The sequence below is a fragment of the Caulobacter sp. genome, from assembly GCF_017744445.1.
In the GTDB taxonomy this organism is placed as follows: Bacteria; Pseudomonadota; Alphaproteobacteria; order Caulobacterales; family Caulobacteraceae; genus Caulobacter.
In genome coordinates, this window is sequence record NZ_JAGIBH010000007.1 from 1 (window position 1) to 109,882 (window position 109,882).

Annotated in this window: 107 protein-coding genes, 1 tRNA gene, 3 pseudogenes and 1 riboswitch (1 of these 112 cut by a window edge); of the genes and pseudogenes, 55 read left to right on the forward strand and 56 right to left on the reverse strand. The window is 68.0% G+C overall.

All coding sequences use genetic code 11. From position 1 onward, the window contains the following. From J7528_RS11935 to J7528_RS11945, 3 genes are all read left to right on the forward strand, one after another. Positions 1 to 400: S1 RNA-binding domain-containing protein (locus J7528_RS11935; RefSeq protein ID WP_291874444.1), on the forward strand; the 400-nt coding region annotated here is incomplete at its 5' end. Between the two features lie 127 nt (positions 401 to 527). After that, positions 528 to 779, forward strand: a complete 252-nt coding sequence (locus tag J7528_RS11940) for a hypothetical protein (protein WP_291874446.1) — start codon at positions 528 to 530, stop codon at positions 777 to 779. A gap of 121 nt (positions 780 to 900) precedes the next feature. After that, positions 901 to 1,737, forward strand: a complete 837-nt coding sequence (locus J7528_RS11945; protein WP_291874449.1) for an alpha/beta hydrolase — start codon at positions 901 to 903, stop codon at positions 1,735 to 1,737. 4 nt (positions 1,738 to 1,741) lie between these two features. Here J7528_RS11945 and J7528_RS11950 read toward each other — a convergent pair. From J7528_RS11950 to J7528_RS11960, 3 genes and pseudogenes are all read right to left on the reverse strand, one after another. Next, positions 1,742 to 1,875: pseudogene (locus J7528_RS11950) on the reverse strand (hypothetical protein); the annotation flags it as partial. After that, positions 1,871 to 2,572 carry a ribonuclease T gene (locus J7528_RS11955; RefSeq protein WP_291874450.1) on the reverse strand — a complete coding sequence of 234 codons (702 nt, stop codon included), beginning with the start codon at positions 2,570 to 2,572 and terminating at the stop codon, positions 1,871 to 1,873. The pseudogene J7528_RS11950 and the gene J7528_RS11955, both read right to left, overlap by 5 nt. Before the next feature lie 60 nt (positions 2,573 to 2,632). Beyond that, entirely contained in the window at positions 2,633 to 3,265 is a 633-nt protein-coding gene (locus J7528_RS11960; protein ID WP_291874452.1) for a LysE family translocator, read from the reverse strand. Between the two features lie 842 nt (positions 3,266 to 4,107). On the opposite strand from J7528_RS11960, the gene J7528_RS11965 reads away from it, so the two are divergent. The 4 genes from J7528_RS11965 to J7528_RS11980 all read left to right on the forward strand — a co-directional run bounded on the left by J7528_RS11965 (position 4,108) and on the right by J7528_RS11980 (position 11,746). Continuing rightward, complete coding sequence (locus tag J7528_RS11965; RefSeq protein WP_291874454.1) at positions 4,108 to 6,429, forward strand: TonB-dependent siderophore receptor; 2,322 nt, start codon at positions 4,108 to 4,110, stop codon at positions 6,427 to 6,429. Between the two features lie 142 nt (positions 6,430 to 6,571). Continuing rightward, on the forward strand, positions 6,572 to 7,255 hold the full coding sequence (locus J7528_RS11970; RefSeq protein WP_291874456.1) for a Fe2+-dependent dioxygenase: 684 nt from the start codon (positions 6,572 to 6,574) through the stop codon (positions 7,253 to 7,255). A 93-nt stretch (positions 7,256 to 7,348) separates the two neighbouring features. Beyond that, positions 7,349 to 10,045: a PAS domain S-box protein gene (locus J7528_RS11975; protein WP_291874458.1), complete on the forward strand. Its 2,697-nt coding sequence runs from the start codon at positions 7,349 to 7,351 to the stop codon at positions 10,043 to 10,045. Between the two features lie 60 nt (positions 10,046 to 10,105). Then, positions 10,106 to 11,746 (forward strand): MFS transporter, encoded by a 1,641-nt coding sequence (locus tag J7528_RS11980; protein ID WP_291874460.1) that lies wholly within the window; start codon positions 10,106 to 10,108, stop codon positions 11,744 to 11,746. Here the strand turns inward: J7528_RS11980 and J7528_RS11985 are convergent. Together J7528_RS11985 and J7528_RS11990 are read right to left on the reverse strand one after the other, a co-directional pair. Next, positions 11,743 to 12,633, reverse strand: a complete 891-nt coding sequence (locus J7528_RS11985; RefSeq protein WP_291874462.1) for an NAD(P)-dependent oxidoreductase — start codon at positions 12,631 to 12,633, stop codon at positions 11,743 to 11,745. The two genes, J7528_RS11980 and J7528_RS11985, sit on opposite strands and share 4 nt — an antisense overlap. A gap of 14 nt (positions 12,634 to 12,647) precedes the next feature. Continuing rightward, positions 12,648 to 13,025, reverse strand: coding sequence for an MliC family protein (locus J7528_RS11990; protein WP_291874912.1), 378 nt, complete (start codon positions 13,023 to 13,025; stop codon positions 12,648 to 12,650). 126 nt (positions 13,026 to 13,151) lie between these two features. Here J7528_RS11990 and J7528_RS11995 point away from each other — a divergent pair, with 126 nt between their 5' ends. The 6 genes from J7528_RS11995 to J7528_RS12020 all read left to right on the forward strand — a co-directional run bounded on the left by J7528_RS11995 (position 13,152) and on the right by J7528_RS12020 (position 17,845). Next, positions 13,152 to 13,682 carry a (2Fe-2S)-binding protein gene (locus J7528_RS11995; RefSeq protein ID WP_291874464.1) on the forward strand — a complete coding sequence of 177 codons (531 nt, stop codon included), beginning with the start codon at positions 13,152 to 13,154 and terminating at the stop codon, positions 13,680 to 13,682. Continuing rightward, positions 13,679 to 15,859, forward strand: coding sequence for a xanthine dehydrogenase family protein molybdopterin-binding subunit (locus tag J7528_RS12000; protein ID WP_291874465.1), 2,181 nt, complete (start codon positions 13,679 to 13,681; stop codon positions 15,857 to 15,859). The genes J7528_RS11995 and J7528_RS12000 overlap by 4 nt, the downstream gene beginning before the upstream one ends. 51 nt (positions 15,860 to 15,910) lie before the next feature. Continuing rightward, positions 15,911 to 16,504: a helix-turn-helix transcriptional regulator gene (locus J7528_RS12005; RefSeq protein WP_291874467.1), complete on the forward strand. Its 594-nt coding sequence runs from the start codon at positions 15,911 to 15,913 to the stop codon at positions 16,502 to 16,504. A 175-nt stretch (positions 16,505 to 16,679) separates the two neighbouring features. Next, a complete protein-coding gene (locus tag J7528_RS12010; RefSeq protein ID WP_291874469.1) occupies positions 16,680 to 17,120 on the forward strand; it encodes a hypothetical protein in 441 nt (146 codons plus the stop codon). Further along, positions 17,098 to 17,322, forward strand: a complete 225-nt coding sequence (locus J7528_RS12015) for a hypothetical protein (protein ID WP_291874472.1) — start codon at positions 17,098 to 17,100, stop codon at positions 17,320 to 17,322. Before J7528_RS12010 ends, J7528_RS12015 begins: the two co-directional genes overlap by 23 nt. A gap of 73 nt (positions 17,323 to 17,395) precedes the next feature. Then, a complete protein-coding gene (locus J7528_RS12020) occupies positions 17,396 to 17,845 on the forward strand; it encodes a hypothetical protein (RefSeq protein WP_291874475.1) in 450 nt (149 codons plus the stop codon). Positions 17,846 to 17,848: 3 nt separating this feature from the next. On the opposite strand, the gene J7528_RS12025 is transcribed toward J7528_RS12020, so the two are convergent. Beyond that, positions 17,849 to 18,472 (reverse strand): nucleotidyltransferase family protein, encoded by a 624-nt coding sequence (locus J7528_RS12025; RefSeq protein ID WP_291874477.1) that lies wholly within the window; start codon positions 18,470 to 18,472, stop codon positions 17,849 to 17,851. A 30-nt stretch (positions 18,473 to 18,502) separates the two neighbouring features. On the opposite strand from J7528_RS12025, the gene moaA reads away from it, so the two are divergent. The 5 genes from moaA to moaC are packed head-to-tail and all read left to right on the forward strand — an operon-like array spanning position 18,503 to position 21,233. Further along, positions 18,503 to 19,531: a GTP 3',8-cyclase MoaA gene (gene moaA / locus J7528_RS12030; protein ID WP_291874479.1), complete on the forward strand. Its 1,029-nt coding sequence runs from the start codon at positions 18,503 to 18,505 to the stop codon at positions 19,529 to 19,531. A gap of 1 nt (position 19,532) precedes the next feature. After that, entirely contained in the window at positions 19,533 to 19,763 is a 231-nt protein-coding gene (locus tag J7528_RS12035; protein WP_291874482.1) for a MoaD/ThiS family protein, read from the forward strand. After that, positions 19,760 to 20,203, forward strand: a complete 444-nt coding sequence (locus J7528_RS12040) for a molybdenum cofactor biosynthesis protein MoaE (RefSeq protein ID WP_291874485.1) — start codon at positions 19,760 to 19,762, stop codon at positions 20,201 to 20,203. Before J7528_RS12035 ends, J7528_RS12040 begins: the two co-directional genes overlap by 4 nt. Before the next feature lie 11 nt (positions 20,204 to 20,214). Next, on the forward strand, positions 20,215 to 20,766 hold the full coding sequence (gene moaB / locus J7528_RS12045) for a molybdenum cofactor biosynthesis protein B (protein ID WP_291874487.1): 552 nt from the start codon (positions 20,215 to 20,217) through the stop codon (positions 20,764 to 20,766). Continuing rightward, positions 20,763 to 21,233 (forward strand): cyclic pyranopterin monophosphate synthase MoaC, encoded by a 471-nt coding sequence (gene moaC / locus J7528_RS12050; RefSeq protein ID WP_291874489.1) that lies wholly within the window; start codon positions 20,763 to 20,765, stop codon positions 21,231 to 21,233. Before moaB ends, moaC begins: the two co-directional genes overlap by 4 nt. A 154-nt stretch (positions 21,234 to 21,387) precedes the next feature. Here the strand turns inward: moaC and J7528_RS12055 are convergent, their stop codons facing one another. The 7 genes from J7528_RS12055 to tsaD form a co-directional block, all read right to left on the reverse strand. After that, the gene (locus J7528_RS12055; RefSeq protein WP_291874491.1) at positions 21,388 to 23,187 is read right to left on the reverse strand and encodes a methyl-accepting chemotaxis protein; all 1,800 of its coding nucleotides are present in this window, start codon (positions 23,185 to 23,187) and stop codon (positions 21,388 to 21,390) included. Positions 23,188 to 23,292: 105 nt separating this feature from the next. Continuing rightward, positions 23,293 to 24,063 (reverse strand): class I SAM-dependent methyltransferase, encoded by a 771-nt coding sequence (locus J7528_RS12060; RefSeq protein ID WP_291874493.1) that lies wholly within the window; start codon positions 24,061 to 24,063, stop codon positions 23,293 to 23,295. Between the two features lie 45 nt (positions 24,064 to 24,108). Further along, complete coding sequence (locus J7528_RS12065) at positions 24,109 to 24,474, reverse strand: Rieske (2Fe-2S) protein (protein ID WP_291874495.1); 366 nt, start codon at positions 24,472 to 24,474, stop codon at positions 24,109 to 24,111. Continuing rightward, positions 24,471 to 24,761, reverse strand: coding sequence for a YciI family protein (locus J7528_RS12070; protein WP_291874497.1), 291 nt, complete (start codon positions 24,759 to 24,761; stop codon positions 24,471 to 24,473). Before J7528_RS12070 ends, J7528_RS12065 begins: the two co-directional genes overlap by 4 nt. A 5-nt stretch (positions 24,762 to 24,766) precedes the next feature. Continuing rightward, positions 24,767 to 25,051 (reverse strand): YciI family protein, encoded by a 285-nt coding sequence (locus J7528_RS12075; RefSeq protein ID WP_291874499.1) that lies wholly within the window; start codon positions 25,049 to 25,051, stop codon positions 24,767 to 24,769. Positions 25,052 to 25,066: 15 nt separating this feature from the next. Beyond that, entirely contained in the window at positions 25,067 to 26,062 is a 996-nt protein-coding gene (locus J7528_RS12080) for an NAD(P)H-dependent glycerol-3-phosphate dehydrogenase (RefSeq protein WP_291874501.1), read from the reverse strand. Beyond that, complete coding sequence (gene tsaD, locus J7528_RS12085) at positions 26,059 to 27,162, reverse strand: tRNA (adenosine(37)-N6)-threonylcarbamoyltransferase complex transferase subunit TsaD (protein WP_291874503.1); 1,104 nt, start codon at positions 27,160 to 27,162, stop codon at positions 26,059 to 26,061. Before tsaD ends, J7528_RS12080 begins: the two co-directional genes overlap by 4 nt. A gap of 71 nt (positions 27,163 to 27,233) precedes the next feature. Here tsaD and hemC point away from each other — a divergent pair, with 71 nt between their 5' ends. From hemC to J7528_RS12115, 6 genes are all read left to right on the forward strand, one after another. Beyond that, positions 27,234 to 28,202: a hydroxymethylbilane synthase gene (hemC, locus tag J7528_RS12090; RefSeq protein ID WP_291874505.1), complete on the forward strand. Its 969-nt coding sequence runs from the start codon at positions 27,234 to 27,236 to the stop codon at positions 28,200 to 28,202. 3 nt (positions 28,203 to 28,205) lie between these two features. Continuing rightward, a complete protein-coding gene (locus tag J7528_RS12095; RefSeq protein ID WP_291874508.1) occupies positions 28,206 to 28,892 on the forward strand; it encodes a uroporphyrinogen-III synthase in 687 nt (228 codons plus the stop codon). 45 nt (positions 28,893 to 28,937) lie between these two features. After that, the gene (locus J7528_RS12100) at positions 28,938 to 29,819 is read left to right on the forward strand and encodes a mitofilin family membrane protein (RefSeq protein ID WP_291874914.1); all 882 of its coding nucleotides are present in this window, start codon (positions 28,938 to 28,940) and stop codon (positions 29,817 to 29,819) included. Beyond that, on the forward strand, positions 29,816 to 31,360 hold the full coding sequence (locus tag J7528_RS12105; RefSeq protein ID WP_291874511.1) for a heme biosynthesis HemY N-terminal domain-containing protein: 1,545 nt from the start codon (positions 29,816 to 29,818) through the stop codon (positions 31,358 to 31,360). The genes J7528_RS12100 and J7528_RS12105 overlap by 4 nt, the downstream gene beginning before the upstream one ends. 39 nt (positions 31,361 to 31,399) lie before the next feature. Next, positions 31,400 to 31,475 (forward strand) — tRNA-Thr (locus J7528_RS12110). Positions 31,476 to 31,547: 72 nt separating this feature from the next. Next, entirely contained in the window at positions 31,548 to 31,844 is a 297-nt protein-coding gene (locus J7528_RS12115; protein WP_291874513.1) for a hypothetical protein, read from the forward strand. Here J7528_RS12115 and J7528_RS12120 read toward each other — a convergent pair. The 7 genes from J7528_RS12120 to J7528_RS12150 form a co-directional block, all read right to left on the reverse strand. Continuing rightward, on the reverse strand, positions 31,841 to 32,464 hold the full coding sequence (locus J7528_RS12120; protein ID WP_291874515.1) for a hypothetical protein: 624 nt from the start codon (positions 32,462 to 32,464) through the stop codon (positions 31,841 to 31,843). The genes J7528_RS12115 and J7528_RS12120 overlap by 4 nt on opposite strands. A gap of 135 nt (positions 32,465 to 32,599) precedes the next feature. Then, positions 32,600 to 34,798: a 3-hydroxyacyl-CoA dehydrogenase NAD-binding domain-containing protein gene (locus tag J7528_RS12125; RefSeq protein WP_291874518.1), complete on the reverse strand. Its 2,199-nt coding sequence runs from the start codon at positions 34,796 to 34,798 to the stop codon at positions 32,600 to 32,602. A 20-nt stretch (positions 34,799 to 34,818) separates the two neighbouring features. Next, entirely contained in the window at positions 34,819 to 36,024 is a 1,206-nt protein-coding gene (locus J7528_RS12130) for an acetyl-CoA C-acetyltransferase (protein WP_291874521.1), read from the reverse strand. Positions 36,025 to 36,084: 60 nt separating this feature from the next. Then, positions 36,085 to 36,453, reverse strand: a complete 369-nt coding sequence (locus tag J7528_RS12135; RefSeq protein ID WP_291874524.1) for a hypothetical protein — start codon at positions 36,451 to 36,453, stop codon at positions 36,085 to 36,087. Next, positions 36,450 to 37,613, reverse strand: coding sequence for an acyl-CoA dehydrogenase family protein (locus tag J7528_RS12140; RefSeq protein ID WP_291874527.1), 1,164 nt, complete (start codon positions 37,611 to 37,613; stop codon positions 36,450 to 36,452). Before J7528_RS12140 ends, J7528_RS12135 begins: the two co-directional genes overlap by 4 nt. Before the next feature lie 2 nt (positions 37,614 to 37,615). Next, a complete protein-coding gene (locus tag J7528_RS12145) occupies positions 37,616 to 39,409 on the reverse strand; it encodes an acyl-CoA dehydrogenase C-terminal domain-containing protein (RefSeq protein ID WP_291874530.1) in 1,794 nt (597 codons plus the stop codon). A gap of 90 nt (positions 39,410 to 39,499) precedes the next feature. Continuing rightward, positions 39,500 to 39,979, reverse strand: coding sequence for a MerR family DNA-binding transcriptional regulator (locus J7528_RS12150; RefSeq protein ID WP_291874532.1), 480 nt, complete (start codon positions 39,977 to 39,979; stop codon positions 39,500 to 39,502). Between the two features lie 195 nt (positions 39,980 to 40,174). Here J7528_RS12150 and J7528_RS12155 point away from each other — a divergent pair, with 195 nt between their 5' ends. After that, positions 40,175 to 40,819, forward strand: a complete 645-nt coding sequence (locus tag J7528_RS12155) for a helix-turn-helix transcriptional regulator (protein ID WP_291874534.1) — start codon at positions 40,175 to 40,177, stop codon at positions 40,817 to 40,819. 21 nt (positions 40,820 to 40,840) lie between these two features. On the opposite strand, the gene J7528_RS12160 is transcribed toward J7528_RS12155, so the two are convergent. From J7528_RS12160 to pgm, 3 genes are all read right to left on the reverse strand, one after another. Then, the gene (locus J7528_RS12160; protein WP_291874536.1) at positions 40,841 to 41,050 is read right to left on the reverse strand and encodes a hypothetical protein; all 210 of its coding nucleotides are present in this window, start codon (positions 41,048 to 41,050) and stop codon (positions 40,841 to 40,843) included. 284 nt (positions 41,051 to 41,334) lie between these two features. Beyond that, the gene (locus J7528_RS12165; protein ID WP_291874538.1) at positions 41,335 to 42,993 is read right to left on the reverse strand and encodes a lysine--tRNA ligase; all 1,659 of its coding nucleotides are present in this window, start codon (positions 42,991 to 42,993) and stop codon (positions 41,335 to 41,337) included. 33 nt (positions 42,994 to 43,026) lie between these two features. After that, a complete protein-coding gene (gene pgm / locus J7528_RS12170; protein ID WP_291874916.1) occupies positions 43,027 to 44,667 on the reverse strand; it encodes a phosphoglucomutase (alpha-D-glucose-1,6-bisphosphate-dependent) in 1,641 nt (546 codons plus the stop codon). A 246-nt stretch (positions 44,668 to 44,913) separates the two neighbouring features. Here pgm and J7528_RS12175 point away from each other — a divergent pair, with 246 nt between their 5' ends. After that, positions 44,914 to 45,339, forward strand: a complete 426-nt coding sequence (locus J7528_RS12175; protein WP_291874540.1) for a helix-turn-helix domain-containing protein — start codon at positions 44,914 to 44,916, stop codon at positions 45,337 to 45,339. On the opposite strand, the gene J7528_RS12180 is transcribed toward J7528_RS12175, so the two are convergent. Beyond that, positions 45,340 to 46,218 carry an isoaspartyl peptidase/L-asparaginase gene (locus tag J7528_RS12180; RefSeq protein WP_291874541.1) on the reverse strand — a complete coding sequence of 293 codons (879 nt, stop codon included), beginning with the start codon at positions 46,216 to 46,218 and terminating at the stop codon, positions 45,340 to 45,342. A 71-nt stretch (positions 46,219 to 46,289) separates the two neighbouring features. Here J7528_RS12180 and J7528_RS12185 point away from each other — a divergent pair, with 71 nt between their 5' ends. The 5 genes from J7528_RS12185 (at position 46,290) to J7528_RS12205 (ending at position 50,466) form a co-directional block, all read left to right on the forward strand. Next, positions 46,290 to 47,288: an NADPH:quinone oxidoreductase family protein gene (locus J7528_RS12185; protein WP_291874545.1), complete on the forward strand. Its 999-nt coding sequence runs from the start codon at positions 46,290 to 46,292 to the stop codon at positions 47,286 to 47,288. 106 nt (positions 47,289 to 47,394) lie between these two features. Next, entirely contained in the window at positions 47,395 to 48,315 is a 921-nt protein-coding gene (locus J7528_RS12190) for a WecB/TagA/CpsF family glycosyltransferase (RefSeq protein WP_291874548.1), read from the forward strand. A 75-nt stretch (positions 48,316 to 48,390) separates the two neighbouring features. Then, positions 48,391 to 48,582 carry a hypothetical protein gene (locus tag J7528_RS12195; RefSeq protein ID WP_291874550.1) on the forward strand — a complete coding sequence of 64 codons (192 nt, stop codon included), beginning with the start codon at positions 48,391 to 48,393 and terminating at the stop codon, positions 48,580 to 48,582. A gap of 109 nt (positions 48,583 to 48,691) precedes the next feature. After that, positions 48,692 to 49,582, forward strand: a complete 891-nt coding sequence (locus J7528_RS12200; protein ID WP_291874553.1) for an SDR family oxidoreductase — start codon at positions 48,692 to 48,694, stop codon at positions 49,580 to 49,582. After that, on the forward strand, positions 49,579 to 50,466 hold the full coding sequence (locus J7528_RS12205) for a DMT family transporter (RefSeq protein ID WP_291874556.1): 888 nt from the start codon (positions 49,579 to 49,581) through the stop codon (positions 50,464 to 50,466). Before J7528_RS12200 ends, J7528_RS12205 begins: the two co-directional genes overlap by 4 nt. On the opposite strand, the gene J7528_RS12210 is transcribed toward J7528_RS12205, so the two are convergent. Continuing rightward, positions 50,454 to 51,425: an NAD-dependent epimerase/dehydratase family protein gene (locus tag J7528_RS12210; protein WP_291874558.1), complete on the reverse strand. Its 972-nt coding sequence runs from the start codon at positions 51,423 to 51,425 to the stop codon at positions 50,454 to 50,456. The genes J7528_RS12205 and J7528_RS12210 overlap by 13 nt on opposite strands. Before the next feature lie 3 nt (positions 51,426 to 51,428). Beyond that, a complete protein-coding gene (locus tag J7528_RS12215; RefSeq protein ID WP_291874561.1) occupies positions 51,429 to 52,736 on the reverse strand; it encodes a UDP-glucose/GDP-mannose dehydrogenase family protein in 1,308 nt (435 codons plus the stop codon). Positions 52,737 to 52,905: 169 nt separating this feature from the next. Here J7528_RS12215 and galE point away from each other — a divergent pair, with 169 nt between their 5' ends. The 3 genes from galE (at position 52,906) to J7528_RS12230 (ending at position 58,916) form a co-directional block, all read left to right on the forward strand. Continuing rightward, positions 52,906 to 53,904, forward strand: coding sequence for a UDP-glucose 4-epimerase GalE (galE, locus tag J7528_RS12220; protein WP_291874564.1), 999 nt, complete (start codon positions 52,906 to 52,908; stop codon positions 53,902 to 53,904). A gap of 80 nt (positions 53,905 to 53,984) precedes the next feature. Then, the gene (locus J7528_RS12225; protein ID WP_291874567.1) at positions 53,985 to 56,435 is read left to right on the forward strand and encodes an EAL domain-containing protein; all 2,451 of its coding nucleotides are present in this window, start codon (positions 53,985 to 53,987) and stop codon (positions 56,433 to 56,435) included. 99 nt (positions 56,436 to 56,534) lie between these two features. Next, positions 56,535 to 58,916, forward strand: coding sequence for an ATP-binding protein (locus J7528_RS12230; RefSeq protein WP_291874568.1), 2,382 nt, complete (start codon positions 56,535 to 56,537; stop codon positions 58,914 to 58,916). On the opposite strand, the gene J7528_RS12235 is transcribed toward J7528_RS12230, so the two are convergent. Beyond that, positions 58,894 to 60,438, reverse strand: coding sequence for a helicase HerA-like C-terminal domain-containing protein (locus J7528_RS12235; RefSeq protein WP_291874571.1), 1,545 nt, complete (start codon positions 60,436 to 60,438; stop codon positions 58,894 to 58,896). The genes J7528_RS12230 and J7528_RS12235 overlap by 23 nt on opposite strands. 102 nt (positions 60,439 to 60,540) lie before the next feature. Between J7528_RS12235 and J7528_RS12240 the strand changes: the two genes are divergently transcribed. The 3 genes from J7528_RS12240 to J7528_RS12250 all read left to right on the forward strand — a co-directional run bounded on the left by J7528_RS12240 (position 60,541) and on the right by J7528_RS12250 (position 68,197). Continuing rightward, on the forward strand, positions 60,541 to 61,671 hold the full coding sequence (locus J7528_RS12240; RefSeq protein WP_291874574.1) for an AI-2E family transporter: 1,131 nt from the start codon (positions 60,541 to 60,543) through the stop codon (positions 61,669 to 61,671). Between the two features lie 297 nt (positions 61,672 to 61,968). Continuing rightward, the gene (locus tag J7528_RS12245) at positions 61,969 to 66,795 is read left to right on the forward strand and encodes an NAD-glutamate dehydrogenase (RefSeq protein ID WP_291874576.1); all 4,827 of its coding nucleotides are present in this window, start codon (positions 61,969 to 61,971) and stop codon (positions 66,793 to 66,795) included. Between the two features lie 61 nt (positions 66,796 to 66,856). After that, the gene (locus J7528_RS12250) at positions 66,857 to 68,197 is read left to right on the forward strand and encodes an MFS transporter (RefSeq protein WP_291874579.1); all 1,341 of its coding nucleotides are present in this window, start codon (positions 66,857 to 66,859) and stop codon (positions 68,195 to 68,197) included. Here the strand turns inward: J7528_RS12250 and J7528_RS12255 are convergent. The 3 genes and pseudogenes from J7528_RS12255 to J7528_RS12265 all read right to left on the reverse strand — a co-directional run. Then, on the reverse strand, positions 68,164 to 68,916 hold the full coding sequence (locus J7528_RS12255) for a dienelactone hydrolase family protein (RefSeq protein WP_291874580.1): 753 nt from the start codon (positions 68,914 to 68,916) through the stop codon (positions 68,164 to 68,166). The two genes, J7528_RS12250 and J7528_RS12255, sit on opposite strands and share 34 nt — an antisense overlap. Positions 68,917 to 68,935: 19 nt before the next feature. Beyond that, the gene (purH, locus tag J7528_RS12260; protein ID WP_291874582.1) at positions 68,936 to 70,525 is read right to left on the reverse strand and encodes a bifunctional phosphoribosylaminoimidazolecarboxamide formyltransferase/IMP cyclohydrolase; all 1,590 of its coding nucleotides are present in this window, start codon (positions 70,523 to 70,525) and stop codon (positions 68,936 to 68,938) included. 28 nt (positions 70,526 to 70,553) lie between these two features. Continuing rightward, a riboswitch (ZMP/ZTP riboswitch) is annotated at positions 70,554 to 70,634 on the reverse strand. A 59-nt stretch (positions 70,635 to 70,693) separates the two neighbouring features. Next, a pseudogene (locus J7528_RS12265) lies at positions 70,694 to 70,778 on the reverse strand (hypothetical protein); the annotation flags it as partial. A gap of 1,030 nt (positions 70,779 to 71,808) precedes the next feature. On the opposite strand from J7528_RS12265, the gene J7528_RS12270 reads away from it, so the two are divergent. After that, complete coding sequence (locus tag J7528_RS12270) at positions 71,809 to 72,912, forward strand: hypothetical protein (RefSeq protein WP_291874585.1); 1,104 nt, start codon at positions 71,809 to 71,811, stop codon at positions 72,910 to 72,912. A 24-nt stretch (positions 72,913 to 72,936) separates the two neighbouring features. Here J7528_RS12270 and J7528_RS12275 read toward each other — a convergent pair whose 3' ends face one another. Genes J7528_RS12275 through J7528_RS12295 form a run of 5 tightly spaced genes read right to left on the reverse strand, consistent with a single transcriptional unit; the run spans position 72,937 to position 77,402 of the window. Continuing rightward, entirely contained in the window at positions 72,937 to 73,221 is a 285-nt protein-coding gene (locus J7528_RS12275; RefSeq protein WP_291874588.1) for a hypothetical protein, read from the reverse strand. Positions 73,222 to 73,226: 5 nt separating this feature from the next. Continuing rightward, a complete protein-coding gene (locus J7528_RS12280) occupies positions 73,227 to 74,957 on the reverse strand; it encodes a heparinase II/III family protein (RefSeq protein WP_291874591.1) in 1,731 nt (576 codons plus the stop codon). A 9-nt stretch (positions 74,958 to 74,966) separates the two neighbouring features. Beyond that, positions 74,967 to 75,626: a ribulose-phosphate 3-epimerase gene (rpe, locus tag J7528_RS12285; RefSeq protein ID WP_291874594.1), complete on the reverse strand. Its 660-nt coding sequence runs from the start codon at positions 75,624 to 75,626 to the stop codon at positions 74,967 to 74,969. A 38-nt stretch (positions 75,627 to 75,664) separates the two neighbouring features. Then, the gene (locus J7528_RS12290; protein ID WP_291874596.1) at positions 75,665 to 76,945 is read right to left on the reverse strand and encodes an RsmB/NOP family class I SAM-dependent RNA methyltransferase; all 1,281 of its coding nucleotides are present in this window, start codon (positions 76,943 to 76,945) and stop codon (positions 75,665 to 75,667) included. A gap of 49 nt (positions 76,946 to 76,994) precedes the next feature. Beyond that, positions 76,995 to 77,402, reverse strand: a complete 408-nt coding sequence (locus tag J7528_RS12295; RefSeq protein WP_291874597.1) for a hypothetical protein — start codon at positions 77,400 to 77,402, stop codon at positions 76,995 to 76,997. Positions 77,403 to 77,501: 99 nt separating this feature from the next. On the opposite strand from J7528_RS12295, the gene J7528_RS12300 reads away from it, so the two are divergent. Together J7528_RS12300 and J7528_RS12305 are read left to right on the forward strand one after the other, a co-directional pair. Then, entirely contained in the window at positions 77,502 to 77,741 is a 240-nt protein-coding gene (locus J7528_RS12300; RefSeq protein ID WP_291874599.1) for a DUF1674 domain-containing protein, read from the forward strand. Between the two features lie 38 nt (positions 77,742 to 77,779). Further along, on the forward strand, positions 77,780 to 78,214 hold the full coding sequence (locus J7528_RS12305) for a nuclear transport factor 2 family protein (RefSeq protein WP_291874601.1): 435 nt from the start codon (positions 77,780 to 77,782) through the stop codon (positions 78,212 to 78,214). Between the two features lies 1 nt (position 78,215). Here J7528_RS12305 and J7528_RS12310 read toward each other — a convergent pair whose 3' ends face one another. Continuing rightward, positions 78,216 to 78,557: a hypothetical protein gene (locus J7528_RS12310; protein ID WP_291874602.1), complete on the reverse strand. Its 342-nt coding sequence runs from the start codon at positions 78,555 to 78,557 to the stop codon at positions 78,216 to 78,218. Positions 78,558 to 78,566: 9 nt separating this feature from the next. Here J7528_RS12310 and ggt point away from each other — a divergent pair, with 9 nt between their 5' ends. After that, positions 78,567 to 80,321 carry a gamma-glutamyltransferase gene (gene ggt, locus J7528_RS12315; RefSeq protein ID WP_291874604.1) on the forward strand — a complete coding sequence of 585 codons (1,755 nt, stop codon included), beginning with the start codon at positions 78,567 to 78,569 and terminating at the stop codon, positions 80,319 to 80,321. 138 nt (positions 80,322 to 80,459) lie between these two features. Here the strand turns inward: ggt and pyrF are convergent, their stop codons facing one another. Next, positions 80,460 to 81,161 carry an orotidine-5'-phosphate decarboxylase gene (pyrF, locus tag J7528_RS12320; RefSeq protein ID WP_291874606.1) on the reverse strand — a complete coding sequence of 234 codons (702 nt, stop codon included), beginning with the start codon at positions 81,159 to 81,161 and terminating at the stop codon, positions 80,460 to 80,462. Positions 81,162 to 81,246: 85 nt separating this feature from the next. Here pyrF and J7528_RS12325 point away from each other — a divergent pair, with 85 nt between their 5' ends. After that, entirely contained in the window at positions 81,247 to 81,942 is a 696-nt protein-coding gene (locus tag J7528_RS12325) for a MarC family protein (protein ID WP_291874608.1), read from the forward strand. 2 nt (positions 81,943 to 81,944) lie between these two features. Then, entirely contained in the window at positions 81,945 to 83,192 is a 1,248-nt protein-coding gene (locus tag J7528_RS12330) for a UbiH/UbiF/VisC/COQ6 family ubiquinone biosynthesis hydroxylase (protein ID WP_291874609.1), read from the forward strand. Here J7528_RS12330 and J7528_RS12335 read toward each other — a convergent pair. The 5 genes from J7528_RS12335 to J7528_RS12355 form a co-directional block, all read right to left on the reverse strand. Beyond that, complete coding sequence (locus J7528_RS12335; RefSeq protein ID WP_291874611.1) at positions 83,189 to 83,581, reverse strand: hypothetical protein; 393 nt, start codon at positions 83,579 to 83,581, stop codon at positions 83,189 to 83,191. The genes J7528_RS12330 and J7528_RS12335 overlap by 4 nt on opposite strands. A gap of 11 nt (positions 83,582 to 83,592) precedes the next feature. After that, on the reverse strand, positions 83,593 to 83,790 hold the full coding sequence (locus tag J7528_RS12340; RefSeq protein ID WP_291874613.1) for a Trm112 family protein: 198 nt from the start codon (positions 83,788 to 83,790) through the stop codon (positions 83,593 to 83,595). A 9-nt stretch (positions 83,791 to 83,799) separates the two neighbouring features. After that, on the reverse strand, positions 83,800 to 84,462 hold the full coding sequence (locus tag J7528_RS12345; RefSeq protein ID WP_291874615.1) for an LON peptidase substrate-binding domain-containing protein: 663 nt from the start codon (positions 84,460 to 84,462) through the stop codon (positions 83,800 to 83,802). Between the two features lie 14 nt (positions 84,463 to 84,476). Continuing rightward, the gene (locus J7528_RS12350) at positions 84,477 to 85,376 is read right to left on the reverse strand and encodes a co-chaperone YbbN (protein ID WP_291874617.1); all 900 of its coding nucleotides are present in this window, start codon (positions 85,374 to 85,376) and stop codon (positions 84,477 to 84,479) included. A gap of 86 nt (positions 85,377 to 85,462) precedes the next feature. Beyond that, a complete protein-coding gene (locus J7528_RS12355) occupies positions 85,463 to 85,969 on the reverse strand; it encodes a prolyl-tRNA synthetase associated domain-containing protein (RefSeq protein ID WP_291874619.1) in 507 nt (168 codons plus the stop codon). A gap of 253 nt (positions 85,970 to 86,222) precedes the next feature. Here J7528_RS12355 and J7528_RS12360 point away from each other — a divergent pair, with 253 nt between their 5' ends. Beyond that, complete coding sequence (locus J7528_RS12360) at positions 86,223 to 86,969, forward strand: DUF6065 family protein (RefSeq protein ID WP_291874622.1); 747 nt, start codon at positions 86,223 to 86,225, stop codon at positions 86,967 to 86,969. Positions 86,970 to 87,119: 150 nt separating this feature from the next. Here J7528_RS12360 and rhaT read toward each other — a convergent pair whose 3' ends face one another. Then, positions 87,120 to 88,187, reverse strand: a complete 1,068-nt coding sequence (gene rhaT, locus J7528_RS12365; protein WP_291874624.1) for an L-rhamnose/proton symporter RhaT — start codon at positions 88,185 to 88,187, stop codon at positions 87,120 to 87,122. A 132-nt stretch (positions 88,188 to 88,319) separates the two neighbouring features. Between rhaT and J7528_RS12370 the strand changes: the two are divergent. Next, positions 88,320 to 88,450, forward strand: a pseudogene (locus J7528_RS12370) (hypothetical protein). A gap of 31 nt (positions 88,451 to 88,481) precedes the next feature. Here the strand turns inward: J7528_RS12370 and glmM are convergent. Continuing rightward, positions 88,482 to 89,828, reverse strand: a complete 1,347-nt coding sequence (gene glmM, locus J7528_RS12375; RefSeq protein WP_291874626.1) for a phosphoglucosamine mutase — start codon at positions 89,826 to 89,828, stop codon at positions 88,482 to 88,484. 160 nt (positions 89,829 to 89,988) lie between these two features. Here glmM and glmS point away from each other — a divergent pair, with 160 nt between their 5' ends. Then, positions 89,989 to 91,809 (forward strand): glutamine--fructose-6-phosphate transaminase (isomerizing), encoded by a 1,821-nt coding sequence (gene glmS / locus J7528_RS12380; protein ID WP_291874627.1) that lies wholly within the window; start codon positions 89,989 to 89,991, stop codon positions 91,807 to 91,809. Between the two features lie 158 nt (positions 91,810 to 91,967). Here glmS and J7528_RS12385 read toward each other — a convergent pair whose 3' ends face one another. Together J7528_RS12385 and J7528_RS12390 are read right to left on the reverse strand one after the other, a co-directional pair. Then, a complete protein-coding gene (locus J7528_RS12385) occupies positions 91,968 to 93,377 on the reverse strand; it encodes an amino acid permease (RefSeq protein ID WP_291874629.1) in 1,410 nt (469 codons plus the stop codon). A 192-nt stretch (positions 93,378 to 93,569) separates the two neighbouring features. Then, positions 93,570 to 94,754 carry a cyclopropane-fatty-acyl-phospholipid synthase family protein gene (locus J7528_RS12390; RefSeq protein ID WP_291874631.1) on the reverse strand — a complete coding sequence of 395 codons (1,185 nt, stop codon included), beginning with the start codon at positions 94,752 to 94,754 and terminating at the stop codon, positions 93,570 to 93,572. Positions 94,755 to 94,811: 57 nt separating this feature from the next. Between J7528_RS12390 and J7528_RS12395 the strand changes: the two genes are divergently transcribed. The 4 genes from J7528_RS12395 (at position 94,812) to J7528_RS12410 (ending at position 98,541) form a co-directional block, all read left to right on the forward strand. Further along, entirely contained in the window at positions 94,812 to 95,273 is a 462-nt protein-coding gene (locus J7528_RS12395) for an SAM-dependent methyltransferase (RefSeq protein ID WP_291874633.1), read from the forward strand. Further along, positions 95,270 to 95,788, forward strand: coding sequence for a GNAT family N-acetyltransferase (locus J7528_RS12400; RefSeq protein WP_291874635.1), 519 nt, complete (start codon positions 95,270 to 95,272; stop codon positions 95,786 to 95,788). The genes J7528_RS12395 and J7528_RS12400 overlap by 4 nt, the downstream gene beginning before the upstream one ends. A 77-nt stretch (positions 95,789 to 95,865) precedes the next feature. Continuing rightward, positions 95,866 to 97,155, forward strand: coding sequence for a hypothetical protein (locus J7528_RS12405; RefSeq protein ID WP_291874637.1), 1,290 nt, complete (start codon positions 95,866 to 95,868; stop codon positions 97,153 to 97,155). 87 nt (positions 97,156 to 97,242) lie between these two features. Then, the gene (locus J7528_RS12410; protein ID WP_291874639.1) at positions 97,243 to 98,541 is read left to right on the forward strand and encodes a hypothetical protein; all 1,299 of its coding nucleotides are present in this window, start codon (positions 97,243 to 97,245) and stop codon (positions 98,539 to 98,541) included. 12 nt (positions 98,542 to 98,553) lie between these two features. Here J7528_RS12410 and J7528_RS12415 read toward each other — a convergent pair whose 3' ends face one another. Genes J7528_RS12415 through J7528_RS12425 form a run of 3 tightly spaced genes read right to left on the reverse strand, consistent with a single transcriptional unit; the run spans position 98,554 to position 100,061 of the window. After that, positions 98,554 to 99,009, reverse strand: coding sequence for a nuclear transport factor 2 family protein (locus J7528_RS12415; RefSeq protein WP_291874641.1), 456 nt, complete (start codon positions 99,007 to 99,009; stop codon positions 98,554 to 98,556). Between the two features lie 19 nt (positions 99,010 to 99,028). Next, positions 99,029 to 99,661: a lysoplasmalogenase gene (locus J7528_RS12420; protein WP_291874643.1), complete on the reverse strand. Its 633-nt coding sequence runs from the start codon at positions 99,659 to 99,661 to the stop codon at positions 99,029 to 99,031. Further along, a complete protein-coding gene (locus tag J7528_RS12425; RefSeq protein WP_291874645.1) occupies positions 99,654 to 100,061 on the reverse strand; it encodes a YkvA family protein in 408 nt (135 codons plus the stop codon). Before J7528_RS12425 ends, J7528_RS12420 begins: the two co-directional genes overlap by 8 nt. A gap of 55 nt (positions 100,062 to 100,116) precedes the next feature. Here J7528_RS12425 and J7528_RS12430 point away from each other — a divergent pair, with 55 nt between their 5' ends. Continuing rightward, entirely contained in the window at positions 100,117 to 100,899 is a 783-nt protein-coding gene (locus J7528_RS12430; protein WP_291874646.1) for an SDR family NAD(P)-dependent oxidoreductase, read from the forward strand. 40 nt (positions 100,900 to 100,939) lie between these two features. On the opposite strand, the gene J7528_RS12435 is transcribed toward J7528_RS12430, so the two are convergent. The 3 genes from J7528_RS12435 to J7528_RS12445 all read right to left on the reverse strand — a co-directional run bounded on the left by J7528_RS12435 (position 100,940) and on the right by J7528_RS12445 (position 102,725). After that, positions 100,940 to 101,530, reverse strand: coding sequence for a hypothetical protein (locus tag J7528_RS12435; RefSeq protein ID WP_291874648.1), 591 nt, complete (start codon positions 101,528 to 101,530; stop codon positions 100,940 to 100,942). A 96-nt stretch (positions 101,531 to 101,626) separates the two neighbouring features. Beyond that, positions 101,627 to 102,259: a LysE family translocator gene (locus tag J7528_RS12440; RefSeq protein WP_291874650.1), complete on the reverse strand. Its 633-nt coding sequence runs from the start codon at positions 102,257 to 102,259 to the stop codon at positions 101,627 to 101,629. A 58-nt stretch (positions 102,260 to 102,317) separates the two neighbouring features. Next, on the reverse strand, positions 102,318 to 102,725 hold the full coding sequence (locus J7528_RS12445; RefSeq protein ID WP_291874652.1) for an MAPEG family protein: 408 nt from the start codon (positions 102,723 to 102,725) through the stop codon (positions 102,318 to 102,320). A 150-nt stretch (positions 102,726 to 102,875) separates the two neighbouring features. Here J7528_RS12445 and J7528_RS12450 point away from each other — a divergent pair, with 150 nt between their 5' ends. Next, complete coding sequence (locus J7528_RS12450; RefSeq protein ID WP_291874919.1) at positions 102,876 to 103,076, forward strand: KTSC domain-containing protein; 201 nt, start codon at positions 102,876 to 102,878, stop codon at positions 103,074 to 103,076. A gap of 196 nt (positions 103,077 to 103,272) precedes the next feature. Here J7528_RS12450 and J7528_RS12455 read toward each other — a convergent pair whose 3' ends face one another. The 3 genes from J7528_RS12455 to J7528_RS12465 form a co-directional block, all read right to left on the reverse strand. Next, positions 103,273 to 104,499, reverse strand: coding sequence for an argininosuccinate synthase (locus J7528_RS12455; protein WP_291874654.1), 1,227 nt, complete (start codon positions 104,497 to 104,499; stop codon positions 103,273 to 103,275). 85 nt (positions 104,500 to 104,584) lie between these two features. Next, positions 104,585 to 104,947, reverse strand: a complete 363-nt coding sequence (locus J7528_RS12460) for a hypothetical protein (protein ID WP_291874656.1) — start codon at positions 104,945 to 104,947, stop codon at positions 104,585 to 104,587. 18 nt (positions 104,948 to 104,965) lie between these two features. Next, complete coding sequence (locus J7528_RS12465; protein ID WP_291874658.1) at positions 104,966 to 106,954, reverse strand: potassium transporter Kup; 1,989 nt, start codon at positions 106,952 to 106,954, stop codon at positions 104,966 to 104,968. A gap of 182 nt (positions 106,955 to 107,136) precedes the next feature. Here J7528_RS12465 and J7528_RS12470 point away from each other — a divergent pair, with 182 nt between their 5' ends. Next, positions 107,137 to 107,577, forward strand: a complete 441-nt coding sequence (locus J7528_RS12470; RefSeq protein WP_291874660.1) for an Rrf2 family transcriptional regulator — start codon at positions 107,137 to 107,139, stop codon at positions 107,575 to 107,577. Here J7528_RS12470 and J7528_RS12475 read toward each other — a convergent pair whose 3' ends face one another. Next, positions 107,578 to 108,768, reverse strand: coding sequence for an MFS transporter (locus J7528_RS12475; protein WP_291874662.1), 1,191 nt, complete (start codon positions 108,766 to 108,768; stop codon positions 107,578 to 107,580). Positions 108,769 to 109,057: 289 nt separating this feature from the next. Between J7528_RS12475 and J7528_RS12480 the strand changes: the two genes are divergently transcribed. Beyond that, positions 109,058 to 109,666: a flavodoxin family protein gene (locus J7528_RS12480; protein WP_291874663.1), complete on the forward strand. Its 609-nt coding sequence runs from the start codon at positions 109,058 to 109,060 to the stop codon at positions 109,664 to 109,666. A gap of 169 nt (positions 109,667 to 109,835) precedes the next feature. Further along, a protein-coding gene (locus J7528_RS12485; RefSeq protein WP_291874665.1) for an SDR family oxidoreductase crosses the window boundary here: on the forward strand, positions 109,836 to 109,882 show its beginning. Its footprint extends 754 nt past the window's final position; only the first 47 of its 801 coding nucleotides appear in the window; the start codon lies at positions 109,836 to 109,838; its stop codon lies beyond the right edge, outside the window.

The following is a 109,882-nucleotide window of genomic DNA, read 5'->3' on the forward strand; positions in this document are numbered from 1 at the left end:
CACCGGCGCCAAGGTCGACATCAACGACGAGGGCACCGTGAAGGTCTCGGCCTCGGACGGCGCCAAGATCAAGGCCGCGATCGATTGGATCAAGTCGATCACCGACGAAGCTGAAGTGGGCAAGATCTACGACGGCAAGGTCGTGAAGGTCGTCGACTTCGGCGCCTTCGTGAACTTCTTCGGCGCCAAGGACGGCCTCGTCCACGTCAGCCAGATCAGCAACGAACGCGTCGCCAAGCCGTCGGACGTGCTGAAGGAAGGCCAGATCGTCAAGGTGAAGCTCCTGGGCTTCGACGATCGCGGCAAGACCAAGCTGTCGATGAAGGTCGTCGATCAAGAGACCGGCGAAGACCTGTCCAAGAAGACCGAAATCGCTCCGGAAGACGCCGTCACGACCTGAGGTCTGACGCTCTCCTAGCGAGATGACGTAGCGAGCGGGCGGTTCCGAAAGGGACCGCCCGTTTTGCGTTTGGGGTTGCTCTTGTTCTCTGTATGTTCCATCCTGGGTTGCGGAATGGAGGCGAGCCATGGCTGATCAGGTCGTGCAGTGCGGCGCTTGCCGGGTCGACGTCCGCGTGGTGCATGGGGACGGCGGAGATGTCGTGAGGTGCCCCGCCTGCTCCCGCACCGCGCCCAAGGCCGAGGCGATCCAGATGGCCCGCAGCGCCCTGATCGACGTGGTCATGCGCGACCTTCCCGAGGACTTGCGCCAGGTGGTCCGAAACAACGCGGCGCTGGGGTACAGGGCGTCCGACCGCTACGACTGGGTGTTGCGGTAGATTATCGAAACGATGAGTTTCGATCATTTCCATATCCGCGCCAATCTGTCGCGGGCACAGTCTCGTCATCAAACGGCGGTAACGGCCTGATGGGGGCCTAGCCAAGCGAGGGATGACGGACATGAGCAGCGGTTTCTTCACCACCAACGACGGCGTGAACATCTTCTTCAAGGACTGGGGTCCCAAGGACGCCCAGCCGATCGTCTTCCACCATGGCTGGCCCCTGTCGTCGGACGACTGGGACGCCCAGATGATGTTCTTCGCCCTGAAGGGCTTCCGCGTCATCGCCCATGACCGCCGCGGCCACGGCCGGTCGGACCAGACCGATGCCGGCAACGAGATGGACACCTACGCCGCCGACGTGATCGCGCTGGCCAAGCATCTGGACCTCAAAAACGCCGTCCACATCGGCCACTCCACCGGCGGCGGCGAAGTCGCCCGCTACGTGGCCCGCAGCGAACCGGGCCGGGTCGCCAAGGCGGTGCTGGTTGGCGCGGTGCCGCCGATCATGCTGAAGACCGACGCCAATCCGGGCGGCCTGCCCAAGGAAGTGTTCGACGGCTTCCGCGCCGCCCTGCTGGCCAACCGCGCCCAGTTCTTCCACGACGTGGCCGCCGGTCCGTTCTACGGCTTCAACCGCGAGGGCGCGAAGGTCTCGCCGGCCACGGTCGAGAACTGGTGGCGCCAGGGCATGGCCGGCGGCGCCAAGGCCCACTACGACTGCATCACCGCCTTCTCGGAGACCGACTTCACCGAGGATCTGAAGGCCATCGACGTCCCGGTGCTGATCCTGCACGGCGAGGACGACCAGATCGTGCCGATCGACGACAGCGCCCGCCTGGCCATCAAGCTGGTCAAGAACGGCAAGCTGATCACCTATCCGGGCTTCCCGCACGGCATGGCGACCACGGAAGCCGAGACGATCAACAAGGACCTGCTGGCCTTCATCGAGGGCTAGGATTTCATCCCTCTCCCCTTGCGGGAGAGGGTGGCCACCGAAGGTGGTCGGGTGAGGGGTTGCGCGGCCTGTCCGGCGCGACCCCTCATCCGTCGCTTTCAGCGACACCTTCTCCCGTAAGGGGAGAAGGGGATCAGCCTTTCGGCGTGACCTTCACGACGGCCGCGTCCGGCGCGCCGTTGCCGCCGCGGCAGGCGGCCCACTTGTACTTGATGTCCATGCAGACCCAGACCTCGGTCAGGCGGCCGTCCTTGACGCGGACGTTCAGGCCCTCGGGCCGGACGCCGCGATTGCGCGTGAGGAAGGCCTTGCGGATCTCGCCGGCGGTCATGACCTGGTCGGCGCCGGCATCCAGGTCCGGCACGTTCAGCTTCTCGCGGATCTTGCGGGCCTTCTTGAAATAGGCCTCGGGGCTAGCCCAGTTGCACGTGCCGTGCGCCTGCCACTCGTGCTGCAGCAGCCAGGGCGAGGGGGTCATGCAGAGGTTGGCCTTCACCGTCGCCGGGCTCATCGGCGGGCTCGGCTTGCAATAGCGCGGATGGACCTTGTCGGGGCCGTTGGGCCACAGGCCATGCACCGTGAAGCCGAAGCTGTTGGTCTGGCACTGGATCTTCTTGTCCGACTCCGGGATGCCGGCGCGGCAGGCCTCGGGCGACCAGAAGAGCGCCAGCAGATAGGCCGCGATCGGCACGTCGGGATGGATTTCGTCGGCCGGCGGGATCTCGGCCGGGGCCGGGGTGACGGCCGGCGGGATCGCGCATGCCTTCAGGCTGGAGGCCTGGGCGCCGCTCGCCAGGGCGACGAGGGCGAGAGCGGTGGCGAGGGCGGTCTTCATGTCTGACTCCGGACTACCGGCCGGATAGACCCCCGCGCCACCGCCTCGTCAAGACAAGGTCTAGCGACGCGCCTCGGTGGCCATGCGCACGGCCAGGCCGCCCAACACGGTGGCCATCAGCCAGCGCTGGATCAGGGCGAAGCTGGGGCGCGTGGCCAGGAAGGTCGCGATCGAGCCGGCCATGAAGCAGATGATCCCGTTGACGCTCAGCGAGACGGCGATCTGGCTCAGGCCCAGCACCAGCGACTGGGTGAAGACCCCACCGTGCTCGGGCTTGATGAACTGCGGCAGCAGCGACAGGTACAGCATGGCCGCCTTGGGGTTCAGGATGTTGGTCACGAACCCCATGGTGATCAGCTTGGCGGGGCTGTCCTTGGGCAGCTCGCGCACCTGGAACGGCGAGGCGCCGCCCGGCTTGATCGCCTGCCAGGCCAACCAGGCCAGGTACAGCGCGCCGCCGAACCGCAGCACGTCATAGGCGATCGGCGCGGCCATCAAGAGGGCGGTGATGCCCAGCGCCGCGCACAGCAGATAGACGATGAACCCGGCCGCCGTGCCGATCAGCGACACGATCCCGGCCCAGCGGCCCTGACAGATTGAGCGGCTGACCAGATAGAGCATGTTCGGACCCGGGGTGAGGGCCATGCCCAGGCAGACGAGGGTGAAGGCGATCCAAGTCTTGGCGTCGGGCATGGGCGGGCTCCGTGGGGGTGGCGGAGCTTTAGCATGTTGAACGCATCGATGGGGACGGGGATTGGACACCCTCTCTTATGGAGAGAGGGAGGGGCCCGCGCCGTAGGCGTGGGAGGGTGAGAGGATAGGCGAAGCCCCGTCCAGGTTCGCGCATCTCGCTGGTTTTTCAGGACTATTCGGTGAGCGGCGTAACCTCTCACCCTCCCATGCTGCGCATGGGCCCCTCCCTCTCTCTATGAGAGAGGGTGATGTGAGGAATGAGCGCTCAGCCCAACTTATCCCCGGCTCCAAAACCTGCCGTATTCTCTACCCACCTCGTCGCGAGGAAAGGGCGCGTGGCCAGCGACCGAACGTGGCGGCGGGGTGTGGTCGAGCGGTGGAGGTCCGAGGGGGATACTCGGACGGTCCGGGGACCTGGTTCGCTGCCAGGCCCGCCCGCCGTTGGCGTGGTTGGGGGAAAGGGCTCGTCCCTCCCTGATCACCGGGCTTTTCCGGAAACGGAAGCGCCCGGATCCCGGTAAGGCCTGAATAGGGCCACCTTCCCGGGACGCTGGCGAACAACGATCGCGCGGAGCGTCGGGCTTCGTCGAAACGGTACTTCTCCACCTTGCTCCGGACGCTGTCCGGCGCTCCGCATCCCTTTCCACCCGCCCTTCGCAGCCCTCCGGCGCGAGGCGAAAGCCCCGTGCGTGGGCGCCTTCCGCAATAAAGCGTCGCTTTTCGGACACATCCCGCGCAATTGCGAACTATTATCATTGCGACAGCTTCGCAACGTCGATAAGAACGCCTCGCAATTTCAGGAGGGGCCTGCTCAACACGCGCCCCCGGGGATAGGATCAAAGATGCGTAAGCTGAACTCTTCCGGCGTTGTGAGCCGGCCCCGTCGCGCCCTGGGCGCCGTCGCCGTCGCTGGCCTGGCTGGCCTGGGCCTGGCGCAGACCGCCTCTGCCGCCGACATCGACGCGCCGGTCGCGACCGCCGCCGCGGCCGCCACGGCCCCGGCCGCCGACAGCACCGAAGTCTCGGGCGTCAAGATCGACGCCAAGCGCACCGCCGACCCCTCGTCGAGCAAGTTCACCGCGCCGCTGCTGGACACCCCGCGTTCGATCACGGTGATTTCGTCGCAGATCATCGAGCAGACCGCCGCCACCTCGCTGCAGGACATCCTGCGCACCTCGCCGGGCATCACCTTCGGCGCCGGGGAGGGTGGTCAGCCTTTGGCCGACCGGCCGTTCATCCGCGGCCAGAGCTCGGGCAACAACATCTTCGTCGACGGCGTCCGCGACACCGGCGGCCAGACCCGCGAAGTCTTCAACCTGGAACAGGTCGAGGTCATCAAGGGTCCGGACTCGGTCTATAGCGGCCGCGGTTCGGGCGGCGGCAGCATCAACATGTCGTCCAAGAGTCCCAAGACCACCAGCTTCCTGGCCGGTTCGGCCGCCGCCGGCACCGACAGCTACTATCGCGTCACCGCCGACGGCAACTACGCCTTCGCCAAGAACGCCGCGTTCCGCCTGAACCTGATGGCCACCGGCGGCGACACGCCCGGCCGCGACACCGTCGACTTCAAGCGCTGGGGCTTTGCCCCGTCGGTCGCCGTCGGCATCGACACCGACACCCAGGCGACCCTGAGCTACTATCACCTGGATACCGACCAGGACCCGGACTACGGCATCCCGCTGGCCAGCAAGCGCACCTGGGGCGTGGCCGGCACCGACAGCCGCACCCGTCCGGCCAGCGGCATCCTGGACGTCGATCGTTCGGCCTATTACGGCCTGGACCGCGACTTCATGAAGACCAAGGCCGACATCGCCACCTTCGCCGTCCGTCACGAGATCAACGACAACCTCGCGATCCGCCAGGTCTTCCGCTACGGCAAGACCCTGAACGACTACTTCGTCACCAACCCCGGCGACGGCGGCGCGGCCCAGTTCGTGGCCGGCGAATGGTGGATGCTGCGCGGGACCAAGTCGCGCTGGAACGAGGCCACCAGCACGGCCTTCACCACCGACATCACCGGCAACTTCATGGCGGGCTCGTTCAAGAACCGCTTCAACGTCGGCATCGAGCTGTCGCGTGAAGTCAACGACAACACGACCTACACCTTCTTCACCACCAGCGGCTCGGCCTGCCCGACCGGCTTCACCGGCGCCACGGTCGGCTGCACGCGTCTGTACGCGCCCAACCCCAGCGACGCCTGGACCGGCGTGATGAACCGCGGTCCGCTGTCGACCTCGAAGACCCGCAACGGCTCGATCTACGCCTTCGACACGATCGACCTGACCGAGAAGCTGCTGCTGAACGTCGGTGTCCGCTACGACGACTATTCGACCCAAGGCGTCAACGCCACGGCGACCACGGCCAACGGCGTCGTCACCGGCGTGACCTATACGACCCTGCCCAAGGGTGGCTGGGACTTCGTCAACTATCAGGTCGGCCTGAACTACAAGCCGACGGCGTCCAGCAGCCTGTACGTCTCGTACGCCACGTCCTCGACCCCGCCGAACATCGCCGGCGGCGACCAGAACACCGCGGCCACGCCGGCCCAGGTCGTCCTGGATCCGGAAGACACCACCAGCATCGAGGCCGGCGCCAAGGCCAACGTGTTCGGCGAAAAGCTGGCCCTGTCGGCCGCCGTCTTCCGCACCGAGCGCAAGAACGCCCAGATCGCCCTGAGCGCCACGGAAGTGGCCCAGGCCGGTGAAGTCCGCGTCCAGGGCGTCGAGATCGGCGTCTCGGGCTACGTGACCCGCGCCTGGCAGGTCTTCGGCGGCTACACCTACATGGACAGCGAGCTGGTGAAGGGTCCCTACACCAGCGTCAATATCGGCGACCCGCTGGCCAATACGCCCAAGAACACCTTCAGCCTGTTCACGACCTATCGCGTGATCCCGGCCCTGTCGGTGGGCGGCGGCGTCTACTACGTGTCCAAGAGCTTCGGCGGCAACCAGGGCGGCGCCGGCGGCGGGACCAACAAGGTCTTCGCGCCCTCGTACACTCGCCTGGACGCCTTCGCCTCGTACAAGATCAACGACAAGATGAACCTGCAGCTGAACGTCCAGAACCTGACGGACAAGCAGTACATCCTGCGCACCAACGGCGTGCACCACGCCGACCCGGCGCCGGGCCGTCAGGCGATGCTGAGCCTTGCCGTGAAGTACTAGCCCTCCCCCTACTGGAGCTTCACGACCGCGCCCCGCTCGATCGGACATCGAGCGGGGCGCTCTATTTTTCCGGTCTGATCCGGGTCAAAGAAGGCAGACCTTGCCCGGGCTAAGTCCGGGCCAAGGAAAAGGAGCCGCCCGCATGATGCTGCAGATCCCGCAGGTGCTGACCAAGGCCCAGGTGGCCGAGCACCGGGCGATCCTGGACGCGGGTCCCTGGGTCGACGGCAACCTGACCTCGGGCCACCAGGCCGCGCGGGCCAAGACCAACGAGCAGCTGCCGCAGGACAGCGAGGCGGCCCGCACCGTCGGCGCGGCGATCCTGCAGGCGCTGGAGGCCAATCCGCTGTTCGTCTCGGCCGCCCTGCCGCAGGTCATCCTGCCGCCGATGTTCAACCGCTATGGCGAGGGCATGGGCTTCAAGGACCATGTCGACAACGCCATCCGCCGCGATCCGTTGACCGGCCAGCGCCTGCGCACCGACCTGTCGGCGACGCTCTTCCTGGCCGAGCCCGAGGACTATGACGGCGGCGAGCTGGTCGTGAACGACCTCTATGGCGACCACGTCGTCAAGCTGGAGGCCGGCGACATGATCCTCTATCCCAGCTCCAGCCTGCACCACGTGACCCCGGTGACCCGGGGGCGGCGCACGGCCAGCTTCTTCTGGATCCAGAGCCTGATCCGCGACGACGCCAAGCGCACGATCCTCCTGGAGATGGACGTGGCCATCCAACGCCTGGCCCGCCAGGTCGAGGCCGACGACCAGGGGATCCTGTCGCTGACCGGCGTCTATCACAATCTGCTCAGGCAATGGGCGGAGGTCTGACGCCAAAGTACCCGTTCACGGAACATCGCTCTGCGTTTGGAACCATAAGTTTACGGTTGCGCTCCACGATCCGCCCAACCTCGCGGAGACCGGATGTCCACGGCGTCGAGCAATGCTGCGAATCCCAGCGCCCCCACGCCGTTCGGCGAGGAAGAGGCGGCGCGCTGGTTTTTCGACAACGCCAGCGATCTTTTCACGATCGTCTCGGCCGAGGGCCGCTTCGTCACCGTCAACGCCGCCTGGACCGCCCTGACCGGCTGGACCACCGAAGAGACGATCGGCCAGCCGACGATCAAGTTCGTGCATCCCGACAGCCAGCCCGAGCTGCTCGACATCGGCGACCGCATGCGCCGGACCGGCGCGACGACCACAGACCTGCAGGTGCGCTGTAAGGACGGCCGCTGGATCTGGCTGCGGGGGCGAGGACGGCTGGGGCCCAACGGCGAACTCGTGGGCATGCTGCACGACGTCTCGGCCGAGATCGAAAACCGCGCCGAACTGGAGGCGGCTCGCCACACCCAGCAGCTGCTGGCCGAGGCCGCCGGCATCGGCGTCTGGACCTATGAGCCCGACGGCGAGCGCATCGATTGGTCGCCCGACACCCTGGCCCTGCTGGGCCTGAAGCCGTCAGACGTCGACACCACCGGAAAGTTCCTGGCTCGCCTGGCCGAGGACCAGCGCGAGGCGGTGCACGACGTCTTCCGCCGCGCCGTGGCGACGGGCGAGGGCGGGGCGATCGAATTCCGGCTGCGCGGCGACGACGGTCGCTGGCAGACCTTCCGCAGCACCTATCGCGCTGAAGCGGGGGCGGGGCCGCCGTTCGCGCTGAACGGCGTCACCCAGAACATCACCGACGTGGCCCGCAGCCGCGACAAGGCCATCTGGAGCGAGCGCCGGGCCCGCCGCCTGGTCGAGGACGCGCCGTTCGCCGTGGCCGTCTACGACCTGGACATGCGTTTGCGGCTGGTCAGCCCGCGCTTTCTGGAAATCTTCCGCTCGACCGAGGCTCAGGTCATCGGCAAGACCCTGACCGAACTGACCCATGGCGGCCGCAAGCGCTTCGTGGCCGGGGTGACCCGGGCGCTGTCGGGCGAGGTCGTCGCCCGCCGCGAAGACCGCCTGGACGACGCCGACGGCGTCGAGCGCACCTTCCGCTGGGAGGCGCGACCTTGGCGCAACGAGTCTGGGGAAGTCGTCGGCGTCATCACCTACATGGACGACGTCACCGCGCTGGTGGCGGCGCGGCGTGAGGCGCGGATCAATGCCCGCCGGCTGAAGGTCGCGCTGGGCGCGGCGCGGGCCGGGGTCTACGAGATCGATCACGAGGCCCAAGGCTTCTGGGGCTCGCCCGAGTTCCACCGCATGATGGGCCGCCGCGTCGCCTACGAGGACGTCCGGGAAGCGGTCTGGCCCATGATCCATCCCGAGGATCGTGAGCAGCTTTACGCCGCCGCGGCCGAGTGGCGGCGCACCGGCGCCTGGGGCTCGCAGGAATACGACGTGCGGCTGCTGAGCCCGACGGGCGAGTCGCGCTGGGTGCGAGTCTTCCACGAAGTGCGCCGCGACGCCGACGGCCGGGCCCGCAAGGCCTTCGGCCTGGCCCTGGACATCGACGAGAGGAAAAAGGCCGAGCTGGCTCTGGTCGCCGCCGAGCGCGCCGCCCAGGCGGCCAATGAGGCCAAGGCCCAGTTCCTGGCCAACATGTCCCATGAGATCCGCACGCCGATGAACGGGGTGCTGGGCGTCATGCACGTGCTCAAGCGCGAACTGCCGCCGGGCGACAGCGCCGAACTCCTCGGAGAGGCCTTGGCCGCTGGCCAGATGCTGTCGACCCTGCTGGACGATGTCATCGACATCTCGCGCATCGAGGCCGGGCGCCTGGACCTGCACCACGAGGCGGTCGACCCGGGCGAGCTGGTGCGCGGCGTCGCCCGCCTGCTGGCCGGCCAGGCCTCGCACAAGGGCCTGCGACTGGAGCTGGACATCGCGCCGGACCTGGGCTGGATCAAGACCGACCCGACCCGCGTGCGCCAGGCGCTGTTCAACCTGATCGGCAACGCCGTGAAGTTCACCTTGCGCGGTTCGGTGACCGTGCGGACTCGCAAGGCTGAAGGGCAGCTGGTCTTCGACGTCATCGACACCGGCGTCGGCGTGCCGCTGGAGGCGCAAGCGCATCTCTTCGAACGCTTCCAGCAGGCCGACGCCAGCACCACCCGCCGCTTCGGCGGCTCGGGCCTGGGCCTGGCCATCACCCGCAAGCTGGCCCAGATGCTGGGCGGCGAGGTCTCGTTCAGCTCGGTCCCGGGCGAGGGCTCGACCTTCACCCTGGCCATCGCCGCCCACGCGGTCGCCGCGCCGGAGGCCGTCGGCGCCTATGACGACGACCTGCTTGCGGGGCTGAAGGTGCTGGTCGTCGAGGACAATCCGACCAACCAGCTGGTCGCCCGCCGGATCCTGCAGCAGCTGGGCGCCGACGTCAGCGTCGCCGACGACGGCGCCTCGGGCGTCGAGGCGGTTCGCGACGGGGCCTTCGACCTGGTCCTGATGGACGTGCAGATGCCGGGCATGGACGGGCTGGAGGCGACCCGTCGCATCCGCGCCCTGGCGGGTCCCGCCGCCCGTGTGCCGATCATCGCTCTCACCGCCAATGTCATGGCCCACCAGCGGGCCGCGTACCGCGCCGCCGGCATGAACGGCGTCGCCGCCAAGCCGATTGCGCCGGCCGCCCTGGTCGGCGAGATCGTCCGCCTGTCGCAGGCGGGGCCCGACGAACAAGGGGCTGTCGCCTAACCCCGTTCCCCGAAGCGTGGAACCACGCTAAGCAGGGCCAAAGAACGGGGGAAATTCGGAATGGCCGGCGGAAGTCAGCAAGGCGCCTCGATGCGCACGGTGGTCGCGGCTTCGTCGGCCGGCACAGCCTTCGAGTGGTACGACTTCTTCATCTTCGGCAGCCTGGCCCAGGTCATTTCCAAGACCTTCTTCACCGGCCTGCCGGATGCGGCCGGCTATATCGCGGCGCTCGCTCTCTTTGGCGTCGGCTTTGCCTTCCGGCCGCTGGGGGCGCTGGTCTTCGGTAAGATCGGCGACCAGGCCGGCCGCAAGGGCGCGTTCCTGGCCACCGTCCTGCTGATGGGCGGCGCCACCTTCGCCATCGCCTTCCTGCCGACCTACCAGCAGGCCGGCATCATCTCGCCGATCCTGCTGATCGTCCTGCGCTGCGTCCAAGGCTTTGCCTTGGGCGGCGAGTACGGCGGGGCGGCGATCTATGTCGCGGAGCACTCGCCGCCGGACCAGCGCGGCCGGTCGACCTCGTGGGTGCAGACCTCGGCCGCCTTCGGCCTGTTCGGCGCGCTGATGGTCATCCTGATCACCCGCGCCGCCGTCGGCATCGAGGCTTTCGACGCCTGGGGCTGGCGCATCCCGTTCGCCGTCTCGATCGGCCTGCTGGGCGTCTCGGTCTGGATGCGCATGAAGCTGACCGAAAGCCCCGCCTTCGCGGCCATGAAGGAAGAGGGCAACGCCTCCAAAGCCCCCTATGCCGAGGCGTTCGGCCAGTGGAAGAACCTGAAGCTGGTGATCCTGGCCTTCCTCTCGATGATGTGCGCCCAGGGCGCGGTCTGGTACACCAGCTTCTTCTACGTCCAGACCTTCATGGAGAAGTTCCTGAAGGTCGACCCGGTCACCATCAACGAACTGATGATGACGGCCACGGCGGTCAGCGCCGTGTTCTACGTCGTCTTCGGCTGGCTGTCGGACAAGGTCGGCCGCAAGCCGGTGATGCTGGGCGGCATGACCTTGGCGCTGCTCTTCTACTTCCCCGGCTTCCACCTGCTGGAAAAGGCCGCCAACCCGGCCTTGGCCGAGGCTTCGGCGAAAGCGCCCGTCGTCGTCGTGGCCGATCCCGCCGATTGCTCGCTGCAGTTCGACCCCGTCGGCAAGGCCGCGTTCGTGACCTCGTGCGACATCGTCAAGGGCGCGCTGGCCAATGCCGGGGTCTCCTACACCAACGAAAAGGCCCAGGCCGGAACCACGGCGGTCATGAAGGTCGGCGGCGTCGAGGTCGTCTCCCAAAGCGCGAAGGGCCTGGCCAAGGCTGAGACCAAGGCGGTGAAGACCGGGGTCGAGAAGCAGATCAAGGCCGCCCTGGCCAAGGCCGGCTATCCCGCCAAGGCCGATCCGGCCCGGATGAACAAGCCGCTGATCCTGGGTGTGCTGTTCGTCTTCGTGATCGCCGCCACGGCGCTGTTCGGCCCATTGGCTGCCTGCCTGGTCGAGCTGTTCCCGACCCGGGTCCGCTACACGGCTCTGTCGCTGCCCTATCACATCGGCACCGGCTGGGTCGGCGGCTTCGTGCCGTTCTTCGCCTTCGCCATCGTCACCGCGGTCGGCGATATCTATGCCGGCCTCTGGTACCCGGTTGTCTTCACCCTGATCAGCGTGCTGGTCACGGCGTTCCTGCTGCCGGAGACGAAGGGCAGGCCGCTCAACTAGCTGGCGGCCGGCACCACCTCGACGGCGACCTCGGCCTGGGTCAGGGCGTGGATCAGGGCCGGGTCGACGGCATGGGTGATCAGCCGGACGATCTGGCGGCCTTCGCGGGCCAGCTGGATCAGGTGCTCGGCATTGGCCTCCGCTGCGTCCATCCGCTCGACGTCGCGGCGGGCCATCTTCACGACCTCGGGATCAGCGTCGGCTTCCAGCACCAGCACGTCGGCCGCGCCGAGAGCCCGGGAAGCGCGCAGCGTCAGCAGGTCCACAGGGCCCTTGCCGGCGATGAAGCGCACGGTCCCCTTGCGGGCCGAGCCCTTGGCCAGGGCCTCGCGGAACAGCTGGCCGGCCTTGTCCATGTCGCCGGCGCGGGCGGCGGCGGCGGCCTCGCCCAGCACGGCGTCGCGCAGGAAGGCCCGGCGCTCGTGCAGGGCCGGCAGGGTCCCACGCACCTCGCCCTGGAACTTCTGCAGCAGGGCGGCGACGCGGCCCATGCCCTCCGGGACCTGGGCCTCGATGTCGTTGCGCAGCATGGTCGCCAGCACCGGGGCCGAGCCGCCGGTGCCGACAGCCGCCACCACCTCGCCGCGGTCGATCACGGCCGGGGTGTTGAAGTCGCACAGCGCCGGCCGGTCGACGACATTGACCAGCACCCGCGCCGCCCGCGCCGCGCTGGCGGCGGCCTGGACGAACACCTCGTCGGGACTGGCCACGAAGGCCAGGATCGCGCCGGAATAGGATCCCGGCAGATAGGCGTCGTGACCCTCGAGCCGCACCAGGGTGGCGGGCGAGCCGTCGAACAGCCGGGCCTTGGCCTCGGCCGCTTCGCCAACGCCGGCGATCACCACCTTGCGGCCGGCCAGGGGGAAGTAGGCGGGAAAGGAATCCAACGCGGGACCTCGACTTACTGCGAACGGCAATCGGCGTAAGGGCCGCCGGGGAAACCCTTGAGCATGGCGTCGGCGCCCTTGCTCCAGAGCTCGGCGTCGTCAGCGGTGTAGCGGGCGCCGGACGCCGAGCGGGCCAGCTTCAGGGTCTTGGTGACGCCGCCGGCGGTGACCACGACCTTCTTGCCGTGCAGGGCGTACGAACTGGTGAACCGCTTGCCGCCCTTGCAGCTGTAGCGGATCGGCGCATCGGTCGAGTCCATCGGGGCGACGGTGGCGCAGCCGGCCAAGGTCACGGACAGGATGGCGAGAGAAACGAGGACGCGGCGCAAGACGAAAGCCTCCGGGCGGTTACGATGCCGAGCATAGCGGGCCTTCGCAGGTGCGGCAGCGATTTTCAGCCGCCAGGCGTTTGCTGCCCAACGGCGCCGCTCAAATTCTCTCTGGCCAAGCCCGGTGTGAACGGTGTTAGGTTTCGACCAGGGCGCGGGGCGTCCTTCTTTCGTTGGAGGCGAAGACGCATGGCCGTGACGCTCGACATCAACGGTAAGCCCACATCCGTACAGGCCTCGCCCGACACCCCTCTGCTGTGGGTGCTGCGCGACGAGCTCGGGATGACGGGCACCAAGTTCGGTTGCGGCATGGCCCAGTGCGGGGCCTGCACCGTGCATCTGGACGGCCAGGCGATTCGCTCGTGCGTGACGCCGATCGAGGCGGTCGGGGCGGCCAAGATCACCACCATCGAAGGGCTGGGCGGCCAGCATCCGGTGCAGCAGGCCTGGGTGCGCCATGACGTGCCGCAGTGCGGCTACTGCCAGTCGGGTCAGATCATGTCGGCCTGCGCCCTGCTGGCCCAGAAAGCCAAGCCCAGCGACGAGGACATCGACAACGCCATGGCCGGCAACATCTGTCGCTGCGGCGCCTATCAGCGGATCCGCGCGGCGATCAAGGACGCGGCCGACACCGGTCCGCCCCTGGGCGAGCCGCATGCCGACATCGACGAGGCCATCGTCGCCGGCTCCGGCGCCACCCATCGTGGAGCCGGCCGATGAACGCGCCCTTCAAGCCCATTGAAGGCCCCAGCCGCCGCGACGTCGTCGTCGCCTCGGCCCTGGTCGGCGGTTCGCTGCTGGTCGGCTGCTCGCCGGCCGACATCATGAGCGCCGGCTCCAAGGTCGAGGTCGGCGCCTTCGGACCCTTCATCAAGATCGCGCCGGACGGCGTGGTGACGGTGATCTCCAAGCACGTCGAGTTCGGCCAGGGCAATCACGCGGGCCTGGCCGCCATCGTCGCCGAGGAGCTGGACGCCGACTGGACCAAGGTCCAGGTCGAGCAGGCCCCGGCCAACGCCAAACTCTACGCCAACGGCGCCCTGGGCGCGCAGCTGACCGGCGGCTCGTCGGCGATCTCCAACTCGTGGGAGCAGCTGCGCAAGGCCGGGGCCGGCGCGCGGGCCATGTTCGTCCAGGCCGCCGCCAACAAGTGGAACGTCCCGGTCGGCGAGATCACGGTCAAGGACAGCGTCGGCACCCATACCTCGGGCAAGACCGCGACGTTCGGCGACCTGCTGGCCGACGCCGCCAAGGTCCCGGCCCCGACCGACGTCAAGCTGAAGGACCCCAAGACCTTCACCCTGATCGGCACCGACCGGGTGCGCCGCAAGGACGCCCAGGTCAAGAGCGACGGCACGGCCCGCTACACCCAGGACGTCCGCCTGCCCGACATGCTGACGGCGGTGGTCGCCCACGCCCCGCGCTTTGGCGCCAAGGTCAAAAGCTTCGACGCCGCCGAGGCCAAGAAGGTCGCCGGCGTGGTCGACGTGTTCGAGATCCCGACCGGGATCGCCGTCGTCGCCCAGACCACCTTCGCCGCCCGCATGGGCCGCGAGGCGCTGAAGCTGGAGTGGGACGAGGAAAAGGCCGAGAAGCGCGGCTCGGCGGCCATCGCCCAGCTGTTCAACGACGTCGCTGCCGGCAAGAACACCGACACCAAGTGGGAGCCCTTCGACCAGCGCGGCGACGCGACGGCGCTGAACTCCGCGAAAGGCGCGAACGTCTTCGAGACGACCTACGAGTTCCCCTATCTGGCTCATGCGACCATGGAGCCGATGAACTGCGTGGCCTCGGTCGACGGCAACAAGGTGAAGATGGTCTTCGGCTCGCAGGGGCAGACCCTGGATCAGCTGGCGGCCGCCAAGATCGTCGGCTGCCTGCCGGGCTCGGTCGAGATCGAGACGATCTTCGCCGGCGGCTCGTTCGGCCGTCGCGCCAACTTTCAGTCGGACTATGTCGCCGAGTGCGTCCACATCGCCAAGAAGGTCGGCAAGGGCCGGCCGGTGAAGCTGGTCTGGACCCGCGAGGATGACATGCAGGCCGGCTATTTCCGGCCGCTGACCGTCCATGCCGTGAAGGTCCAGCTGGACAAGGATGGCTATCCCGCCGCCTGGCGTCACCGGATCGTCAGCCAGTCGATCATGAAGGGCTCGCCCATGCCGGCGGGCAAGGGTCCCGACCAGACCGCGATCGAGGGGACGGCGGGCTCGCCTTACCTGAAGGCCACGCCCGTGGTCGACGCCCAGGTGGCCCTGCCCGACGTCGGCGTGCCGGTGCTGTGGTGGCGCTCGGTGGGCGCGACCCACACCGCCTTCGTCATGGAACATACGATCGACCAGCTGGCCGCCAAGGCCGGCAAGGATCCGGTCGAGTATCGCCGAGCGCTCTACACGAAGGCTGGCGCGGACAGGCACCTGGCCGCCCTGAACCTGGCCGTCGAGAAGGCTGGGCCCAAGGCGGCGGACGGCTGGACGCGCGGCGTGGCGGTGCATGAGAGCTTCGGCTCGGTCGTGGCTCAGGTCGCCGAGGTCAAGGTCGAGAACGGAGCCCCGCGCGTCGGCCGCGTGGTCACCGCCATCGACTGCGGCGTCGCCGTCTCGCCCGACCAGATCGCGGCGCAGATGGAAGGCGGGACTTGCTATGGCCTGTCGGGCTTCATGTTCGGCGAGGTTACCCTGACCGACGGCAAGGTCGATCAGACCAACTTCGATCGCTACCGCGTGCTGCGGATCAACGAGGCGCCGACGGTCGAGACCAACATCGTGCCGTCCGGCAATCCGCCCAGTGGGGTAGGCGAGCCGGGCACGCCGGTGATCGGTCCGGCCGTGGCCAACGCCCTGCTGGTTCTGAACAAGACTCCCACCAAGCGCCTGCCGTTCGTGCGCTCGGAAAACTGATTGTTTCAATTTACCCGTTCTGCTCGCTAGACGGGAGCGCGGCGGCCGATCATGTTGGCGCGCATGGTGGATCGCGTCAGTACCGCTTTCGAGAAGCTTACCCCCCGCGAGCGGGAGATCCTCCGACTCATCGCGGCGCATCTCCAATCCAAGGAGATCGCGCGGGCGCTCGGCCTGTCACCCAAGACCGTCGAGATGCACGTGCTCAGCGCGCGCCGCCGACTGTCGGGCATGAGCCGCCGCGACGCCGCCCTCGCCTTCGTGGCGTGGGAAGGCGGCGACCCCGGTAGCGACTACCGTAAGCAGCCAGACGATCTGGCAGCGCTTCCAGATACGCCGCCTTCTGATCGCGAGATCGGAAACATCCATGGGCGCAAAACATCAACAATATCTGACGTTCGGCCGAGCCCCGCTCAAGGGTCAGGCAGTTGGTCGGCCGCTCTGCGGGACCTCGTCGCCGGTCCGGATGGCGACGTTCCTGCCGGGACGTCGACGGCGCGTCGGGACTGGCGGCATGAGCTGACCAATCTCCAGTGGCTGGGGCTGGTGCTCGGGATCACGGTCCTGATCGCTGTCTCGCTCGCTGTCATCGCGATCAGCGTCCACGAGTTCATCCTGGCGATCCAGCGCATCACCCATCGCTGATCGCCCTCGGGGCCGATCCCATCATCATCGTAGCGTTCATCAACGAGCGGCGTGAGCCGCGCGACGGAATCCCTTTGCATGAAAAGAGCATGCGCTACATCGTCGGAAAGGGGTGCGACCGCGCGTCCTGATCCGCGCTACGTAACGGGCACGCCGTGGCTCGTATCGAGGTTCGATGTTCCCCGAGTACCTGTTTCCCTACGTCGTCTACCTCATTTCCCTTGTGGTCTTCGGTATGGCGTTCTGGAAGGGCGACCGACCGCTGAAGCTGGTGGCTCTGACGCTTCTCGTCGGCTGGACGCTCACGCCGATCGTCAATCGGGGCGACAGGTACATCCTGAACTACCCGATCACGACCATCGATACGAACTGCGCGCTGATCCTCGTCTGGATCTCATTGCGGTGGCGACGGGTCTGGTGCGCCGTCCTGGCGGCCCTGACGATCTTGATCGTAATCGTTCCGCTGGTGCACGTCTTCGACCACGACATCCATCTGTACAATCGCTACGCGGCCAACAACATCCTGTCCAATCTCCAGCTGGTCGTCATCGCCATGGCGACCAGGCGCGTCATCCGCGACCGGAGACGGGCCGATGAAGGCGCTGTTCGACCCTGATCTCGACGTCATCGCCGACGAGGAGGATGTCGCCGAGTTCCGGCGCGGGCTGGATGCCGTGAGCGAGGACCATCGTCGCATCCTCATGATCCTGGTGCCACGGCTGGTGGCGCTGCAGGAACGCGGCGATTCCGCAGGCGCGCTGCGATTGATCGCCGAGATCAAACGCATCGTGGTCCAGGGTGAGGTCGCCCCGCACTGAGTGAGCCCGCCGTCGCGCTTGGACACGCGACGTGTCGCGTGCCAAGTAGCCGTGTGCTTGTCGGGATCCGGGCTTGGCCAATCTGTTTTACATCGGGCTGGTCCCGTACGGGCTCTATCTTCTCGCCATGGCGATCTGCGTGCTGGCGGTCTGGAAAGGCGACCGGCCGCTGCGGCTGGCGGCCGCCATTCTGTTTGTAAGCTGGATGCTGTCCGCCCTTCCGAGGGGGCGGGACATGAACGGCATGAACTATCCGATCACCGTCATCGACGCCACGTGCTGCGTGGCGTTCGTCTGGATCTCGGTACGGTGGCGCAAGATATGGTGCGCCGTGCTTGCCGCCCTCATGATCATCGAGACCAGCATTCCGTTCGTCACTTTCTTCAGTGGCGATATTCGTCGGTACAATCAGATCGCTTCCCACAACATCGTGACCGTCATGCCTCTGGCGGTGCTGGTCGTCGCGATCTGGCTGGCGGTCAGAGATCGAAAACGCATCGACGCGGCGGTGCCGCCAGTCTGACCCCTAGGGGCGACCTTCGACGGCGCGAGCGAGGTCCTCGGGGCGATCCACGTCGAGATGGATGCCCGGATCCTCGACGGGAATCCGCGCCAAACGAGCGCCCGCGGTCTCCAGCAGGACGCGGGCGCCTTCGTCTCCGGAGAGGGCGCGCAGGGCGGGAAACCACGAGGCGCCGAACAACACCGGATGACCGCGCCGGCCCAGATAGGTCGGGGCGACGATGTCGTGCGGGCCGGTCAGGGCGCGAGCCAGGGTCGTGACGGTGGCCGGATCGATGCGGGGCATGTCGCCGAGGAGCACGAACACCCCGGCCGCGTCGTCGGGCAAGGCGCGGGCGGCGGCGCGCAGCGAGGCGCCCATGCCTTCGGCGGCGTCCTCGACGGGGACGATGGTCAGGCGGTCGCTGGCCGCCAGCCGCTCGGCGGTGGCCTTGACCACCTTGCGTACGGCGTCGCTGGCCACGGCGACGTGGACCCGCCGGACAGGCGACAGGAAGGCGGTCAGCAGGGCGCCGGCGATCAGGGGCGCGCCGTCCAGCCGGGCCAGCAGCTTGGCGCCGCCGAAACGGGCGCTGGCCCCCGCCGCCAGCACGATCGCTTCCAGCGACGTCGTATCCCTTTCCGTCATCGGTCTCAGCGCCTATTCTTAGAGACGGATATGACGCCTTATGACGATAGCCCCGCGCAAGCGGTTCATGCCGCTCCCCGTCTGATCGACGGGTTTGGGCGCGCCGTCACCTATCTGCGCGTCTCGGTCACCGACCGTTGCGACCTGCGCTGCCTCTACTGCATGTCCGAGCACATGACCTTCCTGCCGAAGGCGCAGGTGCTGACCCTGGAGGAGCTGGACCGCCTGGCCTCGACCTTCGTCGGCCTGGGCGTGCGCAAGCTGCGGCTGACCGGCGGCGAGCCGCTGGTGCGCAAGGGTTTCATGGATCTGGTCGCCGGCCTGTCGCGCCACCTGCGCTCGGGCGCGCTGGACGAGCTGACCCTGACCACCAACGGCACCCAGCTGGAGCGCTACGCCGCCGACCTGGCCCGTCATGGCGTGCGGCGGATCAACGTCTCGCTGGATACGCTCAAGCCCGATCTCTTCCGCAAGCTGACGCGGGGCGGCGACCTGACCCGGGTCATCGCCGGGATCGACGCGGCCTTGGCCGCAGGGATCGCCGTGAAGATCAACGCCGTGGCGCTGAAGGCCGACAACGCCGCCGAGCTGCCCGACCTGATCCAGTGGGCCCACGCCCGTGGATGCGACATGACCCTGATCGAGACGATGCCGATGGGCGAGGTCGACCAGGATCGCACCGACCAATATCTGTCGCTGCAGGACGTCCGCCGCGACCTGTCGTCGTTCTGGACGCTGGAGGACATCCACCACGCCACCGGTGGGCCTGCGCGCTATGTTCGGGTGGCCGAGACCGGCGGGCGGCTGGGCCTGATCACCCCGCTCAGCAACCACTTCTGCGACACCTGCAACCGGGTGCGGCTGACCTGCACCGGCACCCTGCACACCTGCCTGGGCCGCGACGACGCCAGCGACCTGCGGGCGGTGATCCGGGGCGGGGCCAACGACGCGCAGTTGCGCGAGGCGATCTTCGCGGCGATTGGGTCCAAGCCCAAGGGCCACGACTTCCAGATCGCCCACCCGGCCGTCGCGCGCCACATGTCGACGACCGGCGGGTAAGATGGCTCGCGTGCTTCTTTTCGGACGCTTGGCCGACCAGGCCGGCTGGCGTGACCGCGTGGTCGAGGCGGGCGACCTCTCGGCCTTGCGCGAAATCCTGTCGGCCGAGCTGGGCGACGCCCTGACCGCGCCCGGCGTCCAGGTCGCCGTGGACAAGGCCATCGTGCGAGGCGAGGCTGTCCTGACCGCCGCGACCGAGGTCGCCTTCCTGCCGCCGATGAGCGGCGGATGATCGTTACGCTCACGGACCAGCCGTTCGAGCCCGGCGCCCTCGTCACCGCCTTCTGCGCCGGCCGCGAGGAGACGGGCGCGGTGGCCACCTTCGTGGGTTTGGCCCGCGCCGAGAAAGGACAGGCGGCGGCATTGGAGCTGGAGGCCTATCCAGGCTTCACCGATGCGGCGATCGGCGAGATCGCGGCGCAGGCCATCGAACGCTTCAAGCTGCAGGACGTCCATATCGTCCACCGTACCGGCCGCATCGCGCCGGGCGAGGCGATCGTCTTCGTGGCCACCGCCGCCGGCCATCGCCGCGAGGCCTTCGAGGCCTGCGACTTCCTGATGGACTATCTGAAGAGCCGCGCGCCCTTCTGGAAGAAGGAGCACGGCCCGGACGGCGCGCGCTGGATCGAGCCGACGGACCGCGATAGGACCGACGCGCAACGCTGGGACTAGGAGATACGGGAATGTCGGAAGGCCTGAAGCCGGGCGGCGGGATCAAGGCGGAGCTGCCGTTCAAGCCGGTGCGCATCGCCGTCCTGACCGTGTCGGACACCCGCGACGAAAGCACCGACACCTCGGGCCAGATCCTGATCGACCGCGTCCGCGACGCCGGCCACGAATTCGCCGGCCGCGCCGTGATCCGTGACGACATCGAAGCCATCCGCGCCCAGGTCCGCGAGTGGGTCGACAGCAAAAGCGTCGACGCCATCATCAGCACCGGCGGCACCGGGCTGACCGGTCGTGACGTCACGGTCCAGGCGCTGGAGCCCCTGTTCGACAAGAAGATCGACGGCTTCTCGGTGATCTTCCACCTGGTCAGCTACGCCACGGTCGGCCTCTCGACCCTGCAGTCGCGGGCCACGGCCGGCCTGATCGACGGCGTCTTCGTCTTCTGCCTGCCGGGCAGCAATGGCGCGGTGAAGGACGGCTGGGACAAGGTCATCGCCGCCCAACTCGACAGCCGCCACAAGCCCTGCAACATGGTCGAACTCATGCCGAGACTGCTCGAGCAATGAGCAAGCTGACCCACATCGACGACCAGGGCCGCGCCCGTATGGTCGACGTCTCCGACAAGCCGGCGACGGCGCGCGAAGCGGTGGCGACAGGCTTCGTGCGGATGAGCGCCGAGACCCTGGCGCTGGCGGTGTCCGGCTCGGGCCGCAAGGGCGACGTCCGGGCGGTGGCCGAACTAGCCGGCGTCATGGCCGCCAAGCAAACATCAAACCTCATCCCGCTGTGCCACCCGCTGGCCTTGTCGAAGGTGGTGGTCGAAGTCGAGCCGGCCGAGGGCGGCCTCGCCGTCACGGCGCGGGTCAAGACCACCGGCCCGACCGGCGTCGAGATGGAGGCCCTGACGGCCGCCTCGATCGCCTGCCTGACGATCTACGACATGCTGAAAGCCGCCGAGAAGGGCATGGTCATCGAAGCCGTGCGCCTGCTGGAAAAGACGGGTGGGAAGTCGGGGGATTGGAAGGCGGACTAGGCTCAGGCCTAACCCTATCTCCGTCTCCCCGGCGAAAGCCGGGGCCCAGATTCAGCCTGTGCGGTTGCGGATGACCCGAGATGCGCCCTGCCAAGCTGACGGGCGTTCGTGGGTTCGACCTGGGCCCCGGCTTTCGCCGGGGAGACGGGTTAGATTAAGCCGCGCGGCGCTGGCCACCATCCTGCGCGATCCGCAGCTCGCCCATGCGCTGGGCCAGGCGCGTAGCCTCCTGAGCCAAGGCGTGTGACGCGGCGGTAGTTTCCTCGACCATGGCGGCGTTGCGCTGGGTGACCTGGTCCATCTGGTTCATGGTCGTATTGACCTCGGCCAGGCCGCGGGCCTGCTCCTGGGTCGAGGCGGCCATCTCGCCGACCAGGCCGTCGATCTGGTCGACCTCGTCGGCGATGGCGCGCAAGGCTTCGCCCGCTTTACCGACATATTCCACGCCCTGGCCGACCTCGGCCGTGCTGGCGCTGATCAGGGTCTTGATCTCCTTGGCGGCCTCGGCGGAGCGCTGGGCCAGGGCGCGGACTTCCTGGGCGACGACCGCGAAGCCGCGACCGGCCTCACCGGCGCGGGCGGCTTCGACGCCAGCGTTCAGGGCCAGCAGATTGGTCTGGAAGGCGATCTCGTCGATGACGCCGATGATCTGGCCGATCTGTTCGGAGGACTTCTCGATGGCGCCCATGGCCTCGACGGCCTGGCTGACGATCGAGCCCGAGGCGTCGGCGGCGGTGCGGGCGCGTTCGACCACCTTGCGGGCGCGGCTGGCGCCTTCGGCGGTCAGGCGCACGGTGCTGGTGATCTCGTCCAGGGCGGCGACGGCTTCTTCCAGGCTGGCGGCCTGGCGCTCGGTGCGGCCCGACAGGTCGTCGGCGGCGGCGGTGATCTCGGCGGTGCCGCCATGGATCGCGGTGACCGCGCCCAGCGAGGCGGCGATGACGCTCGACAGCTTCTCCACGGCGACGTTGAAGTCGACGCGCAGCTTCTCATAGCCGGCCGGGAAAGGACGCTCCAGGCGGTGGCTCAGGTCGCCGCGCGACATGTGCTGCAGCGCCTCGGCCAGGCTCTCGACGACCGCCTTCTGGGTGGCTTCAGCCTCGTTGCGGCGTTGCTCGGCCTGCTGGCGCTCGATCTCCAGCGCGTCGCGCACGTCGGCGGCCTCCAGCTCCTTGCGACGAGCCTCGACGGTGTCGTGGAAGGTCTGCAGGGCGTCGGTCATCTGGCCGATCTCGTCGTTGCTGGTCTTCTTGGGCAGCACCACCGACAGGTCGCCAGCCGACAGGCGGCGCAGGGCGTGGGTGATGGCGACCAGCGGCGAGACCAGGCCGCGCTTGGCGGCGACCATCAGGGCGACGGCGAACAGGCCGGCGGCGACCAGCAGGGCGCCCATCACCACTTGGCCCAACAGGCTCATCGACTTGGCGGCTTTGGAGTCGCGGACGGCGGCGGCTTCGATCTTGGTCGAGGCCTCTTCCATCTTGCCTTCCAGGACCGAGAACTGCTGGGCGAAGCCGGGCAGCTTGGCGCGGGCGCCGGGGATGTCGGTATCGGCGCTGCCAACGATCTCGCCGGCGGCGGCGATGTAGGCGGCGAGCGGGGCCTCGACCTCGGACAGGGCGGCCTTGACCGCCGGGTCCTGGGCCAGCTTGGCGCTCTCGGCGATGTCGGTCTTGAAGGCCTCGGTGTGTTCAGCGAGGTCGGCGCGGACCGCTTTCAGGTCGACGCCCAGGGCCGGATCGGAGGACATGATCCCGCCCATGACGTCGGCGCGCAGCGCGTCGTGCATCATGTCGGCATGCATGTGCAGGCGCAGGATCTTGGCGGAGGCTTCCGACCGCGTCAGCGCGCTATCCAGGCTCATAGCCACCCACAGGCCCGTGCCGGCCGTGGCCGCGCACAAGAGCGCCGCACCGGCGGCCGCACCCATGACCTTCTGACCCAAGGACGCCATGTCGATCTCTCCCTGCGGACGGTCCGCAAAATCGGGAGCAGAATGCCGTGTCAGGTCTCTAACGGGTCTTAACCGTAACCGTGTCGGACAAGCGACATAACGTCGCTATCGGGGGATCTCGGCCGTCTTCACGAGCGCCACTTGCCGATAAACGGCGGCGATCTCGAAATAGCGGCCGAAGGCGGCGTGGAACTGGTCCACGGCCTGCTTCACGCCCGGCCCGCCGATCTCGCTGATGTCGTGCCAGTAGTCGTCCAGCACCATCATGCCGCCCACGCTGAGCAGGCTGGCGCAGAAGCACAGGTCGATCAGCACGGCCAGGGCCGTGTGGCTGCCGTCGACATAGATCAGGTCGAACTGCTCGTTCCGCTCCAGCATCTGGGGCAGGACATAGGTCGAGAAGCCCTTGTGGGTGTCCAGGCTGCGGAAGCCGCACTTGGCCATGTTGCGGCGGAAGCGCGGCTCGACGGCGTGGTACTTCTCTTCCGGGTTCAGGGCCTCGTCGAACCAAGGGTCGATGACGGCGACCGCCAGGCGGCTGGGCAGCAGCCAGTCCATGAAGGCCAAGTTCCGGCCCTCATAGGCGCCGATCTCCATGTAACGGATCGTCTCGCCCTCGGGGCGCTTGGCGGCGAAGTCGCGCAGCAGCGGGGCCACGAACGGGATATTGTTGCTGGCCCAGGTCGAGGTGAACTCGAAGCCGGCGGTTTCCGCATGGGCGTTGAAGGCGTCGACCACGGCCGGGTCGCGCTGGCCGCCCAGCATGGTCTTGGCCAGGTTCGGGGCCAGGCGCGGATTGATCTTGGTCAGCGAGCGCAGCTTGGCGAAGCCCGCACGGTGGGTCACCGCCTCGGCGTCGAAGTGCATGTCGGTCATGACCGGTTCTCCGCAATCGTTCGCGCGGAGCGTAGGGGAAAGGTCTTAAGCGACGATGATCTGGCCGTCGCGGACCTCGACGGGCCAGGGAAACAGCGTCTCGTTGGGGCAGGGACCGGCGACGCAGGCCCCGTCCTCGATCTTGAACAGGGCCGCGTGGCCGGCGCACAGGATCAAGTCGTTCTCGCGGGTCAGGTACCGGCCGGCGAAGCCCGCCAGCGGCCAGCCGGCGTGCGGGCAGCTGTCGACATAGCCGACCACCAGGCTGTCCTTGCGCACCACGAAGCCGGCGAACATCGCGTCGCCCTCGCGATATCGGAAGCCCTTCGAGCCGGGCGAGGGGATCTCGTCCAGGGCGCACAGCACCGTGCCGGCGGCCGGGCGGGCGGGGTTCTCGCGGTCGAGGTTCATGACGCCGGAACCGCGTCGATCCCGACCGGCCACTCGTGGATCTCGACCCGCTCGAACAAGCCCGCCTGCACATAGGGATCGGCCGCCGAGAAGGCCCGCGCGGCGGCGAAGTCGGCGACCTCGACCGCCATCAGCGAGCCGCGCATGACGCCCGCCTCGTCCTTCAGATAGGCCCCGAACCGGTAGTCGGCCCGCGAGCGCACGAAGTCCAGGTGCGCCGGGCGCGTGGCCTGGCGCAGGTCTTCGGTCCCGGGTCGGTCCAGGCAGTGCAGGGCAAACAGCGGCAAGAGGATCAGCCGATCGAGCCGACGCCCACGCGCCAGCCGTCGATCGAGACGCTCTCGAACAGACCGGCCAGGGTGTAGGGATCGTTGTCGACGAAGGCCTGCACGGCGGCGCGGTCCTCGGCCTCGACGATCAGCATCGAACCGATCGGCGAGCCGGCATCGTCCAGCAGCGGGCCGGCGGCCTTCACCACGCCCGCGCCGTTCAGATAGTCGAGGTGGGTCGGGCGGGTCGCCATGCGCGTCTCGAGGGCGCCGGGCTTGTCCTTGCAGTAGACGACGAAGAGGGCCATGCGGTGGTCCTTACCTTAAGCTTCGGATTTGAGGGGGCGCGAGAGCAGGCCCGCGATGGCGGCGTCGACCTTGACCTCGCCGGCCAGGATGGCGGCGACGGCCTCGCAGATCGGCACCTCGACCCCGACCTTGCGGGCCAGGGCGCGGACGGCCGGAGCCGAGGCGACGCCTTCGGCCACCGAGACCTTGCCGGCCAGGGCCTGTTCCAGGGTAAGGCCTTGGCCCAGGGCTAGGCCCACACTCATGTTGCGCGACTGAGGGCTGGAGCAGGTCAGCACCAGGTCGCCCAGGCCGCATAGACCGGCGACCGTCTCGGGCTTGGCCCCGAGGGTGACGGCCAAGCGGGTCAGTTCGGCGAAGCCGCGGGTGATCACCGTGGCGTGGGCGTTGCGGCCCAGGCCCTTGCCCTCGACGATGCCGCAGGCGATGGCCAGGACGTTCTTCACCGCCCCGCCGGCCTCTGCGCCGATCAGGTCATTGGCCGTGTAGGGGCGGAAGGTCGGGATGGCGATGGCCTCGGCGATGGCGCGGCCCAGGGCCTCGTCCTCGCAGGCCAGGGTGACGGCGGCCGGCAGGTTGCGGGCCACTTCGCCAGCGAAGCTGGGACCCGACAGCACGGCGATCGGCGCGCCGGGCAGGCTCTCGGCGGCCACGTCGGTCATCAGCTTCAGCGAACCCTGCTCGACGCCTTTGGAGCACAGCACCACCGGCGCGCTGGCCTTGTGGTGCGGGGCGAAGGCGGTCAGGGCCGCGCGCAGGTGCTGGGCCGGGGCGACCGCCAGGATCAGGTCGCACTCGGACAGATCGGCCAGGTCCGTCACCGCCTTGATGCCGGGCTCCAGCGTGATGCCCGGCAGGAACACCGCGTTCTCGTGTTTTTCGTTGACCGCCGCCACCACCTCGGGCTCGCGGGCCTGCAGCGTGACCTGGAGACCGGCCCGAGCGGCGACCTGGGCCAGGGCGGTGCCCCAGGCTCCGGCGCCGATAACGCCTACATGCTTGAAGGTCATGCCTTGGCTCCCTTGCGTCCGTAGGCGTTGGCGGGGTTGGCCAGCGCCGCGGCCTCGTCCAGCGGCCAGCGCGGGCGGGCGACGGCGTCGAGGTCGTCGCTGATCCCCAGGGCCAGCCGCTCGGCCCCGGCCAGGGCGATCATGGCGGCGTTGTCGGTGCAATAGGCCAGCGGCGGGGCGGCGAAGCTGAAGCCGTTCTTCTCGCAATCGGCCAGCAGCGCCGCGCGCACCGCGCCATTGGCGGCGACGCCGCCGGCGACGACGAAGCGCAGCTCATCCGCGCCGTGCCCTTCTTTGTAGAGCTTCATCGCCCGGTCGACCCGTTCGGACAGCTGGCGAGCTATGGCGAACTGGACGCCGGCGGCGAGATCGCGGCGTTCGTCGTCGGTCGTCAGGGTCTCGGCGATCCGCGCCGCGGCGGTCTTCAGGCCCGAGAACGAGAAGTCGCAGTCCTTGCGGCCCAGCAGGGCGCGCGGGAGGCTGTAGCGGGTCGCGTCGCCGCCGACCGCCAATTTCTCCAGGGCCGGACCGCCCGGGTAGGGCAGGCCCAGGCTCTTGGCGATCTTGTCGAAGGCCTCGCCGGCCGCGTCGTCGATCGTGGTGCCCAGGCGCTTGCAGGCGCCCACGCCCGAGACCTCCAAGAGCTGGCAGTGCCCGCCGGAGACCAAGAGCAGCAGGAACGGATAGGCGATGTCGGCGCCCAGGCGGGCCGAGACGGCGTGGCCTTCCAGGTGGTTCACCGCCACCAGCGGCACGCCGCGGGCCAGCGACACGGCCTTGCCGAACGCCAGGCCGACCATCACGCCGCCCACGAGGCCCGGACCGGCCGTGGCGGCTACGCCGTCCAACTGGTCGAAAGAGACGCCCGAGGCGCGGATGGCCTCGGCGGCGATGGCGTCGATCGCCTCGACATGGGCGCGGGCGGCGATCTCGGGCACCACGCCGCCGAACGGCGCGTGCTGCTCGAACTGGGTGCCGATGATCGAGGACAGCACCGTGACCGTCCCGTCCGCCTCACGGCGCACGACCGAGGCCGCGGTCTCGTCGCAGCTGGTCTCCAGGCCGAGGATGGTGAGCGCCGAGGGCTTAAGGGTGGTCATTTCTTGCGGGCTTCCCGCCGCTCCTGTAGCAGCGAAGATGAAATCTCGTCTCCGCAGGTAACGTTCCGACCGTGTCCCGGCAACCTCCCATCCGCATCGGCGCGCGCGGCTCCAAGCTCTCCCTGGCCCAGTCGGGGCTGATGCAGGCGCGGATCGCGCACGCGCTGGGCGTGCCGCAGGGCGCCTCGAAGGAAGAGATCGAGGCCGCCGCCCCGCTGATCCCGATCGTCACCAGCGGCGACCGCATCCAGGACCGCCGCCTGATGGAGATCGGCGGCAAGGGCCTCTTCACCAAGGAGATCGAGGAAGCCCTGCTGGATGGCCGCATCGATTGCGCCGTCCACTCGCTGAAGGACATGCCGGCTGAACTGCCGCCGGGCCTGATCCTGGCCGCGACGCCGGAACGCGAAGATCCCCGCGACGCCTTCATCAGCCATGTCGCCGAGCGGCTGGAGGACCTGCCCAAGGGCGCGCGCCTGGGCACCGCCAGCTTGCGCCGCCAGGCCCAGGCCCTGCACGTGCGGCCGGATCTCGAGATCGTCATGCTGCGGGGCAATGTCGACACCCGCCTGGCCAAGCTGGAGCGCGGCGAGGCCGACGCCATCCTGCTGGCCCAGTCGGGCCTGAACCGCCTGGGCCTGGGTCACATCACCCGCAGCTGGCTAGACCCTGACGCCGCCCCGCCCGCGCCGGGCCAGGGCGCCCTGGTCATCGAGACTCGCCTGGAAGACGCCCACGCACCGTGGCTCCAGGCCGTCAGCTGCCGCCAGACCACGATCGCCGTCGCCGCCGAGCGTGGGGCGCTCTACGCCCTGGAAGGTTCGTGCCGCACCGCCATCGGCGCTCGTGCGGTGCTGGACGGGACGCGCCTGACCATGATCGTCGAGGCCTTGACGCCGGACGGCGCCCAACGCTTCCGCCGCCACGGCGAGACGACCCTGTCGGGCGCGAACGACATCGACGAGGCCCGCGAGCTGGGCCTGAAGCTCGGCGCCGAGATCCGTATCGAAGGCGGCGACGCCATCCTGTTGCCGGAATAGGCGATGGAAACGGGCGCGCCGGTCTGGATCACCCGCGCTCGTCCCGGCGCCCTGGCCACGGCCGAGCGCGTGCGGGCCCTGGGTTTTGAAGCCATCGTCGATCCGCTGCTGGTCGTCGAGACTTTGGACGCCCAGATCGACCTCTCCCACATCGCCGCCCTGGCCTTCACCAGCGCCAACGGCGTCGAGGCTTTCGCGCGACTGTCGGACGAACGCGGCCTGCCGGTCTTCGCGGTCGGCCGAGCCACCGCGCGGGCGGCGGAAGGGCAGGGGTTCGTGTCTGTCTCCAGCGCCGACGGGGATGTCGAGGACCTGTGCGACCTGGTCGCCGCCGGGGCCGCTGGACCGGTGCTGTGGGCCGGCGCCAAGGAGCCCGCTGGCGACCTCGTCGGCATGCTGCGCGGCTGTGGGGTGATGGCGAAGGGCGTGGCTGTCTACGAGACGCTGGAGCGCGCCCCGTCCGACGAGACCCTGGCGCGGCTGGATGCTCCGCTCACGGCGCTTGTCCACTCGCCGCGCGGGGCGCGGATCCTGGCCAAGGTCCTGAGCGAAAAGCCCACGCCGCATCTGCGTGCGCTGTGCCTTTCCGAGGCCGTCGCCCAGCCCCTGCGGGATCTCGTCGAACCGGGGTCTGTGACCTTCGCGCCGCGTCCGGACGAAACCGCGCTGCTGGACCTGCTTACAGCTTAAGCGCGACGTTGCGCGGCGCGGCCGTGTGGGGCACCAATGGACGCCATGAACGCCGCTCCCGATCCCGCTGAAATCGTCGCGCCCAGCGATCCGGCGCTCTATGCCCGCCGACGGGTGATGGGACCGGGCGTGTGGCTGTGGCTGGCGCTGTGCGTGCTGTGCATCGCCCTGGGCGCCGGCGTCGCCCACTACGGCCCGAGCCTGTTCAAGTCCAAGGACAAGCCGGCCGACGGCGCGGTCTTGGCCGCGCCCAGCGCGCGTCCGGTCGCTGATCGTGTCGCTTCCGGCTCGGCCCTGCCGGTCGAGAATGGCGACACGGCCGTCGCCCCGCCCGCCGCCGATGTCGAGCGCCTGGACGGCCGAATCACCGCGCTGGAAAGCGGTCAGAAGAGCGTCACCGACGCCGCTGTCGCCGCCCTGGCCGTTTCGGCCCTGGCCGAGGCCGCCGAGACCTCGCGCCCGTTCGGCCAGGAACTGGCCGGCCTGCAGCGCGTGCTGTCGCCGTCGCCCGACCTGCGCGCCCTGGAGAGTCTGTCCGAGCGCGGGGCTCCGACCCGCGCGGGCCTGGCTATCCAGTTCGGCAACCTGGCCGGCCGCGCCGCCAGCGCCGCCCGTAATCCCGGCCCGGACGCCGACCTTTTCTCGCGGATCCGCTACGCGCTTGCCAGCATCGTCTCGATCCGCCATGTCGGCTCGACCAAGGGCGCGACGCCCGACGCCATGCTGGCCCGCGCCCAGGCCCTGTTGGATGACGGCGACATCGAGGGCGCGGTCCAGGCGCTGGACGCCTTGCCGGATCCGGCCCGTGAGGTGCTGGCCCCGTGGTTCAACGCCGCCGGCCGCCGCATCGAGATCGACCGTCACGTCGCCGCCATACGCGCCGACGCCCTGGCTGGCCTGTCGCGCGTCTCGCGGACGGCGCCATGACACGCGTCGCCTTCGCCCTCTTCCTGGTCGCCGCCGTCGCGGTCGGGGTCCTGGCCCTGACCGGCGAGCCTGGCCGCGCCATGCTGGACTGGATGGGCTGGCGCATCGAAATGACCGCCGCCACCGCGGCTCTGCTGACCCTGTTTTCGGCCCTGCTGTTCACCCTGCTGTGGCGCGGGATTATTTGGATCGTCGAGGCCCCCCGCCGCGCCGCCCGCGCCCGCGCCGAGGCCAAGCGCAAGCAGGCGATCGAGGCCCTGTCGCGCGGTTTCCTGGCCGTTGCGGCTGGTGATGGCTCAGAAGCCCGCCGCCTGGCCCAGAAGTCTGCCGAACTGGCCGAGGACGCCCCGGCCCTGGTTCGCGTGCTGGCCGCCCAGGCCGCCGAGGCCGCCGGCGATCGTGGCGCGGCCAAGAGCGCCTACAACGCCATGCTGGGCTTTCCCGAGATGCGCCTGGCCGGCCTGCGCGGCCTGATGCAAGCCGCCCAAGCCGAAGGCGACAAGGCGACCGCCGTCCGTCATGCCGAGACCGCCTACGGCCTGGCCCGTACCGCCCGCTGGGCCTGGCGCGCCTTGCTGGAAGCGCGTCTGGAAGCCGGCGACTGGGCCGCGGCGCTGGACCTGGTTCAAGGCGCCCTGGAGCGCAAGATCGTCTCACCGGCCGTGGCCGAGCGCAGCCGCGCGGCGCTGCTGGCCGCTTCGGCGGCGAGTCTCGAAGAGTCCCACGATCCGAAGGCCCGCGCCCAGGCGCTGGACTTCGCGACCCAATCAGTGAAGCTCAAGCCCGACTTCGCGCCGGGCGTCGTCATGGCCGCCCGCCTGCTGGCCGACGACGGCAAGGTCGCCAAGGCCGGCCAGCTGATCGAGGCCGCCTGGAAGGCCGAGCCGCACCCGGCCCTGTGGCTGGCCTATCGCGACCTGAAGACCAACGAGCTGCCCAAGGCCCGCGCCCAGCGCCTGGCCGCCCTGGCCGCCATGAAGCCCGAGGCCCGCGAGAGCCGCATGCTGCGGGTCGAGAGCGCCCTGATCGGCGGCGACCCCATCGCCGCCCGCGCTGCCGCCCGCCTGCTGGACCAGGAAGCCCCGACCGCCCGCTTCGCCGGCCTGATGGCCCGTGTCGCCGCCGCCAACAGCGACGCCGACGAGGCCCGCGCCTGGATCGCCCGCGGCGTCGAGGCCCCGCAGGAGCCCGACTGGTCGGACCTGGACCCCGAAGGCCGCGCCTTCGCCTACCAGCGTGAGGACTGGGCCCGCCTGGCGTCCAGCTATGCCGAGACCGGCCAGCTGATCCATCCGCGCCACGAGCGGCGCGAGCGGACGATGAACGACCTGCCCGAGATCCCCTCGGCCTATTCGGACTACGCCGAATCGACGCCATTCATGCGCGCGGCCGAGACCGGCGGACCCATGATCCCCATTCCGGACGACCCTGGAATCTTCGACGCACCGCCGATTTCCGAGCCTCCGGAAGGCGGTCCGGCGCCAAGACGCAATTCTGGTGCAAGACGACGCTTGGCAAGTGGCTCGCGTACCGCTAAGTAGGCGCTCCTCGCGGTCGGACCCCGGTCCGAAGCGACGTGGGCCGCTTTAGCTCAGCTGGTAGAGCACATCATTCGTAATGATGGGGTCAGGTGTTCGAGTCACCTAAGCGGCACCACTTTCTTCTCCTCCTTTCGAAATCCGGAACTCTCGACGCGACGGCTCCGTTCGTCTGTCGAAGGAGTTTCCCATGGCCAAGTCCGTCGACAACGACACCGCCCTCGAAGAGGTGATGACCTTCCTCGATTCGCCGCCCGAGCAGGGTTCGGCCGATGACGAGCGGTTCGGGGAGCGGTTGCGGCAGGTGATCGCCGCGTCGATCCCGCTCGACGAGGGTGAGGACCCGGAGGATGCGCCGACCTTGCAGTTGGACGACGCGTTCCGCAGCCGGCTGGAGAAGGTGGCTCGCGATCGGGGCGGCAGTTACTTCGGCGACCATCCGGACGGCATCGGCCCCACGCTGGGCATGGACGTGAGCAAGAGCTAGTCGTCCCAGCCCTTGCGTTTCTTCTTCTTGCCCAGGGCGAAGATGCCCGGATAGGGGCCCTTGCCGGTGCGGTAGAGGCACCAGTCGTCGTCCTTGGCGCAGTCGCCGTCGAAGGCGGCTTTCTTGTCCGGATCGATGGCCGCGTACATCGGGGCGGTGCGCGAGCGCTGGCCGTCGGCCTCGGCGCAAGCGGCTTTCTGGTCCCGGTTCAGGGCGACGGTCTTCTCGTGTCGGCAACCGAGGCTTTCGCGCAGGCTGTCGCGGGTCTGGTCGCTCTGCTCGACCAGCTTGCGGGCCGTGAAGCCGGGCGGGGCGACGATGGCCGGCGGGCCTGAGGGTCTGGCAGCCACGGGCGGCGCCGGGATAGCGGCAAGCGGTGGCGGAGCGGCGCTGGGGCGAACAGGCGCCGGCGTCGTGGGAGCGGCCTTTGGCGTTTCCGCTCGCGGCGAGGGCGCATCGAGCAGTTCGGCTTCGATAATCGGAGGCTCGACCAGCTGGGGCATCCAGTGCGCGCCGGAGACCAGGGCCAGCAGCACCAGCGCATGGGTCGCCAGGATCAGCGCCAGGATCGCCAGATCCCGCCGATGGGGCCGTCGCCACGAATCGTTGGCGATCGCCATGCCCAATGTCGCTACTCCGTCACGCCGGAGAGGTCGGTACGCGCGGGGTGCGGTGCAAGCACGGCCGTTTCGGACAAGAAAAAGGCCCGGTGTTTCCACCGGGCCTTCTCTTTGGTCAGCGGTCAGGGGCTGGCTTTACGCCGCCGCCTTCGCCTTGACGCCGAAGCGGCCATAGAAGGTCTCGCCCTTTTCGGCCATCTCGCGCAGCAGGGCCGGCGGGGCGAAGCGTTTGCCGTACTGCTGGGCCAGGCGATCGCAGGTCTCGACGAAGGCCTTGGCGCCGACGCCGTCGATCAGGCTGATCGGGCCGCCGGTCCAGGGCGCGAAGCCCCAGCCCAGGATGGCGCCGACATCGGCTTCACGCGGATCGGTGATGACGCCTTCCTCGAAGCAGCGGGCGGCTTCGACGGCCTGGCGGTACAGCAGGCGGGTGCGGATCTCCTGGATCAGCGTCTGGTCGGCTTCCGTGGTCGTCACCGGCATCAGGTCGGCGAGACCCTTCCAGATCGTCTTCTGGCCGTTCTCCGGATAATCGTAGAAGCCCTTGCCGTTCTTGCGGCCCAGGCGGCCCAGCTCGACGACCATCTTCTCCAGGACGGGGGCGAACGGACGCTCTTCGTACTTGTCGCCGAGGTCCTTCTTGGTCTGCTCGCCGATCTTGTAGGAGAGGTCCAGAGCGACGTCGTCGTTCATCTCCAGCGGGCCGCGCGGCATGCCCGTGGCGCGGCCGACATTGTCGATGATGGCGGGCGCGATGCCCTCGGCCATCATCTCCAGGCCTTCCTGCACGAAGGTGCCGAAGCAGCGGCTGGTGTAGAAACCACGGCTGTCGTTGACGACGATCGGGGTCTTCTTGATCTTCAGGACATAGTCGATCGACTTGGCCAGGGCTTCCTGGCTGGTCTCCTCGCCCATGATGATCTCGACCAGGCCCATCTTGTCGACCGGCGAGAAGAAGTGGATGCCGATGAAGTTCTTCGGATGCACGGACGCCTTGGCCAGGCCGGTGATCGGCAGGGTCGAGGTGTTGGAGCCGAAGATGGCGTCCTCGGCCAGCTGGGCTTCGGCGAGCTTGGTGACGCCGGCCTTCACTTCGCGGTTCTCGAACACGGCCTCGATGACGAGGTCGCTGCCCTTGACCTGATCGTAGTCGGCGGTCGGGTGGATCAGGGCCAGGATGGCCTCGCCCTTCTCGGCCGTCAGCTTGCCGCGCGAGACGGCCTTCTTGACCAGGCCTTCGGCATAGCCCTTGCCCTTGTCGGCGGCTTCCTGGCTTTGGTCGATCAGGACGGTCTCGATGCCGGCCATGGCTTGGACGTAGGCGATGCCCGCGCCCATCATGCCGGCGCCCAGCACGGCGACCTTCTTGGCTTCCGACGGCGGCACGTTGGCCGGACGGCCCGAGCCCTTGCCCAGCTCTTGGAGGCTGAGGAACAGGGTGCGGATCATGCCCTTGGCCTGCGGCGACATCATCGTCTTCAGGAAGTAGCGGGTCTCGATGCGGATGGCCGCGTCGAACGGCACCTGCGTGCCTTCATAGACCGCCTTCAGGATGTTCAGCTGGGCGGGATAGTTGCCGTAGGTCTGCTTGCGCAGCATGGCGTTGCCCATGATGAAGACCTGGCTGCCGGTCGGGGTGTAGGGACCGCCGCCCGGGAGCTTGAACTCCTTCTTGTCCCAAGGCGCGACCGGGTCGCCCTTGGTCTTGACCCAGGTCTTGGCGGCCTCGACCTCGGTCCCGGCCGGGACGACCTCGTGCACGACCTTGTTGGCCAGGGCCTCGGCCGGCTTCATCGACTTGCCTTCCAGCAGGTACGGCGCGGCGGCCATCACGCCCATCAGGCGCGGCAGGCGTTGCGTGCCGCCGGCGCCCGGCAGCAGGCCGACCTTGGCTTCCGGCAAAGCGAGCTGGATCTTCGGATTGTCGGCAACCACGCGGTAGTGGCAGGCCAGGGTGATCTCCAGGCCGCCGCCCATGGCCAGGCCATTGATGGCCGCGGCCACCGGCTTGCCGCAAGTTTCCAGGGCGCGGAACGCCTTGTTGAGCGCGAAGCCGGCTTCGAAGGCAGCCTTCAGACCTTCTTCGCCCGGCTTGCCGCCGCCCAGACCGCCCGAGCCACCCAGTTCACCCAGGTCGGCGCCGGCGCAGAAGCCGGTCGTCTTGCCCGAGGTGATGACCGCGCCCTTGATGGCTTCGTCGGTCTTGATGCGTTCGACGACGTCGCCGATTTCCTTGATGACCGAAGCGGTCAGGGTGTTCATCGAGCGGCCGGGCACGTCGAAGGTGACCAGGGCCACGCCGTCGGAATCGACCTCGATCTTGAAGTTTTCCATAGGAGTCAGGTCCTTAAGTCTTAGACGCGTTCGATGACGGTGGCGGTGCCCATGCCGGCGCCGACGCACAGGGTGATCAGGGCGGTTTCCTTGTCCGAGCGCTCCAGCTCGTCCAGGACCGTGCCCAGGATCATCGCGCCGGTGGCGCCCAGCGGGTGGCCCATGGCGATGGCGCCGCCGTTCACGTTCATCTTCTCGTGCGGGATATCCAGGGCCTGCATCATGCGCAGTACGACCGAGGCGAAGGCTTCGTTCAGCTCGTAGAGGTCGATGTCGTTGACCTCCATGCCCAGCTTCTTGAGCAGCTTCTCGGTGACCAGCGACGGGCCGGTCAGCATGATCGAGGGTTCCGAGCCGATCGAGGCCGCGCCCTTGATGCGGGCGCGAGCCTTCAGGCCCAGGGCCTCGCCCATTTCCTTGGTGCCGATCAGGACGCCGGCGGCGCCGTCGACGATGCCCGAGCTGTTGCCGGCGTGGTGGACGTGGTTGACCTTCTCGACCTGCGGATAACGCTGCTGCACCACCGCGTCGAAGGCCATCTCGCCCATGCCCGTGAACGACGGGTTCAGCGAGGCCAGGGTCTGCATGGTGGTCGAGCCGCGGACGGTCTCGTCATGGTCCAGGATGGTGATGCCCAGCTGGTCCTTCACACCCACGACCGACTTCTTGAAGCGGCCATCGGCCCAGGCGGCGGCAGCGCGCTTCTGGCTCTCGACGGCATAGGCGTCGACGTCGTCGCGGCTGAAGCCGTACAGGGTGGCGATCAGGTCGGCCGAGACGCCTTGCGGGGCGAAATAGGTCTTGAAGGCCGAGGACGGGTCGGTCGGCCAGGCGCCGCCGTCGCTGCCCATGGGCACGCGGCTCATGCTCTCGACGCCGCCGCCGATGGCCAGCTGGGCTTCACCCGAAGCGACCTTGGCCACGGCCATGTTCACGGCTTCCAGGCCCGAGGCGCAGAAGCGGTTGATCTGCACGCCGGCGACGCTCTCGGCGTAGTCGGCGGTCAGGACGGCGGTGCGGGCGATGTCGCTGCCTTGTTCGCCGACGGGCGCGACGCAGCCCAGGACGACGTCGTCGACCTTGGAGGTGTCCAGGTTGTTGCGGTCGCGGATGGCTTCCAGGACCTGGCTGGCCAGCGACAGGGCGGTGATCTCGTGCAGAGATCCGTCCTTCTTGCCCTTGCCGCGCGGGGTGCGCACGGCGTCGAAGATGTAAGCGTCAGCCATGGAATGGCTCCTTCCTGCGAAGCGATGTTCGTGTCGTTGAAAGCGGGCTGTGGGCCCGGCCTATTGTTTCCAGTTGCCGATCGGATAGGTCCCGATGGGCTCGCACTTGAGGCCGCTGGCGGCGGCCTTGGCGCGGTAGTAGACGCGCTTGCCGAAGGTCGGCGGCGGCAGCGAGCAGGCGGTGAAGCCCGAGGTCGTGACCTCCAGCTTCCACTCGGCGATCTTGGAGCGCAGCAGGGTCTGGCAGATGTCCTTGCCGGCCGGCGTCAGGGGCAGCTTGAACGCGCCCGGCAGGGGCCGCTTGCCGACCAGTTCGCCGGAATAGGTGAGGGGGCGAGGCCCCTGAACGGCGCGCACGCAGACGACGGCCGAGCGGTCTTCCGCGGCGGCGGGGCCGGCCAGCAGCGCGATCAGAGAAAGTACGATCACAGCGTCCTCGCGATCAGGAGTTTCATGATCTCGTTGGTGCCGCCGTAGATGCGCTGGATGCGGCTGTCCTTGTACATGCGCGCGATCGGGTACTCGTTCATGAAGCCATAGCCGCCGAACAGTTGCAGGCAGCGGTCGACGATCTTGTTCTCCAGGTCGCTGACCCAGTACTTGGCCATCGAGGCCGTGGCGGCGTCGAGCTTGCCCTCCAGGTGCTGGCCGATGCAGTGGTTGACGAAGACCTTGGCGACGGTCGCCTCGGTCTTGCATTCGGCCAGGACGAACTGGGTGTTCTGGAAGTCGATGATCGCCTTGCCGAAGGCCTGGCGCTGCTTGACGTAGTCGATGGTCAGCTCCAGGGCGCGCTCGATCGTCGCCATGCCCTGCACGGCGATGTTCAGCCGCTCCTGCGGCAGCTGACCCATCAGCTGGAAGAAGCCCTGGCCCTCGTCGGTCCCGAGCAGGTTCTCGGTCGGCACCTTCACGTCGTTGAAGAAGAGCTCAGAGGTGTCTTGGGCCTCGTGGCCCAGCTTGTCGAGGTTGCGGCCGCGCTCGAAGCCTTCGGTTCCGTCGGTCTCGACGATCATCAACGAGGTGCCGCGAGCGCCTCCGGTCGGGTCGGTCTTGGCGACGACGATGATCAGATTGGCCGTCTGGCCATTGGTGATGAAGGTCTTGGAGCCGTTGATGACGTAGCCGTTGCCGGACTTCTTGGCGGTGGTCTTGATGCCTTGCAGGTCGGAGCCGGCGCCCGGCTCGGTCATGGCGATGGCGCCGACCAGTTCGCCGGTGGCCAGGCGCGGCAGCCAGCGCTGCTTCTGCTCTTCCGTGCCGTAGTGGAAGATGTACGGCATGACGATGGCGTTGTGCAGGCTGGCGCCGAAGCCGTCGACGCCCTTCAGGCCCAGCTGTTCCATCAGCACGACCTCGTGCCGATAGTCGCCGCCGGCCCCGCCGTATTGGTCGGGCGTGGAGAGGCCCAGCAAGCCGGCCTCCCCCGCCTTGGTCCACATGTCGCGATCGACGCAGTGGTTCTTGCGCCATTTCGCGACCGTCGCCTCAGGCGCGTGCTCATCGAAGAACTTGCCCACCGCGTCCTCGAAGATCGCGATGTCCTCTTCGGCCATGAAGGCGGGTTTTTCGACGTTGAGCACGCTCATGATCAGAAGGCCTCCGCGGGCAGGGTCATCAGGGTCGCCGAGCCGGTCTTCAGCTTGGCCAGGTGTGCCCCGGCGTCAGGCAAGATGCGTTCGATGAAATAGCGGCCGGTGACCAGCTTGGTCGTGAAGAACGGGTCGGACGAGCCGGCCGCGATCCTGGCGTTGGCCGCCTTGGCCATCAGCGCCCACATGTACGCCAGGCCCGTCAGGCCGAAGAGGTGCATGTAGTCGGTCGAGGCCGCGCCGGCGTTGTCGGGGTTCTGCAGGCCGTTCTGCATCAGCCACAGGGTGCCGTCCTGCAGCTGGGCCTTCACGCCCGACAGGGCGTCGATGAAGGGCTTCAGCTCGGCGTCGGCGTCGTTCTCGCCGATGAACTGATCGACTTCCTGGAAGAAGGTCATGACCGCGCGACCGCCCTTGGCGGCCAGCTTGCGGCCGACCAGGTCCAGCGCCTGGACGCCGTTGGTGCCTTCGTAGATCAGGGCGATGCGGCAATCGCGCATGAACTGGCTGACCGGGAAGTGCTCGGTGAAGCCGCTGCCGCCGTGCACCTGCACCGCGTTCGAGCAGACCTGGAAGCCCTTGTCGGTCAGGTAGCCTTTCAGCACCGGCGTCATCAGGCCCATGTAGTCCGACGACTTTTCACGGACCGCGGCGTCCGGGTGGACGTGCGACAGGTCGCCGTGCAGGGCGGTCCAGAACAGGAAGGCGCGGCCGCCTTCGATCAGGGCCTTGCTCTCCAGCAGCATGCGGCGGACGTCCGGGTGGACGATGATCGGGTCGGCCGGGCCGTCGGCGTTCTTCGGGCCCGTCAGCGAACGACCTTGCAGGCGGTCCTTGGCGAAGGCGACGGCGGCCTGGTAGGCGGCCTCGCCCTGGGCCACGCCCTGCATGCCGACGCCCAGGCGGGCTTCGTTCATCATGACGAACATGATCCTGAGGCCCGAATTCTCCTCGCCGATCAGATAGCCCTCGGCGTCGTCATACTGCATGACGCAGGTGGCGTTGCCGTGGATGCCCATCTTCTCTTCCAGGCCGACGCACTTGACGCCCTGGTTACGGTCGCCGACCGAGCCGTCGGCCTTGGGGAAGAACTTCGGCACGATGAACAGGCTGATGCCCTTCACGCCGGCCGGGGCGCCTTCGATGCGGGCGAGCACCAGGTGGACGATGTTGTCCGACATGTCGTGCTCGCCGGCGCTGATCCAGATCTTCTGGCCGGTGATCTTGTAGCTGCCGTCGGCCTGCGGGACCGCCTTGGTTCGCAGCAAACCGAGGTCCGTGCCGCAGTGCGGCTCGGTCAGGTTCATGGTGCCGGTCCATTCGCCGGTCACCATCTTGGGCAGATAGGTCTGCTTCTGCGCGTCCGTGCCGCCCGTGTGGATGGCGGAGTAAGCGCCATGCGCCAGACCCGGATACATCGAGAACGCCATGTTGGCCGAGCTCGACATCTCGCTGAAGGCCAGGTTGACGACGTGCGGCAGGCCTTGGCCGCCATAGGCCGGGTCCGACCCCAGGCCGGTCCAGCCGCCTTCGCACAGCTGCTTGTAGGCGTCCTTGAAGCCCGGCGGGGTGGTGACGACGTTGGTGACCGGATCCAGCTTGCAGCCGTTCTTGTCGCCGACCGTGTTCAGCGGGGCCAGCACCTCGCCGGTGAACTGGGCGGCGGCGTCCAGGATCTGCTCGACGACGTCGAACGGCGCGTCCGAGAAGCCGGGCAGATCGCCGTGTTGATCGATGTTGAGCACGTCGCGCAGGATGAACGCGTGATCGCGAACGGGCGGCTGGTAGGTCATGAAACGGTCCTGGCTAGGATCGGGAGGAGGAACGGATGTGCGTCCGCCCTCTGCCGCGCGTCTTGCACGTAAGAGGGCGTCGCGAAGGTCTTACTTGCCCAGCATCGCTTCGGCGTGACCGTCCAGGCGGGCGCGCAGCACCTGCTCGTAGTCGGCCGCGCGGGGCAGCAGGTCGGGGCGGATCTCGGCGAGGCGCTTTTCAAGGCGGTTGCAGGCCTCGCGCAGCTCGATCAGGGCATTGTCGATGTCTTCGCGCTGCTGCTCGAGAGCGTTGGCGCGTTCGCGGAACTTCTTCAGCGAACGGGCCATCTGCGCCGCGCCCTCGTCGTTCTCGTCATAGAGGTCCAGCAGTTCGCGGATCTCGGTCAGCGACAGGCCCACGCGCTTGCCGCGCAGGATCAGCTGCAGGCGGACGCGGTCCTTGTGGGAATAGACGCGGTTCAGGCCCTCGCGGGCCGGATTCAGCAGGCCCTTGTCCTCGTAGAAGCGCAGGGCGCGTGGGGTAGCCTTAAATTCGTTGCAGAGCTGGCGGATCGTAAAGGTCCGCTCGGGGCGTCGCAGGTCGGCCATGGGTTGAAACCTCCCGGAAATTGGGCCCGGCTACTGCGGCCGGGCCGCTTGGTTATCGACGATCACCCTAAACCCGATATCGGGCGACCGTCAACGCTTACGTAAACGTCAACTTGTTCGCAGCCGATAGGTTTACTTTCCTAGGTTGCGCGGCGTATTTTCCTTGCCGAAGGCCGACCCAGGAGGAGGACGCCGATGGCGACCCTGTCTCACGGCGAAATCTGGCGGGCGATCGACGCCCTGGCCGAGCGCTTCGATATGACGCCTTCGGCCATGGCCCGGATGGCGGGCCTGGATCCGACCAGCTTCAATCGCTCCAAGCGCGGCTCCACCGAGCCCGACAGCCGGCCACGCTGGCCCTCGACCGAGAGCCTGGCCAAGCTGCTGGAGGCGACGGGGGTCAATTTTTCGGAATTCGCGGCCCTGACCGAGCAGGCGCCAGTGCGCACGCCGGGGCGGCGTGGCGCGCCGCTGATTGCGCTGGACCAGGCGGGACGGGACGGTTTCTTCGACGACGCGGGAATGCCGGTCGGCGCCGGCTGGGACGAGGTTTCCGCGCCGGATCTGGGCGAGGGCCTCTTCGCGCTGGAGGTGTCGGGGACGGCGCTGGCGCCGGTCTATCGCGACGGCGACCGGCTGCTGGTCTCGCCCACCGTCGAGCCGCGCAAGGGCGACCGCGTGGTGGCGAGGACGAGTGCGGGCGAGGTTCTGGTGCGGGAGTTGGGCCGGGTGACGGCCAGGACGATCGAGCTTCTGCCGTTTAGCCGGTCCGGCGACGATCGCCTGCTGTCGCGGGACGAGGTCGCCTGGATCGCTCGGATCGTCTGGGTCAGCCAGTAGGGCCGACCCTCGACAGATCGTTTAGGTGCGCGGGCAGCTGGCGTGGGTGTCGAGCAGCCAGGCGATCAGCGGACCGGCCGACGGATCCTCGCACGACACGTCCAGGCGATAGGACGCCCAGGTATCGTTATGCGCGGCCTCGACGTGAGCATCGGGGAACTGTTGGACGATGCCGCCCAGCAAGGAATCGAATTCGGTGCGGTCGGTAGGGCGAAGCGTGAACGAAGCCATTGGAATAACCTTGATGACTAATCTTGGTTCTGATGGTCCGATCCTAGACTCCGAAAGGTGGGCGGACCCTTAATAGCGAATTCAGACTTCGTTCATTTGCGGAGACATGGTGTCGCAGGTCGCGAGGATTCATCCGTCGCGGGTTTCTCCTTCTCCCCTTGCGGGAGAAGGTGTCAGCAAAGCTGACGGATGAGGGGTTGATAGCCGGGTCCGCCGCGCGACCCCTCACCCGACCCACTGCGTGGGCCACCCTCTCCCGCAAGGGGAGAGGGAAACCTCGAAGATCAGCCCAACTTCTCTTCGATCAGGGCGATCGTACGGTCGATGCCGAAGATGGCCGCGAAGGAACCGAAGCGCGGGCCCTGGCTCTGGCCCAGCAGCACTTCGTACAACGCCTGGAACCAGGCGCGCAGCGGGTCGAAGCCGTGGGTCTTGCCGACCTCGAACACCTCGTTCTGGATCAGCTCGGCGTCCGGGGCGTCGGCCGGCATGGCCTTCAGCTTGGCCAGCAGATCCAGCATCGCGGCGCGCTCCTGGTCGGTCGGGGCGCGGAAGGTCTTCGTCGGTTTGACGAAGTCCTCGTAGTAGTTGATCGCGTAGCCGGCCAGGCGGTCCAGCAGCGGCTGGGTTTCCGGCGAGGCGCCCGGGATGTAGCGCGACAGGAAGCCCCAGAGGATTTCCTTGGTCGAGGCGTCGGCGGCCGACACCAGGTTCAGCATCAGGCTGAACGAGACGGGCGAACCCTGCTCCGGCGGCTTGCCAGCGTGGATGTGCCACACCGGGTTGTCCAGCTGCTTGGCCGGCTCCTGGCGACCATAGGCGTCCAGCTGCTGCAGATATTCGTCCGTCGCCTTGGGGATGACGTCGAAATAGAGCTTCTTGGCCGACTTGGGGCTCTGGAACATGTAGTACGACAGGCTCTCGGGCGCGCCGTAGCGCAGCCAGTCCTCCATCGACAGGCCGTTGCCCTTGGACTTGGAGATCTTCTGGTTGTTCTCGTCCAAGAAGAGCTCGTAGTTGAAGCCTTCCGGCGGCACCCCGCCCAGCGCCTTGCAGATCGCGCCCGAGGCCTTGACCGAGTCGATCAGGTCCTTGCCCGACATCTCGTAGTCGACGCCGAGCGCGGTCCAGCGCATGGCCCAGTCGGGCTTCCACTGCATCTTCACGTGGCCGCCGGTGACCGGGACCTCGACCTTGGAGCCGTCCTCGTCCTCGAAGACGATCGTGCCCTTTTCGACATTGCGCTCCAGGGTCGGGACCTGCAGCACCTTGCCGGTGGTGGGGCTGACCGGGAGGAACGGCGAATAGGTGGCGCGGCGCTCTTCGCCCAGGGTCGGCAGCATGACCTTCTGGATGGCGTCGAAGCGCTCGAGCGCCGTCAGCAGGGTCGCGTCGAACAGGCCGCCCTTGTAGCAGTCGGTCGACGAGACGAACTCGTACTCGAAGCCGAAGCCGTCCAGGAACGCGCGCAGGCGGGCGTTGTTGTGGGCGCCGAAGCTGTCATGGGTGCCGAACGGGTCGCGGACGACGGTCAGCGGCTTGCCCAGGTCCTCGATCAGCGGCTGCTTGTTCTCGATGTTGTCGGGAACCTTGCGCAGGCCGTCCATGTCATCGCTGAAGGCGATCAGGCGGGTCGGGATATGGTCGTCGACCAGCGCGCGGAAGGCTTGGCGCACCATGGTGGTGCGCGCGACTTCACCGAACGTGCCCAGGTGCGGCAGGCCCGACGGACCGTAGCCGGTCTCGAAGATCACGGCCTTGGCCAGCGCCGGATAGGCTTTCACCGCCTCGTCCGCCTTGCCGGCGTCGATCAGGGCTTTGGCGGCCTCCTGATCGGCGCGATCGGGGAGGCGCACGCGCAGGACGCGGGCGATGGTGGCGCGCGCCTGCTCGAACGGCCAGGAGCGGGCTTCGCGGGCGAGGGGGGAGAGGCCTTCAAACATGGCCGCGCGTATAAACCGTGCGGGGACGGAGGGCTACCCCGCCAGCGCGCCGGCCACGACCTCGCGGGCCTCGGCCTGCACCTGCTTGAGGTGATCGGGACCCCGGAATGACTCCGCATAGACCTTGTAGACGTCCTCGGTGCCGGACGGCCGGGCGGCGAACCAGGCGTTCTGGGTGCAGACCTTCAGGCCGCCGATCGCCTCGCCATTGCCGGGGGCGTTGGTCAGGATGGCGGTGATGTCCTCGCCGGCCAGGGTCGTCGCGGTGACGTCGGCGGGGCTGAGCTTGCCCAGGCGGGCTTTCTCCTCGCGGGTCGCCGGAGCATCGACGCGGGCATAGGCCGGGGCGTCGTACTTTGCCGTCAGGTCGGCGTAGAGCTGGCTGGCGCTCTTCCCCGTCTTGGCCTGGATCTCGGCGGCCAGCAGGGCCAGCTGAAGGCCGTCCTTGTCGGTGGTCCAAACGCTGCCGTCGTGGCGCAGGAAGGCGGCGCCGGCCGACTCCTCGCCGCCGAAGCCGACCGAGCCGTCCAGCAGGCCGGGCACGAAATATTTGAAGCCCACCGGCACCTCGAGCAGGCGGCGACCCAGCCCTGAGACCACGCGGTCGATCATCGACGACGAGACCAGGGTCTTGCCGACGGCGACATCCGCGCCCCAGCCCGGACGGTGGGTGAACAGGTAGGAGATCGCCGCGGCCAGGTAGTGGTTGGGGTTCATCAGCCCGCCGTCGGGCGTGACGATGCCATGGCGGTCGGCGTCGGCGTCGTTGCCGGTGGCGACGTCATAGGCCGCGCCGCCCTTCATGATCTCGATCAGGTTGGCCATGGCGCTGGCGGACGAGCAGTCCATGCGGATCTTGCCGTCGGTGTCGAGCGGCATGAACGCCCAGCGCGGGTCGACGGTCTCGCTGACGACCGTGAGGTTCAGCTTGTGGCGTTCGGCGATGGCGCCCCAGTAGGCGACGGCCGCGCCGCCCAGCGGATCGGCGCCGATGCGCACGCCGGCCGCGCGGATGGTCTCCATGTCGATGACGCTGGGCAGGTCGTCGACGTAGCGGCCCAGGAAGTCGTAGCGGCCGGCGGCCTGCAAAGCCTCGTCGAAGCTCACGCGCTTCACACCGGTCAGATCCTGCGCCAGCAGTTCATTGGCGCGGGCGGCGATGGCCGAGGTCGCACCACTGTCGGCGGGACCGCCAGACGGCGGATTGTACTTGATGCCGCCATCGCGCGGCGGGTTGTGCGAAGGCGTCAGCAGCAGGCCGTCGGCCTGGGCGGCGTTCGCGCGGTTATAGGTCAGGATGGCGTGCGATACCGCCGGGGTCGGGGTGTAGCCGTCCTGAGTGTCGATCAGCGCCGTGACGCCGTTGCCGGCCAGCACTTCCAGCACCGAGCGGAAAGCCGGCTCCGACAGGCCGTGGGTGTCGCGGCCGACGAAGATCGGGCCGGTGACGCCTTGGGCGGCGCGCTGCTCGACCACCGCCTGGGTCACGGCCAGGATGTGGTTCTCGTTGAAGCCGCCGTCCAGGCTGGAGCCGCGATGACCGGACGTGCCGAACACCACCTTCTGGGCGGGGTTCGCAATGTCGGGCTTGGTCTCGTAGTAGGCGCCGATTAGCGCATCCAGGTCGATCAGATCCTCGGGGAGAGCCCGAAGGCCGGCGCGGCTATGCATCAAGACACCTGGATAAAGTTTGTCGACGGAGCGCAACGGGCCAATCCCCTAGTCGGGTTCCATGTCGATTTCATCAAGTATCTCGGCGATCGGGTGGCGGCGTTCGCCGGAGAATTTTTTTCGCGCTGAGGCTGCGGCTGAACCGCGCGGGTGACGTCTACACGACAGTACAACGTGGAATATTCGCCAGAAAATTGTAACCTGGGGGCGAATTCCAACTGCCAACACGACGCATAAGGGCGACGCGAAGTGACCTACGAGACCACCGAAGGACGCCGCACCAGCGCGGTCGACACCCACGTCGGCGAGCGAGTCCGCATGCGGCGCAAGCTGCTGGGCGTCAGCCAGGACCAACTGGCCGACAATCTGGGCCTGACCTTCCAGCAGGTGCAGAAATACGAGCGCGGCGCCAACCGGATCAGCGCCAGCAAGCTGTTCCGCATCGCCGAGATCCTCAGCGTCGACGTCGCCTATTTCTTCGACGGTCTGCCGGACCCGATCGAGGGGACCGGGCCGGACGGGACGACGCTGCGCGTCCAGGAGGTCATGCAGACCTTCCTGCAGACCTCGGAAGGCGTCGAGCTGGCCGAGATCTTCCCGCGCATCGCCAGCGGCCGGGTTCGGCGCCAGATCCTGGACCTGGTCCGGACCATGGCCGCCGAAGAGGACAAGTAGCTAGAAGGCTTGGCTGATGATCGCGCCGTCCGGGAGCAGGGCGGCGCGCTTCAGGCCGCTGGACGCGAAGGGCATGGCGATATTGCCGTCGCGGTCCACCGCGATCAGGCCGCCATGGCCGCCCAGGTCCGCGACGCCCTGAATGGCCGCGCGGGCGGCGTCTTCCAGACTTTCGCCACCGAACCGCACCCGGTGGGCGATCTGGGCCGCGACGGCGGTGCGGATGAAATACTCCCCCTGACCCGTGCACGAGACCGCCGCATGGCCATCGGCCCAGGCGCCGGCCCCGATGATCGGACTGTCGCCGACCCGGCCCGGCCGCTTGCCGAACACCCCGGCCGTCGAGGTGGCCGCGGCGAGGCGTCCTTCAGAGTCACGAACCACGCAGCCGACCGTGCCGACGGGCAGCGCGTCCGGCGGGTGATTGTCCTCGAAGGCCCCGGCGTGGGTGAACCAGCTGGCCGGATCCTCGACCGTCTCCAGCCCCTGGTCGCGGGCGAAATCGATCGCGCCCTGGCCGGCCAGCATCACGTGCGGCGTCTCTTCCATCACCGCGCGGGCGGCCAGGATCGGGCTCTTGAAGCCTTGCAGCGCGGCCACCGAGCCGGCGCGCAGGGTCGAACCACACATCAGGCTGGCGTCCAGCTCGTACTCTCCCTCGGCATTGGGCGAAGCGCCCTTGCCGGCGATGTAGAGGCCGCTGGCCTCCAGCCCGACCACGGTCTCGACGGCGACATCCAGGGCATCGGCGCCGGCGGCCAGCCGGTCGCGGGCGGCTTCTACCAGGCCGCGCATGTGGGCGATCTCGACACTGTAGTCGTGGCCGCGCTTGGCGCCGGCGCCGCCGTGCAGGGCGAGACTAAAACGTTTGTTTGACATTCTGCTTCCTTGGTCGAACGCCCTGCGCTAGCGTCCGCGCGTCATAACCAAGAACCGCGGGAGAGGCGATCATGAAGGCAGTGCTCAGCAAGGACGTCGGCGGTCCCGAGACCCTGGTGCTGGAGGAGCTGCCTGATCCCGTCGCCGGTCCCGGCCAAGTGCTGATCGACGTCAAGGCCTGCGGGGTGAACTATCCCGACGTCCTGATCATCGAGGACAAGTACCAGTTCAAGCCGCCGCGTCCGTTCGCGCCGGGCGGCGAGGTGTCGGGCGTGATCTCGGCGGTCGGCGAGGGCGTGACCCGCTTCAAGGTCGGCGACCGGGTCCTGGCCTCGACCGGTTGGGGCGGCTATGCCGAGAAGCTGGCGCTGGAAGAGCAGCGCTGCACGCCCATCCCCGACAACATGCCATTCGACGAGGCGGCGGCCTTCGTCCTGACCTACGGCACCTCGTACTATGCGCTGAAGGACCGGGGACACGTTAAGCTTGGCGAGACTCTACTCATTTTGGGTGCGGCTGGCGGCGTCGGCCTGGCGGCGGTCGAGCTGGGCAAGGCGATGGGGGTGCGCGTTATCGCCGCAGCCTCCAGCCAGGAGAAGGTCGACCTGGCCATCAAGCACGGCGCCGACAGCGGCGTCGTCTATCCGCGCGGACCGTTCGACAAGGACGGCCAGAAGGCCCTGGCGACCCTGATCAAGGACGCCTGCGGACCCAATGGCTGGGATGTCGCCTATGACGCGGTGGGCGGGGATTACTCCGAGGCGACCATCCGCGCGGCGGGCTGGAACGGCCGCTTCCTGGTCATCGGTTTCCCGTCGGGGATTCCGAAAATCCCGTTGAATCTCACGCTGTTGAAGTCGTGCGACATCGTCGGGGTGTTCTGGGGCGCGGCCGTGGCGCGCGATCCCAAGGGCCACGCCCAGAACCTCCGCGAGCTGATGGATCTGTACGCCGCGGGCAAGATCAAGCCGTACGTTTCCGAGCGCTTCCCGCTGGCTCGCGCGGGCGAGGCGATCGCCCATCTGTCCAGCCGCAAGGCCATGGGCAAGGTGGTGATCACGGTTGACTAGAATGGTTACCGGCGATCGTGGTTAAATCCCGCTAAGTATCCTTTTTAGCAAAGGAAAAACGACAACTCCGCAATGTGTCTCCTCGAGACTAGGAGACTCTGCGGAGATGTACGTCCCACAAGAGCAGAGCGTCGCCAACGAAGCGGCGCCCGCCGCGCCGCGGCGCCCCTACCGGCTGACGCGGCGCCCGGAAGAGCGCGTCCGCGTGCTGGGCGGGACCATGGACCTGGTGCGTCCGGAGGAAGTGTTCCACTTCGTTACGGGCAAGCTGGAAGCGCGTCAGAGCGCCATCGTCGCCAACCACAATCTCCATAGCCTGTACCTGATCGGCAAGGACCACCAGATCGGTGAGTTCTACAAGGAAGCCGACCTGATCGAGGTCGACAGCGTGCCGCTGATCTTCTGGGCGCGCCTGGTGGGCCGCGCCAGCCGGCGCTTCCATCGCTGCACCTATCTGGACTGGCGCGACGACTTCTGGGCGCTGGCCGTCGAGAAGAACTGGAAGGTCTTTTTCGTGGGCGGGGCGCCGGGCGTGGCCGACAAGGCCATCGCGCGCATCCACGAGGACTATCCGACCGCTCAGATCGCCAGCCATCACGGCTATTTCGACGTGACCCAAGGGTCGGCCGAGAACATCGCGGTGGTCGAGAAGATCAAGGCTTATCAGCCCGACATCGTCCTGGTCGGCATGGGCATGCCGCGCCAGGAGGTCTGGACCCTGGAGAACCACAAGGCCTATGGCCCGGCGGTGACCTTCACCGTGGGCGGGGCTTTCGACTACGAGGCCGGCGTCCAGCTGGCGGCTCCGCGATGGATGGGGCCGATGGGCATGGAATGGCTGTTCCGGCTGATGAACGATCCCCAGCGACTGTTCTCGCGCTATTGCGTCGAGCCCTGGTCGCTGGTCGGACCGGCCTGTCGCGACGTGACAAGGGCGCTGTCACGACGTCTGACGGAAGGCGACTCGCGAGCGGCTGACACCGCCCGCTGGGAGCAAATGCGCGCAAGAAACGAAGCGGCGCGCTAAAATGGCTATTCTAGTGGGGGCCGCATGCGGCGAGGTCGTGCAAAACACGGCCTGGAATAGGGGGCGCGGGTTCTGATGGGCCTGGATATTCGAGTGATGACGCTGGAGGCCAAAGAGCGCTCCAGCTTCGGGCATCGCGCCGTGGCGGGCGTGGGCCTGGTGGGGCTGGGCCTGGCGTGGGCGGTGCTTCTGCTGCCGTGCATGCTGTGGCTGGCCGCCAGCCATCTGGGCCGAGCCTTGCAGCCGTTGACCCGGCGCACGGCCTGAATCTTCTCGGCTAGAGGGCGCAAGCCCTCTAGCCAACATCTGTTTGCTCCGCGAATATGATCATTGATCACTGACCCACGAAGAGGTCGGGGACGCGGAGGGAATTTCCATGGTCGGACGTCTGGACGGTAAGGTCGCCGTCGTCACCGGGGGCTGCTCGGGCATCGGGCTGGGCGCGGTCGAACTGTACGTGGCCGAAGGGGCGTGCGTGATCGCCGCCGACCTGCAGGACGAGAAGGGGCGGATGCTGGAGAAGCGTTTCCCCGACAAGGTCCGCTTCTCGCGCTGCGACGTCACTTCCGAAGACGACCTGGCCAAGACCATGGCGCTGGCCGAAGAAGCGTTCGGCGGCCTCGACATCCTGTTCAACAACGCCGGCCACGGCGGCACGCCCGCCTCGGTGCCGGAGCTGACCGTCGAGGGCTGGGACAAGACCTTCGCCCTGCTGGTGCGCGGTCCGGCCATCGGCATGAAGCACGCCCTGCCGCTGATGCTGAAGCGCGGCGGCGGCTCGATCATCAACACCGCCTCGATCGCCGGCCTGCAGGCGGGCTTCGGCCCCTTGGCCTATTCGGCGGCCAAGGCTGCGGTGATCCATATGAGCCGGTGCGCGGCGGCCGAGCTGTCGCCGCTGAAGATCCGAGTCAACGCCATCTGCCCGGGCCTGATCGCCACCTCGATCTTCGGGGCGTCGATGGGCCTGCCGCGCGAGGTCGCCGACCAGATGGCCGCCCAGATCGCCTCGATCGGTCCCAAGATCCAGCCGATCCCCAAGTCGGGCCTGCCCGAGGACATCGCCGCCGCCGCCCTCTACTTGGCCAGCGACGACTCCAAGTTCGTCACCGGCACGCACCTCGTTGTCGACGGCGGCATCACGGTGGGACCGCGTTCGGCCTGGGATAAGAACACGCCCTCGCCGATCCTGGCGGCCATGGGCATCAGCCCAGAGCAGGCCGAGGCGATGCGCGCCCAGCTGGTCGCCGCCGGCGCGGCCGGGTGACCCTGACGCCCAACCTGCGCGGCGCGCTGTGGATGCTGGCCTCGGCGGTCGGCTTCACGGCGATGACGACCCTGATCAAGTTCCTGGGGCCCGGCTATCCGGCCGCGCTCCAGACCTTCTACCGGCAGTTGGCGGGGGTGATCGTGCTCCTGCCGCTGATTGCCCGCGACCCGCGCGCGGCGTTTCGGACCACGCGGCCGGGGATCCTGATCTTCCGCTCCAGCGCCGGGGTGCTGGCCCTGATCATGGGCTTCTACGCCTATCAGAAGCTGCCCCTGGCCGACGCCAACGCGCTGTCGTTCACCCGGACGCTGTGGCTGGTCCCGCTGGCCGCCTTCGTGCTGCGCGAGCCGATCGGGCCGTTGCGGATCGGCGCGGCCCTGGTCGGGTTCCTGGGCGTGCTGATCATGCTGCGACCCGGCGCCGGCGGGGTAGGCGCCTGGATCGGCTGGCCGCAGGCCTGCGCCCTGGCCTCGGCCTTCCTGTTCGCCCTGACCATCACCGGCATGAAGGTGATGACCCGCGACCACAGCCCGTTCGTGCTGCTGGTCTATGCCGCCGTGCTGGGCTTGGTCTTCGCCGTCCCGCCGGCGCTGTTCGTCTGGAAGTGGCCGACCTGGCCCGATCTCGGGCTCCTCGCGGCCATGGGCGTGATCGGCACCTTCACCCAAGGGGCTTACATCAAGGGCATGGAGGCGGGCGAGGCGGCGGTCATGGCCCCGATCGACTACACCCGCCTGGTGTTCGCGGTCGGCGCGGGTTTCCTGCTGTTTCACGAGGTCCCGAAACCGGCGGTGATCCTGGGCGCGGCGGTCGTGGTGGCCTCGACCCTGTTCATTTCCTGGCGCGAGCACCAGGCGGCCAAGCAGGCTCAGCCCGCGTAGGTCTTCCGCCACGCGACGAAGCGCGCCAGGCCCTCGGCCAGCTTGACCTTGGGCTTGTAGCCGCACAGGGCGTGGATCTTGTCGATATTGGCGAAGGTGGCCGGCACGTCGCCCGGCTGCATCGGCAGGAAGATCTTCTGGGCCTCGACGCCCAGCGCCGTCTCCAGCGTGGTGATCATCTCCATCAGGCCGACCGGGTCGTTGTCGCCGATGTTGTAGACCTCGTGCCCGCCCTGGGCCGGCGGATGGTCCAGCACGCCCAGGATGCCGTCGACGATGTCGTCGATGAAGGTGAAGTCGCGAGCCATCTGGCCCTCGCCATAGACGTCGATCGGCTGGCCGCTCAGCATCTTCTCTGTGAAGCCGTAATAGGCCATGTCCGGCCGGCCCCAGGGGCCATACACCGTGAAGAACCGCAGGCCCGACTGCGGGAAGCCGTACAGCGCCGCATAGCTCTGGCTCAGCATCTCGCACGAGCGCTTGGTGGCGGCGTACAGCGAGACGGGCGTGTTAGCCGGATCGGTCTCTCGAAAGCCGTCGCCGTTCAGTGGGCGGTCGCCATAGACGGACGACGAGGACGCATAGACCAGGTGCTCGACGCCGGCATGGCGGCAGGCTTCCAGCACCGACAGGTGGCCGGCCAGGTTGCTGCGCTCATAGGCGAAGGGGTTCTCGATCGAGTAGCGTACGCCCGCTTGCGCGGCCAGGTGGATGACCTGCCTGGCGCCCGAGGACTTCACGAGCTCGGCCAGGGCCTCGTGCTCGGCGATGTCCATCCGGACCATCGTGAAGCCGTCACGGCCTTCCAGTCGGGCGGCGCGGGCCGCCTTCAGGGCCGGGTCGTAATAGTCGTTGAAGACGTCGACCCCGATCACCGCCGCGCCGCGATCCAGCAGGCGTTCGGCCACGTGCATGCCGATGAAGCCCGCCGCGCCGGTGACGATGATCGGAGTCGCCATGGCTCAGCCTCGCCCGATGCTGGCGTAGGTGAAGCCGTGACGGACCATCTCGACCGGCTTGTAGACGTTGCGCAGGTCGACGACCGTCGGCGACGTCATCAGCAGCTTCAGGCGGTCGAGATCCAGCGCCCGGAACTGGTCCCACTCGGTGATGATCACCAGGGCGTCGGCGCCCTCGGCGGCCTCATAGGCGCCGGACTTGAACTCCACGCCGGCCAGCATGTGAGCCGCTTCCTTCGCCCCTTCGGGGTCGAAGGCCTGGACCTTGGCGCCCAGGGCTTGCAGGGCCGGGACGATGTCCAGGCTGGGGGCGTCACGCATGTCGTCGGTGTTGGGCTTGAAGGTCAGGCCCAGCACGCCGATCGTGCGGCCGGTCAGGTCGTCCAATTGCATGGCCTTGGCGATCTTGGTGGCCATGGCCTTCTTGCGGGCGTCGTTGACCTCGACGGTGGTCTCGATCAGCCGGGTCGGGGCGCCGTAGTCCTGGGCGGTCTTGACCAGGGCGATGGTGTCCTTCGGGAAGCACGAGCCGCCGTAGCCGGGGCCGGCGTTCAGGAACTTCGAGCCAATGCGCTTGTCCAGGCCAATGCCCTTGGCGACCTGCTGCACATCCGCGCCGACGGCTTCGCAGAGATCGGCCATCTCGTTGATGAAGGTGATCTTCATCGCCAGGAACGCGTTGGCGGCGTACTTGATCAGCTCGCTGGTGCGACGGCCGGTGAAGACCAGCGGCGTCTCGTTCAGCGACAGCGGGCGATAGAGATCACGCATCACCGCCTGGCCGCGTTCGTCGTCGGTGCCGACCACGACGCGGTCGGGGCGCTTGAAGTCCTCGATCGCCGCGCCTTCGCGCAGGAACTCGGGGTTCGACACGACCGCGAACTGGGCGTTCGGGTTGACCCGCTTGATGATCGCCTCGACCTCGTCGCCGGTGCCGACCGGCACGGTCGACTTGGTGACTACGACGGTGAAGCCGTCGATCAGGCCGGCAATCTCCTCAGCGGCGGCGTAGACGTAGCTGAGGTCGGCATGGCCATCGCCGCGGCGCGTGGGCGTGCCGACGGCGATGAACACCGCGTCGGCGTCCTTGATCGCCTGGGCGCCTTCCAGGGTGAAGAACAGGCGGCCTTCACGCACGTTGCGGGCCACCAGGTCGTCCAGGCCGGGCTCGAAGATCGGGATTTCGCCGCGTTCCAGGCGCTCGATCTTGCTGGGATCCTTGTCGATGCACGTCACCACGTGACCGAAGTCGGCGAAACACGCCCCCGACACCAGGCCCACATAACCCGTGCCAATCATCGCTACGCGCATCGAAGCATCCCGATCCGAAATGAGCGTCGTTGTCCACGACGCTTCCGCCTAATCCGTCAATCACGGCGCCGAGGCAAGCCGGCCCAAACGCCGAGGGTCAAAACGCTCGGAGTAGTGACATCTTGATGACCCCCCGCTAGCAGGGAGCCATCTTGGCGCGGGAACACGGATGCAGACCGTTCTGGTGACCGGCGGGGCCGGCTATGTCGGATCGCACGCCTGCCTGGCCCTGGCGCAGGCGGGTTTCCGGCCCGTCGTGTTCGACGACCTGTCGAACGGTCACCGCGAGCACGTCCAGTGGGGACCGTTCGAGGTTGGCGACATCCGCGACGCCGCCCGGCTGGACGCGGTGTTCGCCGCCCACCGGCCCGTCGCCGTCCTGCACTTCGCCGCCCGCATCGAGGTGGGCGAGTCGGTGAAGAATCCCGGCGCCTTCTTCGACGTCAATGTCGGCGGGACCATCACCCTGATCGAGGCCGCGCGCCGGGTCGGCGTCAACGCCCTGGTCTTCTCCTCGACCTGCGCCACCTTCGGCGAGCCGGTGCGGATGCCGATGGACGAGACCCATCCGCAGGCGCCGCTCAATCCCTATGGCCGCAGCAAACTGATGGTCGAGCAGGCCCTGGCCGACTACGACCGCTATGTCGGCTTCAAGAGCACGGTGCTGCGCTATTTCAACGCCGCCGGCGCCGATCCCGAGGGCCGCATCGGCGAGTGGCACGAGCCCGAGACCCACGCCATCCCGCTGGCCCTGCAGGTCGCCCTAGGTCAGCGCTCGCACTTCACGATCTTCGGCGAAGACTATGACACCCCCGACGGCACCGCGGTGCGCGACTATGTCCACGTGCTGGACCTGGCCGACGCCCACGTCTCGGCGCTGAAACGCCTGCTGGCCGGCGGCAGCTCGACGTCGTTCAACCTGGGCAGCGGCGAGGGGACGTCGGTGCGCCAGCTGGTCGATGGCGTTGGCCGCGCGGTCGGCTCGCCCTTGAAGGTCGAGGTCGCCCCGCGCCGGACGGGCGACGCGCCGATGTTGGTCGCCGACAACAGCCGCGCCCGGGCCGAGCTGGGCTGGACGCCGTCGCGCGACCTGGACGCCATCCTGTCCAGCGCCTGGGGGTGGCACCGGGACCAGGCGGTTCTCCAAGGGGAAAACTTGCCGCGATAACCCGTCGCATCAGGCGTTATGTCGCGATCTCCCTTGGGGAAACGCTTTATTTGCAACTCTCGCTGTAGCTCTGAGGGGATGTGACCCTCGGGGGGCCGTGCGTGCTCAAGTTTCTGACCTGCCTGACGACGGAGCATGACCTGCGCCTGGTGCTTGTCGCCGGCCTCGTCTGCATCGCCGGCTGCTTCACGACCTTCCGCCTGTATTCGCGGATGCGTGGCGCCCGGGGCGTCGTGCGCGCCGCCTGGCTGCTGCTGACGGGCCTGGTCGCCGGGTCCAGCGTCTGGGCCACCCACTTCATCGCCATGGTCGCCTACACGCCCGGTCTGAAGACCGGCTACAGCCCGACCGGCACGCTTCTGTCGCTGATGATCGCGGCCCTGTTCATGGCCAGCGGCTTCGCCGTCGCCTCGGCCCAGCGCTCGACCACCAACGATTTCGCCGGCGGCGTCCTGCTGGGCCTGGGCGTCGCGGCCATGCACTACACGGGCATGTCGGCCTTCGTGACCCAGGGGCACCTCGTCTGGGAGCACGCCACGGTCGGCTTCTCGGCGATCCTGGGCGTCGCCGGCGCCACCGGCGCCCTGGTCATCGGCGGCAACGCACGCACGGTGAAGCAACAGGCGATGGGCGGCGGCCTGCTGTGCCTGGGCATCGTGCTCCTGCACTTCACCGGCATGTCGGCCATCACCATCGTTCCGGACGCCTCGATCGTGGTGCCTGACCAGCTGCTGTCGGGCTTCGTCCTGACCCTGGCGGTCGGCTCGATCACCGGCATGATCATCCTGGGCGGCCTGGGCGCCGTCGCCATCGAATCCCAGACCTCGCGCTCGGCCCTCGAGCGCATCCGCCGTCTGGCCAACGCCGCCTATGAAGGCCTGGTCGTGGTCCAGTCGGGCAAGATCAACGACGCCAACGCCGCCTTCTGCGAGCTGGTCGGCGTCGAACTGCCGGAACTGGTCGGCCGCCCGCTGGGCAGCGTCCTGACCTTCGACGACAAAACCACCGATCGCGAAGGCGTTCGCCGCGAGGGCAAGATCCAGCCGTTCGCCGGCCGCGAGATCCCCGTCGAGGTGTTCTCGCGCCTGATGGACGATGGTGCGCGCATCGAGACCTCGGGCCTGACCGTCCTGGCCGTCCGCGACCTGCGCGAGCGTCGCGCGGCCGAGGAGAAGATCCGTTACCTGGCCGAGCACGACGGCCTGACCGGCCTGCCGAACCGCAACTCGCTGCAAGCCCGTCTGGCCGCCGCAGTCGAGCGCGTCGAGGCCTCGGGCGAGAGCCTGTCGGTGATCTGCATCGACCTGGACCACTTCAAGGAAGCCAACGATCAGCACGGCCACGTGGCCGGCGACCTGATCCTGGTCGAGACCGCCCGCCGGCTGCAATCGGCGGTGCAGGCCCCGTCCTTCGCCGCCCGCCTGGGCGGTGACGAGTTCATCGTCGTGCAGGTGGCCGGCGGCGACCAGCCGACCGCGGCCGCCGAACTGTCGGGCCGCCTGATCGAGATGCTGTCGGTTCCGGTGCCCTTCGAAGGCCAGGAACTGGCCCTGGGCTCGAGCCTGGGCGTCAGCCTGTTCCCCGACGACGGCCGTACGGCCGAGGCCCTGATGGCCAATGCCGACATGGCGCTGTACCGCGCCAAGGAAAGCGGCCGCGGCGTCTATCGTTTCTTCAAGCGCGAGATGGACGACAGCATCCGCGAGCGCCGCAACCTGGCCCGCGACCTGCGCCAGGGCATCGCCGACGAGGAGCTGGTGGTCCACTACCAGCCGCTGGCCCGGGCGGCCGACGGCGAGGTCTGCGGCTTCGAGGCCCTGGTCCGCTGGAAGCACCCGACGCGCGGCATGATCCCGCCGCTGGAATTCATTCCGGTCGCCGAGGAAAACGGCCTGATCGGTCCGCTGGGCGACTGGGTCCTGCGTCGCGCCTGCGCCGACGCCGCCACCTGGGAAAAGCCGCTGCGCATCGCGGTCAATCTCTCGCCGATCCAGCTGCACAATCCCGCTCTGCCCAGCCTGGTGCACGAGGTGCTGATCACCACCGGCCTGTCGCCCGCGCGCCTGGAGCTGGAGATCACGGAAAGCGCCCTCTTCAAGGACTATCAGCGCGCGCTGGACAACCTGCGCCGCCTGAAGGCCCTGGGCGTTCGCATCGCCATGGACGACTTCGGCACCGGCTTCTCGTCGCTGTCGACCCTGCAGTCGTTCCCGTTCGACAAGATCAAGATCGACAAGAGCTTCGTCGAGAACATCCACCGTCACGACCGCGCCACCGTCATCGTGCGCGCCGTGCTGGGCCTGGGCCGCAGCCTGGAGATCCCGGTCGTGGCCGAAGGCGTCGAGACCCAGGAGCAGATCGTCTTCCTGCGCGGCGAGAACTGCACCGAGCTGCAAGGCTACGCCATCGGTCGCCCGACCCCGGTCGACTCGCTGGAAGCCTGGACCCTAGCCAGCGCTCAGCCGTCGGCCGCCGTACTGGGCGCCGAGATCGAAGATCAGACTGAAGTCCAGGACAAGCGCTCGGCCTGATCCCTTGCGCGGGCCCGGAACTGGCGTATTCCATGACACGTTAGGCGTCAGCCAAGCGGGGCCGTAAGACCCCGCGCAGTCATCGGGGACGAGTCGCGCGTGCTGGGACGGACGGCCATCAAGTTCGTTACGGCGGCCGGCCGGCGCGAGCTGCGCTACGGCCTGGCGCTGTTGGCCGTGCTGGTGGCCCTGGCGGCGCGGATGGCCGCCGTGCTGGCCACCGACGTCCCGCTGAACTTTCCGACCTTCTTCGTCGCCGTGCTGGTCGCCGCCATGGTCGGCGGGCTGGGACCGGGTTTCCTGGCCCTGGGCTTAAGCGCCGGCATCGCCTGGCGGTTCTGGATGGCGGCCGACGGGACCTGGCTGCTGCCGGCGCGCGAGACCGTGCAGCTGTCGATGTTCATCCTGTGCGGCGGGGCGATCGTGGTGCTGGTCGAGGCCCTGCGTATCGCGGTGCGTTCGGGCCTGGCCGCCGAGGAGCGCTTCCGCTCGGCCCAGGAGGTGTCGCTGGACGCCTTCGTGATCCTTGAGCCGGTGCGCGAGGCCGGCAAGGTCGTCGACTTCCGCTGGACCTATGCCAATCCGATGGCCGACTCGATGCGACCGGCGGGGGTATCGACCCTGCTGGGGCGGCGGGCCCTGGACGTGTTTCCCGACGAGACCGGCCGCGACATGGTCGAGCGCTTCAAGCGCCTGCTGGCCAGCGGCGGTCCCGACGATATCGACGTGCGGCGGGTGATCGACGGCGAGGAGCGCTGGATCCGCTCCAGCGGCGTGCGACTGGGCGGCGATCTGGCGGTGACCTTCCGGGACGTGACCCAGGAGCGGCGCGTCTCGGCGGCCTTGCGCAGCAGCGAGGAGCTGTTCCGGGGCGTGGCCAATTCGGCGCCCGTGCTGATCTGGGCGACCTCGGCCAGAGGGCAGGCTGACTGGTTCAATCAAGCCTGGCTGAACTTCCGGGGGAGAACCCTGGAGCAGGAGCTTGGCGCGGGCTGGCTGGACGGCCTGCACCCTGAGGACCGCGAGGCGGGCCTGGAGGTCGCCGACCGCGCCTCGGCCCTGCGCGAGCCATTCAATGTCGCATTCCGCATGAAACGCGCCGACGGGGCTTGGCGCTGGATCAACAGCGTCGGCGCGCCGCGCTTCGACGAAGCGGGCGACTACCGCGGCTATATCGGCAGCTGCTTCGACTTCACCGAGACGGTCGAAGCCCGCAAGGACCTGGAAGACCGCGTCGCTCAGCGCACCGCCGACCTCCAGGCCAGCATGGCCGAGACCGCCCACGCCCAGGCCGCCCTGGCCCAGGCTCAACGGCTGGAGACGGTGGGCCGGCTGACCGGCGGGGTGGCGCACGACTTCAACAACCTGCTGACCGTCATCGTCGGCGGCCTGGACATGATCCTGCGCCGGCCCGAGGACACGACCCGCGTCAAGCGCCTGGCCGAGGCGGCCCTGGCGGCTGGCCAGCGGGGCGAGCGCCTGACCCGGCAGCTGCTGGCCTTCTCGCGGAACCAGGAACTGAAGCTGGAGGTCGTCGACATCGGCGCCCTGCTGGACCAGGCCGAGCCGCTGCTGCGCCGAGCGGTGGGCGAGGCCATGGCCCTGACCATCCGGCACGGGGCGGGCGCGGCCAGCTCGCGGGTCGACGCGGCCCAGTTCGAGGCGGCTTTGCTGAACCTGGTGGTCAACGCCGCGGACGCCACCTCGGATGGCGGGGCGATCAGTATCGTTGTCGAGGCCGCAACCCTGGCCGAGGGGCAGGTCGCCGATACGATGCCCGGCGACTATATCCGCGTCGCGGTGAGCGACACCGGCGCGGGCATGGCGCCCGAGGTGCTGGCCCGCGTGTTCGAGCCGTTCTTCACGACCAAGGAGGTCGGCAAGGGCACGGGCCTGGGCCTGGCCCAGGTCTATGGCTTCCTGCGCCAGTGCGGCGGCGGGGTGGCTATCGACAGCGTCGAGGGGCGAGGGACCACGGTGTCGCTCTATCTGCCCGCCACCGATGAGGCTGCGACGCCCGCGGCGGCGCCCAAGCCGCCGTCGCGCGACCGGCTGAAGGGCGTGCGGGTGTTGCTGGCCGAGGACGACGCGGCGGTGCGCGAGATCGCTGGCGGCCTGCTGCGCGACCTGGGCTGCGAGGTGACCACCGCCGAGAACGGCGCCTCGGCCCTGGAGGCGCTGGAAGAGGGCGTGGCCTTCGATCTCCTGATGTCCGACATCGTGATGCCGGGCGGGGTCAGCGGCGTCGACCTGGCGCGCTCGGCCTCGGCCAACCGGCCTGACATGGCGGTGCTGCTGACCACGGGCTATGCGGGCGACCGCATGGACGTCGCGCCCGCCGACCTGCCGTGGCCGGTGCTGCGCAAGCCGTTCCAGGTCGAACAGCTGGCCGAGATCGCCGGCGCCCTGCTGGCGGGCCGCGAGGCTTCCCCGAAGAAGAAACCCCGCAAGCGCGGGGCTAGCGCCGCCGCCGACTCGTAGACCCACCGAGCAGACCGCCCAATAGGCCTCGCATCAGCTCGCGCCCGGCCGTCGAGGCGACGGTGCGCACCAGGGTGGTGGCGAAGGCTTCGGTCATGGTCTGGCGGTTGGAAGCGCGGGGGCGGCTGGCGCGCTCGCGCTGGGCCGCCTCGCGTTCGCGGATCTTGGCCTCGGCGGCTTCGCGCTTGTCGTCCTCGGCCTGCTCGCGAGCCTCGTCGGCCTGGCGCTGGGCCTGCTGGGCGCGGCCTTGCAGGATCTCATAGGCGCTGTCGCGATCTTGCAGCGTGTCGTAGACGCCGGCGACAGGGCTCTTGGCCTTCAGCGCGTTGCGTTCTTCGGGCGTGACAGGGCCCAGGCGCGAGGCCGGCGGGCGGATCAGGGTCTTCTGCACGATCTTGGGCGCGCCCTTCTCGTCCAGGGTCGAGACCAGGGCCTCGCCGACGCCCAGGGCCTGGATGGTCTCGGCGGTGTCGAAGGCCGGGTTGGTCCGGAACGACTGGGCGGCGGCCTTCAGGCCCTTCTGGTCGGCGGGGGTGTAGGCGCGCAGGGCGTGCTGCACGCGGGCCCCCAGCTGGCCCAGCACCGCGTCGGGAATGTCGGCCGGGTTCTGGGTGACGAAATAGATGCCCACGCCTTTGGAGCGGATCAGGCGCACGACCTGCTCGATCTTCTCCAGCAGCGGCTTGGGTGCGTCGTTGAAGAGGAGGTGGGCCTCGTCGAAGAAGAACACCAGCTTGGGCTTCTCCGGATCGCCCACCTCGGGCAGCACCTCGAACAGCTCCGACAGCAGCCACAGCAGGAAGGTCGAATAGAGCTTGGGCGACTGGATCAGGCGGTCGGCGGCCAGCAGGCTGACATAACCCCGGCCCGCCGCGTCGGTGCGCATGATGTCGGAGAGGTCCAGAGCCGGCTCGCCGAAGAAGTGCTCGGCGCCCTGGGTTTGCAGAGTCAGCAGCTTGCGCTGGATCGCGCCCACCGTGGCGGGGGCGACATTGCCGTATTGCGTGCCGATCTCGTCGGCGTGGTCGGCGACATATTTCAGCGCCGCCTGCAGGTCCTTCAGGTCCAGCAGCAGCAGGCCGTCCTGGTCGGCGACATGGAAGACGATGGTCAGCACGCCCTCCTGCACGTCGTTCAGCTCTAGCAGTCGCGAGAGCAGCAGCGGGCCCATCTCGGAGATGGTCGTGCGGATCGGGTGACCCTTCTGGCCAAACAGGTCCCAGAACATCACCGGCGGCGCGGACGGCGACAAAGCCAGGTCCATCGAGGCCGCGCGGGCCATCATCTTTTCGTTCGGGGTCCCGGCCATGGCCACGCCCGACAGGTCGCCCTTCACGTCGGCGGCGAAGACGGGGACACCCGCATCCGAGAACGCTTGGGCCAGCACCTGCAGGGTCACCGTCTTGCCGGTGCCGGTCGCGCCGGCCACCACGCCGTGACGGTTGGAGCGGTCGAGCCGCTGGGTCACCGGGCCTTCGCCCAGGCCAACCAGGATCTCGTTTTCACCGATCGACAGCGACATGGATACAAACTCCGACAATGCGCGCTTTGACCCTAACCGGGGCCTTGCGTCGCGCCAATCGGCGCGGTCAATGTCGGGTGCGTTTCTGGAGAAGTTTTACAAATGCCGGCCCCCGCTCCGCCCCCCGTCACCACCCGCAACGCGGTGGTGTTCCTGGCCGTGATCGCCGGGGGCGCGGCGATGTACTGGATGCAGGACATCCTGACGCCGCTGGCCCTGGCCGTGTTCCTGGCGGTGATGGTCGACAGCTTCGCCCGGGTGCTGACCATGCGGGTGCCGGGCTTTCCCAGGACGATGGCCCTGCCGGCGGCGGTGGTGATCTCGATCCTGCTGTTCGGCGTCTCGTTCTGGGTGGTGATCGACAACGGCCGCGGGTTCTTCGACCAGATGAAGGACTACGCCCCGCACCTGAACGGCATCATCGCCAAGATCGCCCACGCCATCGGCATCCAGATCGCGCCCACGATCGACAGCCTGATCAACCAGCTGAACCCCAAGGCGTTCATCGGCCAGGCGGCGCAGTCGTTCGGCAACTTCGCCTCCAGCGCCGTGCTGGTGCTGATCTATCTGGGCTTCATCATCGCCTCGCGGCGGGGGTTCGCGCGCAAGATCGTTTCATTGTTCCCGCATCATCCCGAGCGCGAGCGGAACATGAAGCTGTTCCAGAGCATCCGCGACGGGGTGGAGCAGTACCTGTGGATCCAGACGGTCACCGGCCTGATGATCGCCGTCGCCGCCTGGGTGGTGATGATGCTGGTGCGGCTGGACAACGCCTTCTTCTGGGCCTTCCTGATCTTCCTGGCCGCCTACATTCCGATCCTGGGCGGCGCGATCGGCTGCTTCTTGCCGCCGCTGTTCGCCCTGGTGCAATTCCCTGACAGCTTCTGGCCGGCGATCATCCTGTTCGCGGCGCTGCAGGCGATCTTCTTCATCGTCGGCAACGTCATCCTGCCGCGCATGCAGGGCGACAGCCTGAACATGGACCCGACGGTGGTGCTGTTGTCCCTGGCCGTCTGGGGCGCCCTGTGGGGCGTGCCGGGCATGTTCCTGTCCACGCCGCTGACCGTGGCGGTGATGCTGATCCTGGCCCAGTTCGAAGGCTCGCGCTGGATCGCCATCCTGCTGTCCGAGGACGGCGACCCGCAGGGCGAGCGAATGCTGTCGGGCAAGGGGCACGGACCCGCGCCGGACGAGCCGGCCAAGACGCCCTCTTCCGGCAAGAAGCACCCTTAAGGGTCAAAGAAATGCAGGCGCCCCTTACACTGCGATCCGTGGCTCCTATCTATGCCTTGTCCGGCTCCCCCCACCCGGACAAACCGCAGATCACGGCAGGCAAGGCCGCCGTCATCCTAGCGGAAAACGCCCGCCTTCCCCTGCGCGGGCCCGCGCCGCCGGCTTTCCCCCAGCCGGCGGCGCTTCCGTTTCCGGTACCATCCTGGAACGGCACAGTTTCTTTCCTATTTCGGACTTACGGGTTGAAGCCGCGCCTGAAAGGGCTAGGTTGCGACCAAAAATTCGCGAGGAAATCCTATGATCGGTGAAAAAAATGACCTCAAGTCCGCTGAGGCCCCGATCGGTCCGCTGGTAACCGCCTTCGCCCAAGCCCTAAGCGTCGCGGTCGAGGCTCTGCCGCCCGCCGCGCGCGGCTTCGCCGCCCAGGCCCAGGACGACTGGTCGGCCGAGGAACTGCCGGGCCTGGACGTCGCCGACGTCGCCCGCGCCCTGGCCGACTTCTGGCGCTTCGGCGAGAGCGCAAAGGATCTCTCCGAACCCGCCATCCGCCTGGTCCGCGCCCAAGGCGGCGAAACCCCCTCCGACCTGCTCGAGATCGTCCAGCCCGACCGGCCGTTCCTGGTCGACAGCATCATGGGCGAGGTGGCCGAGGCCGGCTTCTCGGTGCGGGCCATGTTCCACCCCGTGTCCGAGTGCGGCGGCGTCCGCCGCTCGATGATCCAGATCTGGCTAGCCCCTGTGGGCGAGGACCGCGAGGCGGCTCTGGTCGCCAGCGTTCGCGAGGCCCTGTCCGACGTCGGCCTGGCCGTGCAGGACTTCCAGCCCATGCGCGCCCTGATGCGCCGCACGATCAGTGAATTGCGCGACGCCAAGACCCCGGTCTCGACCGAGGTGAAATCCGAGGACCTCGACTTCCTCGACTGGCTCGAGAGCGACCACTTCGTCTTCCTGGGCGCCCGTGTCTACGAGTATCCCCGCACCGCCGACGGCGGCTACGCGGCCGAGGAGCCGCTGTACCAGCCGGAGGGCAGCCTGGGCGTCCTGCGCGATCAGGCCCGCACCGTGCTGCGCCGAGGCAGCGAGCCGGCCATCCTGTCGGCCCAGGTCCGCAGCCACATCGACATCGGCGACCCGATCGTGGTGGCCAAGTCGAACCTGCGCTCGCGGGTCCATCGCCGCGGCTACATGGATTACATCGGCGTGCGTCGGTACGGCTCCGACGGCAAGGCCTCGGGCGAGGTCCGCTTCGTGGGCCTGTTCACCGCCGAGGCCTATGAGACCCCCGCCCACGAGGTGCCGCTGGTCCGTCGCAAGGTCCAGCACGTGCTGACCCAGGCCGGCAAGGATCCCGACAGCCACAACGGCAAGCGCCTGCGCAACGTGCTGGAGACCTGGCCGCGCGACGAGCTGTTCCAGAGCAGCGAGGATGAGCTGCTGACCACGGCGCTGGGTGTGCTGCACCTGTACGACCGCCCCCGCGTGAAGCTGTTCGCCCGCCGCGATCCGTTCGATCGCTTCATCTCGGTGCTGATGTTCGTGCCGCGCGATCGCTACGACTCCGGCGTCCGCGCCCGGGCCGGCCAGATCCTGGCCGAGGCGTTCCGAGGTCGGGTGTCGGCCTACTATCCCAGCTTCTCAGACGCCCCGCTCGCGCGGGTGCACTACATCCTGGGCGTCACGCCCGGCGACCACGCCGAGCCGGACATGGCGGCCGTCGAGGCGGCCATCGCCGAGACCGCCCGCACCTGGGACGACCGCTTCGAGGCGGCCGTCCGTGAAGGCCAGGCCGGACGTGTCGTGCAGATCCTGAACCGCTATGCCGGCGCCTTCCCGCCCGGCTATCGCGACCAGTATGACGCCGATGAGGCCCTGGCCGACATCCAGGTCATCGACGACCTGGCCGAGGGCGAGGCCGTTCGGGTCCGCGCCTTCCGCCGCCAGGGCGACGACGCGGTGACCCTGCGCTTCAAGCTCTATCGCCCCGGCGCGGCCGCGCCGCTGGCCGACGTGCTGCCGATCCTGGAGCACATGGGCCTGAAGGCCCTGATCGAGGACGGCTTCAAGGTTTCGCCCGCCGGCCAGCCGGTCTGGGTGCACGAGTTCGTTCTGCGCGACGAGGCCGGCGAGCACCTGGTGTTCGCCGACGTGAAGCAGGCCTTCGAGGCCGCCTTCGTCGCCATCTGGACGGGCCGCGCCGAGAGCGACGGCTTCAACCGCCTGGTGCTGGAGCTGGGCATCGGCTGGCGTGAGGCCGCGCTGATCCGCGCCCTGGCCAAGTATCGTCAGCAGTCGGGCCTGGATCCCAGCCAGGGCGTGCAGGAGCAGGCCCTATCGGATCACCCCGGCGTCGCGCGCCTGATCCTGGATCTCTTCCAGACCAAGTTCGACCCGGCCGTCCGCGCCGATCTGAACCAGCGCAAGGAGCAGGCCAAGGCCGTCGAGGGCAAGATCACCGAGGCGCTGCAGGCCGTCGAAAGCCTGGACGCCGACCGCGTCCTGCGCCGCGTGGCCGCTCTGGTCGGGGCGATCCAGCGCACCAACTTCTACCAGCCGGGCGCCGACGGGCAGCCCAAGCCGTACATCAGCTTCAAGATCGCCTCGCGCGAGCTGGAAGACCTGCCGGCCCCCAAGCCCTATCGCGAGATCTATGTCTCGGCCCCGCACGTCGAAGGCGTGCACCTGCGCTTTGGTCCCGTCGCGCGCGGCGGCCTGCGCTGGAGCGATCGCCGCGACGACTTCCGCACCGAGGTGCTCGGCCTGGTGAAGGCCCAGCAGGTCAAGAACGCGGTCATCGTGCCGGTCGGTTCGAAGGGAGGCTTCTATCCCAAGCAGCTGCCGCGCGGTGGCGATCGCGACGCGATCCAGGCCGAGGCGATCCGCGCCTACAAGACCTTCCTGTCGGGCCTGCTGGACCTGACCGACAATATCGACGCCGACAACCAGGTCGTGCCGCCACCGTCGGTGGTGGCGCATGACGCCCAGGATCCGTACTTGGTCGTCGCCGCCGACAAGGGCACGGCGACCTTCTCCGACATCGCCAATGGCGTGGCCGAGTCTTACGGGTTCTGGCTGGGCGACGCCTTCGCGTCCGGTGGCAGCGTCGGCTACGACCACAAGGTCATGGGCATCACCGCCCGCGGCGCCTGGGAAGCGGTCAAGCGCCACTTCCGCGAGCTGGGCAAGGACATCCAGACGGAAGCCTTCACCGTGGTCGGTGTGGGCGACATGTCCGGCGACGTGTTCGGCAACGGCATGCTGCTGTCCAAGCAGACCAAGCTGCTGGCCGCCTTCGACCACCGTCATATCTTCCTCGACCCGAACCCGGATGTGGCCGTGTCGTGGGAAGAGCGCGACCGGATGTTCAAGCTGCCGCGCTCGTCGTGGGACGATTACGACAAGTCCAAGATCTCGGCCGGCGGCGGCGTCTTCGCTCGCAGCCTGAAGAGCATCCCGCTGTCGAAGGAAGTCCGCGAGCTGTTCGAGATCAAGGCCGAGGCCGTTTCGCCGGCCGAGCTGATGACCGCGATCCTGAAGTCCAAGGCCGAGCTGCTCTATCTGGGCGGCATCGGCACCTATGTGAAGGCCAAGGGCGAGAGCAACGCCGACGCCGGCGACAAGGCCAATGACGCCATCCGCATCAACGGTTCGGACCTGCGGGTCAAGGTCGTGGGCGAGGGCGCCAATCTGGGTCTGACCCAGGCCGGTCGCATCGAGTTCGCTCAAGCCGGTGGTCACATCAATACCGACGCCATCGACAACTCGGCCGGGGTCGACAGCTCCGACCACGAGGTCAATATCAAGATCCTGACCGGGATCCTGGAGCGCGGCGGCGACCTGACGCGCGAGAGCCGCAACACCCTGCTGGCCTCGATGACCGAGGACGTCGGCCATCACGTGCTGGAGCACAATTACGACCAGACCCTGGCCCTGACGCTGCTGGAAAGCGACGCGGTCAGCGAGGTCGACGCCCAGATCCGCTACATGGTCGACCTGGAACAGCGCGGCCGCCTGGACCGCCGCGTCGAAGGCCTGCCGACCAATACGACGCTGCTGGAGCGCAAGGCCGCGGGCAAGGGCCTGACCCGGCCCGAGCTGGCGGTGCTGCTGGCCTACGGCAAGCTGGATCTCTTCGACGAGATCGTCGCCAGCCAGGCGCCGGACGATCCGTGGTTCGAGACGACCCTGCGTGGCTACTTCCCCAAAGCGCTCGATAAGTACGCCGACGCCATGCAGAAGCATCGGCTGAAGCGCGAGATCATCGCCACGGTGGTCGGCAACCAGATGGTCAACATGTGCGGCCCGACCTTCCCGAGCCGTCTGAAGGCCGCCGCCGGCGCCGATATCGACGCTGTGGTCACCGGCTTCACCGCTGCCCGCGAGATCCTGGGCGTCGACGGCCTGTGGGATCAGGTCAACGCGCTGGATAACAAGGCCTCGGCCGATGGCCAGACGGCGCTGTACAAGGCCCTGGCCTATGCCCTGCGCAGCCTGGCCTTCTGGCTGGCCCGCCGCGCCCATCGCGACAAGTCCAGCGTCCAGCAGCTGGTCGAGGCCTATGGCCCGTCGGTGAAGACCCTGACCGGCATGGCCCCGGCCATCCTGTCGCCGTTCGAGCAGAAGACTGTCGCCAAGCGGGTGAAGGCCTATGTCGCCGACGGCGCGCCGGACGCTCTGGCCCAGGCGGTCGCGGCCCTGCAGCCGCTGACCACGGCCGCCGACCTCGTGGACCTGGCCAACGCTTCAAGCTGGAGCGTCGAGAACGTCGCCCGTCTGTATCATCAGGTCGGCGCGGCCTTCGGCTTCGATCGCCTGCGCGGCGCGGCTGGGGCCTTCGTCGGCGGCGACAGCTTCGAGCGCCTGGCGGTCCGCCGCCTGATCGAGGACATGCTGACCGAGCAGACCGCGATCACCGAGGCCGTCCTGAAGTTCGCCGCCAGCGCCCAGGCCGGCGACGACGAGCTGTCGGCCAAGGCCGCCATCGCGTCCTGGGCCGCCCTGCGCGGCGATCGCCCCAAGGCGGTCAAGCGCACGATCGAGGACATCGAGCAGGCCGGCGGCGGCTGGACCTTCGCCAAGCTGACCATCGCCAACGCCGCGTTGCGCGAGCTCTCGACCGCCGCCTAAAGACGCTGGCCCCTCCGCCTTCTCTCGCTTACGAGGGAAGGCGGAGAGGGAGCGTTAGCGTATGGACCAGGGTGATCGTCGGCGGGCCGCCTGGATCTCGTACGAGTGGGCGCAGCAGCCGTACTGGGCGCTGATCGCCACCTTCATCTTCACGCCCTATTTCGCCGCCGGCTTCGTCGGTGACGCCGCCAAGGGGCAGAGCCTGCTGGGCTATGCCGGGGCCATTTCGGGCCTGGCCATCGCCATCCTGAGCCCGCTGGTCGGGGCCAATGTCGACGCCCGCCGCAATCCGCGCGCCTGGCTGGTCGGCCTGGCCTTTCCGTTCGTCATCGCCAGCGCCGCCCTGTGGCTGGCCGTTCCCGGCGAGACCGCCCGCATCCCGCTGATCCTGGGCTGCCTCGTCGTGGCCGGCGTCGCCGCCGAGCTGGGCGTCACGGTCATGAACGCCCTGCTGCCGGTGGTCGCCAGGCCGGGGCAGCTGGGACGGCTGTCGGGCACCGCCTGGGCGCTCGCTTACGTCGCCGCGCTGCTGACCCTGTTCATCGTCCTCTTCTGTTTCTCGCTGCCCAAGGTCCCGATGCTGGGCCTGTCGAAGGCGCTGCACGAGCCCGATCGCATCGTCGGGCCGATGGTGGCCCTGTGGTTCCTGGCCTTCGCCTGGCCGCTGATGCTGATCGCGCCCAAGCCCTCCGAGGGCGCCGGCGAGAAGCCGCTGGCCGAGCTGTGGGCGACGCTGAAGAGCCTGCCCAGCCGCCCGCACATGGCGACCTTCCTGATCGGCCGGATGCTGCTGGGCGACGGCATTTCCAGCATCATCGCGTTCGGCGGCGTGCTGGCGGCGGGCCTGTTTGGCTGGACGACGACGCAGCTGGGCCTCTATGCGATCCTCCTGTCCATCGCCGCCGGCATCGGCACGTTCATCGGCGGCCGGGTCGACCAGAAGATCGGCTCGAAGGCCACGGTGCTGGTCGCCAGCGGCGTGGTCCTGTTCGGCGCCGTCGGCATCGGCCTGGTGGGCCAGGACACGATCTTCTTCGTCATTCCCGTCGCCCCGGCCCAGGCCGACCAGGCCCTGTTCGCCAGCATCCCGGAGCGGATGTACCTGTTCTTCTCGATGTTCATCGGCCTGACCTTCGGCACGGCGCAGTCCTCCCTGCGCGCCTGGATGGCCGAGCTGGCCCCGCCCGGCGAGACGGGGCGGTGGTTCGGTCTCTACGCCCTGTCGGGCAAGGCCACCGCCTTCCTGGCCCCGCTGGTCATCGCCGTCGGCACCAAGCTGGCCGGCGACCAGCGCATCTCCGTCGTCGTCTCGGCCGTGTTCATGGCCCTGGGCGCCATCGTCCTGGCGAAGGCGCCCCGAAAAGCGCCCTATCCGCAGGCCGCGAGCGCTCCGCTGAAATAGGTCCGCACCGTCTCGAACAGGTCGGGCCGATAGCGCGCCCGAGGGTCGTTGGCCTTGTTGTCGTCGAAGGCGTGGGTGGCGTCGGCCAGGAACATCTGGTCGACCGTAAGCCCGTCGCGGACCAGCCGATCCAGGGCCAGTTTCGGCGCCTTCCAGCCGACCACCTGGTCCTTGCCGGCCACTACCGACCAGACCGGCGGCGCGGCCCCGCTCCAGCCGTGACGAGTGGTCAGCGAAGGATAGCCGGCGAAGGGATAGACCAGCAGCGTCCCCTTCACGGCCTTCGAGAGGCGTTCGGGCGCGGCATCCGCCAGGCCGGTGATCAGCGGCGCGCGCGGCCCCATCGCGTAGGCGTCCATGATCGTCCAGCCGCCATGGCTCCAGCCCGCTAAGAAGACTTGAGAAGCGTCGGCCCAGGCCTGCCCCTCCAGCCACGCCAGCATGGCGAAGACGTCCGCCGCCCGCCGACTGCCCCGCACCCTCAGGCCTGTGCAGACGGTCAGCTTGGCGTCCAGCAGGGTCAGGCCGCGGGGCTTGAGGCTATCGACCACCACGGCCGCCCAGCCGGCCGCGACGGCCGTCCGGGCATAGTCCTCGAGGAACGGCGTCTTGCCGCCGCAGCCATGGAAGATCAGCGCCACCGGAAACGGCCCCAGGCCCGCGGGCTTGAAGACCCGCGAATGCTTGGCGACCTCGTTGCCCCAGGCGGCGCTGTCCATGTGTCCTCCGGGACGTGTGCTAGTGGCGGAACACTCGCACGCCGGTGAAGGCCATTGTAAGGCCCAGCTTGTCGGCCGCCTCGATCACTTCCGGATCGCGCATCGAGCCGCCCGGCTGGATGATCGCCGTCGCGCCCGCCTCGGCGGCCTGGATCAGGCCGTCGGCGAACGGGAAGAAGGCTTCCGAGGCGCAGGCGCAGCCCTTCAGGTCGAGGCCGAAATCGGCGGCGCGCAGCGCTGCGATGCGGGCCGAGTCCTTGCGGTTCATCTGGCCGGCCCCGACGCCCAGGGTCTGGCCGGCGCGGGCATAGACGATGGCGTTGGACTTGACGTGCTTGCCCACGGTGAAGGCGAACAGCATGTCGCGGATCTCGTCTTCCGTGGGCTGGCGCTGGGTGACGATCTTCAGGTCCGAGGCCTTGATCCGCGCGTCGTCGCGGGACTGCACCAGGAAGCCGCCGGCCACGCTCTTGAACGCATCCCCGGTCGAGAGCGGGTCGGGTAAGGAGCCCGTCACCAGCAGGCGCAGGTTCTTCTTGGCCGCGAACACGGCGATGGCGTCGTCGTCGGCCTCGGGGGCGATGACCACCTCGGTGAAGATCTCGACCATGGCCTCGGCCGCCTCGCGGGTCAGGCGCGAGTTCACCGCCACGATGCCGCCGAAGGCCGAGGTCGGGTCGCAGGCCAGGGCCCGCTCATAGGCCTCGCGCTGGCTGCCGCCGACCGCCACGCCGCACGGGTTGGCGTGCTTGATGATCGCCACGGCCGGACCCTGGGCGGGATCGAACTCGGCGATCAGCTCGAAGGCCGCGTCGGTGTCGTTGATGTTGTTGTAGCTGAGTTCCTTGCCCTGCAGCTGCTTGGCCGTGGCCACGCCGGCGCGCGGGTTCGGGAAGGTGTAGAAAGCCGCCTTCTGGTGCGGGTTCTCGCCGTAGCGCATGGTCTGGCGCAGCTCGCCGGCGATCGCCTTGCGGGCCGGGAAGTCCTGCTCCAGCGCCTGGGCGAACCAGGCCGAGATGGCGGCGTCATAAGCCGCCGTGCGGGCATAGGCGCGGGCCGCCAGGGTCTGGCGCAGGGCCAGGGTGGTCCCGCCGGCCTTCAGGGCTTCCAGCACTTCGGCGAGGTCGGCCGGATCGGTGCAGACGGCGACATAGCCGTGGTTCTTGGCCGCCGAGCGGATCATGGCCGGGCCGCCGATGTCGATGTTCTCGACGCACTCGGCGTAGCTGCCGCCTTTCGCGACGGTCGCCTCGAACGGATAGAGGTTCACGTACAGGATATCGATGCCGCCGATGCCGTGGTCGGCCATGGCTTGCGCATGTTCGGGCGCATCCCGAACGCCGAGGAGACCGCCGTGCACCACTGGGTGCAGGGTCTTCACGCGGCCGTCCATCATCTCGGGGAAGCCGGTCAGGTCCGAGACGTCCTTCACGGGGATCCCGGCCGCGGCGATCGCGGCCTTGGTGCCGCCGGTCGAGACCAGCTCGACGCCGGCGGCGTGCAGGACCTGGGCGGCTTCGACCAGGCCGGTCTTGTCGGAGACCGACAGCAGGGCGCGCTTGGGGGAAACGAGATCGGGGGCGGACGGATAGTCGGGGGCGGCGGGCACGGCGGACTCCTCGGGTTTCGTGATCGGAAATGGGAGCCCAGGCGCGCGGCTTATGAGGTCCGCGCTCCCCGGTGGTTTCCCACCTTCAACGCCAGTCACGCGAACGCGGCGGAAAATACGGGGGCGGGCGGGGGAGTCAATGAGGTGGACAAGATCCTCCCCCGCGATGCGGGGGAGGTGGCCCGGAGGGCCGGAGGGGGCGAGCTGGGCGGATGCCGTGCTAGCCCCCTCAGTCGCTCCGCGACAGCTCCCCCGTGACACGGGGGAGCATCCTCACGCGGTTTCACCGCTGAAGGCATGTGGGGAGGCGACGGAGCGGCCGGGCGAACCCGGAGACCGTGAGGTTTGTTTTACGTTTCGGCTCGTCGTCCGCTCCGCCAGGCTGTTCTTGTCCGTGAGGATGGCCGGCGTGAGCGTTATCTGCTCGGGCGTCCATTACCCCCGGACGGGCGCGGACCAACTGGATCGGCTACATCCGTCTCCAGCCCGACGATCCACGATAGGCGGCTTATACGATCACCGCCCTGTCGATCCGCTGATGGCTTGAACCCCGGCGCTGCCCAGCCGCCCGCCAATCCTCATCGAGGATGCGACGACCTTCGAACGACCGGGAACCGCCAGCGGCCCCGCTCAACCTAGCCCCGCCGCCGTTTTGGGCCGGATCCAAACGCCCTCCCCCGCGACGGGGATGGCTATGATTGTGCGGTGGCTTTTAGCGCGGATCATTCGAAGGCGCGTAAAATCGACAAGCGATTGATTTTGCTGAAGTCGAGTTCGCGAATTCCGAGGATAGAGCGCGCTCAATCCCCGTGCGAGGCGCCCCGCGATCACCCTCTCCCATAGGGAGAGGGAGGGACCCGCGCAAAGCGCGGGAGGGTGAGGGGCTACACCCTCGACCGTACGAAGCGCCGCCAAAGCCGCCGGGGATTTTCCGGCCACCGCCGAAACCCCTCACCCTCCCACCGCTACGCGGCGGGCCCCGCCCTCTCCCAGGGGAGAGGGTGATGGCTGCGCGACTCTCACATCCTCGGCTCCACGGTCGCCGGCCTGCCCGGCTTCCTCAAGGCATGCCCTCGGGCCGACGAAGTCGGACCCGGGGGACGGCTTCGCCGCCGCGCAGCGGCCGCCCGGAGGGCGGTCCTTGACCAACCCGGTCAGCCCGGCGCGCTGCTGCCAAGAGATATGGAGGGAATGGGGAGTGCCAATCAGCATACCATCGTCCGCACGGGCTTGTTGGAAGCTAAAGGTGTGTGTTCAGCTTAGATAAGCTGGGGAGCTTCGGCATGATTTCCATTAGGTTTGCTAATCGCGCTTGGTTGCGAGGTGTCGGGATCGGGCTGGCGGGCTTTCTTTCGCTTGCTGCGACACCCGATCAACCAATTAAACCCCAAAGAACTGTAGAGCCCTCTCGGTCAGAACTCTTTCAAAGAGCTGTCGGGCGCAAGGAAATATCCGCCTACGAACGGGAATCCCTAGTCGTTGATCGTCGGGCGAATGCCATTGCCGAGCAAGCCAACCTCATTGCAGAGGCTCAAAGGCGCTACGCCTTCTGGCAGCTTCTTCTCGGTGCCATAGGCGTAATCTTCACTGGTCTGGCGGCGTTCTTTGCTTATCGCGCCACTCATTGGGCCAAAGCTGCCGCAGAGGCTGCGAAACAAAGTGCGGGCGCTGATGACGCAGCTCTAGCTGAGACGCGTGCAGCTGCTGCGGATGCTAGGAGGGATGCTGTTCAGCACGCCAAGTGGTCAAAGGAGCAGCTTGGACTCATGGATCAGACCATGCAGTACACTGCCGAAAGCGCCCACGCGATGAAAGATGTCGCGCGGTCCATGGCCGCAAATACCAAGCAGATCGTTGAGTCTGTCGAAGTAAGTAAATCGGTAGCTGCAAGTCAAAGAATTTTCGGCAAGACGCAACTTAGAGCCTACGTTGCAGTCCTCATCGGTGACGCAATTTATCAAGATGGGAAGGGCCTGCGATTTGAAGCCAGGCCTGCTCTGATGAACACAGGCCATACCCCAGCCAGGAATCTGAGGTGGAGGATCCGTGCCGCTATTCTACCCGTTCCGCTACCTAAGGATTTTCGTTTCCCACTCGGTCCTCACAGGGAGGGGAACGCTCTTCTCCCTCCAGGTCATACATTTTCAATAAGCGCAGTTATTGATGGATTTGTGGATGAGAGCGAGATCGAGAATATAAAGAAAAATCATGGAAAAGCCCTATATGTTTGGGGTTGCCTTAGCTATCAAGATTTGTTCAAGCGGACTCACAGAACCACTTTCGCCCAGCAACTTTGGTGGAGGAAGGCCGGAAAGCCTGAAGAGAGCGGTGCCATACCCGAGATTATTCAAGGCTGGTATCTTTCCGAGCACAATAAAGCGAACTAGGTAGTCGATATCGAGTGGGGTGTATCAACCCTCCACCCGCTCCCGTACCGCCTTAAACACCATCGCCATCTCGATATGCGTGTGCACGTACCCGTGCTCGAACAGGTACGTCAGCATCCGGTCGTAGGCGTCGTCATAGTCCGCCATCGCCACGCTGCCGGGCGCCCGCGCCTCGCGCTCCAGAACGCTAAGGACCTCCGGCGCACCCGTCGTCAGGGCGGCGATCACCTCGGCGATCTCGTCGTCGGTATATTCCGGGGCGTGGTGCGTGCGGCCGGGGTCCTGGGGCAGTCGGCGGTTGAAGCCCATCGGCGCTAGCCCTCCGCTCGGGTCAGTTTCCAGCGGATCTTGGCCCCGACCTCCGGACGCACCTGGCTCTTGAGCACGATCTGGCCGGCCTTCCGCGCAAGCCCGTGGTCGAAGTGCGCCGAGGGGGCGATCTCGACGTCGACGGCGTCGTTGCGCAGCCACCAGCCGATATTGTTGGGCCCTCGGATCAGGACGCTCTTGCCGTCCCTCGCGATCGAGGCTCTCGCCTCGGGGTGCAGGTGGAAGCGCACGGCGAAGGGCAGGTAGCGCCTGGGGCCGTCCGCCGCGCCAGGGTCGGCGGCCAGGGGGGTGAGGCTGTCCTCGCCGCGCAGCTCGTCGGCGACGGCGTCGAGGAACAGGCGGCGGGCGTGGCCGAGGCCGACATGGCGCCAGCCGTCGTGGACGATGTCCAGCCAGACGCCGCCGACATCGTCGTGGCGCTTGGCCTCGACCTTGGTCGCGCCGTCGACCAGCCAGGGCCCCAGGGCCTTGGCGCGAAATCCGGAGAGCGGGCGGCCGGCCGAGCCGTCGCCGACGCTGACGGTCGAGGCCGCGTCGGAGAGGCGGAAGGCGTGGGCGCCGGCGGCCTCGGGGCTCCAGCCGCAGCTGGTGATCAGGCGGTCCTTGGCGCAGACGATCTCGACGGCGGCCGGCTGAGCGCAGGCGGCGACGCTGAGCGGGCCCAGCGGCGGGCGACCGCAGTCGGCGATGACCTCCAGGCTGCCGCCGACCATCTTGTGAAAGCCGCTGTGCGGGGCGGCGTTCAGCGGGCGCGGGCCGGCGTCGTCATGGGCGAGAGCCGCGGCGATGCGCTGCGGGCCGATGGCCTCGCCGCCGTGGAAGGCCGCCAGATGGCCATCGCCCAGGGTGAAGAACCGCGCCGCCGTGGAGAGGCGGTCGATGGCGCGCGAGAGGCTTTCCGGCGAGGGGCGGCCGCGCTGGCCCAGGGCGTCGTCCAGGGTCAGCAGGTCGAACAGCAGCTCGACGCCGGCCTCGGGGCTGCGGGTCGCGTGGCCGCCGTCGGGCAGGACCATCTGGTCGATGTGGCGGGTGACCTGCTTGAGGCCCTTGTCGATCAGCGCCTCGCTGGACTTGCCGGCCAGGGCGCAGCCGGCGACCGTGGCGGCGACGGCGCGCTCCAGGGTGCGTTCGGGGCTGGCCTTGATCTCCAGAAGGTGGCGGGCCTGGCGGGCCAGGTCCTGGGTCAGGTCGGCGATCTCGGCGTCGCTGCCCTCGGCGGCCAGGGTCTTGGCGGCGCAGGCCAGGTGGAAGACGCGGCGTTCGATGCAGTCGGCGCTCCACGAGAAGGCGTTCCACTTGCCGAAGACGCGGCGCCAGTCGTCCAGCAGGCGCAGGGACCAGCGGGCGCCGTCCGAGCCGGCGGCGATCAGGTCGGGCAGCCAGTCGAAGCGGTGCAGGCTGACGGCGAAGCGGCGCGAGGGGCTGGCGGTGTCGAACGGGTCGCCGTCGGGGCCCAGGCGCAGAGAGCCGCCGTCCAGGGTCAGGGTCCCGGCCAGCATCTTCTTGCCATGGTCCGGGTTGGTCGGACGCGGGTCGCGGGGACGGGCCGAGAGGCCTTCCGGGCGGGGCAGGGCGATGGCCAGGCGGTGCGGGCCCGAGCCGAACCACTCGCGTTCGATGTGGCCGGCAAGCTCGGCCGTGACGGCTTTCCATAGGACGCCGCCGCGCCGGGGCGCGTTCGAGGATAAGCCGTGGGCGGAACGCTTGACGGCCATCGCTTGGGGTCAGCCGCCCTTCAGCGCGCGGATGTTGTCGGCGTAGGCCGTGGGGCCGCCCTTGAACACCGCCGAGCCGGCCACGAGGGCGGTGGCCCCGGCGGCCACGCATTGCGGGGCGGTGACCGGGGTGACGCCGCCGTCGACCTCGATGATGATGTCGAGCCCGGCCTTGTCGACCATCTTGCGCAGGGCCTCGACCTTGCGCAGCTGGCCGGGAATGAAGCTCTGGCCGCCGAAGCCCGGGTTGACCGACATGACGAGGAGGAGGTCGACGTCCTCGAGGATCCACTCGACGTGGTCGAGGCCGGTCGACGGGTTGAACACCACGCCGGCCTTGGCCCCCAGCTCGCGGATGCGCTTGAGGGAGCGGTGCAGGTGCGGGCCGGCTTCGGGGTGGATGCTGATCAGGTCAGCGCCAGCGGCGCGGAAGGCCTCCAGGTACGGGTCTGCCGGGCTGATCATCAGGTGCACGTCGAACGGGATCTTGGCGTGCGGCCGGATGGCTTTGACGATGTCGGGGCCGAGGGTGATGTTGGGCACGAAGTGGCCGTCCATCACGTCGACATGCACCCAGTCGGCGCCGGCCGCTTCGATGGCGGCGACTTCTTCGCCCAGCTTGGCGAAGTCGGAGGCGAGGATGGACGGGGCGATGATCGGCGCGGTCATGGTCCTGGGATAACCGCGTCCGCGCGTCCTGTCAGCCCTTAGAGCTTCTTGAAACGCGCCGCGAAGAAGCCGTCCTGGCCGCCGTCCCGGTGATGGGGCAGCAGGCGCAGGGTCCCGCGAGCGGTCAGGCTGGCCTCGGGAGCGCCGCCTTCGCCGGGAGCGATCGGCTCCAGCGCCATGTCCTTGCGGCGCGCCAGGAAGGCCTCGACCTGGGCCTCGCCCTCTTCGGGCTCCAGCGAGCAGACGGTGTAGACCAGCTGGCCGCCGGGCTTGAGGCGGTCGGCGGCGCTGTCCAGGATCCGCGCCTGAACGGTCGCCAGCGAGGCGACGTCGCTGGGGCGGGCGGCCCACAACACGTCCGGATGGCGGCGGAAGGTGCCGGTGGCCGAGCAGGGAGCGTCCAGCAGGATGGCGTCGAAGGTCCGCGTGTCTTCCCAGACGGCGGCGTCGGCGGCGACGACCTCGGCGGTCAGCTGCATGCGCTCGAGGTTTTCGTCCACGCGCTTGAGGCGGGCGGCCGAGCGGTCCAGGGCGGTGACGGTCGCGCCGGTGGCGGCTAGCTGCAGGGTCTTGCCGCCAGGCGCGGCGCACAGGTCCAGCACCTTGTCGCCGGGCTTGATGGTCAGGAGGCGAGCCGGCACGGCGGCGGCGGCGTCCTGCACCCACCAGGTGCCGTCTTCGAAGCCCGGCCAGCCGGCCACGTCGCCCTTGCGGCGCACGCGCAGGGAGCCGCCGGGCAGCTCTTCGGCCTCGAGCGCTTCAACCAGGGTCGCGACATCGGCGGAGGGCTTCACCGACAGGTCGGTGGCCGGCTCCTGGGCGATCTGGGCGGCGATCTCGCGGGCGGTGGCCTCGCCGAACGCCGACACCCAGCGGGCATAGAGCCAGGGCGGGGCCAGCAGGGCCGGATCGTCGGCCGGCTGGCCGTCGCGCAGCAGGCCGCGCAGCACGGCGTTGACCAGGCCCTTGAACGGGCGGCTGGTCTTGTTGGCGCCGGCCAGCTCGACCGAGGTGGCGACGGCGGCGAAGGCCGGGACCTCCAGGTGGAAGGCCTGAGCGGCGCCCAGGCGCAGCAGGTTCATCACCCGGTCGGGCGGCGCCTTCTGCAGCTTGGCGGCCAGGGCGCGGTCGATGGGGCCCAGGTGGCGCAGGACGGCCATGGCCAGGGCGCGGGCGAACGCGCGCTCACGCGGCTCCAGGAAGCGGAAACCGTTGGCGGAGGCGGCTTCGTCGATGCCGCCGCGACGCGACAGGGCCGCATCGATAAGGTTCAGGGCGGCTTCCCGGGCGGGGAGGCCGTCGTTCAATTCTTGAGTCACCGCCTCGCCGTGCCCAATGGCGACGGCGAGCGCAAGCGATTTGACGAAATCACGCGGCCAAAGAGGGCTTCCGCAGCGCCGTCGTGACCGCCGTCAGGCCGAACACGAAGAAGCCGGACACCACCGACAGCCCGCCCACGGCCAGCAGCGGACCAAACACCGACGGCGGTCCCTTCTGGCCCAGATACAGGTACAGGCCGCTGATCATGCAGATCACCCCGACGTTCGACAGGGTGAAGTTCGTGATCTTCACCCAGTTGGGGACCCGCTGCCCCAGCAGGGCGTAGAAGGTCCCCATCAGCGCCATGCTGATCCAGCCCAGAAGATTGAGGTGCGCGTGCGCCGAATAGGTGCTGTGGTCCTTGCTGATGCTCATGGCTAGGCCCCACGAGACGCCGATCATGGCATAGAAGGCGGCCGCGCCGAAGAAGGCGTGCGGCCAACGACTGGCGGTCATGTTCAGATCTCCCCGATCGTAGAACGTTGATATTGAAGATCGAGGGTTGAACACTGCCAAGCTGGCGCCGGCAACCGCGTTGATGTTAAGCCTTCCGCCATGTCGCAGGATCCGCAGTCTTCGTCGCAACCTTCGTCGCAAACCGAGACGGAGACCCTTCTGGGCGCCGCCCCCGGCAAGGATCTGACCCCCGCTGCCCGCCGCGCGCTGGAGGAGGCCGCCGCTCGCCGCGCCGCTGAAGCCGCTCAGGCCTTGCCGACGGAAAAGGGCGGTCGCGACGGCCCCGAACCCACTCGCTTCGGCGACTGGGAGAAGAAGGGCGTGGCGGTCGACTTCTGAGGCTGTCAGGCTCCTCCGAAAATACGGGAGGAGCGGCTTTGGAAGACTTGGCCGAAAAGCGCATCCAGGTGGTGCGCGACCACATGGCGCTGGAGTGCGTCCACGACTGGGACGCGGTGATCGCCACCTTCCAGCATCCCCGCTACGAGATGTACGGCTCGGGCGCGGTGTTTGACGGCGAGGCCGCCGTGCGGGGCTATTTCGCCGCCTCGCGCACGCCGTTTCCCGACCAAGGCAACGAGGTCATCGCCATTGCCCACGCCGGCGACACGGTGCTGGTCGAGTTCTGGCTGACCGGCACGCACCTGGGCCCGCTGAAGCTGCCCGGCCGCACGGTCGAGGCCACCGGCAAGGCCTTCCGCGTCCGCATGGCCGCCAGCTTCGAGTTCGCGCCCGGCGCCGACAAGATCGTCTGCGAGCGGCCGTACTACGACCAGATGGCGGTGGTGCGGGCGCTGGAGCTGATGGTCTAAGTCAGCACGCCATCCTTACTTCGTCATCCCGGCTTTCCGCTTCGCTGCGGCCGGGATGACGAGTTTGATCTCGCCATAGCCGCGATCGGCATGCCAGCGCACGTCGGCCAGGCCTTCCTCCAGGGTGGCTGGGATGAAGCCGTTGCGGATAGATGGGCCAAGGGCTGTCGTCGTTGACGACATACAGCGGCGCGGTCGCGCTGGCGGCCTCGCCAGCGTCGGCCTGGCTTTTCCAGCGCGCCTTGCCGTCGGTCCAGGAGAAGCTCTCCTCGACCGCACCGCCCATCAGCGAGCTGCCCTTGATGACCTTTGCGGCGCGCGTTCGGCGGCGAGCATAGTCCATGCACGGAGGATGGCTTCCCTGCGCGCCGCAGCCGTGCCTAGCTGGGCTGTCCATCGCCTGGAGGCCCGCGCTTTGCGTCTGCTTGCTGCTCTCGTTTCTGTCGCTTTGCTGGCGACCGCGTCGCCGACCCTGGCCGCGCCCGCCAAATCGAAGGCCGCCGCCGCCCGCGCCCTGGACGCCGGGGCGGTGGCATCGCCGGACCGCTACGGGGCGCTGGCGGCGCAGGAGATCCTGAAGGCCGGCGGCAACGCCGTCGACGCGGCGGTGGCGACGGGGTTCGCCCTGGCCGTGACCTATCCCGAGGCCGGGAACCTCGGCGGTGGCGGGTTCATGACCCTGTACGTGAACGGCAAGCCCTACTTCCTGGACTATCGCGAGACGGCGCCGGCGGCGGCCTCGGCCGACATGTATCTGGGCAAGGACGGCCAGCCGATCGCGGACCTGTCGCTGTTCGGCAATCTGGCGGCCGGCACGCCGGGCACGGTGCGCGGCCTTGCCGTGGCCCACAAGCGGTTCGGCAAGCTGTCCTGGGCGCGGGTCCTGGCCCCGGCCATCCGCTATGCCCGGGAGGGCTTCCAGGTGAACGACCAGTTCGCCGGCGTTCTGCTCAAGGAGGTCCCGCCGCAGTTCGCGGCGACCAATTTCCGCGACTACTTCGCGCCGGTGAAGGCCGGGACGATGTTCAGGCAGCCGGAGCTGGCCGCGACGCTGGAGCGGATCGCCAAGGAGGGCGACAAGGCCTTCTACGAGGGCAAGACCGCCGACCTGATCGTCGCCCAGATGCAGCGCGGACCGGTGAAGGGGCTGATCACCAAGGCCGACCTGGCCGGCTACAAGGCCGTCTGGCGCGCGCCGGTCACCGCCAAGTGGCGCGGCTATGACGTCATCACCGCCCCGCCACCCAGCTCGGGGGGCATCGCCCTGATGCAGATGCTGCTGATGAAGCAGGACCTGTCGCCGAAGTTCAAAGGCGTGGCCCTGAACAGCCCGCAATATGTCCACCTGCTGGCCGAGATCGAGAAGCGCGTCTATGCCGACCGGGCCGAGTATCTGGGCGATCCGGATTTCGTGAAGGTTCCAGTCTCCAACCTGATCGACCCGGCCTATGTGGCGCGGCGGGCGCGGGAGGTGGATCCGGACAAGCCCTCGGTCACGAAGGCGGTGGCTCCCGGCCTGGAAAAGCCGCAGACCACCCACTATTCGATCGTCGACAAGTGGGGGAACGCGGTCTCCAACACCTACACCCTGAACGGCTGGTTCGGCTCGGGCGTGGTGGTCGAGGGGGCGGGATTCCTCCTCAACGACGAGATGGACGACTTCTCGGCCAAGCCGGGCGCGCCGAACGTCTATGGGGTAGTCGGCGGGGCGGCCAATGCCATCGCGCCGTTCAAGCGGCCGCTGTCGTCGATGACCCCGACCATCCTGGTCAAGGATGGGCGGCCGGCCATGGTCATCGGCACGCCAGGCGGCTCTCGGATCTTCACCTGGGTGTTCCAGGTGCTGGCCAATGTCTACGACTTCAAGCTCAGCCTGAAGGCGGCCCAGAACGCTCCGCGCTATCACCACCAGCTGCTGCCGGAGAACGTGATCTTTTTTGAGCCGGGGTATCCGCCGCCGGCGGCGCTGAAGGGCGCGCTGGAGGGGCGGGGCTACAAGTGGGTCGAGGACTTCAGCGGCGACATGGAGGCCATCCAGGTCGTGGGGCGCATGCCGGTTCCGGAGGCGGATCCGCGGGCGCGGGGCGTGGGGGTGGTGGTGAGATAAATCCTTCTCCCCTTGCGGGAGAAGGTGGCTGGCGAAGCCAGACGGATGAGGGGTTGAAAAGCCTGTCCGGACAGCGGAGCGCGACCCCTCACCCGGCCCTGCGGGCCACCCTCTCCCGCAAGGGGAGAGGGAAGCGGGTTACAGCCCCGCGATCTCCCCCACCACCTTCAGCGCCGCTTCGCGCGGGTCGTTCGCCGCCGTGATCGGGCGGCCGCAGACCAGGTGGCTGGCGCCGGCGCGGATGGCGTCGGCGGGCGTGGCGGCGCGGGCCTGGTCGTTCTTGGCCGACCAGTCGGGGCGCACGCCGGGGGTGACGATCAGGAAGTCGGGCTTCCCGGCCTCTTTGGCGATCTCACGCGCCAGCGCCGCCTCATGCGGAGACGAGACAATCCCGTCGACGCCGCATTCGATGGCCTGGCGCACGCGGCGTTCGACCAGGTCGCGGGCGTTGAAGCTGTAGCCCATCTCGACCAGGTCGGCGTCGGTCAGGCTGGTCAGCACGGTCACCGCCAGGATCTTCAACGACGAGTCGCCGCGCGCCTTCACCGCCGCCTTCATCACCTGTGGCTCGGCGTGGACGGTCAGCAGGTCGCAGCCGCTCTGGGCCAGGACGCGGGCCGAGCGCTCCACGGTCGCGCCGATGTCGTGCAGCTTCCAGTCCAGGAAGATCGACTTGCCGCTGGCCTTCAGCTCGTGGGCCAGGGTCATGCCGTCGCTCGCCAGCAGCTCCAGGCCGATCTTGTAGAAGCTGACGGCGTCGCCCAGCTGCTCGACCATGCGGCGCGCATCGTCGGTGGTGGGCAGGTCCAGCGGCACGATCAGGCGGGCGTCGGCGGTCATCTTTTGTCCCCTGGGGTTGGCGCGCGACATCGCCGGCTCTAGGAAGAACCGAACTTGGGCGCGATCTGAAAGGTAAGGACGTCGAATGACCGAGGCCAAACTCGCCGTCAACTTCTTCGTCGCTTTGTTCGCCCTGATCGACCCGATCGGCAACGTGCCGCTGTTCGCCGCCGCCACCCTGGGCGCGGCCGCGGCGGGGCGGCGGATGGTGGCCGTCTATATCGGCCTGTTCGTCGCGGCCTTCCTGATCTTCTTCTTCTTCACGGGGGTCGGGCTGCTGGCCTTCTTCGGCATCTCGATGCCGGCCTTCCGCATCGCCGGCGGCGTCATCCTGTTCATCCTCGGGCTGGACATGCTGCGCGACGACTTCACCACCATGTTCGCCGACGCGGCCGAAGGCATCGAGGGCCAGTCGGCGCGGGTCTACGCCCAGAAGCGCTTCGAGCGCCTGATCGTGCCGTTCGCCATGCCGCTGCTGATCGGGCCGGGCGCGATCTCGACGGTGATCATCTACGCCGCCGAGGCCAAGCCGTTCGGCTGGGCGGGCCTGGGCCTGGGCGTGGCGGTGATCTCGGTGGTGTCGCTGGTGATGGTGGCGGTGTTCTGGGCCGCGCCGCTGATCAGCAAGGTGCTGGGCCGGATCGGCATGAGCATCGTGGTCCGGGTGCTGGGCCTCATTCTCTGCGCCCTGGCGGTGCAGTTCGTGCTGATCGGCGTGGGCGACGCCACGCGCGGCCTGGTCCGCCAGGACGCCAAGGCCCCCTATGCGGAGACGAAGTAGCCATGGCTCACGACGCTGACGTCATCATCGCCGGCGCCGGCATGGCCGGCTCGACCCTGGCGCTGGCCCTTGCTTCGGGCGGGCTGAAGCCGCTGCTGGTCGACCCGCAGCCGTTCGAGGCCCAGCTGGCCCCGACTTTCGACGGGCGCAGCTCGGCGATCGCCTATTCCAGCTTCCGCCAGTGGCGCACGATCGGGGCGGGCGAGGCCTTGGCCCCGCACGCCCAGCGCATCGAGCAGATCCTGGTCACCGATGGCCGCACGCCGGGCGCGGCGGCGCGTAAGCCGCCGCCCGCCTTCCTAAGATTTGATTCCAGCGAGATCTCGGGCCGCATCGAGGGTGAGCCGCTGGGCTACCTGGTCGAGAACCGCCGCATCCGCCAGGCCCTGGCTCAGGCGGTGACCGAGAAAGAGATCCCCGTCATCGCCCCGATGGCCGCCAAGGCCCTGGCGGTCGACGCGGCCGGCGCCAAGCTGACCCTGGCCGACGGCCGGGTGCTGTCGGCGCCGCTGGCGGTCAGCGCCGAGGGCCGGGGCTCGGTCCTGCGCAAGGCCGCCGGCATCGGCGAGATCGGCTGGAGCTACGGCCAGTCGGGCGTCGTCGCCACCGTCCGGATGCAGCGCCCGCACGAGGGCGTGGCGCACGAATATTTCCTGCCCAGCGGCCCGTTCGCCATCCTGCCGCTGACCGACAACCGCGCCAGCCTGGTCTGGACCGAGAGCACCGCGCGCGGCGAGGCCCTGCGCAATGCCAGCCCCGAGGCCTTCCACGCCCACCTGATGCGCCGGTTCGGCGATTTCCTGGGCGAGGTGACGATCGAGGGGCCGACCTTCGTCTATCCGCTTTCGCTGAGCCTGGCCGAGCGCATGGTCGCCCCGCGCCTGGCCTTGATCGGCGACGCCGCCCACGGCGTGCACCCGATCGCAGGGCAGGGCCTGAACCTAGGCCTGAAGGATGCGGCGGCGCTGGCCGAGGTGCTGGTCGAAGCCCTCCGCAACGGCGAGGACATCGGCGCCGAGGCGGTGCTGGAGCGCTATGCCCGCTGGCGCCGGTTCGACACGGTCAGCAACGCCGTGGCCTTCGACGCCTTCGTGCGGATCTTCTCGAACGACAACCCGCTGATGCGCCTGGCGCGCGGCGCGGGCCTGGCGGTGGTCAACCAGATCGCCCCGGCCCGCCGGTTCTTCATGCACGAGGCCGGCGGCGGGGTGGGCGACCTGCCCAAGCTGCTGCGGGGCGTGGCGCTCTAGGCGGCCTTGCGGGCGCGCCGGATCGCCGTGGCGACAAGGGAGACGAGGCCCACGTAGAGCGCGATATCCGCCGCGAACATCAACACGATATCCCCCCTGGAAAGGCGCTGGTCTGGCCAGGGCCAGGTCGCGATGAGCGCGGCGTGCGCCGCGGCCATGCAGGCCATGGTGATCCAGAACCACGGTTCGCGCCGCAGGGGCCAGAAGTTCCGAACGGCGAACCCCAGGGAGGCCGTGGAAATCCACGCCATGCCCCCGATGGCCGGCAGGCCGAACTGATCGAAGATGATCAGCAACGACGCCGTCGGGTAAATGAACAGCAGGCCCCACCATTTGGGGAAGGGCTCGAAGATCGAGTCTGTCCGCAGATCGAAGGGCCGCTGGGGCATCGGCCGGAGCGCTAGGCGTCCAGCTCGCGGGCTTCTTCCGGCAGCATGATCGGCACGCCGTCGCGGATCGGATAGGCCAGCTTGGCCGAGCGGCTGATCAGCTCGCCCTTGGCGCGGTCGTATTCGAGCGGACCCCGGGTCACGGGGCACACCAGCACTTCCAAGAGGCGCGGATCGACGTCGACGGGAGGGGGAGCAGCTTGCGTCATGGGCCCTCTCTACTGGATCGAATGGGGTTCGTCATCGTCCCCGGCGGCGTCAATTTCCAGCAGGGCCGTCAGGGTCGCCTTGCGCTCGAAGATGGTCTCGGCTTCCAGCAGGGCCTGCTTTTCCAGCGGCTCGAACGGCAGGGCCATGGCCAGGCTGTTGATCAGGGCGTCCGAAGGCGCGCTCTCGGCGTCGCCCCAGTCGATGGCCAGGCCCCGGTGGTCGAGATAGCGGCGCAGGGCGACCAGCAGGCGATCGATGTCGGCCGCCGTGCGCGCCCCGCCGGCGTCCTCGCGCAGGTCGGGCTCGAACGGGGCGAAGTCGGCGCGGACCTGGCGGTAGGGCGTGCGCACCGGCAACTCGTCGCCCGCCCGGAAGCGGCAGACGCCGGTCAGGGTGATCAGGTAACGCCCGTCGCTGGTCTCGGCGAAGCTGGTCACCCGGCCCGCGCACCCCACCGGCGCCAGGGTCGGGCGCTGCTCGTCGCCGCCGGGACGGGTCTGGATCATGCCGATGATCCGCTCGCCCGACATCGCGTCGTCCAGCATGTTGAGGTAGCGCGGCTCGAAGATGTTCAGCGGCAGCTGGCCGCCGGGCAGCAGCAGGACCCCGTCCAGCGGGAACACCGGGATCACCAGCGGCAAGTCTGCGAGCTTGCGATAGTTCCCCTGCATGGACGCTCCCTGATTTAGCTAAAGAGGATCGACGACAGCTTGCGTCGACCTTGCTTGGCCGTTTCGGACGTGGGTCCCGCGGCCTCGAACACCGTCAGCAGCTGCTTGCGCGCCGCGTCGTCGTTCCACGTACGGTCGCGGGCGATGATGGTCAGAAGATGGTCGGCGGCCTCGTCCAGGCGTCCGGCGCCGGCCAGGGCCTTGGCCAACTCGAAGCGGGCCTCGTGGTCGTCGGCATTGGCCGCCAGACGCTGTTCGAAGGCTGCGGTCTCGGACGGGGCGCTTTCAGCGAGCGCAAGAGCGGCGCGGGCGGCGTCGAGGTCGGGATCCTTGGCGTCGGCCGGAGCCATGGCGACCACCTCGGCCGCGCCCTCCAGGTCGCCGCCCATCAGGTAGGCGCGAGCCATGCCGCCCAGGGCCTTGATGTTGGTCGGGTCGGTGTTCAGGGCTTGAGCAAAGGCCTGGGCCGCACCGCCGATGTCGCCGATCTCCAGAGATTCCTTGCCCAGGGCGATCAGGTCGTCGATGGCGCTGGGGCCGGCCGGACCGGTCAGCTTCTCGACGAAGACCTTGACCTGGCTCTCGGGCAGGGCGCCCTGGAACGCGTCCACCGGGCGGCCGTCGACAAAGGCGTAGACGGTCGGGATCGACTGCACGCGCAGCTGGCCGGCGAAGCCCGGATTGGCGTCGACGTCGATCTTCACCAGTTTCACCGCGCCCTTGGCGGCGTTGACGACCTTCTCGATCGTTGGCGTCAGGGTCCGGCACGGGCCGCACCAGGTGGCCCAGAAGTCGACGATGACGGGCTGGGTCTTCGAGGCCTCGATGACGTCGGCCATGAAGCTGGCGTCCGTGCCGTCCTTGATGTGCTCGCTCTTCGTCGGGGTCGCGGGCTTTTCGCCGATCAGGGACATCGGGTCTCTCGTGTACTCAAGGTAGGGAACGCTTCAGCCGCCAAGATGGTCCCTGGCGCGCATCTTCGCAACGGCGTGTTCGCCTGTTAGGCGACAACCTGCATCGCCTCGAAGTCGACGATCATCGGCTCCACGCCCAGGGCGGCGAGGAACTTCCTGAAGTCGGCCTGGCTGACCGCCGTGGTGGCGTCGTTGCCCAGCGGGTGGAAGTTGACCGGATCGCTTTCCGCCAGGGCCTTGTCGAGCACGAAGCGCAGGCGCTTGTCGCCGTCATTGATCAGGCCGAACGCCGTCACCGAGCCTGGCGTCACGCCCAGCGTCTCGACCATCATCTCCTGCGGGCCGAACGACAGCCGGCCCGAGCCGATCACGTGGTGCAGCTTCTTGAGATCGATCGTCGTCTCGCCCAGGGCCGAGATCAGCCACAGCTGGCCCTTGGCGTCCTTGAGGAACAGGTTCTTGGTGTGGCCGCCGGGCAGGGCCTTCTTGATCTCCAGCCCTTCCTCGACGCGGAACACCGGCGGATGGTCCAGGGTGCTGTGCGAGATTCCGTGGGCCTCGAAAAAGGCGAACAGGTCGGCTCTGGTCTTCATGCAGGCTGTTTAGGGAAAACCCGTTCGTCATCCAACCCAATCCCGTCTCCCCGGCGAAAGCCGGGGCCCAGATACATCCGGAGAGGCTTGGGTGATCGCGCCTTTCTCCAACGTCATCCGGCGAGCGCTCTGGGTTCGATCTGGGCCCCGGCTTTCGCCGGGGAAACGGATGATGGGGAAGCTGGACGTGCTCTGCCTTCGAGCGCTAGACCTGGGAGCACATAGGGCAGGAACACCTGAGCAAAGGACCGGCATGGAACTGGAGTGCTACCCCACCGAGAACCGTCCGCCGGAAATCGTGCCCGGCCGGCCGCAGCGCGCCTGGATGGACCGGTTCGCCGAGCGCCATCCCTATCGCTGCCTGCCGCTGACCATGGCCAACACCACCGGCTGGGACATCATTTGCCCGGTGGGCTTCTCGATGACCTGGGACGGCGGGGCCCACCAGGAGTGCATCAAGTTCCAGCCCGACCACCCGTATCCGGGCTTCACCGACTTCGTGAAGTCGCACTTCACGCGCGGCGTGGTGACCTTCCACACCGGCTATCTCTTCCGTACGCCGCCGGGCTGGTCGCTGATGGCCATGGGCCCGCCCAACCACGTCAAGGACGGCATCCAGCCGCTGGCCGGCGTCATCGAGACCGACTGGCTGCCGTTCCCGTTCACGATGAACTGGATCTTCACCCGCCCCGGCACGGTGCGGTTCGAGAAGGGCGAGACCTTCTGCTTCATCATGCCGATCCAGGACAAGCCGATGGAGGCCTTCCAGCCGGTGATCCGCTCGATGAACTCCAACCCCGACCTGCGCCGCCAGTACGACGTGTGGGCCGAGAAGCGGTCGGAGTTCAACGCGCTGATCTTCAAGCGCGACCCGGAAGCGACCAAGGAGGCCTGGCAGCGGTTCTACTTCAAGGGCGAGTACCCCGAAGAGATCCAGGCCGAGGCGCCCAGCCACCACGTCAACAAGCGGCGGATGAAGTCGCCGAAGGTCGGGGTGTAGGCAGGCGCGCCCTTGCGCAGAAAATCCTTCGTCATCCCGGCCGCAGCGAAGCGGAGAGCCGGGACCCAGGGGGAGCCGCGCTGCGTTGGCTCCTGAGTCCCGGATCGGCCTTCGGCCGTCCGGGATGACGAGATTGATTGGGGCCTTTTGCTACCCCCCGATCATGTTCCCATAACCGATGACGATGGTGGCGCCGACCAGCAGGGCCACGCCGGCCCAGACCATGTTGCGCACGGCGGGGCGGGCGTCCTTCCACTCCTTGAAGGCAAAGCCCCACAGGGTGCCGAAGATGATGATGCTGGCCATGTGCAGGGTCCAGCTGGAGAAGCCGAACTTGCCCATCTGGCTTTCGCCCATCGTGTAGAAGAAGAACTGGAAGTACCAGGCGGTGCCGGCCAGGGCGCACAGCAGGTAGTTGGCCAGCAGCGGAGCCTTGGGCTCGCCAGCGTCGGCTTCAACCGTCTTGCCCAGCCACTGGCCCGCCGACTTGTTGCGAATGATCAGGCCGGCGCACCAGACGCCGTTGGTGATCAGGCCGCCGAACATGACGAGGCACAGGGTCGGCAGGCCGGTCCACAGCGGACCGGCGCCGGCCGCGGCGGCCAGGGCCTTCACCGGTTCGCCGGCGGCCAGGCCGAAGGCGAAGCAGGCCGACATGATCCCCGAGAAGATCGCAACGGCGATGCCCTTCTTGAAGTCGAACTCGGCGACGGCGGCGGCCTTCTGGTCGGGCGACAGGTCGGCGTCCTTCTTGGCGCCGGCCATGGCCACCACGATGATGCCGGCCAGGGTCATGAGCAGACCCAGCAGGATGATCTTGCCCGAGGTCGAGCCCAGCAGGGTCTGGGCGAAGGTGCCACGCACCAGCGGCGGGATCAGGGTGCCGAACACGGTGCACAGGCCCAGCACGACGGCCATGCCCAGCGACAGGCCCAGATAGCGCATGGTCAGGCCGTAGGTCAGGCCGCCAAAGCCCCACAGCACGCCGAACAGCACGCACAGGCCCACCACGTCGTGGGGCACCTGGCTCATCACGCCCATCAGGTTGGGGGTCTGCAGCGAGGCGAACAGCCAGGGGGCCAGCAGCCAGGAGAAGATCCCCCCGGTCAGCCAGTAGATTTCCCACGACCAGCGCTTCACGCCGCGATACGGAACATAGAAGCTGGCCGAGGCCAGACCGCCCAGCCAGTGGAAGACGACGCCAAGCAGCGGGTTCATGCGCGCGCCTCGCTCGACGCTATTTGGGCGCAGGTTCCGATACGCTGCATGTCTTCCTCCATCACGTGGATCCCGAAATATGGGATCCTTTTCTACATGATGGAGGTTTTTGCGGGAAAGGCAAAGCCTTGAGTGTTTGGAGCGGGAGAGCGCCCCCTCCGTCTCGCTGCGTATCCGCAGCGATCCACCTCCCCCGTTTCACGGGTGAGGAGAAGGCGCTCCCTCCTGCCCCGCTTGCGGGGGAGGTGGCGCGGCGCCGATAGGCGACGTGACGGAGGGGGCGCTTTCCCGCCCTTAAACCGCCTTCACCGCCCCGACGATCGACTTCACCACCTTCTTGACCAGCGCCGGGTCATCGCCCTCGGCCATGATGCGGATCAGGGGTTCGGTGCCCGAGGCGCGCACGACGATGCGGCCCGAGCCGTTGAGCTGGCTCTCGCCGTCGGCGATGGCGTCCTTGACCGCCTTGGCCTCCAGCGGCTTGCCGCCGGCGAAGCGGACGTTTTCCAGGAGCTGCGGCACCGGTTCGAACTGACGGCCCAGCGCGCTCATTGGCTTGCCGGTCTCGATCATCACGGCCAGCACCTGCAGGGCGGCGATCAGGCCGTCGCCCGTGGTCGAGAAGTCCGACAGGATCAGGTGGCCCGACTGCTCGCCGCCGACATTGAAGCCGCCCTCGCGCATGCGCTGCATCACGTAGCGGTCGCCCACGGCGGTGCGTTCCAGGGTCAGGCCGAGGGTGGCGAGCTGGCGCTCCAGGCCCAGGTTCGACATGACGGTGGCGACGACGCCGCCGCCCTTCAGCGTGCCGGCCTTGTGCGAGGCGGCGGCGATAATGGCCATGATCTGGTCGCCGTCGACGACCACGCCCTTCTCGTCGCAGATCACCAGGCGGTCGGCGTCGCCGTCCAGGGCGATGCCGATGTCGGCGCGGTACTCGCGGACCATCTTGGCCATGGCCTCGGGATGGGTCGAGCCGCACTCCTCGTTGATGTTGGTGCCGTCCGGCGTGTCGCCCAGGGCGATGACCTCGGCGCCCAGCTCGTAGAGGGCGGTCGGGGCGACCTTGTAGGCGGCGCCGTTGGCGCAATCGATGACGATGCGCAGGCCCGACAGGTTCAGGTGACGCGGGAAGGTCGCCTTGACGATCTCGACATAGCGGGCCTGGGCGTCGTCGATGCGCTTGACGCGGCCGAGGTCCCGGGGGGCGGCGAGGCCCTCCTGCAGGCCCTCGTCCATCAGGGCCTCGATCTTCAGCTCTTGCTCGTCCGAGAGCTTGTAGCCGTCGGGGCCGAACAGCTTGATGCCGTTGTCGGCGAAATTGTTATGCGAGGCCGAGATCATGATCCCGAGGTCGGCGCGCATCGAGCGGGTCATCATCGCCACGGCCGGGGTCGGCAGGGGGCCAAACAGGCGTACGTCCATGCCGACGCTGGTCAGGCCGGCCACCAGGGCCGGCTCGATCATGTAGCCCGACAGGCGGGTGTCCTTGCCGATCACCACCAGGTGGCGGCGCTCGTCCTGCGAGCGGAACAGCTTGCCGGCGGCCAGGCCGACGCGCAGGGCGACCTCGGCCGTCATCGGATGCTTGTTGGCCTGGCCCCGGATGCCGTCGGTGCCGAAATAGGCGCGCTTGCTCATGGTCTTCTTATCGTCTCTTCAAGGCCAAGCTTCGGACGCGAAACGATCCGAAATGCAGATTTACGGGAGACGATGTTTAGCCGGTGCTAAAGGCCGCTCTCGAAATCCTCGCGTGGATAGGGATAGTCCTGTCGACGCGTTCTACAAGGGATCATGGCCCATGTGCGGCATTATCGGCATCGTCGGAAACAAGCCCGTCGCCGAGCGTCTGATCGAGAGCCTCAAGCGGCTGGAATATCGGGGCTACGACTCGGCTGGCATCGCGGGCGTGGTCGGCGGCAAGGTCGAGCGCCGCCGGGCCAAGGGCAAGATCAAGGCGCTTGAAGCCGTGGTCGCCGAGGACCCGCTGGTCGCGCAAACCGGCATCGGCCACACCCGCTGGGCCACGCACGGCGCGCCCAACGTCCAGAACGCCCACCCGCACACCGCCGGCCGCGTCACCCTGGTCCACAACGGCATCATCGAGAACTTCGCCGAGCTGAAGGCAGAACTGGCCGCCGCCGGCCGCACGTTCTCCAGCGACACCGACACCGAGGTCATCGCCCACCTGATCGACGCCGAGCTGGCCACGGGCCTGGCCCCGCTGGACGCCTTCAAGGCGACCCTGGACCGCCTGACTGGCGCCTATGCCCTGGCGGTTCTGATCGAGGGCGAGGCCAATCTCGTTTTGGGCGCCCGCCGCGGCAGCCCGCTGGTGGTCGGCGAGGGCCAGGGCGAGATGTTCCTGGGCTCGGACGCCCTGGCCGTGGGTCCCTTCACCAACCGCGTCGTCTATCTGGACGAGGGCGACTACGTGGCCCTGGACCACGACAGCTACCGCATCTTCGACGCCTCTGGCGTGGCCGTGACCCGGCCGGTGCGGGTGGTGCCGACCTCGGCGGTGATGCTGGAGAAGGGCAACTACCGCCACTTCATGGAGAAGGAGATCCATGATCAGCCGGAAGGATGCCAGCGGACGATCTCGGCCTATGTCGACACCCTGACCTCGCGCGCGTCGGTCCCGGGCGACATCGATTTTTCCAAGCTGGACCGGATCCAGATCGTCGCGTGCGGCACCTCGTTCATCGCGGGCATGGTCGGCAAGTACCTGATCGAGCAGCTGGCCGACCTGCCGGTGGACGTCGAGATCGCCTCGGAGTTCCGCTACCGCACGCCGGCCCTGCGCTCGGGTTCGCTGGTTGTGGCCATGTCGCAGTCGGGCGAGACCGCCGACACCCTGGCGGCCCTGCGCTACTGCAAGGCCAAGGGCATGAAGAGCGCGGTGGTCGTCAACGCCCAGGAATCGACCATGGCCCGCGAGGTCGATGTCGTGTGGCCGATCCACTGCGGTCCCGAGATCGGCGTCGCCTCGACCAAGGCCTTCACCGCCCAGGTCAGCGTGATGATCGCCCTGGCCATCGCCGCCGCCAAGGCGCGCGGGACGATCGACGCCGCCGAGGAACAGCGCCTCGTGAAGGTGCTGCTGGAGGCTCCCCGCCTGATCGCCGAGGCCATCGGCCTGGAAGACGCCATCAAGGAGATCGCCGCCGACGTCGCCAAGGCGCGGGACGTCCTCTATCTGGGCCGTGGCCCGATGTCGGCCCTGGCCCTGGAAGGCGCGCTGAAGCTGAAGGAAATCAGCTACATCCACGCCGAGGGCTACGCCGCTGGCGAGCTGAAGCACGGGCCGATCGCCCTCGTGGACGACCAGACCCCGATCGTCATCCTGGCGCCGCACGACAGCTATTTCGAGAAATCGGCTTCGAACATGAGCGAGGTCATGGCGCGGGGCGGCCAGGTGATCTTCATCACTGACACCGAGGGTGTGAAGCACGCCCCGGCGGGGGCCAAGGTGGTGGTCACGGCCCCGGCCAGCGACCCGCTGGTCTCGACCCTGGTGATGTCGGCCCCGATCCAGCTCTTGGCCTACCACGTCGCCGTGGTGAAGGGCGCGGACGTCGACCAGCCTCGCAACCTGGCCAAGTCGGTGACGGTGGAGTGATCTCTCTCCGTCTGGCCTGACAAAACTCCGATCTCCCCGGCGAAGCCGGGGCCCCAGATCGAACCCTGAGCCTCTGTGATCTTGGCATGGCGCGAAGGCGCGAGCACCCAAGACGCTCAGGATGAATCTGGGTCCCGGCTTTCGCCGGGAAATCGGGTTTATTGTTGGGCTTGGTTGAGCTGGGAATTCTTCCGCGAGTACCCGAAATAGATCGCGCAAGCCGCCGCCACCCACACCGCGAACAGCAGCCAAGTATCCAGCGGCAGGCCGATGATCAGGTAGCCGCAGAAGGCCACGCTGAGCGCCGGCAGCACCGGGTACAGCGGGACCCTGTAGCCCCTCGGCAGGTCCGGCTGGGTGCGGCGCAGGATGATCACGCCCAGCGAGACGATGGCGAAGGCGATCAGGGTGCCCATGCTGGTCAGGTTGACCAGCACGTCCAGCGGCACGAACGCCGCCAGCACGGCGATGAAGACCGCCACGATATAGGTGTTCAAGTCCGGGCTGTGGGTCTTGGGATCCAGGCGCTGGAACACCTTGGGCAGCAGGCCGTCGCGGCTCATGGCATAGAGGATCCGCGTCTGGCCGTACATGACGACCAGGGTGATCGAGAAGATCGACACGATCGCGCCGACGCACAGCACCAGCGAGGTCCAGGCCTGGCCCGTCAGGTTGCGCAGGATCACGGCGAGGCCAGCTTCCTGCCCCGCGAACGCGGTCCAGGGCTGGGCGCCGACGGCGGCCAGGGCCACCAGGATGTAGACGGCGGTGACGATCAGCAGGGAGAGCACGATGCCCAGCGGCAGGGTCTTGCGCGGGTCCTTGACCTCTTCGCCGGCCGTCGAGACCGCGTCGATGCCGATATAGGAAAAGAAGATCGACGAGGCCGCCGCGCCCACGCCCGCCACGCCCATCGGCATGAACGGCGTCAGGTTGCCGGCGTGGAAGCCGCTGAAGGCCACCACGACGAAGAACAGCAGGACGAGCAGCTTCAGCACCACCAGCACGGCGTTGATCGCCGCCGACTCCTTCACGCCCCGTAGCAAGAGGATCATGCAGGCCCCGACCAGCACCACGGCCGGCACGTTGACGATCCCGCCCGCGCCGGGGGCTTTCGCGATCGCATCGGGCATCTTCCAGCCGACCAGGTCGACCAGCATCTCGTTCAGATACTGCCCCCAGCCCACGGCGATGGCGCTGGCCGAGACGGCGTATTCCAGCAGCAGGCACGCCCCGACCAGGAAGGCGACGAACTCGCCCAGGGTGGCGTAGGCGTACGAGTACGAAGATCCCGACACCGGAATGGTCGAGGCCAGCTCGGCGTAGCACAGCGCCGTCAGCGCCGCCGTGATCCCGGCCAGCACGAACGAGACGATCACCGCCGGACCCGCCGCCGGCACGGCCGTGGTCAGGGCCACGAAGATGCCGGTGCCGATCGTCGCGCCGACGCCCAGCATGGTCAGCTGGAAGAGGCCTATCGAGCGGTGCAGGTTCTCGGGAGGATGCTCGCCCTCGACATTGGCGACGGGCTTGCGGCGCAGGAGGTCGGCGGCGCGGAACGGGGCCATGGCGGCTCCTTGGGACAGTCAGGCGGCGCTAATAGCCGCGCGGTTGGCCTCTAGCAACCAGCCTCCCACCCACCCCCGACTATCCCCGCGAAAGCGGGGACCCAAGCCGAGTCGGTAGATTGGAGTTGGGCCGCGCCACATCCCGAACGTCAGCTTGGGTCCCCGCTTTCGCGGGGATAGTCGGGGGTGGAGTTAGGTCGCGGCCTTGGCGAGCAGATAATCCCGCGTCAGCGGCACCGCGTCCCGCTTCTTGGCCAGCTGGATCTGGAAGACCATGTGGCCGCCGTGCCGGAAGCCCAGCTCGGCCCCGGCCAGATAGAACTCCCACATCCGCCGGAAGCGGGCGTCGAACATGGTCGGGATGTCGGGATCGGCCATGAACCGCTCGCGCCAGATGCGGCAGGTCTCGGCATAGTGCAGGCGCAGGATCTCGACGTCGGTGATCCACAGACCCGCCTGTTCGATGGCGGTGACGATCTCCGACAGGCCGGGGATGTAGCCGCCGGGGAAGATGTACTTCTGGGTGAAGGCGTTGGTCGCGCCCGGCCCGTGCATCTTGCCGATCGAGTGGACCAGGGCGACGCCGTCCTCGTCCAGCAGCTTGGCGATGGTCTCGAAATAGGTCCGGAAGTTCGGGGCGCCGACGTGTTCCAGCATGCCCACCGAGACGATGCGGTCGAACTTTTCATTCAGGTCGCGATAGTCGGTCAGGCGGAAGTCGGTCTTGTCGGCCAGGCCGGCCTTCTCGGCGCGCTCCTTGGCCAGGGCCAGCTGCTCGGTCGACAGGGTCACGCCCGTCATCTGCGCCCCGAAGTCCTTGGCCAGGGTCATGGACAGGCCGCCCCAGCCCGAGCCGATGTCCAGGGTCTTCATGCCCGGCTGGATGAGCAGCTTGCGGCCGATCAGGGCCTTCTTGGCGGCCTGGGCCTCCTCCAGCGTCATGTCCGGACGCTCGAAATAGGCGCAGGAGTACTGCATGTCGGTGTCGAGGAACCGGCGATACAGGTCGTTCGACAGGTCGTAGTGGTGCGAGACGTTGCGGCGCGAGGCGACCCGGTCGTTGACCTGCTGGATCCGCCGCTTCAGCGCCTTGCGGAACCGGCTGAAGCCCGAGCCGCGCTTGGGTTTGCGCCCGCCGCTCTCGCCGACGATGGTCAGGAGCTGGTCGATCGTACCCTGCTCGAAGACGATGTCGCCTTCCATATAGCCTTCGCCCAGGCCCAGGCTGGGATTGGCCAGGCGTCGCAGGCCCCGGCTATTGATGCGGATGGCGACAGGCGGGCCCGTGCCGTCTCCCGCCTTGATGACCCGGCCTCCCGGCAGATGCGCCGTGAAGTCGCCGGTCTTGATCATTTTGCTGAGCAGGGCTTCGATCATCCGACCAACTTAAGCACTGGTTCGTCCGCGACAACCTGTCGCACACGGAGGAAATCGATGTCGATCGTTATGACGCCGGTCGGGCGGGTCGAAGGCGGCCGCGATGTCCCGGAAGACGACGACTGGGGCCAAAGCCTGGCTCGCATCGTCCTGGACCCCGATCGCTTCGACGACGAGGCGCTGATGGGGCTGGAAACCTTCAGCCACGCCGAGGTGATCTATGTCTTCGACAAGGTCACCGACGCCCAGATCGTCACCGGCGCCCGCCACCCGCGCGGCAATACCGACTGGCCGCGCATCGGCATCTTCGCCCAGCGCGGCAAGAACCGGCCCAACCGCATCGGCGTCACGGTCTGCGAGATCGTTTCGGTGGCCGGCCGGGTGCTGGAGGTCCGGGGCCTGGACGCCATCGACGGCACGCCCGTCCTCGACATCAAGCCGGTGATGAGCGGCTTCGCGCCGCGCGGCGAGGTCCGCGAGCCGGCCTGGGCGCGCGAGATCATGGAGAAGTACTGGTGAGCCGGGACCTGGTCGTCGAACGCGCCGGCGCCGACGCGGCGCCGATCATCGCCAACCTGATGCAGCTCTACATCCACGACTTCTCGGAGCTGTGGTTCGACCGCGAGGTCGAGGGCGAGCTGGGTCCGGACGGGCTGTATTCCGGCTATCCGGGACTCGACACCTACTGGAGCGATCCGGCGCGCGAGGCCTGGCTGTTCCGGATCAACGGCCTGCCAGTCGGCTTCGCCCTGGTCAACGATGTGGCCCATTCCCGCAGCCCCATCGACCGGGCGGTGGCCGAGTTCTTCGTGGTCCGCAAGCATCGTCGGCGCGGGGTCGGCCTCGCCGCCGCCCACGCTTTGTTCGGCACGGCCTGGGGCGTCTGGGAGGCAGCGGTGGTCCGCCGCAATGCCGGCGCCCTGGCCTTCTGGCGCCAGGCGGCCGCCAGCTATCCGGGCGTGCGCGACATCGTCGAGGAGGACCACGACGACGCGCTGTGGAACGGCGCGGTGCTGCGGTTTCGGGTGGGATAGGTCTGGTTCTCGACGGACGGCGCGTGTTCCCTTATCTAAGGTTGAGCTATCAAGCTTGAGTGGCAAGGGGAGCGGCGTTGGCCAACTTCATCATCGGATCGGGTTATCTGCTGGATTTCTCGGACCTGGCGACCAGCGGTCCCAAGCTGTCGGCGCCGTTCGTGAAGACGCCGACGCGCTTCGAGATCGACGAAGGCGGCGGCATCCGCGAGGTGTTTGTCGGAACCGGCTTCACCTACGCCGCCAACGGTTATCCCAGCGGCGGCCTGGTCACCGAACTGACCGTCTATGACGGCTCGGATATCGTGGCGCGCTACACGGAACTCTCGGCATCGGCGGCGACGCTGAGCGGGTTCTTCGCCACCGGAAACTATCTGGGCATCCAGGCCTATCTCTTCAGTGGCGACGACGTGATAGTGGGCGGCGACGACGAGGACGTGCTGCACGGCTTCACCGGCACCGACATCCTGACCGGTGGTGACGGCGACGACGTCATCTATGGCGACGAGGGCAACGACCTGATCGATGGCGGCTCGGGGCGCGATGCGGCTGTCTATTCGAAAGCGATGAGCAACTACGGCATCACGCGGGTGAAGGGCGACCTCTGGACGATCTATGACAAGACCGGTCCCGAGGGCAGCGACATCCTCACCTACATCGAGACGCTCAAGTTCGCCGACAAGTCGATCACCCTGTTCTACATCGACCGGACGACCGAGACCGCCACAACCAATATCCTGCGGTCCGCGACGGCCTATACCGAGATCTCGGTCTTCGTCGCCAACAACGTCATGACCAAGGCCCAGGCCGTGACGGACCTGGTCAAGCTGGCCGACGCGACGACCTCGGTGGCGACGCTGTCCTATCAGTTCTTCACCGGAAAGATTCCGAGCCTGGGCGGCATCGACTACCTGGTCTCGGCGACGGGGCCGAACGCCAACAACCTCAACAGCGCCTACTACCAGAGCTTCAACCTGGAAAACCGCTACATCAATTTCGCGGTCAATCTGGGCAAGGTCGGCGAGGGGAACGCCAAGTTCACGGCCGAGTACGGGGCCCTGTCGCTGTTCGACGCCACCAAGAAGGCCTATGCGACGATCTTCGGCGGTACGCCGACGGACGCCAAGGTGCACGCCCTGATCGATACCCGCGTCGACTATTTCGCCAGCTATGGCGGTGACGGCGCAGGCGGCATCGGGACCAAGGCGGCCATGGTCGGCTGGTTGCTGGCCGAGGCCGCCAAGGCCGATGTCGGCATGTATTCCAAGGCCAACGACGCCTTCCTGACCGACCTGGCCGACGGGGCGACCTTCGCGGTCGACCTCATCGGGGTCTATGGCAAGGCCGCGTACGCCTATTACGGCTGATCGCTGGAGCGCGATTCGACGAAATAACGTTGGTATGTGATATTCTCGCCTGGGCTGAAAGTCGCAAAGACTTCTCGGGAGGCGCGCATGGGCAAGCTGACAGTAGGCGTCGACACCGCATTCGATCTGCTGACGACGGACGCCACGCCGCTGCCGACGCCGACGGAGCGGTCGCCGACCAAGTTCGTCTTCGATTTCGGGATCGTGTTCGGCTTCTCGGTGAAGCAGGAGGTCATCGGGACGGGCTTCACCTACGGCGCCGACGGTTTTCCGACCGGCGGCGTGATGACCGGCATGATCGGCTATGTCGGCGGCGTGGTCGCGACCAGCATCACCGAGGTGTCGGCCTCGGTGACCCTGTGGGTCGAATACCGCAAGGGCGACGCCCAGGCGGCGATCCAGCTGCTGCTGGCGGGCAACGACCAGCTGACCGGCGCCGCCGAGGACGACGAGATGCGCGGCGGGGCCGGCAACGACACGCTGCAGGGCGGGGCCGGCGACGACATCATGTATGGCGACGCGGGCAACGACACCCTCACCGGCGGCTCCGGATCCGATACGGCCGGCTTCACCGGCGCCGTCGCCAATTTTAAGATCTCCAAGAGTGGGACGGGCTGGGTGGTCGCCGATACCCGTACGACCGCCAATGTCAGCCAGGGAACGGACGCCCTGGCCGAGATCGAGAAGCTGAAGTTCGACGACCGCACCCTGACCCTGTCGCTGACCAACGGTCAGATCGACACCGCCACGGCCAATATTCTGCGCTCCAGCACGGCTTTCGAGACCTCGCTGCTGGTCGGCAACGGGGCCAAGACCGTTAGCCAGGGCATCGCCGACCTGGTCAAGGCGGCCGATTCCACCACCACCGTGGCGACGCTGGCCTATCAGTTCTTCACCGGAAAAATCCCCGGCCTGGGCGGCATCGACTACCTGGTCTCGGCGACGGGGCCGAACGCTAACAACCTCAACAGCGCCTACTACCAGAGCTTCAATCTGGAGAATCGCTACATCAACTTCGCTGTCAATCTGGGCAAGGTCGGCGAGGGGAATGCCAAGTTCACCGCCGAATACGGGGCCCTGTCGCTGTTCGACGCCACCAAGAAGGCCTACGCCACGATCTTCGGCGGTACGCCGACGGACGCCAAGGTCCATCTGTTGATCGACGGCCGCGTCGACTATTTCGCGGCCTATGGCGGCGACGGCGCAGGCGGCATCGGGACCAAGGCCGCCATGGTCGGCTGGCTGCTGGGCGAGGCGGCCAAGGCGGACGTGGGCATGTACGCCCGCGCCAGCGACGCCTTCCTGAACGACCTGGCCGACGGGGCGACCTTCGCGATCGATCTGGTGGGGGTCTATGGCAAGGCCGAGTACAACTACTCGGGTTGAGCCTATTGCGGGCTAGAGCTTCCGCAGCTCAGGACAGGCGTCGGGTTCGGCCGTCCAGCTGATGCTGGCGATCTTCCAGGCGCCGTCCTGTCTTGCGAGGGTGAAGACATCAATGCCGCAGTGAACGGTCTTGCCGTTCGCCGAGACCTCGTAAGGCGCGGTGACGGTGGCCAGGGCGCCGCGGCGGATGATCACCGGCGACCACATCCATTCCTTGACCCCGGTCGGCGGCTTGGCGCCGAAGCTTTCCTCGAAGCTGAAGCGGCGGGTCACGACGCTGCCGTCGGGTTTGGTGGTCAGGGACATCATCCGCATGTCCGGCAGCACGGCCGCGCGCATGGCGGCGGCGTCGCCCTTTTCCAGACCGTCGAAGAAGGCCTGGGCGACGGCCAGCACGGCCTTGTCCTCGGGATCGGCCTGCGGGGTGGGAGCCTGGACCAGGGCGGCGGCGAGCAGCAGGGCGAGCATGGCGGTCTCTCCGAAAGGTCTAGCTGAGCATGCCCCAGCAGATGGCCGCCTGTCCGCCCCAATAGAAGAACCAGACGGCCCAGGCCGTCAGGCGCGGCGAATTGAGCAGCTTGGCGCCCTTGAACAGGTCAAAGGACAGGATGGCGTCCGAGGCCATGAAGGCGAAGGCGCCGATCGTGGTCGCGATCGCGCGTTCGGGCAGCAGCAGACTGGAGACCACCATGCCGACGATGGCCAGCACATAGGCCACGACCGGAATCTTCAGCTTGCCCAGGCTGCTCCACAGCAGGCGCAGCATCAGGCCGGCGGCCGCGCCGACGGCGATCGCGCCCGGCCAGAACAGAACGGGCGGCGGGCTCTCATGCTCCAGGAACAGCGGGATATAGACCAGGTGCCCGACCAGGAAGGCGCCCAGGCCGAACGGCAGCCAGCGTTTGGGATCCCCGGCCAAGAAGGCGTCGCCCAGGGCGCAGAAGGCCAGGGCGACCGCCAGCAGCACCGAGCCGCCGTCCAGATAGGCCAGCACCGCGAGGGCCGCGACGGCGCTGGTTTTCACAACCGTCCGAAGGATGGACGGGGGTTGTTGGACGAAGACCAGGCCGTAGGCGAGGGCGCTACCGGCCGCGATCGCCCACAGGATGGTCTCAGTCATGAGACAGTTTCTGCAGGAAGGCCTGGGCGGCTTCCTTGTGGCGGGGTTTCACGGTCTTGCCCAGGATCGCCACCAGGGCCGCGAACACGGCGGCGTCATCGGTGAAGCCGATGGCCGGCAGGATGTCGGGAATGGCGTCGGTGGGCAGGACGAAATAGGCCAGGGCCGCGAAGATCATGCCCTTGGCCGCCGTGGGCGTCTCGGGGTCGCGGGCGGCCCACCAGACCGACAGGGCGTCGGCGGCGAACGGCACCTTGGCGGCGACCTTGCGGATCTTGGGCAGAAAGCCCTCGCGGACCTTCTCCTCGTTGACGCGCACGGTCACGGGCGAGAGCGCCTTCTTGGGGTCCAGCACCTCGTTGACGTTTACGTCGGGGGACGGTTTGGCGTCGCGGCTCATCGGGATAAACACCTCTTCAAACTCGATCCTAAACGCGAACTTTGGGGAAACGTCCATGAAACTCGACAACACCGTCGCCGCCGTCGTCACCGGGGGCGCTTCGGGCCTCGGCGAGGCCACCGCCCGCGCCCTGGCCGCCCAGGGCGTCAAGGTCGCCATCTTCGACTTCAACGAGGAGAAGGGCGAAGCGGTCGCCAAGGAGATCGGCGGCGTGTTCTGCAAGGTCAACGTGACCAGCGACGCCGATGTCGACGCCGGCTTCGAGAAGGCCCGCGCCGCTCACGGCCAGGAGCGGATCCTGGTCAACTGCGCCGGCACCGGCAACGCCGCCAAGACCGCCAGCCGCGACAAGGCCACCGGCGAGACCAAGCACTTCCCGCTCGACGCCTTCGACCGCATCATCCAGATCAATCTGGTCGGCACGTTCCGCTGCATCGCCAAGTCGGCCAAGGGCATGCTGGACCTGGAGCCGCTGGAAGACGGCGAACGCGGCGCGATCGTCAACACCGCCAGCGTCGCGGCCGAGGACGGCCAGATGGGCCAGGCGGCCTATTCGGCCTCGAAGGGCGGCGTGGTGGGCATGACCCTGCCGATCGCCCGCGACCTGATGAGCGAGGGCATCCGCGTCAACACCATCCTGCCGGGCATCTTCAACACCCCGCTGATGAACAATGCGCCCGAAGCGGTGAAGGCGGGCCTGGCGGCCTCGGTGCCGTTCCCCAAGCGCCTGGGCAATCCGGAGGAGTACGCCCAGCTGGCGCTCACCATGATCACCTGCGGCTACTTCAACGGCGAAGACGTGCGCCTGGACGGCGGCATCCGCATGGCGCCGCGGTAAACTGGAAAAGGAAAGGGGCCCCGGTCGGGGCCCCTTTTTGTTACTTCGGCTCCGGCCGCTGTATGCTGCTGGCCAGGTTGCTCATGATCTCGCGGGCGTCGTAGGCGCGCGGGTCGCCTTCCGGCTTCTTGCCCTTGTGCAGCAGGATCTCGGCGCCGGCCTCGAAACGCTCCACCGTGCGGATCTGAGCGCGGTCGGCGAAGAAGGGGTCACCCCAGAACGGGTCCCAGGTGCGCCAGCCATAACCGCCGCCGAAATAGCGCCAGGACGGGCGCCAGTAGCCGTACGGATAGCCATAGCCGAAGCCCGGGCGCGCGAACGGATCGGGCTCGATGTACGAGCGGGCGGTGCGGTCGGTGCGGTGGTCGGCGGTCTCGAACCAGTCGTAGCCCTGCTGCACGGTCAGTTCGGCCGACCGATAGAGCAGGTAGCGCTCGACCGTCTCGCGCGAGGTCAGGCTGTTGCCGGCGAAGCTGATCCGATAGCGGTCGCTTTCCAGCCGCTGCTCGGAGAAGCCGCCGGTGGTCGAGCCCGACGTGACGCGCGGCTGATACGGGGTAGGCGTCGCGCAAGCCGCTAAGGTCGCGGCGAGAGCCAACGACGCGGCGATGGCGACCTTCTTCATGGACATGACTTGCTCCTTCAAGCGGAGTCCTCGGTGTTTAGGACAACTCTGGCTGGGCTTTGTGGTTTCGCCAAGGCGCCGTTTGATGCAGCGGCGTAACCATCAGCCTCTGGATACGATCAATACGGCGGCCGTGATCAGCAGGACGCCTACCAGCATCGAAAAAGTTCGGCGGAAGCCCGGCTCGTTCATCCGGCTGGAAAGCGCCGCCCCGCCCAGGCCGTAGGAGGACATGCTGATCAGGTCCATGCCGATGGTGGCGCAGGCGAACATGATCAGCTGCGGGACCAGCGGGCGCTTGATGTCCAGGAACGGCGGCAGCACGCCCGAGAAGAACAGCAGGACCTTCGGATTGGCGATCTGGACCATGAAGCCGTCGAAGAACGCCGAGCGTCCTGCCCGCACGGTGGCCGAGGCATGGCTCTCGACGTTCTTGTACCCCGCCCACAGCGACTTCAGCCCCAGCCACACGAGGTAGGCCGCGCCGGCCAGGGCCAGGACGTGGAAGGCTTTGGGAAAGGCCAGGATCAGCGCGCCCAGGCCCAGGGCCGAGCAGGCGAACCACACCAGGGTGGCGGTGTTCATGCCCACCACGCTGATCAGGGCCGCGCCCTTGCCGCGCTCCATGCCGGTGGCGATGGCGAACAGGTTGGCCGGGCCCGGCGTGATCGCCATGACGAACATGGCGACCAGGAAGGCGCCATAGCGGGCGGGATCGACGGGCAGGTGGTCCATGGCGCGGATATAGGCCTCCGCGCCCCTCTCGGCAAAGCTTGGCCCGGCAAAGCTTCCGCTAGTTGCCGATGACCATCAGGATCCAGATCGCCCGCCCCAGGGCGCCGAAGAACAGCACCGCCGTCGCCAGCGCCTGGATGATGAAGCCCAGCTCGCGCTTCTTAGGGTCGGCGGCATAGCCCAGGGCGTAGATGATCCGCCCCAGCATCCACACCACGCCCAGGGCGGCGGCGATCAGGTCGTTCCAGTAGATGGCGAACAACCACAGCGAAGGCAGGTAGATGACCAGCCACTCGACGGTGTTGGCCTGGATGCGCAGATGCCGCTCCAGCTCGGGATGGCCGGTCATGGCCGGGGCGTCGATGCCCGAACGCCGGCGCGCGCCGGGAATGCGCAGGATCATCCAGAGATAAACCAGCAGCGACAGCAGGGTGACGATCGCCACGAGCGCGTGGGATTGATGCATGTTTCGTGTTCCTCCCGGCGGCTCTGACGGCCGCCCCCGAAGCGGAGCCTAGCGGGCTAACGCCGCCGCGCAAACTTCGCCTTGGGAACTCTCGGGCCGCTAAATCGCTCCTAGGACTGAACGATCCCCCGCGCGAAAGGCTCGATGGCCATGCATGTGGAATCCACGGCGATCCGAGAGATCGACTACGCTCCCGAACACGGCAAGCTGTTCGTCACCTTCCAGGACGGTGACGCGTACGTCTATGTCGGCGTCCCCGAACGCGTCGGCAGAGCGTTCTTCCGGGCGCCTTCGAAGGGCCGGTTCTTCCAGCGAATGATCCGCGATCGGTATCCGTACAACCGGGTGTGAAACCTATTCCGTCTTCCCGGCGAAAGCCGGGACCCAGATCTCGTGGTGCTTGGGCTGACCGGAAAGGCGCTGAGCTCCTAGAGTTCACCCCAGCATTCTTCCAGCTGGGCCCTGGCTTTCGCCGGGGAGACGGGAATAAGAAAAAGGCGCTGCAGGTTTCCCCGCAGCGCCCTTCTGATAGCTCAGTCCGAACCGACTAGCCGCGCTTGTCGCGCTTGGCCAGCACGCGCAGGCGCAGGGCGTTCAGCTTGATGAAGCCGCCGGCGTCGCGGTGGTCGTAGGCGACCTTGCCTTCTTCGAAGGTGACCAGGTCCTGGTCGTACAGGCTATAGGGGCTCTCGCGGCCGATGACCGTGACATTGCCCTTGTACAGCTTCACGCGGACGCGGCCGGTGACCTTCTGCTGGCTGTAGTCGATGGCCGCCTGCAGCATCTCGCGCTCGGGCGTGAACCAGAAGCCGTTGTACACCAGCGTGGCGTACTTCGGCATCAGCTCGTCCTTCAGGTGCATGGCGCCGCGGTCCAGCGTGATGCTCTCGATGCCGCGGTGAGCGGCCAGCAGGATGGTGCCGCCGGGGGTCTCGTAGACGCCGCGCGACTTCATGCCGACGAAGCGGTTCTCGACCAGGTCCAGGCGGCCGATGCCGTTGTCGCGGCCCAGTTCGTTCAGCTTGGTCAGCAGGGTGGCCGGGCTCATCGCCACGCCGTCGATGGCGACCGGGTCGCCCTTCTCGAAGTCGATGGTGATGATGGTGGGCGCATCCGGGGCGTCTTCCGGCGCGATGGTGCGCATGTGGACGAACTCGGGGGCCTCGACCGCCGGGTCTTCCAGGACCTTACCTTCCGAGCTCGAGTGCAGCAGGTTGGCGTCAACGCTGAACGGGGCTTCGCCGCGCTTGTCCTTGGCGATCTGGATCTGGTGCTTCTCGGCGAAGTCCAGCAGGGCCTCGCGGGACTTGAAGTCCCACTCGCGCCACGGGGCGATCACGTGGATGTCGGGCTCCAGGCCGTAGTAGCCGAGCTCGAAGCGGACCTGGTCGTTGCCCTTGCCGGTCGCGCCGTGGCTGACGGCGTCGGCGCCCATCTTGCGGGCGATCTCGATCTGCTTCTTGGCGATCAGCGGACGCGCGATCGAGGTGCCCAGCAGGTACTGGCCTTCGTACACGGTGTTGGCGCGGAACATCGGGAACACGAAGTCGCGGACGAACTCTTCGCGGACGTCCTCGATGAAGATGTTCTCGGGCTTGACGCCGGCGGCCAGCGCCTTGGCGCGGGCCGGCTCGATCTCTTCGCCTTGGCCGAGGTCAGCCGTGAAGGTGATGACTTCAGCGCCGTACTCGGTCTGCAGCCACTTGAGGATGATCGAGGTGTCGAGGCCGCCCGAATAGGCGAGCACGACCTTCTTCACGGACTTGTCGGCCATGAGGGGTCCTTCCCGGAGAGAAACACAAAGTCGCGCGCCTTCAACGGCGAAAGGGCGCGTTGGTCAAGAAGTTTAAAGATGACCCCTAAAGCTGCCCCTCATCCTGCAACGTCTTGATGACGAACCGCAGGTGGAAAAGCTGGCTCAGGGCCAGGCTGGCGGCCAGGGTGGCGCGGACCAGGAAGATGATCATCGCCCGGGTCGGATCGTCGGTGAACGTGGCCTGGGTGGCGGTGAACGACAGCAGGACCAGGATCGAGGCGATCGGAATGCTCAGCAGGGCGACCGGCTTGGGCGCGCGCCAGGTCGGCTTGCCGCCGAAGTCCCACTGCATGGGCACCGGCACGCCCTTGGGGATCCGCTTCCAGGCGCCCTGGGCGGTGGCGGCGATGATGGCCAGGGCGGCGATCGACAGACCGTCGCCCAGTACGCGCAGGGTCGTTTCCATAAGCGGCGATTGTACTCTCTAAACCGTGACTTGGGCGCCCAGCTCGACCACGCGGCCGGGGGGAATCTTGAAGAAGTCCGTCGGATTGGCCGCATTCTTCATCAGGTAGATGAACAGGCGGTCCTGCCACAGCGGCATGCCCGAATTGGCCGACGGCACGATCGACCGGCGTCCCAGGAAGAAGCTGGTGGCCATGATGTCGAACTTCAGCCCCTGCTTGCGGCAGACCGCCAGCGCCTTGGGAATGTTGGGACTTTCCATGAAGCCGTAGTTGACGATGACCTTCTTGAAGTCGTCGTTGACCTTCTCGATCTTGACCCGGTCTTCCTCGTTGACGCGCGGCGTCTCGGTGGTGCGGACCGTCAGGATGACGTTGCGCTCGTGCAGCACCTTGTTGTGCTTGAGATTGTGCATGAGGGCGACCGGGGTCATCTCGGGATCCGAGGTCAGGAAGATCGCCGTGCCGGGGGCGCGGTGCGGGGCGCGGGCGCGCAGGATCTCCATCAGGTCGACCAGGGGCACGCTGTCGCGGCGGGTCTTGGCGGTCAGGATCCCGGCCCCGCGCGTCCAGGTCCACATGATCAGCACCAGCACCGCGCCGAACACCAGCGGCAGCCAGGCGCCGTCCGGGATCTTCAGCATGTTCGAGGCGATGAAGACCAGGTCCAGGGCGACCAGCGGGATCAGCAGCAGGCCCGTCTGCCACAGGGTCCACTTCCACACGCGGCGGATGACGACATAGGCCAGCAGGGTGTCGACGAACATCGCGCCGGTGACGGCGATGCCGTAGGCCGAGGCCAGCTTGTGCGAGCTCTGGAACATGAACAGCAGCACCAGCACGCCGATCAGCAGGAACTGATTGACGGCCGGCACGAAGATCTGGCCGGCCTGGGTCTCGGACGTGCGCTTGATCTCGATGCGAGGCAACAGGCCCAGCTGCACGGCCTGTTGGGTCATCGAGAAGGCGCCGGTGATCACCGCCTGGCTGGCGATGACGGTGGCGACGGTGGCCATCAGCAGCACGGGCCAGTAGGCGAAGTTGGGCACCATCTCCCAGAACGGGTTGCGGCCGGCGGTCGGGTTGGCCAGCACCATCGCGCCCTGGCCCAGATAGTTCAGGGCCAGGCAGGGGAAGACCAGGCACAGCCACGAGGCCTGGATCGGGCGCTTTCCGAAGTGGCCCATGTCGGCGTACAGCGCCTCGGCCCCGGTCACGACCAGGAACACGCTGCCCAGGATGACGAAGCCGACGAAGCCGTTCTCCAGCAGGAAGCGGATACCGTACCAGGGATTGACGGCGCGGAAGATCGACAGGTCGTCGGTCAGGTGGAACGCGCCCAGCGCGCCCAGGATCAGGAACCAGGCCGCCGTGAACGGTCCGAACAGCGAGGCCATCTTGTGGGTGCCGCGCGACTGCACCGCGAACAGCAGGATCAGGATGCCGGCCGAGATCGGCACGATATAGGGCGACAGGGTGTGGCCGACGCCGGGCGCGTCCTTCAGGCCTTCCACCGCCGACAGCACCGAGATGGCCGGGGTGATGATGCCGTCGCCGTAGAACAGCGCCGCGCCGACCACGCCCAGGAAGAAGATCGCCATCGAGCGCTTGCGGCCGGTCTTGCCCAGCGCCTTCTGGGCCAGGGCCATCAGGGCCAGGGTGCCGCCCTCGCCCTTGTTGTCGGCGCGCATGAAGAAGATGACGTACTTGATCGTCACGAACAGGGTCATGGTCCACAGGACCAGCGACACCACGCCCAGCACCGCATGCTCGGTCGAGGCCGACGAGCGGGCGTGGCTCAGGGCCTCGCGCAGGGCGTACAGCGGGCTGGTGCCGATATCGCCGAACACGACGCCGATCGAGCCCAGCGCGAGAGCGAAAAAGCCATGGCCCTTCGCGTCGCCATGGCCGTGGCCATTGCCGTTGGAAGGGGGGGCTTCCTGTTGCGGAATGTCGGTAGACGCGGGCGCGCAGTCGGGACCAGCAGCGCTAGAGGCTTCGGAAGCCATTCAATCCCTCCGGGCCGCCCTCGCAAAATGCGGTCGGCCGACCCATATCGATCAAGCGCGGCGCGATACACCCAATCGGCGACGGGTTCAATCATCACGCAACGTCGCTTCGTCTCATCGTTGCGAGGATGAAACAGTTTTCAGTTGAACGCGCGAGCGACAACCTTACGTTCCCGGTTGAGATGTCTGACAGTCAGAAATTCCCTGTCGCGGCCCACGCCCTGGCCTACCTGGCGCACAAAGAGGCCTTTTCGGCCGACCGCGCCGTGGCCAGCGCCGAGCTCGCCGCCTCGGTCCCGACCAATCCGGTCGTGGTCCGCCGCGTCACCGCCATGCTGGGCAAGGCGGGGCTGATCGGCGCGCGCGCCGGCGCCAATGGCGGGGCGTGGCTGCTCAAGCCCGCCGAGACCATCACGCTGGATATCGTGCTGAAAGCCGTGAACGGCTGCGCGCACCTGGGCGTCGCGCCCAAGGGCGTGAAGGGATGCCCGGTCGGTGAGAAGATCCCCGACGCCGTCCGCTCGGCGATCCAGGCTGCTGACAGGGCCGCCCATGAGCGCCTGGGCCAGATCACCGTCGCCGACCTGCTGAACGGCGCCCACGCGGCCGTCGAGGGCTGCTAGCTACTCCGCCGCCGCCAGCGACAGCCGGCTCTGCTGGCGCGCATCGATCGCCGCGACCACCCAGATCATGAAGCCGCCCAGGGCCAGGGCGACGCCGACCCAGCCGGTCGACGCCCAGCCGTAGCCGGCGGCGATGGCCAGGCCGCCCAGCCAGGGGCCCAAGGCGTTGGCGGTGTTGAAGGCCGAGTGGTTCAGGGCCGCGGCCAGGGTCTGGGCTTCGCCGGCCACGTCCATCAGCCGGGTCTGCAGCACCGCGCCCAGCCCCCCGCCGCAGCCGATCAGGAAGACGACCGGGATCAGGCTCCACAGATTGCCGACGGCCAGCGGATAGAGGGCCAGGGCGCCGGCGCTCCACAGCAGAATGCCGCCGATGGCCGGGATCAGGGCGCGGTCGGCGGCCCAGGCGCAGGCCAGGGTCCCCACCGTCATGCCGGCCCCGAACACCGCCAGCACCACCGGCAGGGCGGCGGGCGAGGCGTGGGTGACGGCCAGCATGGTGTCGGCGAGGTACGTGTAGACGCAGAACATGCCGCCAAAGCCGATCGCGCCGATGCCTAAGGTCAGCCACACCCGGCCCTTGGCCAGGGCCGACAGCTCGCGCAAGGGGCTGGCGTCCGCATCGGCCGGCACGCGCGGCGCATAGAGCCAGACGGAGAGGGCGGTCAGGGCGGCCAGGCCGGCGACGATCACGAAGCCCCAGCGCCAGCCGATCCACTGGCCCATCACATTGGCCAGCGGCACGCCGACGATGGTCGCCACGGTCAGGCCGATCATCACCATCGCCACCGCCCGCGCCCGCTTCTCCGGCGGGGCGACGCTGGCGGCGACCAGGGCCGCGACGCCGAAATAGGCCCCGTGCGGCAGGCCGCAGAAGAACCGGAAGGTAATCAGCCAATTGAAACTCGGCGCAATGGCGCTCAGCAGGTGCCCGACCGCGAACACCGCCATCAGCACCGTCAGGATCACCCGGCGCGGCAACCGCGCGGCCGCCACGGCGATCACCGGCGCCCCGACCACCACGCCCAGCGCATAGGCGCTGATCGCATGGCCAGCCGTCGGCGCGTCGACGCCCAGGTCCTTGGCGAAATAGGGCAGCAGGCTCATCGACGCGAACTCGGTCGTGCCGATCGAGAAGCCGCCCAGGGCCAGGGCGGCCAGGACTAAGCCGGGATGGACGGTCTTGGTGGTCATGCGGACGCCTCACAAACACAAGGGCGGCGCAGCACGAACGCGACGCGGCGGAAAGCGACGCGTCTCGAGAGCATGCTGCATTGCAGAAGTCCATTTTCTCTAAGGAAATGACAACGTTGTCGCAAGCCTGAAAGGCATTTCGTCGTTCGCTCGGACGCGGCTTTGAGCGCCGCTGATTCCGACCCATAGAAAAATTGCACCCGATCTTGTTGCTGATCCTCTGGCGGCGTCGTTTAGCGATCTTACGTAATCGCTACCGTTTCAGTTTCTGAACACGAGGGAAGCCAAAATGACCACCGTCGCCATCGCCTACCATTCCGGTTACGGCCACACCGAAGTCCTGGCCCAGAAGGTCGCCGAAGGCGTCCGTGACGCCGGCCAGACCGCCGTGCTGCTGAAGATCGACAATGCCGCCCAGGACTTCGCGCCGCTGATCGAAGAAGCCACCAAGGCCGACGCGATCATCTTCGGCGCCCCGACCTATATGGGCGACGTCTCGGGCGTGTTCAAAGTGTTCGCCGACGCCACCGCCGGCGCCTGGTTCACCGGGGCCTGGAAGGACAAGCTGGCCGCCGGCTTCACCAACTCGCACAGCTTCGCGGGCGACAAGCTGCACGCCCTGAACAGCCTGGCGATCCTGGCGGCTCAGCACGGCATGAACTGGGTCAGCCTCGGCGTCTCGGCCCCGGCCGTCACCGCCGCCGAGCGCGGTCCCGACAGCCTGAACCGCGTCGGCGCGTTCCTCGGCCTGGCCGCCCAGTCGGACAACGCCTCGCCGGAGATCACCCCGCCCGCCGGCGATCGTGAGACCGCCCGCCTGCTGGGCGAGCGCGTGGCCAAGGCCGCCGTCCGCTGGACCGCTGGCGCGGAAGCCGCCGACTTGGCCAAGGCGGCCTAACAAGGTCCCCCAAGGCCGCGCGGTTTTTCCCTCCCCGCAGCGGCCTCGGAAGGGGCGCGCCCGACCCCATCGCGCGCCCCTTCCGCCCCTATTTCCGAGGGCTTCTTGTACCGAAGCGCGGACCGTGCTCGTCTCCGGCGAAGTTTCGTTTGACTGGACTTCGCACGACATGGCCCGCCGCCTCGCCCTGATCACCGGCGCCTCCGCCGGCATCGG

What these genes read in the sequence shown, in the direction of transcription:
- J7528_RS12060 (WP_291874493.1), bottom strand. Translation starts at nt 24,063, where the DNA reads ATGACCGACATGCACTTCGACGCCGAGGCGGTGACCCACCGTGCGGGC.
- J7528_RS12255 (WP_291874580.1), bottom strand. Translation starts at nt 68,916, where the DNA reads ATGGACAGCGCCGCCTGGGGCAACGAGGTCGCCAAGCATTCGCGGGTC.
- J7528_RS12150 (WP_291874532.1), bottom strand. Translation starts at nt 39,979, where the DNA reads ATGGCCGACCTGCGACGCCCCGAGCGGACCTTTACGATCCGCCAGCTC.
- rhaT (WP_291874624.1), bottom strand. Translation starts at nt 88,187, where the DNA reads ATGAACCCGCTGCTTGGCGTCGTCTTCCACTGGCTGGGCGGTCTGGCC.
- J7528_RS12180 (WP_291874541.1), bottom strand. Translation starts at nt 46,218, where the DNA reads ATGTCAAACAAACGTTTTAGTCTCGCCCTGCACGGCGGCGCCGGCGCC.
- J7528_RS12455 (WP_291874654.1), bottom strand. Translation starts at nt 104,499, where the DNA reads ATGGCCGACAAGTCCGTGAAGAAGGTCGTGCTCGCCTATTCGGGCGGC.
- J7528_RS12280 (WP_291874591.1), bottom strand. Translation starts at nt 74,957, where the DNA reads ATGGCCGTCAAGCGTTCCGCCCACGGCTTATCCTCGAACGCGCCCCGG.
- J7528_RS12130 (WP_291874521.1), bottom strand. Translation starts at nt 36,024, where the DNA reads ATGGCTGACGCTTACATCTTCGACGCCGTGCGCACCCCGCGCGGCAAG.
- J7528_RS12475 (WP_291874662.1), bottom strand. Translation starts at nt 108,768, where the DNA reads ATGACCACCAAGACCGTCCATCCCGGCTTAGTCCTGGCCGCCCTGGCC.
- J7528_RS12140 (WP_291874527.1), bottom strand. Translation starts at nt 37,613, where the DNA reads ATGAGCGTGCTCAACGTCGAAAAACCCGCCTTCATGGCCGAAGAGGAC.
- glmM (WP_291874626.1), bottom strand. Translation starts at nt 89,828, where the DNA reads ATGAGCAAGCGCGCCTATTTCGGCACCGACGGCATCCGGGGCCAGGCC.
- ggt (WP_291874604.1), top strand. Translation starts at nt 78,567, where the DNA reads ATGGCTTCCCTGCGCGCCGCAGCCGTGCCTAGCTGGGCTGTCCATCGC.
- J7528_RS12445 (WP_291874652.1), bottom strand. Translation starts at nt 102,725, where the DNA reads ATGCATCAATCCCACGCGCTCGTGGCGATCGTCACCCTGCTGTCGCTG.
- J7528_RS12355 (WP_291874619.1), bottom strand. Translation starts at nt 85,969, where the DNA reads ATGAAGACCAGAGCCGACCTGTTCGCCTTTTTCGAGGCCCACGGAATC.
- rpe (WP_291874594.1), bottom strand. Translation starts at nt 75,626, where the DNA reads ATGACCGCGCCGATCATCGCCCCGTCCATCCTCGCCTCCGACTTCGCC.
- J7528_RS12345 (WP_291874615.1), bottom strand. Translation starts at nt 84,462, where the DNA reads ATGCAGGGGAACTATCGCAAGCTCGCAGACTTGCCGCTGGTGATCCCG.
- J7528_RS12120 (WP_291874515.1), bottom strand. Translation starts at nt 32,464, where the DNA reads ATGGCGATCGCCAACGATTCGTGGCGACGGCCCCATCGGCGGGATCTG.
- J7528_RS12165 (WP_291874538.1), bottom strand. Translation starts at nt 42,993, where the DNA reads ATGTTTGAAGGCCTCTCCCCCCTCGCCCGCGAAGCCCGCTCCTGGCCG.
- J7528_RS12115 (WP_291874513.1), top strand. Translation starts at nt 31,548, where the DNA reads ATGGCCAAGTCCGTCGACAACGACACCGCCCTCGAAGAGGTGATGACC.
- J7528_RS12010 (WP_291874469.1), top strand. Translation starts at nt 16,680, where the DNA reads ATGTTCCCCGAGTACCTGTTTCCCTACGTCGTCTACCTCATTTCCCTT.
- J7528_RS12420 (WP_291874643.1), bottom strand. Translation starts at nt 99,661, where the DNA reads ATGACTGAGACCATCCTGTGGGCGATCGCGGCCGGTAGCGCCCTCGCC.
- moaB (WP_291874487.1), top strand. Translation starts at nt 20,215, where the DNA reads ATGTCGGAAGGCCTGAAGCCGGGCGGCGGGATCAAGGCGGAGCTGCCG.
- J7528_RS12240 (WP_291874574.1), top strand. Translation starts at nt 60,541, where the DNA reads ATGCCGGCCCCCGCTCCGCCCCCCGTCACCACCCGCAACGCGGTGGTG.
- galE (WP_291874564.1), top strand. Translation starts at nt 52,906, where the DNA reads ATGCAGACCGTTCTGGTGACCGGCGGGGCCGGCTATGTCGGATCGCAC.
- J7528_RS12250 (WP_291874579.1), top strand. Translation starts at nt 66,857, where the DNA reads ATGGACCAGGGTGATCGTCGGCGGGCCGCCTGGATCTCGTACGAGTGG.
- J7528_RS12430 (WP_291874646.1), top strand. Translation starts at nt 100,117, where the DNA reads ATGAAACTCGACAACACCGTCGCCGCCGTCGTCACCGGGGGCGCTTCG.
- J7528_RS12015 (WP_291874472.1), top strand. Translation starts at nt 17,098, where the DNA reads ATGAAGGCGCTGTTCGACCCTGATCTCGACGTCATCGCCGACGAGGAG.
- J7528_RS12460 (WP_291874656.1), bottom strand. Translation starts at nt 104,947, where the DNA reads ATGGAAACGACCCTGCGCGTACTGGGCGACGGTCTGTCGATCGCCGCC.
- tsaD (WP_291874503.1), bottom strand. Translation starts at nt 27,162, where the DNA reads ATGACCACCCTTAAGCCCTCGGCGCTCACCATCCTCGGCCTGGAGACC.
- J7528_RS12185 (WP_291874545.1), top strand. Translation starts at nt 46,290, where the DNA reads ATGAAGGCAGTGCTCAGCAAGGACGTCGGCGGTCCCGAGACCCTGGTG.
- J7528_RS12425 (WP_291874645.1), bottom strand. Translation starts at nt 100,061, where the DNA reads ATGAGCCGCGACGCCAAACCGTCCCCCGACGTAAACGTCAACGAGGTG.
- J7528_RS11955 (WP_291874450.1), bottom strand. Translation starts at nt 2,572, where the DNA reads ATGAAGACCGCCCTCGCCACCGCTCTCGCCCTCGTCGCCCTGGCGAGC.
- J7528_RS12300 (WP_291874599.1), top strand. Translation starts at nt 77,502, where the DNA reads ATGTCGCAGGATCCGCAGTCTTCGTCGCAACCTTCGTCGCAAACCGAG.
- J7528_RS12080 (WP_291874501.1), bottom strand. Translation starts at nt 26,062, where the DNA reads ATGACCTTCAAGCATGTAGGCGTTATCGGCGCCGGAGCCTGGGGCACC.
- J7528_RS12005 (WP_291874467.1), top strand. Translation starts at nt 15,911, where the DNA reads ATGTTGGCGCGCATGGTGGATCGCGTCAGTACCGCTTTCGAGAAGCTT.
- J7528_RS12335 (WP_291874611.1), bottom strand. Translation starts at nt 83,581, where the DNA reads ATGCCCCAGCGGCCCTTCGATCTGCGGACAGACTCGATCTTCGAGCCC.
- J7528_RS12195 (WP_291874550.1), top strand. Translation starts at nt 48,391, where the DNA reads ATGGGCCTGGATATTCGAGTGATGACGCTGGAGGCCAAAGAGCGCTCC.
- J7528_RS12000 (WP_291874465.1), top strand. Translation starts at nt 13,679, where the DNA reads ATGAACGCGCCCTTCAAGCCCATTGAAGGCCCCAGCCGCCGCGACGTC.
- J7528_RS12065 (WP_291874495.1), bottom strand. Translation starts at nt 24,474, where the DNA reads ATGAACCTCGACCGCGAGAACCCCGCCCGCCCGGCCGCCGGCACGGTG.
- J7528_RS12190 (WP_291874548.1), top strand. Translation starts at nt 47,395, where the DNA reads ATGTACGTCCCACAAGAGCAGAGCGTCGCCAACGAAGCGGCGCCCGCC.
- J7528_RS12100 (WP_291874914.1), top strand. Translation starts at nt 28,938, where the DNA reads ATGAACGCCGCTCCCGATCCCGCTGAAATCGTCGCGCCCAGCGATCCG.
- J7528_RS12270 (WP_291874585.1), top strand. Translation starts at nt 71,809, where the DNA reads ATGATTTCCATTAGGTTTGCTAATCGCGCTTGGTTGCGAGGTGTCGGG.
- J7528_RS11975 (WP_291874458.1), top strand. Translation starts at nt 7,349, where the DNA reads ATGTCCACGGCGTCGAGCAATGCTGCGAATCCCAGCGCCCCCACGCCG.
- J7528_RS12470 (WP_291874660.1), top strand. Translation starts at nt 107,137, where the DNA reads ATGTCTGACAGTCAGAAATTCCCTGTCGCGGCCCACGCCCTGGCCTAC.
- J7528_RS12385 (WP_291874629.1), bottom strand. Translation starts at nt 93,377, where the DNA reads ATGGCCCCGTTCCGCGCCGCCGACCTCCTGCGCCGCAAGCCCGTCGCC.
- J7528_RS11960 (WP_291874452.1), bottom strand. Translation starts at nt 3,265, where the DNA reads ATGCCCGACGCCAAGACTTGGATCGCCTTCACCCTCGTCTGCCTGGGC.
- J7528_RS12245 (WP_291874576.1), top strand. Translation starts at nt 61,969, where the DNA reads ATGATCGGTGAAAAAAATGACCTCAAGTCCGCTGAGGCCCCGATCGGT.
- J7528_RS12480 (WP_291874663.1), top strand. Translation starts at nt 109,058, where the DNA reads ATGACCACCGTCGCCATCGCCTACCATTCCGGTTACGGCCACACCGAA.
- J7528_RS12330 (WP_291874609.1), top strand. Translation starts at nt 81,945, where the DNA reads ATGGCTCACGACGCTGACGTCATCATCGCCGGCGCCGGCATGGCCGGC.
- J7528_RS12215 (WP_291874561.1), bottom strand. Translation starts at nt 52,736, where the DNA reads ATGCGCGTAGCGATGATTGGCACGGGTTATGTGGGCCTGGTGTCGGGG.
- moaC (WP_291874489.1), top strand. Translation starts at nt 20,763, where the DNA reads ATGAGCAAGCTGACCCACATCGACGACCAGGGCCGCGCCCGTATGGTC.
- J7528_RS12360 (WP_291874622.1), top strand. Translation starts at nt 86,223, where the DNA reads ATGGAACTGGAGTGCTACCCCACCGAGAACCGTCCGCCGGAAATCGTG.
- J7528_RS12105 (WP_291874511.1), top strand. Translation starts at nt 29,816, where the DNA reads ATGACACGCGTCGCCTTCGCCCTCTTCCTGGTCGCCGCCGTCGCGGTC.
- J7528_RS12390 (WP_291874631.1), bottom strand. Translation starts at nt 94,754, where the DNA reads ATGATCGAAGCCCTGCTCAGCAAAATGATCAAGACCGGCGACTTCACG.
- J7528_RS12395 (WP_291874633.1), top strand. Translation starts at nt 94,812, where the DNA reads ATGTCGATCGTTATGACGCCGGTCGGGCGGGTCGAAGGCGGCCGCGAT.
- J7528_RS11940 (WP_291874446.1), top strand. Translation starts at nt 528, where the DNA reads ATGGCTGATCAGGTCGTGCAGTGCGGCGCTTGCCGGGTCGACGTCCGC.
- J7528_RS12415 (WP_291874641.1), bottom strand. Translation starts at nt 99,009, where the DNA reads ATGCTCGCCCTGCTGCTCGCCGCCGCCCTGGTCCAGGCTCCCACCCCG.
- J7528_RS12435 (WP_291874648.1), bottom strand. Translation starts at nt 101,530, where the DNA reads ATGTCCATGAAGAAGGTCGCCATCGCCGCGTCGTTGGCTCTCGCCGCG.
- J7528_RS12275 (WP_291874588.1), bottom strand. Translation starts at nt 73,221, where the DNA reads ATGGGCTTCAACCGCCGACTGCCCCAGGACCCCGGCCGCACGCACCAC.
- J7528_RS12465 (WP_291874658.1), bottom strand. Translation starts at nt 106,954, where the DNA reads ATGGCTTCCGAAGCCTCTAGCGCTGCTGGTCCCGACTGCGCGCCCGCG.
- J7528_RS12200 (WP_291874553.1), top strand. Translation starts at nt 48,692, where the DNA reads ATGGTCGGACGTCTGGACGGTAAGGTCGCCGTCGTCACCGGGGGCTGC.
- J7528_RS12155 (WP_291874534.1), top strand. Translation starts at nt 40,175, where the DNA reads ATGGCGACCCTGTCTCACGGCGAAATCTGGCGGGCGATCGACGCCCTG.
- J7528_RS12035 (WP_291874482.1), top strand. Translation starts at nt 19,533, where the DNA reads ATGGCTCGCGTGCTTCTTTTCGGACGCTTGGCCGACCAGGCCGGCTGG.
- J7528_RS12075 (WP_291874499.1), bottom strand. Translation starts at nt 25,051, where the DNA reads ATGGCCCTCTTCGTCGTCTACTGCAAGGACAAGCCCGGCGCCCTCGAG.
- J7528_RS12025 (WP_291874477.1), bottom strand. Translation starts at nt 18,472, where the DNA reads ATGACGGAAAGGGATACGACGTCGCTGGAAGCGATCGTGCTGGCGGCG.
- J7528_RS12040 (WP_291874485.1), top strand. Translation starts at nt 19,760, where the DNA reads ATGATCGTTACGCTCACGGACCAGCCGTTCGAGCCCGGCGCCCTCGTC.
- J7528_RS12095 (WP_291874508.1), top strand. Translation starts at nt 28,206, where the DNA reads ATGGAAACGGGCGCGCCGGTCTGGATCACCCGCGCTCGTCCCGGCGCC.
- J7528_RS11995 (WP_291874464.1), top strand. Translation starts at nt 13,152, where the DNA reads ATGGCCGTGACGCTCGACATCAACGGTAAGCCCACATCCGTACAGGCC.
- glmS (WP_291874627.1), top strand. Translation starts at nt 89,989, where the DNA reads ATGTGCGGCATTATCGGCATCGTCGGAAACAAGCCCGTCGCCGAGCGT.
- J7528_RS12340 (WP_291874613.1), bottom strand. Translation starts at nt 83,790, where the DNA reads ATGACGCAAGCTGCTCCCCCTCCCGTCGACGTCGATCCGCGCCTCTTG.
- moaA (WP_291874479.1), top strand. Translation starts at nt 18,503, where the DNA reads ATGACGCCTTATGACGATAGCCCCGCGCAAGCGGTTCATGCCGCTCCC.
- J7528_RS12055 (WP_291874491.1), bottom strand. Translation starts at nt 23,187, where the DNA reads ATGGCGTCCTTGGGTCAGAAGGTCATGGGTGCGGCCGCCGGTGCGGCG.
- J7528_RS12160 (WP_291874536.1), bottom strand. Translation starts at nt 41,050, where the DNA reads ATGGCTTCGTTCACGCTTCGCCCTACCGACCGCACCGAATTCGATTCC.
- J7528_RS12325 (WP_291874608.1), top strand. Translation starts at nt 81,247, where the DNA reads ATGACCGAGGCCAAACTCGCCGTCAACTTCTTCGTCGCTTTGTTCGCC.
- J7528_RS11980 (WP_291874460.1), top strand. Translation starts at nt 10,106, where the DNA reads ATGGCCGGCGGAAGTCAGCAAGGCGCCTCGATGCGCACGGTGGTCGCG.
- J7528_RS12440 (WP_291874650.1), bottom strand. Translation starts at nt 102,259, where the DNA reads ATGGACCACCTGCCCGTCGATCCCGCCCGCTATGGCGCCTTCCTGGTC.
- J7528_RS12235 (WP_291874571.1), bottom strand. Translation starts at nt 60,438, where the DNA reads ATGTCGCTGTCGATCGGTGAAAACGAGATCCTGGTTGGCCTGGGCGAA.
- J7528_RS12450 (WP_291874919.1), top strand. Translation starts at nt 102,876, where the DNA reads ATGCATGTGGAATCCACGGCGATCCGAGAGATCGACTACGCTCCCGAA.
- J7528_RS12350 (WP_291874617.1), bottom strand. Translation starts at nt 85,376, where the DNA reads ATGTCCCTGATCGGCGAAAAGCCCGCGACCCCGACGAAGAGCGAGCAC.
- J7528_RS12210 (WP_291874558.1), bottom strand. Translation starts at nt 51,425, where the DNA reads ATGGCGACTCCGATCATCGTCACCGGCGCGGCGGGCTTCATCGGCATG.
- J7528_RS12125 (WP_291874518.1), bottom strand. Translation starts at nt 34,798, where the DNA reads ATGGAAAACTTCAAGATCGAGGTCGATTCCGACGGCGTGGCCCTGGTC.
- J7528_RS11970 (WP_291874456.1), top strand. Translation starts at nt 6,572, where the DNA reads ATGATGCTGCAGATCCCGCAGGTGCTGACCAAGGCCCAGGTGGCCGAG.
- pyrF (WP_291874606.1), bottom strand. Translation starts at nt 81,161, where the DNA reads ATGACCGCCGACGCCCGCCTGATCGTGCCGCTGGACCTGCCCACCACC.
- J7528_RS12145 (WP_291874530.1), bottom strand. Translation starts at nt 39,409, where the DNA reads ATGACCTACCAGCCGCCCGTTCGCGATCACGCGTTCATCCTGCGCGAC.
- J7528_RS11965 (WP_291874454.1), top strand. Translation starts at nt 4,108, where the DNA reads ATGCGTAAGCTGAACTCTTCCGGCGTTGTGAGCCGGCCCCGTCGCGCC.
- J7528_RS12410 (WP_291874639.1), top strand. Translation starts at nt 97,243, where the DNA reads ATGGGCAAGCTGACAGTAGGCGTCGACACCGCATTCGATCTGCTGACG.
- J7528_RS11945 (WP_291874449.1), top strand. Translation starts at nt 901, where the DNA reads ATGAGCAGCGGTTTCTTCACCACCAACGACGGCGTGAACATCTTCTTC.
- J7528_RS12295 (WP_291874597.1), bottom strand. Translation starts at nt 77,402, where the DNA reads ATGACCGCCAGTCGTTGGCCGCACGCCTTCTTCGGCGCGGCCGCCTTC.
- J7528_RS12310 (WP_291874602.1), bottom strand. Translation starts at nt 78,557, where the DNA reads ATGGACTATGCTCGCCGCCGAACGCGCGCCGCAAAGGTCATCAAGGGC.